The following is a 114590-nucleotide window of genomic DNA, read 5'->3' on the forward strand; positions in this document are numbered from 1 at the left end:
CCACCTTGGTCTCGACGTTGAGCTTCACGCCCCACGCCCGGTACCGGCGTACGAGGTCGAACACCTCACGCAGCGTCGCCATGGGCGCCCCGGGCACCGCCCGCTGCCCCGGGAACTCGGCCAGCGTCCGCGACCCGCAGTCCATGGTCCTGACCTGCTGGAGGGTGAGGGTGTTGACGTACTTGCCGACGTACGGGAACTCGGGGTCCCCGGGCACGGCGGGCGCCGTGTCCTGGCACTTCCTGTCGCTGATCCGCCTGTCGTGCGTGACGACCGCCTGGCCGTCCTCGGTGATCTGCACGTCGAGCTCCAGCGTGCTGACGCCGAGCTCCAGCGCGTTCGCGAACGCGGGCAGGGTGCTCTCCACCACGAGCCCGAGCCCGCCCCGGTGGGCCTGGAGGTCGAACGCGGGCCGCCCGTCGGCGAGCGCCGCCTCGGGCGCGGCCGTCACCGTCACCGCCGCGGCCGCGAGGACCGCGAGCCATCTCTTCGTATTCACACGCGACAAGATCTGGCACGAGGGGGACGGCGGGGCGTACACGAGATGAGCGCGGGACGAAGCCTTCGCGATCAGGCGCCCTGCCCCTGGCGACGGTTAACCTGCCGACGCGTGGGCCCGAACAGCCTACACTGATCCGTATGCATACTCCCGATTGATCTGGCGTCGCACGCCCAATCCTCCGTTTCCTAGCTCGGGAGTGTTCCGCCAACATGATCATCGCCAGTGACATTGAGCTGCGCGCGGGCGCGCGGCTGCTTATCGAAAAAGCTTCGTTCCGGGTCAACCCGGGCGACAAGATAGGGCTCGTCGGGCGCAACGGCGCCGGCAAGACCACCCTCACCAAGGTGCTGGCGGGCGAGGGCCTGCCCGCCGCCGGCACCGTCACCACCAGCGGCAGCGTCGGCTACCTCCCCCAGGACCCGCGCACCGGCGACCTGGAGGTGCTCGCCCGCGACCGGATCCTGTCCGCGCGAGGTCTCGACGAGGTCCTGCGCAAGCTCCGCGAGGCCGAGCTCGGCATGTCCTCCGCCGACGACCGCACCCGGGAGAAGGCCGTCAGGAAGTACGGCAGGCTCGAGGACCAGATGCACGTGCTGGGCGGCTACGCGGCCGAGTCGGAGGCCGCGTCCATCGCCTCCAGCCTCGGGCTGCCCGATCGCGTGCTGTCGCAGCCGTTGCAAACGCTTTCCGGCGGTCAGCGCAGGCGCGTGGAATTGGCACGCATTCTTTTCAGCGGGGCGGAAACTCTCCTTCTCGACGAGCCGACAAACCACCTAGATGCCGACTCAATCGGGTGGCTTCGTGATTTTTTGCGTTCGCATCAAGGCGGCTTGGTGATCATCAGCCACGACGTCGGTCTTCTTGAAGCGACGGTCAACAAGGTCCTGCACCTGGACGCCAACCGCTCGGTGATCGATCACTACAACGTCGGCTGGAAGGCCTACCTCGCCCAGCGCGAGACCGACGAGAAGCGCAGGAAGCGCGAGCGCGCCAACGCCGAGAAACAGGCAGGTGCGCTGCTCGCGCAGGCCGACAAGATGCGCGCCAAGGCCACCAAGGCCAAGGCCGCGCAGGACATGATGCGGCGTGCGCACCGGTTGCTGTCGGGCACCGAGGAAGAGCGTAAAAGCGACAAAGTGGCGCGGTTGCGCTTCCCCGAGCCGCAGCCGTGCGGGCGCACCCCCCTCACGGCCGAGGGGCTGTCCAAGTCGTACGGCTCGCTGGAGGTCTTCACCGACGTCAGCGTGGCCATCGACCGAGGTCACAGGGTCGTCATCCTCGGCCTGAACGGCGCCGGCAAGACCACGCTGCTGCGCCTGCTCGGCGGCATCGAGACCCCCGACACGGGCGAGATCCGGCCCGGCCACGGCCTCAAGATCGGCTACTACGCCCAGGAGCACGAGACCCTCGACCCCGGCCGCACCCTGCTGGAGAACATGCAGTCGGCCGGGGGCCAGTTCACCGACACCGAGTTGCGCAAGGTGCTCGGCTCGTTCCTGTTCACGGGCGACGACGTCGACAAGCCCGCGGGGGTGCTGTCCGGTGGCGAGAAGACCCGGCTGGCGCTGGCGATCCTGGTGCTGTCGAGCGCCAACGTCCTCCTTCTCGACGAGCCCACGAACAACCTCGATCCGGTCAGCCGCGAGCAGGTTCTCAATGCGCTGAGGTCCTATTCAGGAGCAATCGTCCTAGTCACACATGACGAGGGTGCCGTTGACGCCCTGTCACCGGATAGGGTGATCTTGCTACCGGACGGAACTGAAGACGCATGGAGCGACGAATTTTCCGATCTTGTGGCACTTGCCTGATCTTAATTTGAGTGGGTACGGATCTTTTCCCGTGGAGTAGGTAGCCGATCCCGCTGAAATGACTGATCATGGCGGAGTAACGCTGCGGAAGTCCGGCACTACAGGAGGTACTCGTGGCCGAGACACTGAAGAAGGGCACCCGGGTCACCGGGGCCGACCGGGAAAAACTGGCCGGCGATCTCAAGAAGCGCTACGCCGCGGGCGAGAGCATCCGCGCCCTGGCCGCTTCGACCGGTCGGTCTTACGGGTTCATCCACCGCATCCTGAGCGAGTCCGGTGTGACTCTGCGCGGGCGCGGCGGGGCGACCCGAGGCAAGTCCAAGCGCTGACGGCCGCCTCGGAACGTGCGACCGCAGCCGCCCGTCCCTAGTCAGCCATACCGTCGCGCCCGGGCCAGAATCATATTCTGTAAGCTCGGGCGCGACGGTCAGCACACTGGGCGCGCACTCCTTGCGCGACCAGGACTGGAGGGAGCGGGCGATGGCGGAAGCGCAGGCGCGACAGCGCGGGGGGAATGCGGACGAGGTCTCCGTCACGGCGGAGCACGGAGTTCGCCTCGAGGTGGACGGTGAGATAGCGACGATCACGCTGGACCGGCCGGAAAAGCGGAACGCGCAGACGTTCGCGACATGGTCGGCGCTGGCTCGGATCGGCGAGAGCCTGCCCGAGCAGGTGCGCGTAGTCGTCGTGAAAGGTGAGGGACCGTCCTTCTCGGCAGGGATCGACCTGCGGATGTTCACACCTGAGGGGGTGCCCGGACAGGGCTCGTTCAGCTCGGCGGCCAAGAGCGACGACGCAACCTTCGAGCAGCGCATCAGCCAGGCACAGGCGGGGTTCCTGTGGCTGCGCCGCCCGGAGATCGTTTCCATCGCCGCAGTGCAGGGGCACGCGATCGGCGCGGGGTTCCAGCTCGCGCTCTCCTGCGACCTGCGGATCGTGGCCGATGATGTTTCCTTCTGCATGAAAGAGCCCGCACTGGGCCTGGTGCCCGACCTGACGGGGACCAAGCCCCTGGTCGAGCTGGTGGGCCTGGCCAAGGCGATCGACATCTGCCTGACTGCCAGGACCGTGCACGCGGACGAGGCCATGCGCATCGGCCTCGCGGAGAAAGTGGTCGCTCGGGGCGACCTGGATCAAGCCGTACGAGACAAGGTCGCGCAGCTGCTGGCCGTCAACCGGGACGCGGCGATCGCGACGAAGCGACTCCTCCAGGGGGCGCAGGGCCGCTCCCTGGAGGAGCAGTGTGCAGCCGAGGGGCTCGAACAGGCGGCCCGCATCAAGGCCCTCTTCGGCTGACCCGTCGGACGGCCGCTCGCCACCGCCGTCGCATCCGTCCCTTCGCGGGATGAGAGTCCCCGCGGGGGCGGAAGCGCGGGGCCGTGGCGGGCTCGGGCTCTCAGGCGGAGGAGCGGGCCGCGGGGCTGCCGGGCGGGGAACGTTGCGCGGCCGGGGCGCAGGGCCGTGGTCATTCGCCTCGGGCGGCCGCCCGCCACCACCGTCGCGGCAAGAGGCGCGAGAGCGGATGCTCGCCACCGCCGCCCCATCCGGGCGCACCCGCACCCTCATGTTCCCCAAAGGACGGACGTGACGACGGCGGCGAGCAGGCGGCCGACGCCGAAGTCGCGGTGGCCGGCGTGCCGAGGTGCGGTGCCCGCGAAGCCGCGTGCTTCCCGGCCCCCCGCGGCGGCGGCTGGCGAGCGTCCCGGACGCGCGGGCTGGCGAGCGTCCCGGACGCGCGGGCGGGCGAGCGCCCCGGACGGGCTGGCGAGCGCCCCCGACGGGCGGGTGAGCGGTAGGTTGGAAAGGCGGCGCCGGTGGGGTTTCGCGGTGAGCGGACGGGGGAATCGCCGGGCGCGGTGGCGGTGCTCTCTCCCGTGGAGGAGGAGGGATCCCCCGAATGGCGATGATGGGAGGGGGCTTCGGCCCCAACGTTATGGCGTCCCTGCGGCGCGACGGCTCGGTGACCAAGCAGCGGCTGCGGCCCGGCACCGTGCGGCGCATCGTGCGCTATGCCAGCCCGTACCGGACGCACATTGCCGCGTTCCTGCTGCTCGTCGTGGCGGGCGCGGTCATCGTGATCGCCAACCCGCTGCTGATGAAGGCGATCATCGACGACGGCATCCTGGCCAGGCGGCCGGGCGTCGTGGTCGGGCTGGCGGTGACGATCGGCGCGCTGGCGCTGGTGGACGCCGGGCTGACGCTGGTGCAGCGGTGGTTCTCGGCGCGCATCGGCGAAGGGCTGATCTACGACCTGCGCACCGAGGTGTTCGACCACGTGCAGCGCATGCCGGTGGCGTTCTTCATGCGGGCCCAGACCGGCGCGCTGGTCAGCAGGCTCAACACCGACGTGATCGGCGCGCAGCGGGCGCTGACGAGCACGCTGTCGTCCGTGGTCTCCAACGTGGTCAGCCTGATCCTGGTGCTGGGCGCGATGCTGGCGCTGTCGTGGCAGGTGACGCTGGTCGCGCTGGTGCTGCTGCCGATCTTCATCGTGCCCGCCAAGTTCGTCGGGCGGCGCATGTCGGCGCTGACGCGCGAGCAGATGCAGCTCGACGCCGAGATGAGCTCCGTGACCACCGAGCGGTTCAACGTGGCGGGCGCCATGGTGGCCAAGCTCTACGGCCGCCCGGAGGACGACGCGGAGGTGTTCGGCCGCAGGGCCGCCCGGGTGCGCGACGTTGGCGTGACGGTCGGCATGTACGGCACCGTCTTCCGGGTCGCGCTCGGGCTCGTCGCCGCGCTGGCCACCGCCCTGGTGTACGGCATCGGCGGCGTGCTGGCCGTCTCCGGCGTCTTCGAGCTCGGCACGCTGGTGGCCCTGGCCGCCCTCCTGATGCGCCTGTACGGCCCCCTCACGTCCCTGTCGAACGTGCACATCGACGTGATGACCGCGCTGGTGAGCTTCGACCGCGTCTTCGAGATCCTCGACCTCAAGCCCATGGTGGCCGAGCGGCCCGGCGCCCAGCCGATCCCCGGCGGGCCGGTCACGATCGAGTTCGACGACGTGCGCTTCCGCTACCCGGCCGCCGAGGAGGTCTCGCTGGCCTCGCTGGAGTCGGTCGCCAGGCAGGACAGCGGCCCGTCCTACCCCGTGCTCAAGGGCATCTCGTTCACGGCCGCGCCGGGCCGGCTGGTGGCCCTGGTCGGCCACTCGGGCGCGGGCAAGACGACCATCACGTCACTGGTGTCCCGCCTGTACGACGTCAACGAGGGCGCGGTCCGCATCAACGGGCTCGACGTGCGCGACGCCACCCTCGACTCCCTGCGCGACACCGTCGGAGTGGTCATGCAGGACGCTCATCTCTTCCATGACACGATCGGGGCCAACCTCCGTTATGCCAGGCCGGAGGCGAGCGACGAGGAGATCTGGGACGCTCTCAGGGCCGCGCAGATCGGCGAGCTCGTGGAGGGCCTGCCCGACCAGCTCGACACCGTCGTGGGCGACCGCGGCTACCGGCTGTCGGGCGGCGAGAAGCAGCGCCTCGCGCTGGCCCGGCTGCTGCTCAAGGCGCCGCGCGTGGTCGTGCTCGACGAGGCCACCGCCCACCTCGACTCGGAGTCCGAGGCGGCCGTGCAGGTGGCGCTGAAGACGGCGCTGGAGGGCCGCACCTCGCTGGTGATCGCGCACCGGCTCTCGACGATCAGGGAGGCCGACGAGATCCTGGTGATCCACGAGGGCCGCATCGCCGAGCGGGGCCGCCACGAGGAGCTGCTGGAGCGCGGCGGGCTCTACGCCGAGCTCTACCGCACCCAGTTCACCTCTTCAGGTAGCCCAGGCGCATGAGCTCCTCCCTGGCCACCTTCTCCACCAGCTCCAGATCGGGTCCCCGGAGCTTGGCGCGCCAGGCGCCGACCTTGGGGACACCGGTGTCGTACAGGACGACCTTGGACACCCGCGTCTCCACGAACTCCGCGAGCGTGGCGACCGACGGCGCCGGCTTGTGGATCAGGTCCTCGTAGCGCAGCGTCAGGAGCTGGTCCTCCGGCAGCGTCCTGCGCAGCTCGGCGCTCATGCGCACGGCGCTGCGCCAGCGCAGGGCGCTCTTGCCCGCCGCCGGCATGCCCTTCCACCGATCGAGGTGCTCGTCCTTGTTGACGCCGAGGAACGGGTTGGGGAACTCGGTCTGCTCCGACAGCATGACCGGCTTGAACCAGGCCAGGCACGCGGGGTCGTCGAGCATGCCGGCCACCACGTCCCTGCCGTCGCGGATGAGCTGCACGAACCGCGCGTCGGGGAACGCCTGGAGCAGCACGGGGGCGCTGTAGAGCAGGTCGGGGCTGCCGTCGCCGAACCTGGTGATGTCGCCGGCCGAGACGCAGGGACCGGTCCCCGTGACGCCGCCCGCCTCGCGGCACGACTGGGCGCACTGGCCGCACGACCGGGGCAGCACCTGCCACGACTCGGCGAGCGCGTCGCGCATGACGCGTACGGCGCCGGAGGTCTGGCCGATGGACGGCTTGCGGGCGAAGGCGTAGACCACGTGCGCCACATTCGCGCGGCCCATGGTCACATGGAAGCCGGGGGATCGTTTCAGGGCGCGGGCCAGCAGGTCCGTACCGGAATGCGGCGCTCCGATCAGGAAGACCGGCCGGCGGACCTTGATGCCGTTGACCACGAGGATGTGGGGCGGAAGTCGCATACGAGAGGTAAGTGTGGCACCGTTTGCCACGTGTACGAGCCAAACGAGGAGTTGATCCATGCGACCCGGTGACACCGTCGCGGTCGTCTCGCCGTCGGGGCCGCCCAACGCGGTGCTGCTCAGACGCGGCGTGGAGCGGCTGGAGGGCCTCGGGCTCAAGGTGGTGGTGGGCGCGCACGCGCTCGACCGTCAGCCGCTCGACTACCTGGCGGGCGACGACGCCGCCCGGGCCGCCGACCTGCAGTCCGCCTGGTGCGACCCGGCCGTCTCGGCGGTGTTCTGCTGCCGCGGCGGGTACGGCGCCGGCCGGCTCCTCGACCTGCTCGACTGGGACGCCATGCGGGCGGCCGGTCCCAAGGTCCTGCTGGGGTCGAGCGACATCACGGCGCTGCACAACGCGTTCGCCGTCGAGCTGGGCGTGCCCACGCTGCACGGGCCGATGGCGGCCTGCGACGTGCTGGCGGCCGAGGAGGGGCCCGAGCCGCGCACGTGGGAGAGCCTGCGGGCGGCGCTGTTCGGGGCGCCCCAGACCGTCCGGGGCGAGCGGGTGCTGGTGCCGGGGCGGGCCGAGGGCGTGCTCGCCGGGGGCAACCTGTCGCTGCTGGCCTCGATGTGCGGGACCCGGTGGCAGCCGTCGTTCGCGGGCAGGCTCGCGTTCCTGGAGGACATCGGGGAGGAGCCGTACCGGATCGACCGCATGCTCACCCAGCTCCTGCAGGCGGGGGCGTTCGACGGGGTGCGCGGGATCGCGCTCGGCTCGTGGGTCGACTGCGGTGACCCGTACGCGGTGCTCGAGGACCGGCTCGGCCGGCTCGGAGTGCCCGTCCTGGCGGGGCTGCCGGTGGGGCACGGGTCGCCGCAGATGAGCGTGTGGCTGGGGAGACTTGGGGTTATCGATACCGAATCGTGCTCGCTAGCGGGCATCGTCAGTGATGAGGGGCAGGCAAGGTAGGAGGGACGAATCCGACAGAAGGGGACACGGCGCGTGAGCTTGTTCAAGCGTGACCGCCGGCCCTCGCGCCGGCCGGTCGAGGATGTCGACCTGGACTCGCTGCTCTCGCTCGTCGCGGAATCCCTCGGATACTCCTTCGAGTTCGCCAGGGACGGCGGCTCCGTGACGCTCAGGGGCGACATGGAGCTGGTCGTCAGGCTCACCGGGTTGCGCCGCGAGGCGGGCCGCCGGGCCAGGGAGGACTGGCCCATGCTGGTCTCCGAGCACCTCGCGCACGCCGTGGCCACCGCGGGCGAGCGGCTGGACGTGTGCGACCTGAAGCAGGCCCGCCCGCTGCTGCGCACCCGCGTGGACGCGGTGGACGCGGTGCCCGACCTGACCCGCGTGGTGGGCCGCCACCTCAACGCCGACCTGGTGGAGCTGCTGTTCGCGGGCTCCCGGCCCGTGCGGCCGGAGCAGGCCGGGTGCTGGCCCGTGGCCACCGCGAAGGCGCTCGACCTGGCCGTCTCCAACATCCGCCGCGAGGAGCGGCTGGAGGTGGAGACGATCCTGCTGTCCGGCACGCCGGTGACGCGGCTGACCGCCATGACCCCGGCGGCCGCCACGCATCTGCGGTGGCTGGGCGACTACCTCCCCGTGCCCTCCGACGGGGTGCTCGTGGTGCTGCCCGACCCGTACACGCTGCTCGTGCACCCGGTGGACGGGATCGGCGTCGTACGCGCCATCGAGCGGCTGCGGGTGCACGCGGCGCGCACGGACGGGCTGAGCTCGCAGGTCTACTGGTGGCACGAGGGACGGCTGACGCACATCAGGGCCGACATCGTCACCCAGGAGGGGCAGACCAGGCTCGTGGTGGCGCCGCCGCCGGAGTTCGCCCGCGTCCTGGCCCGCCTGGCCGTCTGAGCGGCCTGGGGCGGGCGCCAGGAGCGCGGATCGGTCAGGGCCTGCTCACGTAGTCCCGCAGGTGGATCGCGGTGAGCGAGGTGCCGTCGGCGACCAGCTCGCCGGGGGTGCCGGAGAAGACGACCTGGCCGCCGTCGTGACCGGCGCCGGGCCCGAGGTCGATGATCCAGTCGGCGTGCGCCATGACGGCCTGGTGGTGCTCGATCACGATGACCGTGTTGCCGTCCTCCACCAGGCGGTCGAGCAGGGCCAGGAGCTGGTCCACGTCCGCCAGGTGCAGCCCGGTGGTGGGCTCGTCCAGCACGTACGTGGTGCCGGTCTTGGCCATGTTGATGGCCAGCTTGAGCCGCTGCCGCTCGCCGCCCGACAGCGTGGTGAGCGGCTGGCCCAGACCCACGTAGCCGAGCCCGACGGCCACCAGGCGGTCGAGGATGGTGCGGGCCTGCCGCTCGGTCAGGAAGTCGCGGGCCTCGGCCACCGGCATGTCGAGCACCTCGCCGATGTTCTTGCCGCGCAGCGTGTACGTCAGCACCTCCGGCGTGAACCGCCGGCCCTCGCACTCCTCGCACACCGACGCCACGCCGGCCATCATGGCCAGGTCGGTGTAGATCAGGCCGATGCCCTTGCAGGCGGGGCAGGCGCCCTCGGAGTTGGCGCTGAACAGGCCGGGCTTGACGCCGTTGGCCTTGGCGAACGCGGCGCGGACCGGGTCGAGCAGGCCGGTGTAGGTGGCCGGGTTGCTCCGGCGCGAGCCGCGGATCGGCGACTGGTCGGCCACCACCACGCCCTCGCGCCCGGCGATGTAGCCGTGGATGAGAGAGCTCTTGCCCGACCCGGCCACGCCGGTGACCACGGTCAGCACGCCGAGCGGGACCTCCACGCTCACGTCCTTGAGGTTGTGCAGCGTGGCGCCCGTGATCGACAGGTGGCCGGTCGGCTTGCGGACGTCGTCGCGCAGGCGCACCCGGTGGTCGAGGTAGCGGCCGGTCAGGGTGCCGGAGGCGCGCAGCCCGTCGAGGTCGCCGGCGTAGCACAGGCTCCCGCCCGCGGTGCCCGCGCCGGGGCCGAGGTCCACCACGTGGTCGGCGATGGCGATCGTCTCCGGCTTGTGCTCGACGACGAGCACCGTGTTGCCCTTGTCGCGGAGCTGGAGCAGCAGGTTGTTCATGCGCTGGATGTCGTGCGGGTGCAGCCCGGCCGTGGGCTCGTCGAAGACGTACGTGACGTCGGTCAGGCTGGAGTTGAGGTGGCGCACCATCTTGACCCGCTGCGCCTCGCCGCCGGACAGCGTGGACGACTCGCGGTCGAGGCTCAGGTAGCCCAGGCCGATCTCGACGAGGGACTCCAGCGTCGAGCGCAGCCCGTCCAGCACCGGGCCGACGGCGGGGTTGTCGATGCCGCGGACGAAGTCGGCCAGGTCATTGATCTGCATGGCCGCGCACTCGGCGATGTTGCGGCCGGCGATCCGGGCGGACCGGGCGGCCTCGTTGAGCCGGGAGCCGCCGCAGGACGGGCAGAGGGTGAGCTTGAGCGCCCGGTCGGCGAACGCCCGCGCCGCGGGCTGCATCGACTCGCGGTCCTTGCCCAGGTAGGTCCGCCTGACCTTGCTGGCCAGGCCCTCGTAGGTGAAGTTGTTGGTGCCGTACTTGAGCTTGGTGGGGGGCTTGTACAGGAAGTCCTCCCACTGCTCGGGGGTGAAGTCCTTCAGCTTGACGGCCGGGTCGAACAGCCCGGAGCCCGCCATGACCTGCCACTGCCAGCTGTCCACCGGGAATCCGGGGACCTTGATCGCCCCTTCGTTGAGCGACAGCTCGCGGTCGACCAGGGCGTCGACGTCGATGGTGGACGCCTTGCCCAGGCCCTCGCACTCGGGGCACATGCCCTCGGCCAGGTTGAAGCTGAAGGCGCCGGCCCCGCCGACGTGGGGCTCGCCGATGCGGCTGAACATGATCCGCAGCATCGTGTGCGCGTCGGTGGCCGTGCCCACGGTGGAGCGGGCGTTGGCGCCCATGCGCTCCTGGTCCACGATGATGGCCGCGCTCAGGTTGTGCAGCGCGTCCACGTCGGGGCGGGCCAGGCTGGGCATGAACGACTGGATGAACGAGGTGTACGTCTCGTCGATCAGCCGGCGCGACTCCGCGGCGATCGTGTCGAAGACGAGCGACGACTTGCCCGAACCGGACACCCCGGTGAAGACGGTGAGGCGGCGCTTGGGGAGGTCGAGGGAGACGCCCTTGAGATTGTTCTCCCGCGCGCCGCGGACCTGGATGAGGTCGTGGCTGTCGGCGGCGGTGTGATCGCGGTGAGCGGCGCTGGCCTGGCGGCTGGAAACCACGGAACCCTTCCATCTTCGGACTTGTTGCCATAGGGGAAAGCCGGGACAGCGTACAGCGCCGCCCCGACATTTCCGGGTTCCGTACAGCGTACCGTACGTCATACGGTACGGTTATGACTCCTTCAGATACGCTCCGATCAGGGCGAGGTTGTGGATGGCGGCCAGGCCGTACTGGGCGGCGCCGTTGGTGCTGACGAAGGCCGCCTCGTGGACCGGGGACAGCACCCGCGGCCCGTCCACCAGGGTCAGGCGCCAGTCCTTCTCCCGCTGCATCGGGTTGCTGTTGAGCTGGTCCCCCTCGTCCAGGAAGAACTTGCGCCACGCCCAGGCGGCCAGGCCGGCGTCGCCCGTGCGCGCGGCCGCGTACGCCGTGAGCCTGCTGTGCGCCTGGATCAGCGAGATCCCGCTCAGCCGCTCCCCCACCTCCGCCTCCTGCTGCTCGGGCGGCGCCAGGTAGAGGCGGCAGTACTGCAGCCACGCCTGCTCGAACCCGGGCACGTCCAGGCCGAGCCCGATCAGCTCGGCGCACATCTCCGGCAGGCCGAACAGCGACGACAGGTGCGAGACGGAGATCTTGTCCGGGGAGGTGTCGAACCGCCCGGTCGCGAGGTCCAGCCGGGCCTCGCCGGTCAGGAAGCCGTTCGGCAGCGCGCCGATGTCGGCCATCGTGCCCAGCAACCGGTCCCTGGCCCGCTCGTCGCCGTAACGCTCCCACCGGGTCAGCCACGCGGCGGCGAGCGATCCCCAGTCGGTGCCGAGGCCGACCGACAGCGCCGACGGGTCCGGCGTGTAGACGTCCTCGCGCACCTTGCGCTGGGGGTCGATGACGGTGAACGTCTCCTCGGGGACGCTCAGCTCGTCCATCAGGTCGCCCGTGCGCTCGTCGGCGGTCAGGTAGTAGTAGAAGCGGCGGTAGGCGGCGTTGGAGATGCGCAGCTGCTTGCAGCTGCACCCCCAGTGCTGCACGTTGTGCCTGCTGCCCAGGCCCTTCCAGCGGCCCGCGTGGTAGACGTCGACCTCGCCGGTGTGGCGGGTCATCGACTCGGCGAAGCGGAAGACGTCCGGCCGGCCCGTGCGCAGGTACTGCAGCCACAGCCACAGGTCGGGCGAGAGCTCGGAGTTGTCCCAGGCGTAGCCGCCCACGTCGTAGCGCCAGGTGTGGCGGTCCGGGTCGTAGGTGTGCATGACGTCGCCGTAGTCCCAGAACCCGTACCACCTGCGCTGCTCGCGCTCGCGCACGTACAGGTCGAACAGGAAGTCCAGCCGGTCCTCGATCTCGGCGTGGGCGGGCGTCGAGCGGTCGGGCAGCTCCCAGACGCCGAACACGCCCGCCTCGCGCATCCGCTCGGGGGACACCGCCAGCAGCCCCGGCTGGTTCATCGCGATCGCGTGCCGGGACAGGTCCTGCGCGGACGGCGTGGCCTCGTAGGCGCGCAGGGTCAGCTCGTGCGTGCGCGCCACGCCGTGGGCGTCGCCGAAGCCGGGCTCGTAGTCCTCGTAGGTGATCTCCAGGCCCTCGAGCTGCTCGGTGAAGGTGTCCTGGCCCATGCCGTCGTGGTAGAAGCGCAGGTCCATGGCGGGCGCGGACGGCGACCACAGCCAGGCGGTCACGGTGGCCAGGTCGGTGGCCGCGTTCCTGACGTCGAGGCGGGTGGGGTGCAGGCGCCAGAAGTCGCGCAGCCCGAAGCCGAGGCCGCCGCCGGCGCCGCCGACGTAGCCGTAGCCGGCCGAGCGGGTGCCGGAGGGGATCGTCACCCAGGAGTGGCCCTCGGCGGTGCGCTTGCGCAGCGTGAAGCCGTCGGCGGAGCCCTGGTCGAGGGTGTAGTCGTTCCAGGTGGGGATGAGGTGCAGCCGGGTGGCGACCTCGGGGGCGATCTCGCCGACCGGCCGGCCCTCGACCTGCGCCCGCCGTACGGACTCGCCGGGGTCGCGGCGCAGGCCGGTCAGCCCGCGCACGGCCTCGGTGAGGAAGCCGCCGCTGCCGGCCAGGCGTACGTGCCGGTCGTGCGGCTCGTCCCGCATGACCACGTCGGCGCTCAGCCCGAGCCCGGCCAGGAAGTCACGCTCGGGGTCGCCGTCCCAGACGAACGTGTGCATGATCCGCACCTGCTCGGCGCCCGCGTGGAAGTACAAGCGCACGGTGAACGGCAGCCAGTCGCCGTGCCGGCCCTCCAGCCGGACGACCGCGCGCACGGGCCCGTCCTGCTCGACCGTGACCGTCTCGACCTGCCCCGTGGCCCGTTCGCGGGCCACGGGGCCGCCGTCGTCGGGCGTGGGCTCGCTCTGGCGGAGGCTGACCAGGCGCACGTCCCTGGCGATCTCGCGGCTCCCGCGCGAGATCGAGCGGGCCAGCGTGCCGCCGGACTCCTCGATCGTCCAGGTGACCACGCCGGTGCTCACGGTCAGCACGCCGTCCCGGCGGGCGACGGTGACGGGGGTGCCCACCACGGTGCCCACCATGGTGCCCGCCGCGGCGGGCTCGCGTCCGGCCTCGATCCGGTACGACATCGCCGCGGGCCGCGCGCCGATCGCGTGCGCCGACCACTTGACCGAGCCGTCGGGCCAGGTGGCGGTCACCCAGCTCTGCACGGGCACCTCGCGGCCCTCCGGATCGGCCAGCGCGAACGGCGCATCCCGCTCGACCGCGCCGCGCGGCCACGGAACCCCCCAGGTCACCCCCTGCTCGCCCGGTCGGTCCAGCCAGCGAAGTGCCGTCATCAAATCTCCTTCAGTCGCGTGGCGACGATCGCGGCCACCTCGTCGGCGCCGCGGAAGCTGAAGTGGGTGTCGTCGGCCACCCCGTCGGGGTAGAGGGGATGCTCCCCCGGCCCGAAGTGCGTGAACAGGGCCTTGGAGCCGTCGGGGCCGAGCCGCTCGTACAGCTCGGTCGTGGCGGCGGTCAGGTCGATCAGCGGCACGCCCGCGGCCCCGGCCAGCGCCCGCACCCGGTCGGGGTAGTCGCCGTGCGTGGGCACCAGCCGCTCCCCCTCGAACCTGCGCCGCTGCACCGGCGTGCACAACACCGCCGCCGCCCCCGCCCCGCGCGCCTCCTCGACGAAGGCGCGCAGGTTGTCCTGGTACGGGATCGCGGGATCCTTCTGGTCGTTGTGCCCGAACTGGATCACGACCACGTCACCGGGCGCGACCTCGCGCAGCAGCGCCGCCCACAGCCCTTCGGCCCGGTGACTGGCCGTGGTGGCGCCGCCCTTGGCGAAGTTACGCACGGGCTCGCCCGCGTACGCGCCGAGCTGCGCCCCCCACCCGGACATGGGCGCCTCCCAGGCCGGGCACGAGGCGACCGTCGAGTCACCGGCCAGGAGGATGGCACGGGTCACTCCTTGACGCCCCCGATCAGGACGCCCTTGGCGAAGTGCTTCTGCAGGAACGGATAGAAGAACAGGATCGGCAGCGTCGCGATGACCACGACCGCGAACTTCAGGCCCTCGACGGGGAAGAAGGCCGACTCCAGGGCTCCGATGGCGTTGGCCGCGTCGGGGCTCGTGAGCTGCCGCACCAGCACCTGCAGCGTCCACTTCTGGTTGTCGTTGATGTACAGCAGCGGGGACATGTAGTCGTTCCAGATGCCCACGGCGTAGAACAGCGAAAACGTCGCGATGATCGGCTTGGAGAGGGGTAGGACGATCTTGAAGAAGACGCCGATCTCCGAGCAGCCGTCGATGCGCGCCGCCTCCTCCAGCGCCTGCGGCAGTTCCTGGAAGAACGACTTCACGATGATGAGGTAGAACGGGTTGATCGCCAACGGCAGGATCAGCGCCCAATAGCTGTTCAGCAGTCCCAGGTCACGCACCACCAGGTAGGTCGGGACGATGCCGCCGCCGAAGACCAGCGTGAAGATGACCATGTTCAGCACCAGGGCCCGCCCCGGCATGTACCGCTTGGCCAGCGGGTAGGCCATGGTGAACGTCAGCATCACCTGCACCACCGTGCCCACCGCGGTCACGATGATCGTGGTGATCAGTGCCCGCAGCATCGTGTCGTTGGCGAAGATGTACTCGTAGGTGCTGGTGACGAACTTCTCCGGCCACAGGAAGAACGGCCGCGCCGAGATCTCCCCTTCAGTGGCGAACGACCCCGCGAGGACGTAGAACAGCGGCAGAACCGTGATCAGCGCCAGGGCGCCGAGCAGGATGACGTTGGCCGCGTCGAAAATCCGGCTGCCGAGTGTGTTGTTGTGCTTGATCGACATGATCCCCCGCTCCCTAGAACAGTCCCCGCTGGCCCATGCGCTTGGCCAGCCAGTTCGAGCCGAAGATCAGGACCACGCCCGCCACGCCCTTGAACAGCCCCACTGCGGTGGCGTAGCTGTAGCCACCCTGCGTGACGCCGACGTAGTAGACGAAGGTGTCGAACACGTCCGCGACCGAGCGGTTGAGCGAGTTGGTGAGCAGCCAGATCTGCTCGAAGCTCTGGTCGAGCAGGTTCCCGGAGGTGAGGATCGCCATGACCACGATCGTCGGGCGGATGGCGGGCAGCGTGACGTGCCAGAACTGCCGGAAGCGTCCGGCACCGTCCATGCGGGCCGCCTCGTACAACTGCGGGTCCACACCGGCCAGCGCGGCCAGATAGATGATCGTCCCCCAGCCGGACGTCTTCCACAGCAGCTGCAGGATGACCAGCGGCCGGAACCATTCCGACTGAGCCAGGTAGTCGACCTTGGGGCCGCCACCGGTGAGGTCGTGTATCCATCCCGCGACCACGCCGAAGTCCACCGAGAACAGGATGTACGTCAGCGAGAAGACGATCGTCCAGGACAGGAAGTGCGGGATGTAGATCAGTGACTGGACGTAGCGCTTGTAGACGTTGAGCCGCAGCTCGTTCAGCAGCAGCGCGATGACGATCGGCGCCGGGAAGACGAAGATCGCCGTCAGCAACGCGAGGAAGAGCGTGTTGAACAGCAGACGCCCGAAGTCGGGCCCCGTGAAGAGCTCCTCGAAGTGCTTGAAGCCGACCCAGGGGCTGTCGGAGTAGCCGAGGAACGGCACGAAGTCCTGGAAGGCGATGGTCAGGCCATACATCGGCAGGTACTTGAAGACCACGAAGTAGACCAGACCGGGCAGGAGCATCAGATACAGCCAGCGGTAGCGCAACAGCGCCGAACGGGCCGCTGTCCCGCCTCTGCGCCTCTTGCCCTTGGGGGCCGCCTTGGTGACGGGCGGCGCCAAGTCGGTGGCCACAGCGGCCTCCTTTCGCGAGGAGGGGCCCGAGCGTTCCCGGGCCCCTCGGTCGATTCGGCTCAGCCGCCGCTGCCTACCTTGGCGATGCGGTCTTGGAGTTCGGCCAGGATCTGGGTGCCACCGCTGTCGTACCAGCGCTTGATCTCGGCCTTGAACTGATCCTCGGAGATCTCACCCGCCAGGTACTTGATCCGGGCGTCGGTGGGGATCGGGTTGAGCGTGGCGCCCTTCTCGACCGCGGTGGGCGAGATGACCGGCAGCGACGGGTCGTGCACGGCGGTCTCCAGGTCGAGCTTCGCCACCTCGTCGCGGTACTTCATCCACTCCTGTTCGGCCTTGCTCGGGCGCTTCCACTCGTAGGCCTCACCGGCCACGCCGACGCTGGAGGTCATGCCGAGCTGGATGAACGCCTTCTCCACGTCGTTGTTGATGGTCTTCATCGCCGGGTCCTGGTCGTTGATCTTGGCGGCGAAGCCGTCCTCGACCTTGAAGTTACGGCCCTCGATCCCGTTGTTGACCAGGATCGAGCCTTCCTTGGAGGCCAGCTTGTCCAGAACCTTCAGCACTTCGTCGAGCTGCTGCTCGGTCCGGAAGCGCTGCTTGGAGATGGCGACGATGCCGTTGAAGCCGGTGAAGGGAAGGGAGAACTTCTTCCCGTCGGGCCGCTTGAGGTTGCCTGCCATGGCGACCTTCTTGTCGTAGGTCGCCGCGTCCAGTTCCTTGAACTTGTCGTACAGCGAGCCCGCGCGGACGTTGACGTCGATGGTGATGCCGCCCTTGCCCTGGATGAACGGGTCATCCCACTTGGCGGTGTCGAGCGTGGCCCAGTCGGGGTTGGTCAGGCCCTCGTCGATGAACTTCTTGATGTACTTCTGGGCCTCCCAGAACTCGGGGACGTCGAACTCGGGGACGAGCTTGCCGTCCCGCATCCCGTAGTTGTTCGGGGCGCCGAACCAGACGTCGATCGCGTTGTAGGGGCTGGACGCCGCGAAGTTCACGCCGGGCCACTTCGGCAGGATCAGGCCGTAGGTGTCCTTCTTGCCGTTGCCGTCGGGGTCCTTCTCGGTGAACGCCTTGGCGATGTTGTAGAGGTCATCGGTGGTCTCGGGCAGCTTCAGGTCGAGCTTCTCGAGCCAGTCCTTGCGGATCATGATCGCCGAGCGCAGCAGAGGGCGCACACGATAGATGCCGTAGTTCTTGCCGTCGGTCTTGGAGTTGAGCCACGCCTGGTCCGACTTGGGCTTCAGGTTCGGGTACTTGTCGAGCTTGTCGGTCAGGTCCCAGAACGCTCCGGCCTGCGCGGCCTTGACGAACGACGCGCCCTTGTTGTCCTGGATGACCATGACGTCAGGCAGCGCGCTGGAGGCCAGCGTGACGTTGGTCTTCTCGTTGTAGTCGGCGTTGGGCACCCACGTGATGTTGAGCTTCTTGCCGATCAGCTTCTCGACCGCCTGCTGGATCTCTCCCTTGGGATTCGGGGCGGTGCCGAACAGCGGGACCATCATGGTGAGCGTGTTACTGTCTGCTTCACCCCCCTCACTGCCACCTGAGCACGCGGAGGCGGTGAGGACCGCCGATAGCGTTAACACACCGGCGAGGAGCCGGCGACGAGATGCGCTCATGAGTTCCCTTTCGAATGCAGGCGCGCCTCGTTCTCCTGGAAGAAGCGCAGGCAGAGCCAGGTGTTGAGATAGATCCACGCGCCGACGCTGATCAGTGGCGCGAGAACGGGCACCGTCGCGGTCACGTAAGCGATCGCCCAGAGCGCGAACAGCAACAGCACAGTGGAGGCCGGCCGGGTCAATGCGAGGAGCGACGCTTTCGGGATGTAGCCCCAGAGCGGCAACTCGTAGTGCGCGTACAGCGGCCCGATGTACGTCCCGACGGCGGCGAGCACGAGCAGCGCCGCGAATGTCGCTATTCTCAGCGCGCCCGATCCCGGCCCCTGGACGGCGAAGTACAGGTAGTTGCCGACCAGGACGGTGGCCAGCGCCGCCACAGGCAGGACCAGCAGCGAGGCCCGGACGAACTCCCGTCGGTAGACGGTCCAGAATTCGGCCCAGCCATGAAACGATTCATTACGAGCTCGCCGCCGAGCCAGCGTGTACGCGGCGACGGTGGCGGGCCCGAGCCCGCCGATCACGCCTCCAGCGAGCGTGAAGACGATCCACATCAGGTTCAGCTGGACCGCCCAGATGAGCTCTGAGCAGGCAGCTTGAAGCCTGATAGACATGGCGGGATGGTTCATCCGGCACCACCTCTCGTGGCATGTGCACGGATACGGGGGTGGGGTTGTTGCACCGCGATTCCTGCCCCGTTACAAGCCAGTGAACGGCGGTTGGTGCGAAATTAGTGTTGAATCGACTCAAAGTCAATGACGAGACACCCGGAGATTTGCGTACTCTCCGATCAGCGGGGCCATCTGCCGGAACCCGACCTTGCCTCCTGCCAGGGCGGGACCGCCGATCGAGCCGTCGTCCGCCCAGCGGAACGAGACCAAATCGTTGACCGAGAACGTGATCGTCCCGGCCTCGACCTCGAGGCGCATCGCGTACGGGCCCTCGGCGTCCAGTACCGCGGGCAGCGGGTCGGGACCCTGCGCGACCAGGTGGAAGCCGTGGCTTTTGCGCAGGTTGCAGGTGTGCAGGGCGCGCTCGGAGGCCCACATCCGGCGGAAATAGGAGACGTGGTAGGCGTCGATGTCGCCATGGTGGTACTGGTCGTACGGGCCGGTGCGGGGGGCCAGGCCCGGGTCGAACAGGTCCGCGCCGTTCCTGCCGCGGGCGTGGAAGAACATGATGGCCAGGCCGGGCTCCCGGACGGGCCAGAAGTCCCATTCGATCCGCACGTCGGCGGGGAACTCCTCGGGACACCAGAGCACCAGGTTGGCCGCCTGGCCGTCCGAGGGCGGCCTGAGGCTCTCCAGGCGCAGGCGTCCCTGGGGGAACGAGGTGGCGCCGTCCCCCTCCAGGCGGAATCCTGCCAGGTCATCGGGGGTGGCCAGGGGGTTGCTGTAGAGCTCGGTCAAAAGACCTCCTTCAAGGGGTCGCTCGGCTCGCCGGGAACGCGCAGCCGAACGGGGCCGGCGGGCGCGCGGCCTCCGGCTGTGAAACGGTTCATGGACGCGCCGGGGTCAGGCGCGCCGATCGAACGCGCTCGACTCCCGGATCACCAGGTCGGGCTGGAAGATGACCTGCCGGTGCCGATGCTGCTCGGGGTCGGCGACCTCTTCGAGCAGCAGGTCGATGGCCGTACGTCCGAGCAGCTCACGGGGCTGCCGGATCGAGGACAGCGGCACCGCGGCGGCCGCGGCGAAGTCGATGTCGTCGTACCCGATGATGGCCAGATCCTCGGGCACGCGGAGTCCGTGCGTGGCCATCGCCTGTAAGAAACCCAGCGCCATCATGTCGTTCGCGCAGAACGCCGCCGTCGGCCGCTCGTCGGCGGGCAGCGCGGCGACGCGCTCCCCGACGGCCCGGCCCTCCGCGACGGTCAGCGCGGGAGCGGAGGAGGTCAGCAGCTCGACGGCGCCGTCGGCCGCGGCGACGGCGCTGCTGATGCCCGCGTGCCGGTCGGCCACCTGTCTTATGGACGTCGGCCCGCCGACGAACATGATCCGCCGGTGCCCCCGCTCGATCAGGTGGGCGCCGGCGATCTGGCCGCCGAGCCGGTCGTCGACCGCGACCGAGCACTGCAGGCCGGTCGCGGGGCTGTCGACCAGCACCACGGGCGTGCCCCGCACGGCCAGCTCCTCCAGCCAGGGGCTCTCCATCTCCACCGGGGTGATCAGTATGCCCATGACGCGCTGCTGTTCGAGCTGGTCGAGGTGGCGGCGCTCGCGACCGGGGTCGCCGGCGCTGTTGCACAGCACCACCATCGAGTCGTGGTCGTCGGCCACCGACTCGGCGCCCTGGGCCACGTCCACGAAGAACGGGTTGGAGACGTCGAGCACGACGAGGCCGACCGTACGGCTACGGCCCACCCGCAGGTGGCGGGCCACCTCATTGCGGACGAAGCCCAGTTTCTTGATCGCTTCGAAGACGCGTTCGCGTGTGGCGGGGGACACGATCTCGGGGCGGTTGAGCACATTGCTCACCGTGCCCACCGAGACGCGCGCCAGCTGCGCGACCTCCTTGATGTTCCTGGTCGCCATCGATCCTCACGAGGCCGTGCTGCTTGAAATGCATAATCCGCTACTTGGCGGTGGTCCGCTGGACGCGGCCCACCGAAGGTGCTGCGGCGGGCCGCCGTGACGGGTCCACCATGGATGCGCCCTGCCGCTACCTGCGACGATCCGCTGGACGCGGTACGCCGTGGGCGCAGGGACAACGGACGAACCGCCGATGACGGTCCTCCGCGAACTCTCGCATCATAGCGGCATTCAAGATTCTTTTGAATCGTCTCAAACTCTCAAACCGGTCACGGGGCCCCGTGAGGGGACGCCGCCGTCCTCGTATGCGGGCGCGGGGCGCGGGGTCAGGGTGGGTCGATGACGCGGACGCGGGTGGCGCGGAAGGACGCCGGGGTGTCCCGGAGCACCGCCAGCCGGGGATCCGGCACCACCAGGAACGGCTCGGTCTCCAGCGCCAGCAGGGGCGCGAGCCGCCGGTCGGCGCGCAGGGCGTCCATGGCCCGGCGGTCCCCGCCCAGCACCACCCCGTCCAGCTCCCCCAGGTACGGCGTCAGCACCCGTACCGCCGTCTCCACCGCGTCGTCGTACGCCTGCGCCGCCTGGTTGCGCCGCCGCCGCGCGAAGCGCTGCTGCGACCACCCGCCCGCCGCCGTACGCCCCTGCACCAGCCGCGACCCCACCTTGGACGCCACCAGCGACGCCCCGGAGAAGACCCCCGCCGCATAGCCCCCGAGCCGCACCAGGAACACCCCCACCTGCCGCGCGGCCTGGGCGTGCGCGACGAGCCGGGTGACGTGCGGCGGCCCCGGCGGCATCATGGGCGGGAACGGAACGTACAGCTCGGCCAGGGCCCCGTCGTCGGCGAGCAGCCGCACGACCCGTTCGTCACCGGTCGCGGTGAAGGGCCCGTGACGCCCCGCGAACCCGTCGATCCACGGATGCAGCCGCTCCGGCGGCACCGTGACCCACCGGCCGCCACCCCTCGCCGGACGCGCACTCATGCCCCGAAGGCTAACTGCATGAGATTCCCCGCGACCAAGCCGCCACTCCCCGGAGGGAAAACGAAATGTCGGTAAATTCTGCTGGTTGGGCCTTCATCCCCGCTCGCGACTCCACCACGATCTGTACGTGTCCTCCCTGCTCACCAGTCCCATGGTGGATCTCGACACCGGGGCAGTAATCGCCCAGCCGGCCGTCGTCGACTCCACGGGCACGCTCAGGGCGGCTCCCCTGCCCATGGTGCTGGAGCTGCCCGTCAGGGTCGTCCTGGCGGGCGCGGGCGCCCTGGCGCCCCTGCACGAGGCGCTGCGAAGAGCCGGCAGGCATCCCCGCGAGGCGATCCTGCTGCTCACTGGACCGTGCCAGGAACAGGACCGGCCGCTGCTCAAGGTCGGGCTCGACGGCCTGCGCACGATCGGCTACCTGCTCGGCTTCGCCGACGTCGGCACGAGCGGCGCGGCGCTCGACCTGGTCGCCGACACGAGCCCGTACCTGCTGGCCCTCGATCCCGAGACGGTCACCCGCATCCCGGGGGACCACCGCGCGACCGCGGTGGCGCGGTCGGTGGTGACGCTGGCCCGCGGCCTCGGCGCCCACGTGCTCGCCCCCGGCGTCGAACGCGAGCCGCAGGTCGCGGTGGCCCGCGGCCTCGGCGTGCGGCTGGCGCACGGCCCGCTGCTCGCCCCGGGCCCCGACGGCAAGGTACGGGTGCCGCTGCCCGTCACCGACGAGCCGGTCTCCGTCATGCTCGGCCCGCGCGTCCAGGAGCTGCTGATCCCGGCGGTGACGCTGCCCGCGGAGGCCAAGGCGGAGGAGGCGGTCAAGGCGTTCGGGCAGGAGCCGACGATCACCAGCGTGATCCTGGTGGACGAGTTCCAGCGGCCCAAGGGCAGCCTCGACCGCAGCCGGTTCCTGCTGTCGTTCGCGGCCCGGTACGGGCACGCGCTGCACGGCGCGAAGCCGGCGCAGCGGCTGGCCGACCCGCCCCGCACGGTGCCGCGGACGACCCCGGCGATCGCGGCCATGCAGGCGGCGGGCCGGGACTCGGCCCGCGTCTATGACGACCTGGTGGTCACCGACGAGATGAACCGCTGCCTCGGCATCGTCCGCGTCTCCGACCTGATCAGGCAGGTCACCGCGATCAGGAGCTGAACCTCTTGCGTGGCGGGCGGGCTGCCGGGATAGGAAGTAGCCATGCGGGTGGACAGGAGAACCCTGCTCGGGGCGGGGATGCTGGCCGGGCTGACGGCCGCGTGCACGACGACGAAACCTCCGGCGAAGCCGGAGTTCGACCCTGGCGACTGGGCGTCCGTGCGGGCCCAGTTCGCGCTGGACCCGGCCTACGGGCAGTTCGCGGCGTTCGTGCTGGCGCCCGCCCCGGCCCCGGTCCGCGCGGCGATCGCCAGGCACCGTGACGCGCTGGACGCCGACCCCGAGTACACGCCGCCCGGCGCGCAGGCGCCCGACCAGGCGGTACGCGAGGCCGCGGCCCGCTATCTGGGCGGCAGGCCGGAGGAGGTCGCGCTGACCGACAGCACCACGATGGGCCTGGCCCTGCTCTACTCCGGCCTCAGGCTGCGCCCCGGCCAGGACGTGCTGACCACCGAGCACGACTTCCTCGCCACCCATGAGGGGCTGCGGCTGCTGGCCGAGCGCACGGGCGCGAAGGTGCGCAAGGTCAGGCTGTACGACGACCCGGCCCGCGCCGACGCCGGCCGGATGGTGGCGGCGATCAAGGCGGGGCTCGGGCCGCGTACCAGGGTGGTCGCGGTCACCTGGGTGCATTCGAGCACCGGCGTGCGCGTGCCCGTCCGCGCCATCGCCGACATGCTCGCCGAGGCGAACAGGGGCCGCGACGAGCACGACAGGGCGCTGCTGTGCGTGGACGGCGTGCACGGGTTCGGCGCGATGGCCGACGGCGTCGGCGACCTGGGCTGCGACTTCCTGGCCAGCGGCACGCACAAGTGGCTGTTCGGGCCGCGCGGCACCGGCATCGTGTGGGGCAGGGCCTGGGACGCGGTCTCCCCGATCATCGCCAGCTTCAGCGGGGCGTCGTTCCAGGCGTGGCAGGGCGGCTCCACCCCGGGGGCGAGCACGGCGGAGCTGGTCACGCCGGGCGGGTTCAAGGCGTTCGAACACCGGTGGGCGATGCCGCAGGCGTTCGCCTTCATGACGGCGATCGGCAAGGACCGCGTGCGGGGGCGCACGCAGGAGCTGGCCACCAGGCTCAAGGACGGCCTGACCGGGATCCGGCACGTCACGCTGGCCACGCCGCGGGCGCCCGAGCTGTCGGCGGGCCTCGTGTGCTGCTCGATCGAGGGGATGGCGCCGATGGAGGCCGTCGACCGGCTGCACGCCAGCAAGGTGATCGCGAGCGTGACGCCGTACGACCCGCCGCTGCTGCGCTTCGGCACCAGCATCGTGACCACCCCCGAGCAGGTGGACCAGGCGGTCAAGGCGGTGGCCGGGCTCCGCTGAGCGTCAGAGCCAGCCCTGCGCCTTGGCCCGCTGCACCGCCTCGATGCGGTTGCGGGCGTGCGTCTTCTGGATGGCCGAGGACAGGTAGTTGCGTACGGTCCCCTCCGACAGGTGCAGCTTGCCGGCGATGTCGCCGATCGTGGAGCCGTCCACCGCCGCCGCCAGCACGTCCCGCTCCCGCGCCGACAGCGGGTTCGGCCCGGCGCTGAGGGCCGCCGCGGCGAGCCCGGGGTCGATCACCCGCTCCCCCGCGTGCACCCGCCGGATGGCCGCGGCCAGCTCCCTGGCCGGGCTGTCCTTCACCAGGAACGCCGAGGCCCCGGCCTCCATGGCGGTGCGCAGGTAGCCGGGCCGCCCGAACGTGGTCAGGATCATCACCCGGCACCCGGGCACCTGCCGCGTGATGCTCGCGCAGGCTGCCAGGCCGTCCATGCCGGGCATCTCGATGTCCAGCAGCGCGATGTCGGGCCGGACCTCGGCGGCGACGGCGACCGCCTCCTCCCCGTCGGCGGCCTCGCCGGCCACCTCGATGTCGGGCTCCAGGCCCAGCAGGGACGCCAGCGCGCCGCGTACCATGCCCTGGTCCTCCGCCAGCATCACGCGGATCACGCGCACGCCTCCTCGCCGACCGGCACCAGCACCCGCAGGCGGTGGCCGCCGCCCCGCGCGGGGCCCGCCTCCACGGTGCCGCCCGCGCCCGCCACCCGCTCGTTGAGCCCGCTCAGCCCGCTGCCCATCTCGTACGGCCCGCCGCCGCCCGTTCCGTTGTCCATGATCTCCAGGGTGGCGTGTCCGGCGTCGAACGTCACCTTGATCTCGCACCGGGTGGCCCGCGCGTGGCGCACCACGTTGGTGACGCCCTCGCGTACGGACCAGCCGAACAGCCCGTCGAGCAGTTCGGGCAGCGGCGTCCCCGAGACCCGCACCTCGGCCGCCACGCCCGCCGCCCGTAACACGGCCCTGGCGTTGTCGAGCTCCTCGGGCAGGCTGCGCTGGCGGTAGCCGGTGACGGCCTCCCGCACCTCCGTCAGGGCCTTCCTGGCGACGGTCTCGATGTCGGCGATCTCCCTGTGCACCTGCGAAGAGTCCTCGGACAGCCGTCCGGCCAGCTCGCTCTTGAGCACGATCAACGACAGGCTGTGCCCGAGCAGGTCGTGCAGGTCGCGGGCGATGCGCAGCCGCTCCTCCGTGGCCGCCAGCCGGGCCACCTCGTCCTGGGCCAGGCGCAGCTTGACGCTCAGCGCCCTGGTGTTGCGCACGCTGATGAACAGCACGCCGAGCGTCAGCACCTGCAGGCCCAGCACGATGATCGTGTCGGCGTCGTCGTGGTTGACCAGGCCGGCGCCGACGACCACGGCCAGCTGGGCGATCACGGCCATGATGGCCCACGCGGCCGGCAGCGTGAACCCGTACAGCACGACGGTGTAGACCGGCAGGCTCAGCCACGAACCGCCGAAGGCGATGGCGCCCACCACGCCGAGCACGCTGGTCACGGCGAGCAGCGGATAGGACAGGCGGCTGCGATCGAACATGCCCTTGTTGATCAGCACCGTCGCGAGGAAGGACGCGACGAACGCGATGAGCAGCACCGCCGCCCACACCGCCCGGGCGCCCGTCAGGGTGCCGCCCACGATGTCGCTGACGGGGAAGACCAGGTAGACCAGGCCGACGGAGATGCCGAGCAGCCGCCGCTTGCGCGACGGCTTGCCCTCGGCGTCCCCGAAGGTCATCCTCTCGGCGAAGCTCATCGAGACTCCTTGGACGAGGAAACGCGGCGCGACGCCCCGCGTTCCGTTACAGTGCGTGAGGCGGCGATAACCAAGTCGTCTCTCGCACGATCCGCAAGATCCTCGCCGCCGGGCCGGCGGAGCGGTGAAACGCCTGTGGAGCTGGTGTAAGACCTCAAGGAGAGTCGCTCTTTCCGACGGGCGGTCGGCGGTGAAGCAGGAAGATCCGACCCGCGAGGGCCGGGATCCCCCAGCTTCGGCCGTGGGGAGGATGTCAAGACCGTACGGTAGCCCGATGGTAAAGGTAGGCGGCCGCGCCCCCCAGCGCGACCGCCCATCCGGCGATGACCAGCACGTCCGTCATGGGCAGGCCGTGACCGGCGACGAGGCTCTGGCCCAGCCTGGCGTAGTGGAACGACGGGGTGACGTCCGCGACCGTACGCATGGCGTCGCCGAACACCTCGGGCGGGAACCACAGCCCGCCGGCGATCGCCAGCGCGAACATGCAGATCATCGCGGCCGGCTGGGCGGCGTCGGCCGAGAGCACGGAACCGATGGCCAGGCCCAGCGCGACGAACGGCAGCACGCCGAGCCAGAGCGCGAGCAGCAGCTCCGCCCAGGTGCCGAGCGACAGCGACACGTGCTGCTGCACCACGGCGGCCAGGCTCACCAGCACCAGCGAGGGCAGCACGAGCACCATGGTGGCGCCGAGCTTGGTCACGATGATCGCCCAGCTCGGCAGCGGGGTGATCTGGAGCTGGCGCAGCCAGCCGGACTGCCGCTCGGTGGCCCACGGCACGGCCGAGCTCATCATGGACGAGGCCAGCGCCCCGTAGGCGGCCATCGACACCATCAGGATGACGCTGTACTTCACGCCGCCCGCGTCGGTCTGGTTGCCGTAGATGTTGGCGTTGACGAGGTAGAGCAGGACGGGGAAGGCGACCACGAAGATCATGTAGCGCCGGTTGCGCAGCATCCTCAGGGCCTCGGTCTTGGCGTAGTAGAGCATCAGGACTCCCTGGTGAGGGCGAGGAAGGCGGCTTCGAGGTCGGCGCTGGAGAGCTTCAGCTCGCGCACGTCGAGGCTGGTGCCCCGGTAGAGCGCGGCGAGGGTGGCGTCGGTGTCGGAGGTGTGCAGGGTGGCGACGCCGGCGGCGACCTCCACGGCGGTCACCCCGGGCAGCCGGTCGAGCCCGGCCGCGGGCTGGTCGCCGAGGGCGAAGCTGACGGTGTGGCCGCCGGCCCCGGCCTTGATCTCGGCGGCGGTGCCGTCGGCGGCCAGCCGGCCCCTGGCGATGACGATCACCCGGTCGGAGTGCTCGTCGGCCTCCTCCAGGTAGTGGGTGGCGAACAGCACGGTCCTGCCGCCAGAGGCGTAGTCGTGCATGCTGGCCCAGAAGCGCAGTCTCGATTCCACGTCCATGGCCGCGGTCGGCTCGTCGAGCAGCAGGATCCTGGGCGCCCCCGCGATGGCCAGGGCGAACCTGACGCGCTGCGACTGGCCGCCGGACAGCTTGTTCGCCCGCCGGCCCGCGAGGTCGGTGAGGTCGGCCAGCTTGAGGATCTCGTCCAGGGCGAGGGGGTTGGGGTAGAGGCGGCGTACCAGGTCGATGAGCTCTTTGACGGACAGCTCGGGGATGAGCGCGCCGTTCTGGAGCATGGCGCCCATCTGTCCGGCCCTGACGGCCTCGTCGGGGGTGCGGCCGTGCACGGCGACGGTGCCCGCGGTGGGCTTGAGCAGGCCGAGCAGGAGGTTGATGGAGGTGGACTTGCCGGCGCCGTTGGGGCCGAGCAGGGCCACGGTCTTCCCGGGCTCGATGGCCAGGGAGAGGTCGTCGACGGCGAGCACGTCCCCGTAGTGCTTGCTGACGTGGTCGAACACGATGGCGTTCATGAGAAGAACGCTATGGCCGCGCCTTCCGGGCGGTTAGTGCGTTACCTCCGGCGTTGGCCGTGACATTTGTCAGGCCAACGCCGGGGCCGGACGTCACACGCGGCAGGCGTAGATGTCGGTGACCAGGATCGCCCGCGCGCCGATGTCCCAGAGCTGGTCCATCACCCGCTGGTGGCCCTGGCGGCGGACCATGACGCGCACGGCCACCCAGCCCTCGCGGTGCAGCGGGGAGACCGTGGGGCCTTCCATGCCGGGCGTGAGGGCGATGGCGTCCTCGATGCGCTCGGCCCGGATGTCGTAGTCCATCATCACGAAGTCGCGGGCGTGCACGACGCCCTGGAAACGGCGGACGAGCTGCTCGACGGCGGGCGTGTCGGGCGAGCTCTGCTGCTTGATCAGCACCGCCTCCGAGCGCATGATCGGCTCGCCGAAGACCTCCAGGCCGACGTTGCGCAGCGTGGTGCCGGTTTCGACGACGTCGGCCACCGCGTCGGCCACGCCGAGCCGGATGGCGGTCTCGACGGCGCCGTCGAGCTTGATCACGCGGGCGTCGATGCCCTGGTCGGAGAGGTATTTGTCGAGCAGGCCGGCGTAGGAGGTGGCGATGCGGCGGCCGTTGAGGTCCGCGGCGGAGGTCATCGTGCCGGCCGTGGCGGCCAGGCGGAAGGTGGAGCCGCCGAAGCCGAGCGGCATGATCTCCTCGACCGGCGCGCCGGAGTCGACGAGCATGTCACGGCCGGTGATGCCGACGTCGAGCGTGCCTTCGCCGACGTAGACGGCGATGTCGCGGGGTCGCAGGAAGAACAGCTCGCAGTCGTTGGCCTCGTCGACGACGACGAGCTCCTTGCTGTCCCTGCGGGAGCGGTAGCCGGCTTCCTTGAGCATGTTCTGGGCCGCCTCGCTGAGCGAGCCCTTGTTGGGTACTGCCAGACGCAGCATGTTCGGGTCCTCGATCTGTCTCGCTGTTGCTTCTCCAGGGGCTTGGTGGCGGGCGCCGGGCGCCCTAGAGATGCTTGTAGACCTGGTCGAGGCCGATGCCCTTGGCGATCATGAGCACCTGCACGTGGTAGAGGAGCTGGGAGATCTCCTCGGCGGCCCTGTCGGCTGACTCGTGCTCGGCGGCCATCCAGCTCTCGGCGGCCTCCTCGACGACCTTCTTGCCGATGGCATGGACGCCGGCGTCGAGGGCGGCCACGGTGCCCGAGCCCTCGGGGCGGGTCCTGGCCTTCTCGGACAGCTCGGCGAACAGCTCTTCGAAGGTCTTCATGGTCTCTCTCGTCGGTCGGCTGACGTGCTTGTCAAGCCTAGTCTGCGCGAGAGGGTGACGCCGCCCCGCGTCCGCCACGCGAGACGGCCTCATCAAAGGGCCACGGGGGGCGTTTCAGCCGAGCGCCTTCCCGGCTTTCGCGATCCGCTCCATGGCGTGCGCGGACTCGCCGCCCTCATGGCCGTTGTACGGGTAGACCTTGATGTCCTTCTCCCCGGCGTAGTGGTTGTAGGCGGCGAACACCGTGGACGGCGGCGTGATCCCGTCCTGCAGCCCGACCGAGAAGAGCGCGGGCGTGGCGGCGCGGGCGGCGAAGTTGACGCCGTCGAAGTAGGCCAGGGTCTGGAAGACGGGCTCGACCTTCTCCTTGAACGCCCGGCAGTAGGCGGCGATCTCCGCGTACGGGTACTCGCCGGTGATCTCCGTGGCGTGCCTGATGTGGCACATGAACGGCACGTCCAGGAAGGCGCAGGCGAGGCCGGGCACCAGCGCCGAGACCGCCAGCGCGATCGCCCCGCCCTGGCTGGCGCCGCCGACCGCGACCGCGCCCACCTGAGGGTGCGCCCTGGCGGCCTCGACCGCGCGCACCGCGTCGGTGTAGAGCCGCCGGTAGTAGTAGGCGTCGGGGTCGTGGATGCCGCTGGTCATGACGCCGGGCGTGGTGGGGCCGGAGCCGGGATAGGGGTCGGCGGTGTCGCCGCGCCGCCATCCGCCGGCTCCCTGGCCCCGGCTGTCCATGGCGAGGACGGCGTAGCCGAGGCTGGGCCAGAGCAGCCAGTCGATCGGCAGCCCGCGTCCGCCACCGTAGCCCTGGTACTCGACCACGCACGGCACCGGCCCGGCGGCCTGGCGCGGGAGGAGCAGCCAGCCCTTGATCGGGTGGCCGCCGAACCCGGCGAAGGTGACGTCGAACACCTCGGCGGTGGTCAGCGGGGAGGCCACGGGGGTGAACTCGGGGGCGAGGTCGTGGGTGCGGGTCTCGGCGAGCGTGCGCTCCCAGAAGGCGTCGAAGTCGGCGGGCTCGGAGCGTTCGGGGAGATACTCGCGTAGTTGGGCGAGTGGCATGTCTACGAACATCGGCACTCCCGGAGGACATAGGGGGTGCCCTCACCGTAACGGTGATCGCGCCGGCGCGATCACCCGGTGGCGGGACGGCGAGCGTTCAGCGCCAGGAGAGCAGCGGTTGTCGCTGATACGGTTCAGTGAAAGTTTCAGGGAGGAGCACGGGGTGAAGAGGCCAACGATCGCCGACATCGCCAGGCGGGCCGGCGTGTCCAAGGGAGCCGTCTCCTACGCGCTGAACGGCCAGCCCGGTGTCTCCGCGGAGACCAGGGCGCGCATCCAGGCGATCGCCCAGGAGATCGGCTGGCGGCCCAACCTGGCCGCGCGCTCGCTCAGCGGCGCCAAAGCCGACGCCATCGGCCTGGTCCTGTGCCGCCCGGCGCGCTTCCTCGGCGTGGAGCCGTTCTTCATGGAGCTGATCAGCGGCATCGAGGGCGAGCTGGCGGCCAGCTCGTGCGCGCTGATGCTGCAGGTGGTGGCCGATCACGAGGCCGAGATCGCGGTCTACCGGCGCTGGTGGGGCGAGGGGCGGGTGGACGGCGCGATCCTGGTCGACCTGCACACCGACGATCCCCGGGTGCCGGTGGTCGAGCGGCTGGGCATGCCGGCGGTGGTGACCGGGCACCCGTCGGGGACCGGCTCGCTGCCCGCGGTGTGGTCGGACGAGGTGGCCGTGCTGCGCGAGGTGATCGAGTATCTCGCGGCCCTCGGCCACCGGCACATCGCCAGGGTGGCCGGGCTGCCGGCGCTGCTGCACACCAGGCTGCGGGACGAGGCGTTCGCGGAGCTCTGCGCCGAGTCGGGCGTGCGCGAGCATCCGGTCGTCCACACCGACTACACGGGCGAGCAGGGCGCCCGCGCGACCAGGCGACTGCTCAGCTCCCGGGCCAGGCCCACCGCGATCGTCTACGACAACGACATCATGGCGGTGGCCGGGCTGTCGGTCGCGCAGGAGATGCGCCTGGACGTCCCCGCCGAGCTGTCGATCGTGGGCTGGGACGACTCGCCGCTGTCCCAGGTGGTGCGGCCGTCGCTGACCGCGGTGACGCGGGACATCCCGGCCTGCGGCGCGCACGCCGCCCAGACCCTGCTCCGGCTGATCAGCAGCGGGGAGACGGGGAGCCTGGAGGGGCCGCCCGCGCGCCTGCTGCCGCGCGGCAGCACCGCCCCGGCGGGCCGTGACCGAACCGTTTCACGGGCGATGTAGCCACAGGTCAGCGGCTCCATAAGGGGAAACATTTCAGCAATCTCCAAGGCTGGCTATTGTAACTTACCCGTTTAAGTGGTGAGATCCCTACACCATTGAATTTGGGCGCCAGTCGTGGGGATGCCCTCGCACATCCGCACGCCCCTTCGCAGGGGAGTCCCGGGCGCCCATCCGACCGATAGATCGGACAGCCCCATGCGACGAACGATGGCAGCGTGCAGCGCGGTCCTGCTGACGGTCCTGAGCGCGGCCTGCGCCACGAGTGGCCAGACGGAGACCAAGCAGGCAGACCAGAACGCCCCCGCGACCCTGTCCTTCTGGTCCACGGGCGGCGATGACGAGACCGCGACCTTCCAGAAGGCGGCCGACCTCTACCACCAGAAGCATCCGAACGTGACGGTCAAGGTGCAGACCCTGTCGTGGAGCGACGCGTACGCCAAGTTGCTGGCGGCGGCCACCAGTCGCAACGGGCCCGACATCATCTCCGGCGGCATGACCTGGACCATCCAGTTCGGCACCAGGGGCGCCATGGTGGACCTGCGCAAGTACGGCGCCGACTCGCTCAAGGCGCAGGCGCTGCCCGCCCAGTGGGAGTCGGCCATCTCCCCCGACGGCTCGGTGTACGGCGTGCCGCTGGACATGTCCACCCTCGCCCTCTACTACCGCACCGACCTGCTGGAGAAGGCCAAGGTCGAGCCGCCCAAGACCTGGGAGGAGCTGACCGCGGCCATCGACAAGCTCAAGGCGGCCGGCGTGAAGAAGCCCTACAGCCAGGACTGGGGCAACCTGGACTGGATCGGCTACTTCAACTACCTCTACCAGGCGGGCGGCTCGTTCTACACCGCCGACTGCAAGCCCTCGCTCAACACGCCGCAGGCCGAGCAGGCGCTGACGTACTGGGCCGACCTGTACAAGAAGCACGGCGCGCCGACCGCCACCGTGGAGGGCTCCGACGCGCTGGACACCGGCACCGCGATGGTGGTGGCGGGCAACTGGATCGCCAAGGGCATCGATGTCAACAAGCCGAAGCTGAAGGGCAAGTGGGCGATGTCCACGATCCCCGCGGGGCCCGCCGGGCCGACCGCCTTCATCGGCGGCCGGGCGATCGGCGTGACCTCCTTCAGCAAGTACGTCGAGACGGGCGCGGACTTCGTCAAGTTCATGTACAGCGACGAGGCCATCACCGCGATCTCGGACGAGGCCAGGAAGCGGAACATCTCCTACATCTCGCCGCGGGCCGACAAGATCGTGAACGGCTCGGTGTTCACGCCCGAGCAGGCTCAGGTGTTCGAGGCGTCGCTCAAGACGGGCAAGGCGGCGCCGGGCTGCCCGGGCTGGGACGAGAGCGCGCCGGACGTGACCAAGCAGCTCCAGTCGGTCATCCTGGGCAAGTCAGATGCCAGGACCGCGCTCGCGGAGGCCGCCAAGGTCATGGAGCGCAACGCCGGTTAGCCGCTCGCCGGGGCCGGCGCGGCCGGTCCCGGCCCCCGACCCAGGAGTCCGACCCCAGGAGTCTGACATGGCCTCCCCCATCCCCCTGCGCAGCAGGCTGCGCCGCTACGGCACCTCGTACGCGATGCTGCTGCCCTTCCTCGCGCTGTTCGCGGGCTTTCTGATCTGGCCGCTGGCCAACTCGCTCTATCTGAGCTTCACGAAGTTCGACGGGATCAACCCCGCCGCGTTCACCGGCCTGGACAACTTCCAGCAGCTGGCCTCGGACGCCAGGTTCCGCCACGCGCTGGGCAACACGGCCCTGTACGTGGTGGCGTCGGTCGTGCTCGGCACGCTGCTGTCGCTGGGCCTCGCCCTGGCCTTCAACGGCACCGGCTGGCTGCACCGGATCATGCGCACGGTGTTCTTCCTGCCGTCGGTGACCTCCTCCATCGCGCTCATGCTGATGTGGAAGTGGGTCCTCTACCCCAGCGACGTGGGCCTGGCCAACACCATCGTGAGCTGGTTCGGCGGCAAGGCCGTCGCCTGGCTGGCCACGCCGGGGCTGACGATCCCCATCCTGGTGGTGATGTCGGTGTGGGGCGGCATGGGCTACGGCATGGTGCTGTACGTGGCCGGCCTCGGCTCGATCCCCGAGGAGTACTACGAGGCGGCCAAGATCGACGGCGCCTCGGCCTGGCGTCGCTTCCGCCACATCACGCTGCCGCTGCTGCGTCCCGTCACCACGTACGTGGTGGTGACCGGCCTGATCGGCGCCTTCCAGGTGTTCGAGGCCGTCTACATCGTCTTCTCGACGGGCGCCAACACCATCGGCGGCGTGCTCGACTCGGGCCTGATGATCGTCCCCTACCTCTACGACCAGGGGTTCACCCACTTCAGGCTGGGCTACGCCTCGGCGATCGCCTGGGTGCTCTTCCTGATCATCTTCGTGCTGAGCCTCGTCAATCTGCGCGTGGGCCGCGCCATGAAGGAGCTGTGATGGCCGTCGCCCCGATGGACACGATCGCCCCCGCGCCGCAGCCGTCCCGGCACGCGGCCCCGGCGGGCGGCAACCGGCGCGCGAAGATCAACGGGCACCTGCTGCGCCTGCCGTTCTACCTGCTGGCGCTGACGATGATCGCGCCGTTCTACTGGCTGCTCATCACGGTGTTCAAGCCGCCGAGGGAGCTGGCCAGGACGCCTCCGTCGTTCGTGCCGCAGGCCCCGACGGTCGCCAACTTCTACGACACGGAGTGGACCCCCAAGGGGATCAACCCCGGCCACCTGGCGGGCATCTTCCAGCGCTACCAGGTGGATCTGGGGTTCTGGCGGTTCATGCTCAACAGCCTGGTCATCACCACCGCCATCACCGTCGGGTCGCTGCTGATCTGCTCGCTGGCCGCGTACGTGATCTCCAAGCACGACATCAAGGGCCGCCGGACGATCTTCCTGCTGATCATCGCCTCGATGATGGTGCCCTGGCAGACGACGCTCATCCCCAACTACGTGATCATGCGGAACCTGGGCTGGCTGGACAGCTACGCCGCCTACATCGTCCCGGCGCTGGCCAAGGCGTTCGTGCTGTTCTTCCTGGTGCAGTTCCTGCAGTCGCTGCCGAACGAGCTGATCCAGGCCGCCAGGGTGGACGGCGCCGGGGAGTGGCGGATCTGGTGGAAGATCGTGCTGCCGCTGCTGCGGCCGGCGCTCGCGGCGATGTCGATCTTCATCGTGCTCGCGGAGTGGAACAACTTCCTCTGGCCGCTCATCATCGTCCAGAGCGACGAGATGGCGAACATTCCCGTCGCGCTGGCCAGGCTCAACTCCTACTACGTGGGGCCGGATCACCAAGGCGCGATCATGGCGGGCGGGCTGCTGGCGTCGGTCCCGACGATCGTCTTCTTCGTGATCTTCCAGAAGTACTTCACCCGCGGCATCGCCCTCAGCGGCCTCAAGGGCTGACCCGGTGCGCCTGGAGCAGCTCCAGGAGGTCCCGGTCCACCGGGAACCCGTCGAGCTGCTCGAAGCGCGCACCGGGCCGCCGGTGCCCGATCACCCCGAACGGCCCCTGGAACTCCCACAACGCGTATCCCCAGCCGAACGAGGCGAACACGCCGAGCACGTCGGACAGCCAGCGCAGCGCGACGTCGTTCGGCGTGCGGTCGTAGCAGCCGAACTCGCCCACGTGGACGGGCACGCCCTGCGCCGCCACCTCGCGCCACGGGGCGTAGAAGTCGCGCAGCGCGGCCCGGTCCCAGTGCTGTCCCTGGTAGTCGCCGGGGTAGGCGGGCTCGGGCAGGCCCTGTGAGCCGGGCCACCACTCGGCCCGGTAGTGGCTGACGCTCATCGGCGCGTAGCCGCGGGTGCTGTGGACCACTCCGAGGTCGGCCAGCTCCGGCATGGCCAGGTGGCCGCCGCCCAGCCCGTCGATCACGATCGGCCGGTCCGGGTCGGCGCGCCGGAGCTCCGCCACCACGCGGCGGATCACCGTCTCGTGCGCCGCCCTGGTGAACCCCCGCTCCCCCACGGAGGGCGGCTCGTTGACGAGGTCGAACGAGAGCTCGTCGCCGGGCACGCCCCGGTAGCGGCGGGCGAAAGCGGTCCAGATGGCGGCGAAGCCATCCTGCGCCTCGCGGTCGGCCCAGAGGTTGTGGTGCTCGCTCTCCCAGCCGGTGATCACGTAGCCGGGGGCGCGGTGGAGGTTGAGCGAGAGGTGCAGGCCGCGCTCGCGGCAGGCGTCGAGGTAGGTGTCCAGCACCTCGAGCACGCGCTCGTCGGGGTGGGCGTAGTCGAGCCCGTCGGTCCAGAAGCGGTAGTCGCACGGCATGCGGACGAAGTCGAAACCCCACGCGGCGATCGCGTCCAGCACCCGCTCATCGACGGGCGCCGGCTTCGCCCCGGGATCCTTCCAGAACATCCACTGCAGGTTGAACCCATACCGCCTCACCGCTGTGCTCATTGCCTCCACTCCGTGGAGGCGGCTCGGTCGCTCTGGAGCCGCCGCCTTCCCTCGTCGCTCTGGTCGCTCCGCTCCCGCCGCTCCTCAGTCCAGGCGGCGGCGCTCCCTCGCGCCACCACGTCGTTGACACACCGCAGCACCGGTACGCGGACCAGGGCCTCCTCGTCCAGGCCCGCCGTGTCGATCAGGAACTCGGCCCGCTCGCCCGGCAGCAGCGTCACGAGCTGGTCGCCGACCTCGGCTTCGGGGTCCAGGCGGTCGGGGAAGACGGCCAGGTCGCGCAGGAGCGTGCGCGCGGTGACCGTCAGCCGGAGCCCGCCGGGGGCGGCCTCGGCGGCGGTGTCGTAGCGCGGCTCGGGCAGGCGCAGGTCCCGGTCGGGCGCGAAGAACCACAGCGCCCGCGCCACCGCCGGATCCCCACCACTCGGCCCGGTGATCGCGGCGGCGATCAGCTCGCTCGCCGGGTCGCCCGGCTCGGTGACGGGCGCGGCCAGCGGGAGGGTGAGGACCGCCCGGGGCGGCACGTCCAGCGCGAGGTCCTGCGCCGCGAGCGCGGTGCCGTCGAAGCCGTGCCGTACGGCCCGCGCCGACGCGCGCCACGGCCGCGCGGTGTCGTTGACGGCCACCAGCGCCAGCCCGCCGTCGCGCGGCTGCACGGTCAGCAGCCGGTCGGCGTACGCCCTGCGCAGCGCGTGGAACAGCGGCTTCCTGCGCCCGTCCCCGTCCACGGCCGACCATGACGTGACCGGCCAGCAGTCGTTGAGCTGCCACACCACGCTGCCCGCGCAGTGCGGCCACAGGGCCCTGAAGTGCTCCACCCCGAGCTGGATGGCGCGCGCCTGGTTGACCTGGGTGAGGTAGTGCCAGTCGTCGAAGGTGCCGGGGACCGGGAAGTGCGGCTTGAGCCCGGCGGCCAGCTTGAGGTTGCCGTCGACGGCCTTCTGGTGGTGCAGCAGGCCCCGGGAGTCGGGCAGCAGCGGCTCGTCGCTGATCGCCCGGCGGATCGTGGCGTACGCGGCGGGCCCCTGGAAGCCGAACTCGGCGGCCATGCGGGGCCGGTAGTCGCGGTAGACGGTGTAGTCGCGCTCGTTCCACACGTCCCAGATGTGCATGGTGCCGCGGGCCGGGTCGTTGGGCGGCAGGTCCATGGAGCCCGAGTAGGGGCTGCCCGGCCAGTACGGGCGCGTCGGGTCCAGCTCGGCCACCACGCGCGGCAGCGTCTCCAGGTAGAAGCCGCCTCCCCAGCTGCGCCCCTGGAGCGGCTCCTGCCAGCCCCAGTCGGCGTAGCCCTCGATGTTCTCGTTGTTGCCGCACCACAGGACCAGGCTCGGGTGCGCGCTCAGCCTGGCGACCTGCTCGCGCGCCTCCGCCTCCACCTCGGCCCCGATCGGGTCCTCCTCGGGGTAGGCGGCGCAGGCGAACGGGAAGTCCTGCCAGACCATCAGCCCGAGCCGGTCGCACAGGTCGTAGAAGTCCTCGCTCTCGTACAGGCCGCCGCCCCACACGCGGACGAGGTTGACGTTCGTCTCGCAGGCCTGGGCGAGCCGGGCGGCGTAACGGTCGCGGCCCACCCTGGTGGGGAAGCAGTCGTCGGGGATCCAGTTCACCCCTCTGACGAACACCTCGACCCCGTTGACGGCCAGGGTGAACGCGCCGTCCTCGGTACGCAGGCGCACCTCCCGCAGCCCGATCTCGCGGCGCCACACGTCCTCACCGGCCGTCACCTCGAGCTCGTAGAGCGGCTGCTCGCCGTACCCTCGCGGCCACCACAGCCGCGGGTCGGGCACCTCCAGCGTGAGCACGGCCTCCTCGCCGTCCTCGGGGATCACGGCGCGGGCCGTCACCCCTTCGATCGTCGCGCTCACCTCGGCGGCGCCCGTCTTCTCCACCCGGACGTGGACGTCCACCCTGGCCGTCCCGTCCTCGACGGTCACCAGCGGCCGGACCTCGGCGATCCTGGCCCCGCTCCACTCGTGCAGCCCGATCGGCCGCCAGATGCCCGCCGTGATCAGCGTTGGGCCCCAGTCCCAGCCGAAGTTGCAGGCCATCTTCCTGATGAAGTTGTAGGGCTGGGTGTAGGCGCCCGGCCGGTGGCCGAGCTCCTCCCGCAGCCGCTCGGCGTATTCGAGCGCCGACCCGAACGTGACCGCCAGCCGGTTGCTCCCGGTCCGCAGCGCGTGGCGGACGTCGAACCGGTACGAGCGGTGCATGTTCGCGGACTCGCCCACCCGCACGCCGTTGAGCTCGACGGCCGCCACGGTGTCGAGCCCCTGGCACACGAGGTCGACGTGCTCGTGCCCGGTGCCGTCCCACGAGAACTCCGTCTCGTAACGCCACTCGGTGCGCCCGATCCAGGCCAGATGGGTCTCGTTGTCGTCGAGGTAGGGATCGGGGATCAGCCCCGCGGCGAGCAGATCGGTGTGCACGCAACCGGGGACGGTGGCCGGGGCCCGCACGTCGCCGCTCGCGGAGCGGACGGTCCAGGCATCATGAAGGGGGCGGAACGGGCTCATCAACCCTCCGGGCTCGAGCAGCGGGAATTGTCATCGCATCACTAAACCCGTTTAGTTTCAATGTTTCGGGCAATCACTGAACGGGTTCATGGAGGGGGGCGGTGCTGTCTCTGCTGACCATGTGCGGATCGGCCTGGCGCGCGTCGGCCACCTCGCGGCCCCGGACCAGCTCGAGCAGGGCGCGGGCGGCGTGGGCGCCGCAGGCGGCGATGTCCCTGCTGACCGCCGTCAGGTGAGGCCGGGCCAGCAGGCACAGCGCGGAGTCGTCCCAGGCCACGACGGACAGCTCGCCGGGCACCGGGATCCCGGCCTCGCGGGCGGCGGCGGTGCCCGCGACGGCCATCACGTCGTTGTCGTAGACGATGGCCGTGGGCCGGTCCGGCCCGCGCAGGAGGTCGAGCGTGGCGCGCTCGCCGCTCTCGCCGCTGTAGTCGGCGTACACGGTGACGCTCTCGACGCCCAGCCGGGCGGCGGCGGCCCGCATGGCGGCGGTCCTGACGCCGGTGTGCATCAGCTCCTCGGGGCCCGCGACCCTGGCGATCCTGCGGTGCCCCAGCCCGGCCAGGTGCTCGATCACGGCGGCGAGCGCGCCGCCGTCGTCGATCCACACGGCGGGCAGCCGCCCGGTCCCGCCGGGGCCGCCGATGACCACGGCGGGCAGCCGCAGCTCCTCCAGCACGGCGATCCTGGCGTCCTCGACCCGCAGGTCCACGACGAACACCCCGGCCACCCGGTGCTGCGCCCACCATTTGCGGTAGATCGAGATCTCGGCCTCGTGGTCCTCGGTCATCTGCAGCAGCAACCCCACGGACGCGGCCGACAGCGTGGCCTCGATGCCGGAGATCAGCTGCATGAAGAACGGCTCCAGCCCCAGCGTGCGCGCGGGACGGTCCACGACCAGGCCCAGCACGTCGGGCCTGCCGTCGAACAGGGCCCGCGCCAGGCTGTTGGGCTGCCAGCCCAGCTCGGCGGCGATGGCCTGGATGCGGCGGCGCGTCTCGCTGGAGACACCGGGACGGCCGTTCAGGGCGAACGACACGGCCCCTTTCGAGACGCCGGCCCTGCGCGCGATGTCGTCGATCGTGGGTCGCTTCATCCGCCGTCCCTTGGATTTACCGGTTCATATATGTCGCCAAGCGCGACTCTACGGTAAATGACACCGCCCGCCGTACCCCTTGCGGGGTCCGGCGGGCGGATGGGAGATGGAGCGGCGGGTCAGCGCTCGAAGCGGCTGCCCGAGTTGCGGCGGTAGCCGCCGCCGTTGCCGCGCTCGTCCGAGCGGCCGCCGCCGGAGCGGTAGCCGTCACGCGGTCCGCGCTCGTCCGAGCGGCCGCCGCCGGAGCGGTAGCCGTCACGCGGTCCGCGCTCGTCCGAGCGGCCGCCGCCGGAGCGGTAGCCGTCGCGCGGTCCGCGCTCGTCGGAGCGGTAGCCGCCGCGCTCGCGGTCGGCCGCCGAGAACGGGCGGCTGCGGTCGGCGCCGTAGCGTCCGCCACGGTCCTCCGAACGGTAGCCACCGCCACCGCGCTGCTGGCCGCGGTCGTCCTGGCGGAACGGCCGGTCGTCCGAGCGGTAGCCGCCGCGCGGCCCGCCGTCACGGCGCCGGTCGTCCCCGAAGGTCCGCGGCTCCTGCGAGCGCCCGAACGGCCGCTCACCCTCGGAGTGCGGCCGGGAACGACGGTCCTCGCCGGAGCTGAAGGGCCGCTCGCCGTCCGCGTGACGGCGCGGGCGGCGGTCCTCACCGGAGTTGAAGGAACGCTCGCCGTCCGCGTGACGACGCGGACGACGGTCCTCGCCCGAACCGAACGAACGCTCGCCGTCCTCGTGACGCCGGGGGCGGCGGTCGCCGTCGAAGTCCCGGCGGGGGCGACGGCCGTTGCGGCGCTCGCCCTGGCCGCCGCCGCCCTCACGGCGGGGGCGGAGGGGCTTGCGCACGTCCGGCTCCCAGACCGGGATGGCCTCGCCGCTCGGCAGGCGGGCGCCGGTCACCTCGGCCACCCGCGGGTGGCCGGGCGTGGCCTTCAGGCGGAACGGGTGGATGCCGGCCCGCCGGGTGAGCGCGTCGGTGGAGCGGCGCTCGCTGGGCAGCACCAGCGTGACCACGGTGCCCTTCTCACCGGCGCGGGCGGTGCGGCCGCCCCGGTGCAGGTAGCTCTTGTGGTCCTGGGGCGGGTCCACGTGCAGCACCAGGCTGATGTTGTCGACGTGGATGCCGCGCGCCGCGACGTCGGTGCAGACCAGGACGTTGATGGCGCCCTCGCGGAACTCGGCGAGGATGCGGGTGCGCTGGTTCTGGCGCTTGCCGCCGTGCAGGCCGCCCGCCTTGACGCCGACCCTGGCCAGCTGCTTGCAGAGCCGGTCGACGCCGTGCTGGGTGCGGACGAAGATGATCGTACGGCCCTCACGGTTGGCGATCTCGGCGATGACGTCGAACTTCTCGTCGCGCGTGACCTGCATCACGTGGTGCTCCATGGTGTCGACCGGCGAGGTCGCGGGGGCCACGGAGTGGGTGATCGGGTCCTTGAGGAAGCGCTGCACCAGCTTGTCGACGTCGCCGTCGAGCGTGGCGGAGAACAGCAGCCGCTGCCCGTCGGTCGGCGTCTGCGCGAGCAGGTCGGTGACGACGGGGAAGAAGCCGAGGTCGCACATGTGGTCGGCCTCGTCCAGGACGCTGACCTCGACGTCGGCGAGCGAGCACTCGCCCTGCCGGATGAGGTCGCCGAGCCGGCCGGGCGTGGCGATGACGACGTCGACGCCGCGCCGCAGCGCCTCGATCTGCTTGCCCATGGACATGCCGCCCACGACGACCTTCATGCGAAGGCCCAGGCCGCGGCCGAGCGGCTCCAGGGCGTCGTGCACCTGGAGGGCGAGCTCGCGGGTGGGCACGAGGATCATCGCGCGGGGGTGGCCGGGAACCGGCCGCACGCCCGCGATGCGGGCCATGGTGGGCAGACCGAACGCGAGCGTCTTGCCGGAGCCGGTCTGGCCGCGGCCGAGCACGTCGTTGCCGGCGAGCACGTCGGGAATGGTCGCGCTCTGGATGGGGAACGGGCTGTCGATGCCCTGCTTGGCCAGCCCGTTGATGAGCGGCTTGGGCAGGCCGAGCAGCTCGAACTCGGACGGCTTCGGGTCGGCGTCTCTACCGGAGGCCGAGGCCGCCTGGCTGGAAGGGGCCGGCGATTCGGAGGCCGCCGCACCGGCGGTCTCGTCGAACGCGGGCATGACAGCGTCAAGCATGGTCACGAAAGTCGTGCCTTTCCGTCGAAGTGGCACGTCACTTCTGCGAAAGGACGAGCCGGGACGTGCGGCGCACGCCGCACAGGGGTTCTGGTCACCCGCCGTCGGGGCGGGTCAAATCATTTGAGGGGGAACACACCAGCACCGGCCGCAGGCGATGCCAGACGCGCGATGAGACGTCAGGTGCGTTTGGTGCCAACGCCGGGATGCTATCTAAAATTCCCCGGACGGGCCGGACCTTCCGAAACCCTCAATGGCACGCTGAAGCGGCTGACGAGTCAACGTCAGCCGTTTCAGCAGAAAAGATCAGACATTGAATCCTAGCATACGGAGCTGCTCGCGCCCCTCATCGGTGATCTTGTCGGGACCCCACGGCGGCAGCCAGACCCAGTTGATCTTGACGTCGGACACCATGCCGTCGAGCGCCGAGTGCGCCTGGTCCTCGATGACGTCGGTCAGCGGGCAGGCCGCGCTGGTCAGCGTCATGTCGATGGTGGCCACCGGCCGCGCGCCGTCGGCGGGGTCGAGGTTGAGCCCATAGATGAGGCCCAGGTCGACCACGTTGATGCCGAGCTCGGGGTCCACGACGTCCTTGAGCGCCTCCATGACCTCTTCGACGGTGGTCTCGCCATCGAAATCGGTCGGAGTCTCCACAGGCTTACTCATCGGGCACTCCTCACTACCGCATCCTTGTAGGCCATCCACGACAGCAGCGCGCATTTGACGCGCGCCGGGAACTTGGCCACGCCCGCGAACGCGACCGCGTCGCCGAGCACCTCTTCGTCGGCCTCCACCTGTCCCCTGCCCTGCATGAGCCTGGTGAACTCGTCGACCACGGAGAGCGTCTCCTCGACCGTCGAGCCGGTGGCGAGCTCGTGCAGCACCGAGGCGGCGGCCTGGCTGATCGAACAGCCCTGACCATCATAGGAGACGTCCACGACCTTGCCGCCGTCGCCCACCTTCACCCTGAGCGTGATCTCGTCGCCGCACGTGGGGTTCACGTGGTGAACCTCGGCGTCGTACGGCTCACGCAGCCCCCGCCCCTGCGGGTGCTTGTAGTGCTCCAGGATCAGCTCCTGGTACATCGACTCGCCGATCATGGCTATGCGAACACCTTCTGAACGTGATGGAGGCCGCGGACCAGGGCGTCGATCTCGCCCGTGGTGTTGTACAGGTAGAACGACGCCCGCGTGGTCGCCGGTATTCCAAAGCGTAGGTGCAGGGGCCGCGCGCAGTGGTGACCGACGCGTACGGCGACGCCGAACTGGTCGTCGAGGATCTGGCCGACGTCGTGCGGGTGGATGCCCTCCAGCGTGAACGACACCGTGCCGCCCCGCTGCTCCAGCGAGTCCGGCCCGATGAGGCGCAGGGTGGGCACCTCGCGCAGGGCGTCGAGCGCGTAGGCCGTCAGCGCGCGCTCGTGCGCCTCGATGGCCTCCATGCCGACCTCGGTGAGGTAGTCGACGGCCGCGCCCAGCCCGATGGCCTCGACGATCGGCGGCGTGCCGGCCTCGAACTTGTGCGGCACCGGCGCGTACGTCGAGTGGTCCATCCAGACCGCCTCGATCATCTCGCCGCCGCCCAGGAACGGGGGCATGGCGTCGAGCAGCTCGGCCTTGCCCCACAGGACGCCGATGCCCGACGGCCCGACCATCTTGTGGCCGGTGAAGGCCACGAAGTCGGCGCCCAGCTCGGTGACGTTCACCGGGTGGTGCGGCACGGACTGCGACGCGTCCAGCATGATCAGCGCGCCGACCTCGTGCGCCCGCCCGGCCACCTCGGCCACCGGGTTGACGGTGCCGAGCACGTTGGACTGGTGGGCGATCGAGACGATCTTCGTCCGCTCGGTGATGACGGACGGGTCGTAGTCGAGCCGTCCGTCGTCGGTGACGCCGAACCACTTCAGCGTCGCACCGGTGCGCTGCGCGAGCAGCTGCCACGGCACGATGTTGGAGTGGTGCTCCATCTCGGAGATGACGATCTCGTCGCCGGCTCCGAGCGTGAAGCGCGGATCGGTGTTGATGGGGTTGCCGAAGGCGTACGCGACGAGGTTGAGCGCCTCGGAGGCGTTCTTGGTGAAGATCACCTCGTCGCGCGACGGCGCCCCGACGAACGCGGCGACTCTGTCGCGGGCGCTCTCGTAGGCGTCGGTCGATTCGGCGCCGAGCACGTGCATGGCCCGTCCGACGTTGCTGTAGTGCAACGCGAAGTGGTCACGCATGGTCTCGATGACCTGGGTGGGCTTCTGGGAGGAGTTGCCCGAGTCGAGATAGACGAGCGGGCGCCCGTCGGGCAGCTCGCGGGAGAAGACCGGGAAATCCTTCCTGATCTTCTCCACGTCAAAGCTGAACTGTGTCATGCAGATGCCTTCGTGTACTGCTCGTAGCCCTCGGCCTCGAGCTTCTCGGCCAGCTCCGGCCCGCCCTCCTCGACGATCCGGCCGCCCGCGAAGACGTGGACGAAGTCCGGCTTCACGTAGCGCAGGATGCGGGTGTAGTGCGTGATCAGCAGCACGCCGGTGTCGCCGGAGGCGCGGAAGCGGTTGATGCCCTCCGACACCACGCGCAGCGCGTCGACGTCGAGGCCGGAGTCGGTCTCGTCGAGCACCGCGATCTTCGGCTTGAGCAACTCGAGCTGGAGGATCTCGTGGCGCTTCTTCTCACCGCCGGAGAAGCCCTCGTTGAGGTTGCGCTGGGCGAAGGCGGCGTCGATGGACAGCGCGTCCATGCCGTTCTTGAGGTCCTTGGCGAACTCGCGCAGCTTCGGCGCCTCGCCGCGGACCGCGGTGACGGCCGAGCGCAGGAAGTTCGAGACCGACACGCCGGGGACCTCGACCGGGTACTGCATGGCCAGGAACAGGCCCGCGCGGGCCCGCTCGTCGACCGACAGCTCCAGCAGGTCCACGCCGTCGAGCAGCACCTGGCCGCCGGTGATCGTGTATTTGGGGTGGCCGGCGATCGCGTAGGCGAGCGTCGACTTGCCCGAGCCGTTGGGGCCCATGATGGCGTGGGTCTGGCCCGAGTGGACGGCCAGGTTGACGCCGCGCAGGATTTCCTTGTCCTCGACGGCGACGTGGAGGTCGCGGATCTCAAGGGTGGACATTGTTGTTATGACTCCTTCGAGAGCGAGACGAGCACGTCATCGCCGTCGATCGTGACTGTGTAGACGTTCACGGGCTGGGTCGCGGGCGGGCCGGTGGGCTTGCCGGAGCGCACGTCGAAGCACGAGCCGTGCAGCCAGCACTCCAGCGTGCCGTCGTAGACCTCGCCCTCGCTGAGCTTCACCTCGGCGTGGGAGCAGACGTCGTGCAGGGCGAACACCTCGCCGCCCTTGCGCACGAGCGCCACCGGCGTCTCGCCGACCTCCACTCCGATGACACCCCCGTCGGGGATGTCGTCGAGCTTGCACACCTTCTCGAACGAACTCATCGCGCGAGCTCCGCCTCCAGCGCGCTCAGCACGCGCTCGCGAATCTCCTCGACCTCGATCTTCTCGACGAGCTGGCCGAGGAAGCCCCTGATGACCAGGCGGCGGGCCTCGTCGTAGGGGATGCCGCGGGCCTGGAGGTAGAAGATGTGCTCGTCGTCGAGCCGGCCGGAGGCGGAGGCGTGCCCCGCCCCGGCGACCTCGCCGGTGAGGATCTCCAGGTTGGGCACCGAGTCGGCGCGGGCGCCGTCGGTCAGGATGAGGTTGCGGTTGAGCTCGTAGGTGTCGGTGCCCTCGGCCTCGACCCTGATGATCACGTCGCCGATCCAGACGGCGTGCGCGTCCTCGCCCTGCAGGGCGCCGCGGTAGTCGACGTTGCTCTTGCAGTTGGGCTGCGAGTGGTCGACCAGCAGGCGGTGCTCCAGGTGCTGCCCGGCGTCCACGAAGTAGACGCCCGACATGTCGGCGTCGCCGCCGGGAGCGGTGTAGGACACGTTGGGCGACAGGCGTACGAGGTCGCCGCCGAGCGTCACCACGAAGCTGCGGAACGTCGCGTCCTTGGCGAGCTGGGCGTGGTGGTGGGAGACGTGGACCGCGTCGTCGTCCCAGTCCTGCAGGCTGACGACCCTGAGCGAGGCCCCGTCGCCGACGACGAACTCGATGTTGTCGGCGTAGACCGCGCTGCCCTTGTGGTCGAGCACGACCACGGCCTCGGCCAGCGGCTCCACCTTGACCACGAGGTGGCCGTACGCGGCGCCGTCACCGGAGCCGGTGAGCGTGAGCACGGTCGGCTTGGAGGTGACGGCCTCGCGCGGCACCGTGAGGACGGTGGCCTTCTCGAAGCTGTTCCACGCCTGGGCGCTGACCCGGTCGGTGGGCATGAACGCCTTGCCGACCCGGGCGTCGTCGCGGCCGACCGTCTCGACGGTGACCTCGGGCGCCGCGTCGACGTCCACGCGGACGTGGCCGACGGCCTCGGCCTTGCCGTTGTGCAGGCCCTTGAGGCGGGACAGCGGCGTGAAGCGCCACGCCTCCTCGCGCCCGGTCGGGACCTCGAAGTCGCCCAGCTCGTAGGACGCCTTCTCGTGCAAGGTCGACAGGGGCTTCTCGTTCAGGCCCATCAGCCGACGGCTCCTTCCATCTGCAGCTCGATCAGCCGGTTGAGCTCGAGCGCGTACTCCATGGGCAGCTCGCGCGCGATCGGCTCCACGAAGCCGCGCACGATCATCGCCATCGCCTCGTCCTCGTCGAGCCCGCGGCTCATGAGGTAGAACAGCTGGTCCTCGCTGACCTTGGAGACCGTGGCCTCGTGGCCCATCTTGACGTCGTCCTCGCGGACGTCGACGTAGGGGTAGGTGTCGGAGCGGCTGATCTGGTCGACCAGCAGGGCGTCGCACTTGACGGTGCTGGCGCTGCCGTGGGCGCCCTCCTCGATCTGCACGAGACCGCGGTAGGAGGTGCGGCCGCCGCCGCGCGCCACCGACTTGGAGATGACGCTGGAGCTGGTGTTGGGCGCCAGGTGCACCATCTTGGAGCCGGCGTCCTGGTGCTGGCCCTCGCCCGCGAAGGCGACGCTCAGCGTCTCGCCCTTGGCGTGCTCGCCCATCAGGTAGACGGCCGGGTACTTCATCGTGACCTTGGAGCCGATGTTGCCGTCGATCCACTCCATGGTCGCGCCCTCGTAGGCCACGGCGCGCTTGGTGACCAGGTTGTAGACGTTGTTCGACCAGTTCTGGATGGTCGTGTAACGGCAGCGGGCGTTCTTCTTCACGATGATCTCGACGACCGCGCTGTGCAGCGAGTCGGAGGAGTAGATCGGCGCGGTGCAGCCCTCGACGTAATGGACGTAGCTGTTCTCGTCCACGATGATCAGGGTCCGCTCGAACTGGCCCATGTTCTCGGTGTTGATCCGGAAGTAGGCCTGCAGCGGGATCTCGACCTCGACGTTCGGCGGCACGTAGATGAACGAGCCACCGGACCACACGGAGGTGTTGAGGGCGGCGAACTTGTTGTCGCCCACCGGGATGACGGAGCCGAAGTACTCCTTGAAGAGCTCCTCGTGCTCCTTCAGGCCCGTGTCGGTGTCGACGAAGATGACGCCCTTCTCCTCGAGGTCCTCACGGATCTTGTGATAGACGACCTCGGACTCGTACTGGGCGGCGACACCGGCGATGAGGCGCTGCTTCTCCGCCTCGGGGATGCCGAGCTTGTCGTAGGTGTTCTTGATGTCGGCGGGCAGCTCCTCCCAGGAAGCGGCCTGCTTCTCGGTGGAGCGCACGAAGTACTTGATGTTGTCGAAGTCGATGCCGGTGAGGTCAGAGCCCCAGGTGGGCAGCGGCTTGCGGTCGAACAGGCGGAGGCCCTTCAGGCGAAGGTCGAGCATCCACTCCGGCTCGTTCTTGAGAGCGGAGATGTTGCGGACGACCTCCTCGGACAGGCCGCGCTTGGCCGCCGCCCCGGCGGCATCCGGGTCGGCCCAGCCGAACTTGTAATTCCCGAGGCCTTCCAGCTCCGGGCGGTCGGTGACAGTCACCTTCCGGTCTCCTTGCTCTTGTCTCTATGTGCGGATTCACCCAGCGACTGTGGGCTCACATGTGTCGTGCAGACCCCGTCGCCGTGGGCGATCGTGGCCAGGCGCTGCACCGGGGTGCCGAGCAGCTGCGCGAACGCCTCCGTCTCGGCCTCGCAGAGCTGCGGGAACTCCGCAGCCGCGTGGGCCACCGGGCAGTGGTGCTGGCAGAGCTGGTCGCCGCCCGACTTGGCCTTGCTGGCCGAGGCGGCGTACCCCTCCGCCGACAGCGCCTGCGCCAGCACCTGAACGCGCTGGTCCGCCGGCACCGTCCGCATGACCGGCTCCAGCCGCTTGAGCAGGCTCGAGACCTGCAGGCGGGCGAAGTCGGCCACCGCTTCCTCTCCCATGCGCTCGGCCAGGAAGCGCAGCGCGCTCCCGGCGAGGTCGTCATAGGCGTGCTCGAAAGCACTGCGCCCCGCGTCGGTGATCGCGAACAGCTTGGCGGGGCGTCCGCGCCCGCGCTGCCCGCGCGGCCCGACCGTGCGAGGCTCTATCATCCCGTCAGCCAGCAGCGCGTCCAGGTGGCGGCGGACGGCGGCGGGGGTGAGCCCCAGCCGCTCGCCCAGCGCGGCGGCCGCGACGGGACCGTGCTCCAGGATCAGCCGGGCGACGCGCGCACGAGTGCTGCGCTCGCTCCCTGGCTCGATCCCTGGCACGTTTTTCACAACATCAGTGTGCCGTAATTCCTTCCCGGTTCACAAACGGATCTGAGGAGCCCGCGAATGGAATTTCTCACGCAGGGTAGGCTTACCTAACTCTTCCGCAGGAGAGCGAAGGTCAAGCTTGCGCAAAGCATGAGGCCCAGCATCACGCAGGCCATCGGCACGGCGCTGCCGGCGCCCGCGAGGCCGACCAGCGGGGCCGCGGCGGCGCCGAGCGCGAACTGCAGCACGCCGAGCAGGGCCGAGGCGCTGCCGGCGATCTGCGCGGGCTGGCTGGCCAGGGCGAGCGCGCCGGTGGCCGGCATGACCAGGCCCTGGCCGAGCATGATGACGAACAGCCCGCCCACGATGCCCCACAGGCCGAGCCCGGTGAGCGCGGCGGCCAGCAGCAGCGAGGCGCCGGTCAGCGCGACGGCGAGCCCGGTGATCACGAGGGTCACCGGCGGCACCCGTCCCGACAGCCGGCCGCCGAGCTGGGCCATGGCGGTCAGGCCGAAGGCGTTGAGCCCGAAGATGAGGGAGTACTGCTGGGGCGTGGCGCCGTACACCTCCTGGAGCACGAACGGCGAGCCCGAGATGTAGCCGAACATGGCCGCGAACGCCAGGCTCGCGGTCAGCGCGGTCCCCATGAACGTCCGGTCCCGCAGGAGCCTGCCGAACGTGCCGACGGTGTGCCTGAGGCCGCCGCTCTCGCGCCCGGCCGCGGGCAGCGTCTCGCGCACGCCCCCCAGGACGGCCAGCAGCAGCACCACCCCGGCGACGCTGAGCGCCACGAAGACGCCGCGCCACGAGGTGAACGCCAGCAGCTGCGCGCCGACGATGGGCGCCAGGATCGGCGCCAGGCCGCTGACCAGCATGAGCGTGGCGAAGATGCGGGCGATGGCGGCGCCGTCGTACAGGTCGCGGACGACCGCCCGCACGATCACCAGGGCCGCGCCGCCCAGCACGCCCTGCAGCAGGCGGAAGGCGATGAGCATGGGCACCGACGGCGCGAACGCGCACAGCAGCGAGGCCACCATGAACCCGGCCACGCCCACGATCAGCGGTGTCCTGCGGCCGCGCACGTCGCTTACCGGACCGGCGATCACCTGGCCGATGGACACGCCGATGAGGCAGGCGGTGAGGGTGAGCTGGACCTGCGCCGGCGCGCTCAGCATCTCTGAGGTGATGGCGGGCAGCGCCGGGAGGTACATGTCGATGGACAGGGGCCCGATCGCCGACAAGGCGCCCAGGATCACCAACAGCAGTCCGCGGCTGCCCCTCCTCTGCTCGATGGCGATGGTGGACGTGGACGTGGCTTCGGCCGCCACGGACATGCGCGATCCCCTCTCCCTCGTAGGCCGATGGCCCACGAGGGCCGAGGGATCAAACCAGGTTCCGGTCCTCCTAATTCCCGGTTATCAGATATTTCCGGCGATTTCGTGAAGCTGGATGATGGAGAACGTCGCGCCCTGGGGATCGGTGAGCATCGAGAACCGGCCGGGCGGCGCCTCCGTCCCCCGCACCAGCACGCTGGCGCCGGCCCCCTCGGCCGCGGCCGTCGTGGCGTCGAGGTCGGCGACCGCGAAGTACGTCATCCAGAACGACGGCGTCGCCGCCGGATAGTCGGAGAACATCTCGGCCATGCCCGCAACGGCCCGCTCCCCCAGCTGCCACTCGGTGTACTTGATCCCGTCCAGCTGCTGCAGGCGCGGCATCCAGCCGAAGACGGCGGAGTAGAAGCTCTCGGCGGCCAGGGGGTCGCGCGTGACCAGCTCGTTCCAGCACAGCGAGACGGGCTCGTTCACCAGCTGCGCGCCGTGGTGGTCGCCCGCCTGCCAGGCGGCCGCGTACGAGCCGTCAGGGGCCTGGAAGACCGTCATGACGCCCTCGTCGAAGACCGCCATCGGCTCCATGGTGACGGCGCCGCCGGCGTTCCTGACCCGCTCGGCCAGCGCGCCGGCGTCGTCGGTGGCGACGAACATGTTCCAGAACGAGGGCGATCCCCCGCCCATGACCGGCCCCAGCCCGGCGACCTGCCTGCCCTGGTGGAGGAACATGCCGTAGCCGCCGGCCTCGGGGTCGTCGATCATGTCGGCCTGCCAGCCGAAGACCTCGCCGTAGAACCGGGCGGAAGCCTCGACGTCGGTGCTGGACAGGTCCACCCAGCACGGGACTCCCGGGTCGTACCCGCTGCGTTGCGCCATTGCGCCCTCCTGCTACACGGAGCTCGTCGTCAGACTTTCCCCTCTGTTGGCCGCTTTTTGGGAAACGTCCGGGTCAAGACATGTCCAAATCCGGCCAACCCCACCTGCGGCTCGAACCGCCTGCCCCAGTCCCTAAACTCGTGGCCATGGAGTCCCCAGCCGTCGAGATCATCGGCCTGGTCAAACGCTACGGCGGCATCACGGCCGTGGACGGCCTCACGCTGCGCGCCGAGCGGGGCGCGGTGACCGCCGTGCTCGGTCCCAACGGGGCGGGCAAGACGTCCACGGTGGAGATCTGCGAGGGGTTCCGCAGGGCCGACGCGGGCACCGTCCGCGTGCTCGGCCTGACGCCCACGCTGCCCGAGCTGCGGCCGCGGGTGGGGGTCATGCTGCAGTCGGGCGGCGTCCCGCCCGCCATGCGCTGCGCCGAGTGGCTGCGCCTGGTCTCGCACTTCTACGCCCGTCCGCTCGACGCCGGGGCCCTGCTGACGCGGCTGGGGCTGGCCGATCACGTACGCACCCCCTACCGCCGCTTGTCGGGCGGCCAGCAGCAGCGGCTGTCGCTGGCCGCGGCCGTCGTCGGGCGGCCGGAGCTGGTCTTCCTCGACGAGCCGACGGCCGGGCTCGACCCGCAGGCCCGGCACGCCTGCTGGGAGCTGGTGGGCGAGCTGCGCGGGGCGGGCGTGTCGGTGGTGCTGACCACGCACCACATGGACGAGGCCGAGCGGCTGGCGGACCAGGTGGTGATCATCGACAAGGGCCGGGTCGTGGCCGAGGGCAGCCCGGCCTCGCTGACGGGGGCCGAGCGGCAGCTACGCTTCCGGGCCCGGCCGGGGCTGGCGCTGGAGGAGCTGCTCAACGCGCTCCCCACGGGCAGCGCGGCCAAGGAGTCGCCCGCCGGGCACTACATCATCGAGGGTCAGGTGGGGCCCGAGCTGCTGGCCACGGTGACCGCCTGGTGCGCGGCCGAGGGCGTCACGGCCGACGACCTGCGCATCGAGCGCCGCACGCTGGAGGACGTCTTCCTGGAGCTGACAGGCAGGGAGCTGCGATGACCGGACCGGAGCGCGCGCCCGCCGGGCAGATCGCGCTGGACTTCACGCCCGCGCCCGGGGCGGCGCCGTTCCCGCGCATGGTCCTCGCCCAGGCCGGCGCGGAGATCCGGGCGATGCTGCGCAACGGCGAGCAGCTGCTGCTCACCATGATCATTCCGGTGCTGCTGCTCGCCGGGTTCTCGCTGGCGCCGCTGATCGACGTCGGCGGCGGCAGGCGCATCGACTTCCTGGCGCCCGGCGTGCTGGCACTGGCCGTCATGTCCACGGCCTTCACCGGCCAGGCCATCGCGACCGGCTTCGAGCGCCGCTACGGCGTGCTGAAGCGGCTGGGCGCGACCCCGCTGTCCAGGGCCGGGCTCATGCTCGCCAAGACGTCCGCCGTGGTGGCCGTGGAGGTCATCCAGGCCGTGGTGATCGTGTGCGTCGGCCTGGCGCTGGGCTGGCGGCCGCACGGGTCGTTCCTGAGCGCGGCGCTGCTCATCGTGCTGGGCACGGCGGCCTTCAGCGGGCTGGGGCTGCTCATGGCCGGCACCCTGCGCGCCGAGGCCACCCTGGCCGCCGCCAACCTCGTCTACCTGCTGCTGCTGGGGGCCGGCGGGGTGATCTTCCCGCTGTCGAAGTTCCCCCAGGGCATGCGCCAGGTCCTCGAACTGCTGCCCATCTCGGCCCTGACCGGCGGCCTGCGCGCGGTCCTCGCCCAGGGCGCCGCGCTGCCCCTCGTCCCGCTGGCCGTGCTGGCGGCGTGGGCGGTGGTGTCGCTGGGGCTGGTCTCGCGTACGTTCCGCTGGGAGTAGCTCAGCCGATCTGGGGCCGCTCGCCGTGCAGGGCGCCGTAGCGGTGCCTGGTGAGGGCGGCCGCGGCCGTCAGCGGGATCGCGGCGCCGGCCGCCAGGCCGAACAGCAGGGCGTAGCGGCCGTGCTCGGCCAGCGGGCCGGCCGCCCACGAGGCGACCGCGCTGCCCACGAAGAGCGCGGCGGCGAAGAAGGCGATCGTCGTCCCCCTGGCCTCGGGCACCACCGAGGTGGCCCACGTCTGCAGCGAGGAGTGCAGGAAGGACCAGCCGCCGCCGAGCAGCAGCGCCGTGACCGCCACGGTGGCCATGTCCACGTGCACGGCGACGATCGCGAACCCGGCGCAGAGCTGCGTGCCGCCCACCGTCATCAGCACGGGAGTGGGCCAGCGCCCCGACAGCCGCCTGACGAGCTTCGTGAACACCCACAGGCCCAGCCCGTACGCGGTGATGGCGAGCCCGGCCACGGCGGCGGCGTACCCCGCGTGCTCCAGCGCGGTGGCCAGGAACGGCATGGCGCCCAGCATGATCGCGCCCTCGACGAACGCGAGCCCGAAGACCAGCAGCGCCCAGCCGTGCCCGAGCACCGCGCCCAGGTAGCGGCCGACACCGAACCCCCGGCCGGTGCCGGGGCGGGCCGGCTCCGGCAGCGAGCGCAGCGCGAGCGCGCAGGCCAGGGCGCAGGCGGCGGGCACGGTGAACGCCACCCGCCAGTCGACCAGGCCCGCGAGCACCCCGCTCAGCCCGGTGGCCAGGGCCGTGCCGAGGGCGGCGGCGCCCATCAGATCGGTCAGCGCGCGTTGCCGGGTCGACGGCTCCACGGTGTCGCCCACGTACGTCAGCCCGGTCGGGATCACCGCGCCGAAGCAGGCGCCCGTCACGATCCTGGCCACCACCAGCGCCCCCAGGACGGGCATCAGCGCCGAGGCCAGCCCCGCCAGCGCCGCGCCGAACAGCGTCCCGCGCATCACCCGCACGCGGCCGAACCGGTCCGACAGCAGCCCCCACAGCGGCTGGGTGAGCCCGTAGGCGAGGTAGTAGCCGCTGGCGGCCGCGACGGCGGCGGACAGCGGGACCTCCAGGTCCACCGCGATCAGCACGAGCATGGGGCTCACGGCGAAGCGGTCGAAGCTGCTCACGAACGAGGCCGCGGACAGGGCCAGCGGCGGGCGGGCGAGACTCGCGGGGGACTTCATACGCTCAATGATCCAAGAGCCCTCCAGAACACCCTATGTCGGGTCATGTCGCAGGCCACGAGTACGCTCTGACCGTCATCCCCTGAAGTCCGTGAGGAGTCCTGTGACCGCGTTCGCCCTCGACGATCCCTTCGATCGCGGCTCCGGCCTGCCCAGGCCGGGAAACCTGCTGCGCACGGCCGCCGACTCGATCCCGCCGTCCGGGCTCGTGCTGCTGGCCATCGTCTCGGTGCAGCTGGGCGCCGGGTTCGCGAAGGAGCTGTTCGCGGCGCTGCCGCCGAGCGCGGTGGTGTTCCTGCGGATCACGGCCGGGGCGCTGATCATGGGGGCGCTCGTCCGGCCGAGACTGAAGGGCCTGTCCTGGCGCGACTGGGCGGTGGGGATCGGGTTCGGGGTGACGCTGGCCCTCATGAACCTGACGTTCTACGAGGCCCTGTCGCGGCTGCCGATGGGGATCGCGGTGGCCATCGAGTTCCTGGGGCCGCTGGGGGTGGCCGTGGCGGCCTCGCGGCGCAGGATCGACCTGCTGTGGATCGGCCTGGCGGGAGCGGGCGTGGTGCTGCTCGCGCCGTGGGGGCAGTCGGCGTCGGTGAGCTGGCTCGGCATCGGGTTCGCGATGCTGGCGGCCGTCGGCTGGGCCGGGTACATCCTGCTGTCGGCGGCGGCCGGGCGGCGTTTCCCCGGCACGAGCGGGCTGTCGTTCGCGATGATCGTGTCGGCCCTGGTGGTCGCCCCCGTCGGGGTCGTGTCGGGCGGGGCGGACCTGCTGCAGCCGGAGCTGCTGCTGATCGGGCTCGGCGTGGGCCTGCTGTCGTCGGTGATCCCGTACTCGCTCGAGCTGCAGGCGCTGCGGCGGATGCCCAAGCAGGTGTTCGGCATCCTCATGAGCCTGGAGCCGGCCGTGGCGGCGCTGATCGGCGTGATGCTGCTGAACGAGGTCCTGCACGCGCAGCAGTGGGCGGCGATCGTCTGCATCGTGGCCGCCAGCCTGGGCTCGACCCGGCGGCGCAAGGTCTGACGCGCAGGCTGTGGCGGGCCGCCGCGCGCCCGTGGGATGGGGTCTCGGGCGCGCGGCGGAGGGCTCGGCTTTGGATGGGCGGGGTAGGCCGAGCCCATGGAAGGTCAGCGGAGTGCGGGTGTCCGCGTGACCTGGCATGCGCCACCCACCGGAATCGGTGGTGGCCGGTCCGCTGGGGACCTGGACGGTGGGGCCGCCGGCGGACGCTTGGTGCGTCGCTCTTTCGACCCGAGACGAGAGTACCGCCATCCCCGTCCGCGCGGTCCCCAAATGTCAGAACTTAGTGGGAGAAAAACGGACGAGTCTCCCCTCAGTGCTCGGCCCAGATCCCCCGCACGTGGCCGATGTGCTCCGTCATGAGGTGCTGGACGGCCTGGCGGTCGCCGCTCTTCAGGGCGTCGAGCAGCGCCAGGTGCTCCCTGGCCGACTCGCCCAGCACGTCGCGCTCCCGGAGCTGGGACAGGCCGTAGAGCCTGGCCCTGTTGCGCAGGTCGCGCACCACCTCGACCAGGTGGGCGTTGCCCGCCAGGGTCAGCAGCTCGACGTGGAAGCGCAGGTCGGCGTCCACGTACGCGAGCAGGTCACCGCGTTCGGCGGCCGAGACGATCTCCTCGGCGACCGGCCTGAGCCGCTCGAACTCCTCCTCCCGCGCACCGCCGGCCAGCCGGGCCACGGTGGGCACCTCGATCAGCTGGCGGATCTCGGTGAGCTCGTCGAGGTCGCGGTCGGACAGCTCGGTCACCCGGAAGCCCTTGTTGCGCACCGCCTCGACCAGGCCCTCCTTGGCCAGGTCGAGCATGGCCTCGCGCACCGGCGTGGCCGAGACGCCGAACTGGGCGGCCAGCACCGGCGCGGAGTAGACCACTCCCGGCCGCATCTCGCCGGTGATCAGCGCGGCACGCAGCGCGTGCGCGACCTGCTCGCGCAGGCTCTGCCGCTCCCCCACCATCGGCAGGTCGAGCCGGTCCTCGGCAGCCATCCAATCTCCTCTCTTACTCACAAGAAATCTGCTCATCAGCCTGCCGCCCTACTGTGGCACCTCGGGCGAGGCCGCAGCGGCAGGCCGCTTCGCAGATTTCTCATGAGATCTCCACGCCTCGTACGCGGCGGCCGCGACCACGAGGTCCTCCCAGGCCATGCCCGTGCTCTTGAACACGCGCGGCCCCGTGCCGGCGACCACCCGACCCGCGACGAGATCGGCGAGGTTGCCCGCGAGATGACCAGCGGTGATCGTGCCCTCGCGGATCGGGATGAGCAGATCGCCCGCCTCCTCCAGGGCGGCCGCCCTGGCCTCGACGACCACGGTGGCGCGGGCGACGAGGTCGCCGTCGAGCTCGCGGGCGCCGGGCTCGTGCGACCCGACCGCGACGACGGTGACGCCGTCGCGGGCGAGCTTACCGGGGAACAGCGGTTCCCTCGCCGTCGTGCAGCACACGATGACGTCGGCCCCGGCCAGTGCTCGCGCCGAGTCGGACGGGGGCAGGGCGCGGGCGGTCAGGCCGAGCGCCCGGCAGCGGCCCGCGAGCGCCTCCGCGCGGCCCTGGTCGCGCCCGACCACGGTCACGTCCTCGATGGGGCGCACCTCCCGCAGCGCGAGCACGTGACCCCACGCCTGCGGGCCGCTCCCGAACACCACCAGCCGCCGGGCCTCCCCGTCCGCCAGGTGGCTGACGGCCAGCGCCGAGACGGCGGGCGTGCGCAGGGAGGTGAGCGCGATCCCGTCCAGGGCCGCGAGCGGGGTCAGGGTGTCGCCGTCGAACAGCAGGTACGTCCCCTGGATCCGGGGCAGCTCGCGATCGGGGTTGCCGGGCGCGATGGTGACGGCCTTGACCCCCGCGTACCGTCCGGCCGCGGCGGGCATGAGGAGGAGCTGCCCGGCCGGCAGGTCCACGATCGGCCGCTGCGGCGTGGCCTCGGGGTCGAGCCCGGCGCGCAGGGCGTCCTCCAGGATCCGTACGGCGCGCCCCATCGGCACCAGCCGCTCCATTGTGGCGGCGTCGAGATATGGCAGTCCGGTCATCGCAGCGTGAACCCTGTACCCATCGGATCGTCGGGATCGAGCTCGAAGACGTGCCGCCCGGTCCGGTAGGCCATGCCCTCGATCTCCGGGACGACCCCCTCGTCGAGCACCTCGGCCACCCGCGCCAGGAAGGTGCTCCCCACGACGCTGTCGTGGATCAGGGGCGCGCGCAGCCCCGAGTCGTGCAGCAGCGCCATCCGCGCCGCCGTGCCCGACCCGCAGGGCGAGCGGTCCACCTCCCCGTCGGCGAAGACCGTCACGTTCCGCTGGTGCGCCGCCCCGTCCCGGTCCGGCAGCTCGTCGTAGAAGATCACGCCGTAGACGCCGGACAGCCGGTCGTCGGACGGGTGCCGGGCGGCCGGATGGTCCGCCAGGTCGGCCTTGATGCGGCAGGCGTGGCCGATGAGCGCCGTCAGGTTCGCGGGCGCCACGGAGAGGCCCACCGCCGCGGCGGGCAGCGACGCGTAGATCGCGCCGCCGTACGAGAGGTCGACCTTGGTCCTGCCGGCGGCCACGCCGCGCGCCACCACGTACGACGGCACGCTGACGAACGTCACCCCGCTCACCTTGCCCCCGGAGCAGCGCACCCGCGCCGTGACGCGCCCCGACGGCACGTCGATCACCACGTCCGTCTCCCCGTCGGGGTCGGCGGCCACCAGCCCCTCGTGCACGGCGTAGGCGCCGAGCGCGATGGTGCCGTGGCCGCAGGCGGTGGAGAACCCGTCCTTGTGCCAGAACAGCGCCCCGAACGCGGCCCCCGGGTCGTTGGGCGGGACGAGGAAGCAGCCGTACATGTCGGCGTGGCCGCGCGGCTCCTGGCACAGCAGCCGCCGCACGCCGTCGAACCGGGGGTCGGCGGCGGCGGTGGAGCGGCGCGAGAGCACGTCCGCCCCGGGGATCTCGGGCACGCCGCCGGTCACGATCCGGAACGGCTCCCCGCCCGTGTGGTAGTCGGTCGTCGTGACCGTGGTCCCGGCCGGGCCGGGACCACGCTCGTCACGCTCGCTCACAGCTCGAACCCGGCGGGGAACGGGTCACGCGGGTCCAGGAAGTACTGGGCGGTGCCGGTGACCCAGGCGCGGCCGGTGATCGAGGGCACGACGGCCGGCTCGCCGCCCACGGTGGTCTCCTCCAGCAGCCGCCCGATGAAGCGGGTCCCGATGAACGACTCGTTCACGAAGTCCCGGCCGAGCGGCAGCTCGCCCCTGGCGTGCAGCTGCGCCATCCGCGCGCTGGTGCCGGTGCCGCACGGCGAGCGGTCGAACCAGCCCGGGTGGATGGCCATCGCGTGCCGCGAGTGGTGGGCGTCCGAGCCGGGGGCGGTGAAGTAGACGTGGTGGCAGCCGCGGATGCGGTCGTCCTCGCGGTGGACGGGCTCGTCCTCCGCGTTGATCGCCTCCATGGTGGCCAGGCCCGCCGCGATGATCTCGTTCTTGGCCCTGCGGTCGAAGGGCAGGCCGTAGGAGTCGAGGTCGACGACGGCGTAGAAGTTGCCGCCGTACGCGAGGTCGTACGGGATCTCCCCGAACCCCGGCACCTTCACGACGGCGTCGAGCCGGTCGCTGTAGGAGGGCACGTTGCGCAGCGTCACCGACATGGCCTGGCCGTCCTCGACGGCCACGTCCACCTCGACGATCCCGGCCGGCACCTCCAGGCGCACGGTGGTGACCGGCTCCACGACCTCGACCATGCCCGTCTCGACGAGCACGGTGGCCACGCCGATGGTGCCGTGCCCGCACATCGGCAGCAGCCCCGACACCTCGATGAACAGCACGCCGTAGTCCGCGTCCGGCCTGGTCGGCGGCTGCAGGATGGCGCCGCTCATGGCGGAGTGGCCGCGCGGCTCGGTCATCAGCAGGGTGCGGATGTGGTCGAGGTTGTCGCGGAAGTAGACGCGCCGCTCGGCCATGCTCGCGCCCGGGATCACGCCTATCCCGCCGGTGATGACGCGGGTGGGCATGCCCTCGGTGTGGGAGTCGACGGCGTGGAAAACGCGCTTTGTCCTCATCGCAGCCCTTCTGCCAGTGCCTTCTCGGTCGCCGCTCGCACGATAGCGGCCTGCTCGTCCGTCAGCGGCTGCCTGGGCTGCCTGCACGGACCGCCGTGGCGGCCGGCGAGGTCCATGGACAGCTTGATGGCCTGGACGAACTCCGTCTTGGAGTCCCAGCGCAGCAGGGGGTGCAGGGTCCTGTAAAGAGGCAGCGCGGTCTCCAGGTCGCCGGCGACGGCGGCGCGGTAGAGCGCGGCGTTGGAGACGGGCAGCGCGTTGGGGTAGCCGGCGATCCAGCCCACCGCCCCGGCCACGGCGAGCTCGAGCAGCACGTCGTCGGAGCCGATCAGCAGGTCCAGCTCGGGGGCCAGCTCGGCCAGCTCGTACGCGCGCCGCACGTCCCCGCTGAACTCCTTGACCGCCACGATCAGCCCCTCCTCGTGCAGCTTGGCCAGCAGCGCGGGGGTCAGGTCGACCTTGGTGTCGTACGGGTTGTTGTAGGCCACGACGGGCAGGCCCGCCTTGGCGACCTCGCGGTAGTGCGCGATGACGGCCCGCTCGTCGGCGCGGTAGGAGTTGGGCGGCAGCAGGAGCACCGAGCCGCAGCCGGCCTCGGCCGCCTGCTCGGCCCACCGGCGCGACTCCGCGGCGCCGTACGCGCCCACTCCGGCCATCACCCTGCGCCCACCGACGGCCGCGACGGCGGTCTCGACCACCTTGGCCCGCTCCTGCGAGGTGAGCGTCTGGTACTCGCCCAGCGAACCGTTGACGGCGACGCCGTCACTGTCGTTCTCGACCAGCCAGCGGCAGTGGTCGGCGTAGCCGTCGTAGTCGACGGAAAGGTCGTCGCGCAGGGGCAGCGCGGTGGCCACCATGATGCCGTGCCAGGGCTTGGTGCGGTTGTCCATTGGGAAGTCCTCCATGTCAAGGTCAGTGGGCGCGGGGAACGTCGGGCAAGTCGGAAACATCGGAAACGTCGGGAAGCTCGCCGTCGGGAAGCTCGGCCAGGGCGCCGAGGGTGACGGGCTGGGCGATGGGGCGGCGGGGCGGCCGCTGCGGCTCCCCCGCCAGGCAGGAAACGGCGTAGCCGCAGATGCGGCCCTGGCACCAGCCCATGCCGGGCCTGGCCAGCAGCTTGATCGAGCGCGCGTCGGTGGCGCCGAGGTCCTGCGCCTCGCGTACGCGGGCCAGCGGCACCTCCTCGCAGCGGCACACCAGCGTGTCGTCGCGCAGCCAGCCCTGCCAGCCGGGTTTGACGGGGTAGGCCCGCTGCAGTGCCTCCCCGAACGCCCGCCCGCGCTCCCGGCGGCGCAGCAGCAGCCCTGACTCCGTGTCCGAGGACCGCGCGTCGGCCACCACGGCGCGGCCGGCGATGCGGCCCTCCGTCTCGGACAGGACCCAGCCGCCCACGCCCGTGGGCTCCCCGGCGGCCCAGACCCCGGGGACGGAGGTGCGCTGGGCGGCGTCCACGTCGAGCACCGGGCTGCCGTCCACGTCGTTGCGGGTGGCGCAGCCGAGCTGGGTGCCCAGGTCGATCTGCGGCACGAACCCGTACCCGACGGCCACCGTGTCGCACTCGACGACGCGGGTGGCGAGAACGTTCCACTCCTGGTCGAGGCGGGCCACGGTGACGGCCTCCACCTCGCGCTCGCCGTGCGCCGCGACCACCGCCTGGCGCGTCCGGTACGGCACGCGGTGCCTGGCCAGGCTCGCGGCGTAGCCGGCGGCCTCCCCGGCCTTGCCCAGGGCCAGCAGCGGATGCCTGGCCAGCCCGAGCCCGCCGTTCGCCTCCAGCACCCCGAGCACCCGCGCCCCCGCCCCGGCCAGCCCGGTGGCCACGGGCAGCAGGAACGGGCCGGTGCCGGAGACGACGATCCGCCTGCCCGCCACGACGCCGTTGCCCTTGAGCAGCGCCTGCGCGCCGCCGGCGGTCAGGACGCCGGGCAGGTCCCACCCGGGGAACGGCAGCGGCCGGTCGTGCGCGCCGGTCGCGATCAGCAGCCGCCGCGCCCGCAGGACGGCCTGCCGCTCCGCGGCGCCCGCCTCCCGCGTGACGCAGCGCACGGCCAGGTCCCCGCCGGGCTCGCGGCTGACGCTCCACACCTGGTGCCGCAGCAGCACGTCGGCGCGGCCGTCCAGGGCCCGCGCCTGCCGCAGGAACCGGTCCAGGCCGGGCGCGGGCTTGGGGTCGGCGGCGTGGCGGAAGTACTGGCCGCCGAGCCGTGCGGAAGAGTCAAGGAGCGCCACCCGCAGTCCGGCCAGCGCCGCCGTGAGCGCGCCGGCCACCCCCGCGGGCCCGCCGCCGACCACCACCAGGTCGTACGTCATGACGTCGTCACCTCGTCACCGGGCGCGGCCTCCACCAGGCAGGCCCGCTCGGGCGCCCGCCCGTTGACCGAGATCAGGCAGTCGAAGCAGACCCCGATCCCGCAGAACAGCCCGCGGGGCCGCCCGCCGAAGCGGGTGCTGCGCCACGACCGCACCCCGGCCGCGTGCAGCGCCGCCCCGATCGTCTGCCCGGGCACGACGGGGACCGGACGCCCGTCGATCGTGATGTGGAACGTCAAGAGGACTCCTCCGCGAAGCGATCCGGCCGGAAGGGCCGCAGGTCCAGGTCGGTCGGGGAGCCGGTGAGCACCTGCGCGAGCAGGTGACCGGTAGCCGGGGCGAGCCCGATGCCCGCCCCCTCGTGCCCGCAGGCGTGATAGAGCCCGGGAACGCGCGGGTCGGCGCCGATGACGGGCAGGTGGTCGGGACAGTACGGCCGGAAGCCGCAGTACGACCTGATGGCCCGCACCTCGCGCAGCGCGGGGAACAGCGCCACGGCCTGCTCGGCCAGGCGGGCGAGCACCGGCACCGACGTCGTCCGGTCGAACCCGACCCGCTCCCTGCTGGCCCCGATGAGCACGGTGCCCGCGGGCGTGCCCTCCACGACCGCCGAGGTCTCCAGGCCCGCCGAGTCGCTGGCCACGTTCGTGACGTAGGCGGCGGTGTAGACCTTGTGCCTGATCAGCGGCTCCGGCAGCGGCTCGGTGACGAGGATGAAGCCGCGCCTGGGCAGGATCGGCAGATCGACCCCCGCCAGCGCGGCCACCTCGCCGCCCCAGGTGCCCGCCGCGTTGATCACCGCGTCGCCGAGCACGTCGCCCTGGGAGGTACGCACGCCGGCGACGTGGTCCCCTTTCCGGATGAAGCCGGTCACGGCCGCCCCGAGGCGCAGCCGGAGCGTCCCGTGGCCGAAGCTCTCCGCGCCGTGCCTGAGCAGGCGCGCGGCGGCCAGCATGGGCTGCACCTGGGCGTCCTCGGGGTAGTAGACCCCGCCGGCCAGTCCCTCGGCCAGGTGCGGCTCGTAGTCGCGCAGCGACTCGCCGGGCACCAGGGTGTGCTCCACGTCCTGCTTGGCGGCCAGCTCGGCGAGCTGCCGCTGGACCTCCCCGGTCTCGGCGACCACCAGGCCGCCCTTGGGCTCGAACTCGAACCCGCCGAGGTCGGCCAGCGAGCGCCAGAGCCGGTTGGACAGCAGCGCCAGCTCCAGCTCGGGGCCCGGCTCCTTGTCGGACACCAGCACGTTGCCCTCGCCCGAGCCGGTCGTGCCGCCCGCCACGGGGCCGCGGTCGACCACGGTCACGTCGAGACCGGCGCGCGCGGCGTAGTAGGCGCATGCGGCGCCCACGACTCCGGCGCCGACCACGATGACGTCGGACATCCATCACCTCCCAGGTCTGTAATATGTCACATACCTCGCTCTCTTGAGAAGGCCCTTTCCACCGGCCGGACAACACCACCGCCCGCACCCCCTTCCCCCGCCGCTACCCACCGTCCCCCTGCCACCACCTCCCCGGCCTCCGGCCCGCCTCCCCCTTGGCGGAGGGACACCCAAAGCACCCCACCGCACTTCGGCCGGGGTCCCTTCGAGGAGGGCGGCCGGGAGCACCGGCGCGACGTCCCGCCGCACTTCGGCCGGGGTCCCATCGGAAGGGATGGCCGACGTGCCGCCCCCGCACGCTTCGCGCCACGCCCGCCACGCGACGGCCCTTACCCGCGCGACACGCCCCACGGCGCCACCCCGCCGGGCTTCGGCCGAGGGCCCCCAGGAATGGCCGACGTGCCCCACCGCACACTCGACGGCGCGGCACGCCTCGCCTCGCCGGCCTTCCGGACGGGGTCCAGGAGGACGGCCGGGCGACCCGTCGTGGGGGTGGGGTGACCGGTGGTGGGACCGGGTGGGTGGGCCCGTACCATCGATGGCGTGAAGCTACCCACCGACCACCCCAACCGCCACCTGCGCCGACTGCTGACCTGGGCGCCCACGACGCGGTCGATGCGGGCCTGGGCGATGGCGTCCGTGGTGGTCAACGCGGGCATCGCGGTGACGGGCGCGGGCGTGCGCGTCACCGGTTCCGGGCTGGGCTGCCCGACCTGGCCCAAGTGCACGCCGGACAGCTTCATCCCGGTCGCGCACCCCGAGGTGTCGATGCTCAACATGCTCGTCGAGTTCGGCAACCGGCTGCTGACGTTCCTGGTGCTGGCGGTGGGCGTGGCGTGCGTGCTCGCGGCGTTCCGGCTGGCGCCGCGCAGGCGCTCGCTGCTGGCGCTGGCGCTGCTGCAGCCGGCGGGCGTCCTGGCCCAGGCGCTGTGGGGCGGCCTGGTGGTCAGCACGATGCTCAACCCGTTCACGGTCGGCATGCACTTCCTCATCTCCATCGGCCTGGTCGCCGCCTGCTGGATGCTGTACGCGCGGGCGGGCGAGGGCGACGGCCCGGCGCGGCGGGTGACCCACCGCGACATCCGCAGGCTCGGCTACGCGCTGCTCGCGGCCGTGTTCGCGCTGCTGGTGGTCGGGGTCGGGGTGAGCGGCACGGGCCCGCACTCGGGCGACGAGATGGCCTCCCGCTTCGACCTCGACATCGAGGCCGTGGCCCGGCTGCACGCCGACGTCGCGTACGTCGTGGTGGGGCTGACGTTCGCGCTGCTGTTCGCCCTGCACGTGAGCAACGCGCCGCGGCCCGCGCGGCGGGCGGCGCTGGCGCTGCTGGCCGTGGAGCTGGGCCAGGGCGTGATCGGTTACACGCAGTACTTCCTGGCCGTGCCTGCCGCGCTGGTGCTGCTGCACGTGCTCGGCTCCACGCTGGTCTGGATCGCGGCGCTCAGGGTCGTCACCTCGCTGCGCACCCGCTCCCCGCAGGCCGCCCCCGCCGACCACTCCCCCACCGAAGCCGCCGGAGCACCCGCCGCCGTCTGAGGGGATATGCCAGGGTATGAGGGGATCGGTCCGCCACTCCCCCACCCCCTGGAGGGTGTGATTTGTTAAGGAATGTCCGCCCCACTCGGAAGGCCCTGCGGCGCGCGTACCAGGGCCTGGTGCTGATCAGCGTGCTCTCCCTGGCGCCCATGACGTGGGCCTGGCTCGGCAGCTCGGCGCACCGGGTGACGGCCGTGGGCGACGGCTGGCTCGGACGGGTGCCCACGGCGCAGGCCGCGCTGGTGCTGGGCGCGGGCCTGTACGGCACGCAGCCCACGCCGATGCTGGCCCACCGGCTCGACATCGCCGCCGAGCTCTACCGGACGGGCAAGGTACGGGCCCTGCTGCTGTCGGGCGACAACAGCCGCAAGGAGTACGACGAGCCCACGGCCATGCGCGACTACCTGCTCCGCAGAGGCGTGCCGGACCAGGTGATGGTGCTGGACTACGCGGGGTTCGACACGTGGGACTCGTGCGTGCGGGCGCGCAAGGTGTTCGGGGCGCGGCAGGTGACGGTCGTGACGCAGGAGTTCCACCTGCCCAGGGCCGTGACGCTGTGCCGGACGGCCGGTCTGGAGGCGTTCGGGGTGGGTGACGACTCGACCAGGGAGTTCGCCATGCCCACCTACGCCTACGCGACCCGGGAGCTGCTCGCCACCGCCAAGGGGTTCGCCGACGCGATGGTGCTCCACTCCGACCCGGTCTATCCCGGCCCGCGCGAGGTCTCCCTGACGACCATCCTGGCTCAGCCCGGCGCGCCGGGGGCGTAGCCGGGCGGCGGGGTGCCCCGCGCGACCGACCTGGCGTGCGCCGTCGGCACCGGGAAGTCCGCCCGGGCCGTGCTCATGCACTCCAGCAGCGCCCGCTGCTCCTCGTGGAAGCCCTGCTCGTCGACCATGTGGCGGGCCGCCCGCTCGTGCAGCAGGCCCAGCTCGGTGGCGGCCAGCTGGTAGTCGCGCATGGCGCGCAGCCCGCGCTTGCCGCCGTGGGCCTTGGCCCACTGCCTGGCCTGGCGCCGCCTGGGGAACGTCGACAGCATGTAGATGTCGGCCTGGGTGACCAGCTTGGTCGGCTCGTACGGCGGCAGGTAGCGCTGGATGAGGGCCACGATGCGCCGCCGGTCCTTGAACACCACGCCGATGAGCACGATCAGCACCGCCAGCAGCGCCAGGTAGGCCACCACGAGCCCGGGGAAGCCGCCGTAGGAGGCCAGGCCGTTCCACAGGCCGTGCAGGATCATCGCGCCCGACCAGCCCGCCAGGATGTAGAAGACCCGCTCGGGGCCCTCGCGCCGGGCGGCGTAGGCGACCGCGACGCCGATCATGGAGCTGAACAGCGGGTGGGCCAGCGGCGACAGGATGCCGCGCAGCACCACGGTGACCGCCAGCCCCTTGACGCCGGAGTTGGACAGCGCGGCGAGGTAGTAGCTGACGTTCTCGCTCATGGCGAAGCCGAGCCCGACCATGCTGGCGTAGATGATGCCGTCGGTGGGGCCGTCGAGCTCGGCCCTGCGGAACCTGAGCAGCCCGAGCAGCACCAGCCCCTTCATCGTCTCCTCCACCACGGGCGCGCCGAAGGTGGCCGCGACGTTGCGGGCGCTGGCCTCCGACAGCTTGGCGGTGTCGATGATGTAGTGCAGGTTGAGGTAGTTGATCAGACCGGCGACCAGCACCGCGACGCCCGCGCCCCACGCGAAGGCGAAGATCAGGTTGCTGCGCGGCTCCGGCTCCATCCGGTCGAGCGCCAGCACGGCCGCCAGCAGCAGCGGCACCGGCGCGAGCGCCAGCATGAGCGCGATGAAGAACTGCACCGGAGCGCCGTTGAGCACGTCGAAGGAGAACGAGACCAGAGCGCAGACTCCGGTGAGGACGAGCCCGATGATCAACGCGAATGACGGGCGGTCCTTCAACACCCAGCGTGGATCACGGGTCGCCATACGGTGACTTTAACGGATCAGAGGGCCGGGGTCCGTGCCGGTCAAGACAGCGTCACCCTCCGGACACGCGGCCGCATGACGGTCACGCCAGCAGCGGGTCGATGGCCACCGCCAGGAACAGCAGCGCCAGGTAGGCGTTGGACCAGTGGAAGAAGCGCATGGGGCGCAGGTCGACGCCGCTCTTGCCGGCGTTGAGCCGGGCCAGCAGGCGGTGGACCTCCCACAGGCACATGGCGCCGAGCACGGCGGCCACGATCGGGTAGAACAGCGTGGTGCCGGCCACCGGCCACAGCGCCAGCGAGCACAGCACGGTCGCCCACGTGTAGGCGATCGACTCCAGGATCACCCGCCGCTCGGTGGCCACGACGGGCAGCATGGGCACCTTGGCCGCCGCGTAGTCCTCCTTGTAGCGCATGGCCAGCGTCCAGGTGTGCGGCGGCGTCCAGAAGAACACCACCCCGAACAGCACCAGCGGCGCCCAGTCGAGCCGCTCGGTGATGCCCGCCCAGCCGATCATCACCGGCATGCAGCCCGCGATGCCGCCCCACACGATGTTCTGGGCCGTGCGGCGCTTCAGGATCATCGAGTAGACGAGCACGTAGAACAGGATCGCCCCGGTGGACAGCATCGCGGCCAGCCAGTTGGTGGTCACCCACAGGCCCACCAGGGACAGCACGCCGAGCACGATCCCGAAGACCAGCGCGCCCCGCGGCGAGACCTGGTGCCTGGCCAGCGGCCTGCGGCGGGTGCGGCGCATCTTCTGGTCGATGTCGCGATCCACGTAGCAGTTGAGCGCGTTGGCACTGCCCGCCGATAGGGTGCCGAACACCATGACCGAGATCGACGTCCACAGCGGCGGCAGGCCGCCCGCCGCCAGGAACATCACCGGCAGCGTCGTGATCAGCAGCAGCTCGATGATCCGCGGCTTGGTGAGCGCGATGTAGGCCTTGACGATCATGCCGATCGAGCGCGGCCCCTCCACCTGCGGAGATCGGGCCGTCGCCTGCCTGTTGGTCAGCACCGTCAAGGCGCTTCCAGCCTGTGCGGAGTCAACGCGTAACCTCTGATTAGAGCGGATCCATGGGTGGGCGCCGTGACGCCCCTGCGAACAAACAAACTGTAGTCGCAGGGACGGCCGGTCCGGCCAATGGGGGGCTTGCGCCGCACATGGACCCGTGCGGGTGGGATGGGAATCGTTCGCCGGCTCCACTCGGTTAGGGTCCCGTGTGGGCGGGATAGCCAATCAATGACAACTAGATTCCGGAGATCGAGCACTTGAGCACCGAACTCGTGCCAGCCCTCGAATGGACCGACCTGGACAAGCAGGCGGTCGACGTCGTTCGAGCCCTGGCGATGGACGCAGTGGAGAAGGCGGGCTCGGGTCACCCCGGCACCGCCATGAGCCTGGCTCCCGCCGCATACCTGCTGTTCCAGCGTGTGATGCGTCACGATCCGACCGATCCGAAGTGGGCCGGGCGCGACCGTTTCGTGCTGTCGTGCGGCCACTCGAGCCTGACGCTCTACATCCAGCTCTACCTGTCCGGCTACGGCCTCACGCTCGACGACCTGCGCCGGCTGCGCCAGTGGGACAGCCTGACGCCCGGTCACCCCGAGTACGGCCACACGGCGGGCGTCGAGACCACGACGGGCCCGCTCGGCCAGGGCCTGGGCAACGCGGTCGGCATGGCGATGGCGGCCCGCCGCGAGCGCGGCCTGTTCGACCCCGACACCGAGGCCGGCGCCTCGCCGTTCGACCACCACATCTGGTGCCTGGTCAGCGACGGCGACATCGAGGAGGGCATCAGCCACGAGGCCAGCTCCCTCGCCGGCCACCAGAAGCTGGGCAACCTCATCGTCGTGTGGGACGACAACCAGATCTCCATCGAGGACGACACGCTGATCGCCAAGTCCGAGGACGTGGTCAAGCGTTACGAGGCCTACGGCTGGCACACCCAGAGCGTCGACTGGACCGAGACCGGCGAGTACGCCGAGGACGTCCAGGCGCTCTACGACGCGCTGCAGGCGGCCAAGGCGGAGACCGACCGGCCGTCGTTCATCCGGCTGCGCACGATCATCGGCTGGCCGGCCCCGAACAAGAAGAACACCGGCAAGATCCACGGCTCGGCCCTGGGCGAGGCGGAGGTCGCCGCCACCAAGGAAGTCCTCGGCATGGACCCGGCCAAGACGTTCGACGTCCCGGCCGCGGTGCTGGAGCACGCGCGCGGCGTCGCCCAGCGCGGCCGCGCCGAGCACGCCGAGTGGGACAAGGGCTACGCCGAGTGGCGGCTGGCCCAGCCCGAGCGCGCCGAGGAGTTCGACCGCATCTCCCAGCGCGAGCTGCCCAACGGCTGGGCCAGGGCGCTGCCGTCGTTCGAGGCGGGCGCGTCGATCTCGACCCGCAAGGCGTCCGGCGACGTGCTCAGCGCGCTGGCGCCGGTGCTGCCGGAGCTGTGGGGCGGCTCGGCCGACCTGGCGGAGTCGAACAACACCACGATGAAGGGCGAGCCGTCCTTCATCCCCGAGGAGTTCCAGACCAAGGAGTTCCCCGGCAACCGCTACGGCCGCACGCTGCACTTCGGCATCCGCGAGCACGCCATGGGCGCCATCCTCAACGGCATCGCCCTGCACGGCGGCACCCGCCCGTACGGCGGCACCTTCCTGGTCTTCTCCGACTACATGCGCCCGTCGGTGCGCCTGGCCGCGCTGATGAAGCTGCCGGTCACGTACGTGTGGACGCACGACTCCATCGGCCTCGGCGAGGACGGCCCCACCCACCAGCCGATCGAGCACCTGTGGGCGCTGCGCGCGATCCCCGGCCTCGACGTGGTACGCCCGGCCGACGCCAACGAGACGGCCTACGCCTGGAAGACCGTGCTCAAGCACACCGACCGGCCCGCCGCCCTGGCGCTGACCAGGCAGAACCTGCCGGTCGTGGAGGGCACCAGCGCCGAGGGCGTGGCCCGCGGCGGCTACATCCTGCGCGAGGCCTCCGACGGCCAGCCCAAGGTCATCCTCATCGCCACCGGCAGCGAGGTGGAGATCGCGCTGGCGGGCCGCGAGCTGCTGGAGGGCAAGGGCATCCCGACGCGGGTCGTGTCGATGCCGTGTGTCGAATGGTTCAAGGGGCAGGACATCGCATATAGGCAGACGGTTCTGCCTTCGTCGATCCGGGCTCGGGTCGCTGTCGAGGCCGGCGTCGCGCTCGGCTGGCACGAGTTCGTCGGCGAATGCGGCGAAGTGGTCGGTCTCGAACACTTCGGTGCGTCCGCCCCGTACAAGACTCTGTACGAGCTGTTCGGGTTGACGGCGGAGCGCGTCGCGGCGGCGGCACATGCGAGCCTGGCCAAGCTTGGTCAGGAAAAGGGCGAGACGACGGGAAACTGAAGAAGAGATGAGCGAGATCCTCAAGAACCTGTCCGGCCAGGGCGTTGCCATCTGGCTCGACGACATCAGCCGTGAGCGACTGCGCACCGGCAACCTGGAGCAGCTGATCCGCGAGAAGAACGTCGTCGGGGTGACCTCCAACCCGACGATCTTCGCCAACGCGCTCAGCAAGGGCGACGCCTACAACTCCCAGCTCCACGACCTCGCCGTACGCGGCGTGGAAGTGGGCGAGGCCGTGCGCGCCATCACCACCTACGACATCCGCTGGGCCGCCGACGTGCTGCGCCCCGTCTACGACGCCACCGGCGGCGTGGACGGCCGCGTGTCGCTGGAGGTGGACCCGCGCCTGGCCCGCGAGACCGAGAAGACGGTCGCCGAGGCCCGCGCGCTGTGGTGGATGGTCGACAGGCCCAACCTGTTCATCAAGATCCCGGCCACGGTCGAGGGCCTGCCCGCGATCACGCAGGCGCTCTCGGAGGGCATCAGCGTCAACGTCACGCTGATCTTCTCCCTCGAGCGCTACCGCGCGGTCATGGACGCCTGGCTCGCCGGCCTCGAGGCGGCGCAGGCCAAGGGCCTCAACCTCGCCTCGATCGAGTCGGTGGCCTCGTTCTTCGTCAGCCGCGTCGACACCGAGATCGACAAGCGGCTCGACAAGGCGGGCAAGCCGGAGCTGAAGGGCAAGGCGGGCATCGCCAACGCGCGCCTGGCCTACGCGGCGTACGAGGACGTGATGAACTCCGAGCGCTGGCAGCGCCTGCGCTCGGCGGGCGCCCGTCCGCAGCGGCCGCTGTGGGCCTCGACCGGCGTCAAGAACCCCGACTACTCCGACACCATGTACGTCGACCAGCTCGTCGCCCCCGGCACCGTCAACACGATGCCGGAGAAGACGCTCGACGCGACCGGCGACCACGCCAACGTCACCGGCGACACGGTGCGCCCCTTCTACGAGCAGGCCTGGAACACCATGGCCGCCCTCAAGGAGGCCGGCATCGACTACGACGACGTGGTGAAGGTGCTGGAGGACGAGGGCGTCGAGAAGTTCGAGGCGTCCTGGAACGAGCTGCTCGAGAGCGTCACCAAGAACCTGGTTCCGTGATGGAGGTTTCCTACCGCGAGGAGGGGGTGGCCTCGGCCGCTTCCTCCGTCGCGGGGCGCCTCGTCGCCGACGGCGTGCCCGCGCGGCTCGCCGCCGGCGACCCCACGCTGTGGGGTGAGGACGCCGAGCGGGAGGCGGCGGTCAGGCTCGGTTGGCTGACCCTGCCCCGCTACTCTCGCGAGCTGCTGCCCGTGCTGGGCGGGCTCGTCGAGCGGGCCCGCGCCGCGGGCCTGACCAACGTGGTGCTGGCCGGGATGGGCGGCTCGTCGCTGGCGGCGGAGGTCATCTGCGCGACCGCCGACGTGCCGCTCACCGTGCTGGACACGACCGACCCGGGGCAGGTGCGGCGCGCGCTGGGCGAGCAGCTCGACGCCACGGTGCTGGTCGTGGCCGGCAAGAGCGGCTCGACCGTGGAGACCGACTCCCTGCTGCGGATCTACGAGCGGCTGTTCACCGACGCGGGCCTGGCCCCCGCCGGCCGCGTCGTGGTCGTCACCGACCCGGGCTCGCCGCTGGAGAAGCGGGCCGTGGAGGCCGGTTACGACCTGGTGCTCGCCCAGCCGGACGTCGGCGGCCGCTTCTCGGCGCTGTCGGCGTTCGGGCTGGTGCCCAGCGCGCTGGCGGGCGCCGACGTGGCGCGGCTGCTGGACGAGGCCGGGGAGGTGCTGCCGCTGCTGTCGCGCGACACCGGCAACCCCGGGCTCGACCTGGGTGCCGCGCTCGGCGGCGCGGCGCTGGCCGGGCGCGACAAGCTGCTGCTGGAGGACCAGCTCTCGGCCATCACCGGGTTGCCCGACTGGATCGAGCAGCTCGTGGCCGAGTCCACCGGCAAGCAGGGCAGGGGGATCCTGCCCGTCGTGGGCGCCGACCCCAACGAGAGCGGCGACGAGCTGGTCGTCGCCATCGAGACCGACCTCGGGGACGTGCGCGTGGACGGGCCTTTGGGCGCGCAGTTCCTGGTCTGGGAGTACGCCACCGCCCTGGCGGGGCTGCTCCTGGAGATCAACCCGTTCGACCAGCCGAACGTGGCCGAGTCGAAGGAGAACACCGCGGCGCTGCTGGCCCTGCCCGACCTGCCGGCCGGCGCGCCGGCGTTCGTGGACGGGCCCGTCGAGGTGTACGGCGGGGCCACGGCCCGGGACCTGCCCGGGCTGTTCGCCGAGTTGCTGAACGCGATCCCGGCGGACGGCTATCTGTCGATCATGGCCTTCCTGGACCGGATGGCGGCCTTCGACGCCCCGGTGCCCGAGGGGGCCGACTTCGAGCAGATGACCGACGCCTGGATGATGGCCGACCCGGCGACGCTGCGGGCGCTGCTCGCGCTGCGCACGAACCGGCCGGTGACGTTCGGGTGGGGGCCGCGCCTGCTCCACTCGACGGGGCAATACCACAAGGGCGGGCCGCAGAACGGGGTGTTCCTGCAGATCACCGGCGCGGTGGCCGAGGACGTGCCGGTCCCCGGCCGGCCGTACACGCTGGGGCGGCTCCAGCTGGCACAGGCGCTCGGCGACCTGGGGGCGCTCGAGACCCGCGGCCGGCCCGCCGTACGACTGCATTTGACCGATCGCGCGGCGGGTGTCGCGCGCTTGCTCGCAGCAGCACAGGAGGCTTGACATGACTGACCCGGCAGCACCCGTGGAGGAGGCCGTCGCGGCCGCCGTCGCGGGCACCGCCACCACCGAGGAGGTGGCCGCCGCCAACCCGCTGCGCGATCCGCGCGACAAGCGGCTGCCGCGGGTTGCGGGACCGTGTGTGATGGTGTTGTTCGGCGTGACGGGTGACCTGGCCAAGCGCAAGCTGTTGCCGGCGATTTACGACCTGGGCAACCGGGGGCTGCTGCCGCCCGGCTTCTCGCTGGTCGGCTTCGCCCGGCGCGATTGGAAAGACCAGGATTTCGCCCAGTTGACGCACGACGCCGTCAAGGCGCACGCCAGGACGCCCTTCCGCGAGGAGGTCTGGAAGCAGATCCGCGAGGGCATCCACTTCGTGCCCGGCGAGTTCTCCGACGACGGGGCGTTCGACGCGCTGGCCATGGCGCTGGCTGAGATCGACGAGACCCGGGGCACGGGCGGAAACTACGCGTTCTACCTGTCGGTGCCGCCGAAGTTCTTCCCCGTGGTGGTGGAGCAGCTCAAGCGGACCGGGCTGGCCGACGCGCCCGAGGGGTCGTGGCGCCGCGTGGTCATCGAGAAGCCGTTCGGGCACGACCTCAAGTCGGCCCACGAGCTGAACGAGATCACCACCTCGGCCTTCCCGGAGAGCTCGATCTTCCGGATCGACCACTACCTGGGCAAGGAGACCGTCCAGAACATCATGGCGCTGCGGTTCGCCAACAACCTCTACGAGCCCATCTGGAACCGCGGCTTCGTCGACCACGTGCAGATCACCATGGCCGAGGACATCGGCATCGGCGGGCGCGCGGGCTACTACGACGGCATCGGCGCGGCCCGCGACGTGATCCAGAACCACCTGCTCCAGCTCCTCGCGCTGGTCGCCATGGAGGACCCGACCTCGTTCGACGCCTCGGCGCTGCGGCGGGAGAAGGAGAAGGTGCTCAAGGCCGTGCGGCTGCCGGGCAACCTGGCGCTGAACACGGCGCGGGGCCAGTACTCCGCCGGCTGGCAGGGCGGCGAGAAGGTGGTCGGCTACCTGCAGGAGGACGGCATCTCGCCGGAGTCCACGACCGAGACGTACGCGGCCGTCAAGCTGGAGATCGCCAACCGCCGGTGGGCGGGCGTGCCGTTCTACCTGCGCACCGGCAAGCGGCTGGGCCGCCGGGTGACGGAGGTGGCCGTGGTCTTCCAGCGGGCGCCGCACCTGCCCTTCAGCAAGGACGACACCGAGATCCTGGGCCAGAACGCGCTGGTGGTGCGGGTCCAGCCGGACGAGGGCATCACCGTGCGGTTCGGCTCGAAGGTGCCGGGGACCGCGATGGAGGTCCGGGACGTCTCCATGGACTTCGCCTACGGCGAGTCGTTCCTGGAGTCGTCCCCGGAGGCGTACGAGCGGCTGCTGCTCGACGTGATGATCGGCGACCCGCCGCTCTTCCCGCACCAGCGGGAGGTCGAGCTGTCGTGGAAGATCCTCGACCCGATCGAGGAGTTCTGGGCCACGCAGGGCCAGCCCGAGCCTTACGAGTCCGGTTCGTGGGGGCCGCCGTCGGCCGACGCGATGATGGCCCGCGACGGCCGCGTTTGGAGGCGACTCTAGTGATCGAGCGTAGCGAGAGCACCAATAAACACAGCACTACTATGGTCACGAGACCGACGAAGGAGGGCTCGTGACTACTTTCATGCTGTCGGACACGACGGCGGGGAAGATCTCGGCGCAGTTCACGCATCTGCGCCACCAGATGGGCGCGCCCGCCATCGGCATGGTGCTGACGCTCGTGGTGGTCTGCGAGGAGCGCCACCAGTACGACGCGCTGCGCGCGGCCACCGACGCGGCCCGCGAGCACCCGTCGCGCATCATCGTCGTGATCAACCGTGAGGCCGACGAGCCGATCAGGCTGGACGCGGAGCTGCGCATCGGCGAGTCCACGCCCGGCGAGGTCGTGGTCCTGCGCCTGTACGGCGAGCTGACCCAGCACGCCGACTCCGTGGTCAGCCCGCTCCTGCTGCCCGACACGCCCGTCGTGGTGTGGTGGCCGGGCGCGGCGCCCGACGTCCCGGCCAAGGACGCGGTCGGCGCCCTCGCGCAGCGCCGCATCACCGACGCCAGGGGTTTCGACGACGGCGGCGTCAAGTCGCTGGTGACCAGGGCCAAGGGATACTCCCGCGGCGACACCGACCTGGCCTGGGCCCGGCTGACGCCGTGGCGCAGCCTGCTGGCGGCCGCGTTCGACCAGCCGGTGGGCAAGGTCCGCAAGGGCGTGGTGGAGGCCTCTCCCGGCAACCCGAGCGCGCCGCTGCTGGCCGCCTGGCTGTCGGACCGGCTCGGCGCCCCGGTCAAGGTCGTCGACTCCTCCGGCCCCGGGCTGACGGCGGTGCGCCTGCAGCTCAACGACGGCGAGCTGACCGTGGCGCGGCACGACGCCCGCCTGGCCACGCTGTCGCGGCCGGGCCAGCCCGACCGGAACGTGGCCCTGGCCCGGCGCCAGACCGCCGAGCTGATGGCGGAGGAGCTGCGCAGGCTCGACCCCGACGAGATCTACGAGGCCGCGGTCAAGCGGTTCGCACGCACGTACAAGGGATGACGTGGGACCGCAGTGGCTGAGAAAGTAGTACCTGTGAGCGTTCCCAGCGTGGTCGTCCACCGCGACGCCGACGTGCTGGCCAATGCCGTGGCGGCGCGGATCATCACCCGCCTGGTCGACGTGCAGTCGGCCAAGGGGTCGGCTTCGATCGTGCTCACGGGCGGCACGGTCGGCATCGCCACGCTGGCGGCGATCGCCGCGACCCCCGCCCGCGACGCCGTCGACTGGCGCCGGCTGGACATCTGGTGGGGCGACGAGCGCTTCGTGCCCTCCGGCGACAAGGAACGCAACGAGACCGGCGCCCGGGAGGCCCTGCTCGACCACGTGGACGTCAACCCGGAGCGGGTCCACGTCATGCTCGGCCCCGACTCGGGTCTGACGGCCGAGGAGTCGGCCGAGTCCTATGCGGCCGAGCTGCGCAGGGCGGCCCGGCCGGAGGACCACGGTCCCGTGCCCGGCTTCGACGTGATGCTGCTCGGCATGGGGCCCGACTCGCACGTGGCGTCGCTGTTCCCGGGCATGCCCGCGCTGTACGACACGCGCCCGGTGGTGGCCGTCCACGGCGCGCCGAAACCGCCGCCGACCCGCATCTCGCTGACGCTGCCGGCCATCCAGTCCGCGCGCGAGGTCTGGGTGGTGGCGGCCGGTGAGGAGAAGTCGGGAGCCGTCCGGCTGGCGCTGTCGGACTCGGGGCACGTCCAGGTGCCCGCTTCGGGCGCCAGGGGGCGGGCGCGCACGCTGTTCCTGCTGGACCGGGCGGCGGCGAGCAAGATCCCGCCGGAGCTGGGGCGCATCTCGTCCCCCTGAGTGCCTGGTTGCGGGCAGGGCGGGGGCCGCGTGGTTCCCGCCCTGTCCGCTACCCGGCCAGGTCGTCGATCTCCTCGAGCAGCGCCTGCTTGCGCTCCTCGGCCAGGTACGACGCCCGCACGCCGTTCCTGGCCAGCTGGGCCAGCTCCGGCTTGCCGAAGCCGAAGGCGCGGGCCGCGGCCCGGTACTCGTCGGCCAGCGTCGTGGCGAACATGGGCGGGTCGTCGCTGTTCAGCGTCACGTACAGGCCTTCCTCCAGCATCCTCGGCAGCGGGTGCCCGGCGAGGTCGGCGACCTGGCCGGTGCAGACGTTCGAGGTGGGGCAGACGTCCAGCGGGAGCTGGGTGTCGCGCAGGTGGGCGACCAGGCGCGGGTCGGCGAGGCAGTTGATGCCGTGGCCGATGCGTTCGGCGCCGTAGCCCTCGATGACCTCCCAGATCGTCTCGGGTCCGCTCATCTCGCCGCCGTGCGGGACGCTGTGGAGGCCGGCGGCGCGGGCGGCCGAGAACGCGGAACGGTACGCGTCCCGATATTTCGGGCGCTCCTGCTCGATGCCGCCGATCCCGAAACCTACCAGCGCGGCGGGAGGTTCCTGGAGCGCGTGCTCCACGGTCACCTTGGCGGCCTCCTCGCCATACTCGCCGGGGATGTCGAAGATGTATGCCATCTCCACCCCGTGATCGGCCATCGAACGGGCGGCGGCCAGGTCGAGCGCCTCCGTCACCTCGCGCATGGGCATGCCGACGACGTGGTGGGCGTACGGGGTCACCTGGAGTTCCACGTACCGGGCGCCCTGCGGGGCCAGGTCGCGCGCCAGGCCGAGGACGAGGGTCGCCACGTCCTCCGGCTCCCTGACGAGCGCGTTGACGGCCCGGTACACCTGGGCGAAGTGCGGGAAGTCGCGGAAGGTGTAGAAGCGGCGCAGCTCCTCCTCCGTGGTGGGGACCTCGCTGCCGGGGTGGCGGCGGGCGAGCTCGAGCACGGTGGGGACCGAGGCGGAGCCGATCAGGTGCACGTGGAGCTCGACCTTGGGGAGCGCGTCGATGAAGGCGTCGATGGTCATGGCGACGACCATACGAGCGACATTTCCCGAAAAAATAGCCTTAATGGGGAAATCTCACAGAAGAATGTCAGGTTCGGCGGCTGGGATAGGCTGAGGGCTGTGACCAACGCCGAAGCGTACGATCGCGGCTTCGCCCAGCTGAGCTCCCACACCGTCGGCCCCCTCCTCGACCGGGCGTGCGCGCCCCGCCTGCTCGACGTCGGCTGCGGCACCGGCGTGGTCACCTCGGCGGCGCTCGCGTTAGGCGCCGAGGTCACGGCCGTGGACGCCGATCCCGGCATGCTGGAGCTGACCGCGCGCCGCCACCCGTACGCGACGGTCCGCCAGGCCGTCCTCCCCGATCTCCCCTTCGATGACGAGGAATTTGACGCTATAGCCGGAAATTTCGTCATCAATCATGTGCCTGACACGGCCGGCGCGCTCAAGGAGCTCCACCGCGTGCTGCGCCCGGGCGGCACCATCGCCCTGACCTGGTGGAAGTCCGATGAGATGACCGCCACCAACGTCTTCGCCGACGCCATCGCCGCCGCCGGGGTCCCCTACGAGCCGCCGGCCCGGCCGTTCACCGGCAACGACACGCCGCGGCGCTTCACCGAGCTGCTGGAGGCGGCGGGGTTCGAGGCGGCGGCCGTCGATCCGGTGCGCTGGCGCCACCGGGTCGACCTGGCCACCTGGTGGGACGACATCGTGCAGGCGGGCGGCCCGCGCTTCGCGATGATCGCCAGGCAGCCGCCGGAGACCGTCGAGCGGATCAGGGCCTGCTACACCCGGCTGGCGGCCCCGTACGAGCGGGAGGGCTTCCCCGTGTGCGCCTACCTGGCGCACGCCGCCCGGTCAGGCCGTTGACCAGGCGGTCACCAGCGGCATCAGCACCCCGTCGACCGACTCGGCCACGAACTCCGGCCCGAACGGCGGCCCCGCGAAGATCATCCGATGCCAGACCAGCGCCTCGGCGATCGTGAAGAGCCGCCTGGCGTCGACGGGCCCGGCCAGCTCCCTGCGCTTGACGGCCCGCTCCACCGGCTCGCGCACGGCGTCGAAGTCTCGCGCGTGCAGATGCGCACGCAGCGTACGCGCCAGCTCCTGGTGGGACAGCAACGTCGAGGACAGGCCGATGATGAGGGTGTGCTTGCGCTCCACCGTCTCGCACAGGCCGCGGAAGACGGCGGCCAGATCGCCACGGAGCGACCCGGTGTCCGCGCCCTCCGGCCCGTCCATGTCGAACCGCCTGCAGATGACGTCCACCACCAGCTCGGGCTTGCCCTGCCAGCGCCGGTAGATGGTCGCCTTGCTGGCCTTGGCCCGCTTGGCGATCTGGTCGATCGACATCCGGTCGTAGCCGACCTCCGACAGCAGCTCCATCGTGGCGTCAAGGATGGCCCTTTCACGCTCGGGGTCGAATGGAGCCACGTACACGTCCTTCTAGCTGTAGGCGATTTCCTCAAATCGTACGCCCGTCAGCTCGGCCGACACGTCCCAGAGCCGCCTGGCGAGCTCTTCCGACCGGGCCGCGTCCGACGGCGTGAGCAGCTTGAGCTTGGGACCGACGAACTCGCCGCCATGGATGTCGGGAGAGGTCGCGGCGTAGAGCGAGGGCATCGCGCCGGCCTCCGCCGACTGGAGGAACACCCCCACGAGAGGCTGTAGTGGCCCTATCTTGACGATGTTCGTGGCGGTCGCACCTGGGTGGCTGGCGACGCTTGTCAGGGCCGCACCGGCCTTCTCAGCGCGCCGCTGGAGCTCCAGGGTGAAGAGCAGGTTGGCGAGCTTGGAGCGTCCGTACGAGCTCATCCGGCGATATCCGCGCTTGAGGTCGAGGTTGTCGAAGTCGATCTTGCCCCAGGCGTGCGCGTCGCTGGAGACCGTGACCACGCGGGCGCCGGGGGCGGCCAGCAGGAGCGGCAGCAGCAGGCCCGTCAGCGCGAAGTGGCCCAGGTGGTTGGTGCCGAACTGCATCTCGAAGCCGTCCTTGGTCTCCTGGCGGGAGATCAGGCCGATGCCGGCGTTGTTGATCAGCAGGTCCACCTGGTCGACGCCCTCGGCGAACCGCCTGATGGAGGCCAGGTCCGCCAGGTCGAGCCGGCCGTACTCGACCTGGCCGCCGGGCACCGCCCGCAGGATGTCCGCCACGGTCGCCTCGCCCTTCTCGGGCGAGCGCGCGGCGACGATGACGCGGGCGCCGTGCCTGGCCAGCTCCAGCGCGGTGGGCCGGCCGATGCCGCTGTTGGCGCCGGTCACGATGGCGGTCCTGCCGGTCAGGTCGGGGATGGAGTCAGGGGTCCAGCCAGTCATCGCCACTCCTCGGGTCTCCTCGTGGTGTACGAAACCGTTTCGTACACCATCACCCTAGCCCAATCTCTGCCGCGCGTGCCGCTCCTCGCGCCGGGCGACCTCCAGCCGCTGCTCGCTCTCGGTGAGCCTCTTGCGGGCCTTGGCCAGCTTCCGCTCCAGCGCCGCCACCCGCTCGGCGCGCTCGTCGTGCTCCCGCACGGCGGACTCCAGCGCCGCCTGCCACTCCCGGTGCGCGGCCTCGGCCTCCTCGCGCTCCTTGGCCCGCCTGGCCTCGGCCTCCTCGCGCTTCCTCGCCTCGTCCTCGGGGGACGGCCGCCTGGCGGGCCGCCCGCGCGGGGCGGGAGCGGGGGCGAAGCCGCTGTAGCTGAGCGGCTTGGCCAGGCGGCCGCGGCGCACCTGCCCGGCCGCGTCGGCGTCCACGATGGCGGACTCCAGCGTCTGGTCCACCTCGGCCGCCGCCGCGGACGACAGGCCGCCCGCCTGCCGGACGAGCCTGCCCACCTTGCCCATGACGCCGGCGCGGCGCCGGGTCAGCTCGGCCAGCTCGTCGGCGTCCTGCTCCTGCCAGGCCGCGCGCAGCCGCTCCCCCACGTCGAGCAGCTCGGCCAGCTCGTCGGGGTGCTCGCGGGCGACCCGGTTCACGGCCCAGGCGGACACCGTGGGCTTGCGGAGCTTCGCTATCTCGCGGGCGAGCCCCGCCTCGCCCGCGTCCTTGGCCGCGCGGGCCTCGGCCTCGCGCGCGGCGGTGAACTCGGACGGCGGCAGCGCGTAGAGCCGACCGGCCACCTCATCAAGATCCACACAGGACAAATACCCCACATCCGCTGGTTTGTAGCGCATAGTGGAGGCAGTGGCAGTCGAACGGAGGCCCCCGTGTTCGAACGCTTCACCGACCGTGCGCGACGGGTCGTCGTCCTCGCCCAGGAGGAGGCGCGGATGATGAGCCACAACTACATCGGCACGGAGCACATCCTGCTCGGCCTGATCCACGAGGGCGAGGGGCTGGCCTCGCTCGTGCTCGACGGCTGCGGCGTGGAGCTCGACCACGTACGCGCCTTCGTCGAGCGCGAGGTGGGCCACGGCACCAAGTCGCCCAGCGGGCACATCCCCTTCACGCCGCGCGCCAAGAAGGTCCTGGAGCTGTCGCTGCGCGAGGCCCTGCAGCTGCGCCACAACTACATCGGCACCGAGCACATCCTGCTCGGGCTGATCAGGGAGGGAGAGGGGCTGGCGGCGCAGGCGCTCGTGGACGCGGGCGCGGACCTGGCGGACGTACGGCAGCGCCTGATCGACCGCGTGGGCCGCGGATCCAAGGAGCGCCCCACCGAGATGTTCTTCGCCGGCGGCTCCGTGCTGGGCGAGCGGCTCACCCGCATCGAGGAGAGCCTGGAGCGCATCGAACGCCACCTGGGCATCCAGCCGCAGGCCGACGAGCGGCCGGAAGAGCCGCCGCGCGAAGAGGGCCCAGGCTCAGACCATCGTGCCGACCGGCAGGAAGAGCCGCCGCGCGAAGAGGGCCTAGGCTGAGACCATCGTGCCGACCGGCAGCCTGCCCTCCATCACCCCGGGGTCCTCGGTGTAGCCGAGCGTGGCGCCCAAGGAGATCAGCAGCCTGCGCATCCTGGCGTTGTCGGACAGCAGCGTGGCCTTGACCTCGGCGTACCCCAGGTCACGGGCGCTCCTCACGAGCATCCTGGCCATCGCCGTGCCCAGCCCGAGCCCCTGCCAGCGGTCCTCGACCAGGAAGGCCATCTCCGCGATGCCCGGGTCGGGGGTGAACATGAGGTTGGCCATCGCCACGACCTGCCCGTCGTGCCCGGCGACCAGCGAGAATCCCCTGCTCCTGTCGCACAGCCGGTCGAACGTGCGCGCCGGCAGCGCGGGCATCGAGGTGAAGTAGCGGAACCGGCGCGACTCGGGCGAGCACCTGTCGTGCAGGTCGCGCACGGCCTCGCGGTAGATCGAGGTAAGCGGCCGGACCGTGATCTCCACGCCGTCGGAGAGCTTGATCGTGCGCTCGGCCGCGCTCGTCTCCGCGGGCTGGGCGAGCCTGGCGAACGAGGCCGCCCTGGCCGCCTCGGTCAGCGTGAACGGCAGCTCCGCGCGGCGCAGCCGCACCGCCCGCCTGGGGGCCACGGGGACCACGAGCTGGGTCGGGTCGGGAAGATCACTCACCGCTTCACCATAGAGCCACCTGGCGTCGTCCGCGCGCAGCAGCTCGGCCAGGAGCTCGGGCAGCCGCCACGGCATGGAACGCAGCCGGGAGGCCAGCAGCAGCGCCCTGGTGGGCTCGTCGGTCAGCTCGTGGGCGGTGGCGGGGACCACCTGGACGCGCCGGCCGCCGGCCGCCTCCAGCGCCTCGCGCACCGTCTCGGGGTTGGCGGGGATGTCGGCGACGAACTCATCGACGGTGCCGTCCGCGTCGGACTGCACGCTCAGCCCGAGGATGTTGCCGCCCCTGGCCGCCAGGGCCGCGGCGAGTGAGGCCAGCCGGCCGGGTCGCTCGTCCACCGTGGTGCGGATGCGCAAGAATCCCATGGCTTGAGCATGCCTGGCAGCTGTTACACGACCGCTAACGATGTGTTTCATCGCGTATTTCATCGCGAGATAGCACGATTTATCCCCATACATCCCCCATCGCCCACCCATCCGCCCGCTGTCCGCGCGCCGGTCCGCCCGCCCGTCCGCCCGCCCGCGCGCCGGTCCGTCCGTCCCCCGCCCATCCGCCCGCCCATCTCCGCCCATCCGTCCGCGCGCCGGTCCGCCCGCTCGGCCATCCGTCCGCGCCGCCCGTCCGCCCGCCGCGGCGCGACCACGCGTCACGGCTGCCTGGCCTCGTGAGGGGCGGGAGGCCGCACCACCGCCCCGACGCCGGGCCGCGGGCCGCCCCGCTTGTCGCAGGTCACCGGGCCGGGCGGGAAGATGTACGGCGGGCTCGGAGCACGCGAGCCGGATCCACCACAGAAAGGAACCCCATGAACATCCTCTTCCGAGGAGGCCGCGTCTTCACGCCGGGCGGCGTGCGGGACGAGGCCGTGCTGGTGAGCGACGGCGTGATCGCCGCGGTGGGGCCGGAGGGCGAGCTGGCCCGGCAGGCGCCGTCCCACGAGACGGTGGATCTGGAGGGCGGCCTGCTGGTGCCCGGCTTCACGGATGCCCACATGCACCCGGTCCAGGCGGGCCTCGAACGGGCAAAGTGCGACTTGTCAGAAGATTTCGGCCTTGACACGTACATAGCCGTGATCGCCGACTATGCCGCGAAAAATCCGTCTAAAGAGTGGATCGATGGCGGCGGCTGGGACATGTCGGCGTTCCCCGGCGGCCTCCCCCACCGCGACCAGCTCGACTTCCTCGACCGCCCCGCCTACCTCATCCAGCGCGACCACCACGCCGCCTGGGTCAACACGCGGGCCCTCCAGCTGGCCGGCATCACCCGAGAAACACCGGACCCCGCCGACGGCCGCATAGAGCGCGACGCCGCGGGCGAGCCCACCGGCGTGCTGCACGAGGGCGCGATGGACCTCGTCGGCCTGCTCACCCCCCGCCCGACCGCCCAGGACCTGGAGGACGCGCTGGAGGACGCGCAGCGGCACCTGTTCTCGCTGGGCATCACCGGCTGGCAGGACGCCATCGTGGGCTCCTACGCGGGCTCCCAGGACCAACTGCCCACCTACCTGTCCGCGGCCCGCTCAGGCAGGCTCAGGGCGCGCGTGGTGGGCGCCCTGTGGTGGGACAGGACGCGCGGCCTGGAGCAGATCGAGGAGCTGGTCGAACGCCGGGCCGCCGCCGAGGGGCTCGGCCGGTTCAGGGCCACCTCGGTCAAGATCATGCAGGACGGCATCACGGAGAACTTCACGGCCGCCACCCTGGAGCCGTACTGCCTGTGCGGCGGCACGGGCCTGTCGTACGTGGACCCGTACAAGCTCAAGGAGTACGTCGCCGAGCTGGACCGGCTCGGCTTCCAGGTGCACTTCCACGCCATCGGCGAGCGGGCCGTGCGAGAGGCCCTGGACAGCTTCGAGGGCACCGACCCCGGCAACCGCCACCACATCGCCCACCTGCAGATCATCGAGCCGTCGGACGTGCCGCGCTTCGCCGCCCTGGGCGTCACGGCCAACCTGCAGCCGCTGTGGGCCACGCACCACGCCCAGATGGACGAGCTGACGCTGCCCTACCTCGGCGAGCCGCGCTCGTCGTGGCAGTACCCGTTCGCGGACCTGCTGGCGCACGGCACCCGCTTCTGCGCGGGCAGCGACTGGCCGGTCTCCAACGCCGACCCGCTGCAGGGCATGCACGTCGCGGTCAACCGCACCGAGCCCGGCGGCTCGGTGCACGCCGGCTACCCGACCGCGCAGACCCCGTTCCTGCCCGGCCAGCGCATCGACCTGGCCGCCGCCATGACCGCTTACACGGCGGGCTCGGCCTGGATCAACCGCTCTCCGGCCGGCGCCGTCGAGCCGGGCCGCCCGGCCGACCTGGTGGTCCTGGACCGCGACCCGTTCGAGCTCCCGCCGGGCGAGATCTGGACGACGCGGGCCCGCCTGACGTTCGTGGACGGCGAAGTGGTGCACGAAGACCGCTGAGCGGCCGCGGAAACGGCGAAAGGGCCTCGGAGAACCGAGACCCTTTCGCCGAACCCAGCCACTACCAGGGGGACTTGTTGTTCCTCAGGCGCTCCAGTGCCTCCTCGAGGATCGCCTTGCCGTCCTTGTCGCTCCTGCGCTCCTTCACGTAGGCAAGATGCGTCTTGTACGGCTCGTTCTTCGGTGGGGCAGGCGGGGCCGACTCGTCCTGTCCGGCAGGGAGGCCGCAACGTGGGCAGTCCCACATCTCGGGGACCGCCGCGTCGCTGGCGAAACTGGGGCGCGTCTCGTGCATGTTGGCGCACCAGAACGAGACCCGCACTCTCGGAGCTGCCTCGCCGCGCTCGGCCTCCCCCATAGGGCCGGCGCCAACTCGGCTGCCACGGATCGCGTTGCCACTACCCACGGATGAACTCCTCGCTCGATCGCCCCGCGCGCAGGCACGGGGGGAGAATCACTGTCACGCGTTAACTTGTTTGCTCAGGGCTTCATGAGAAGGCCGAGAGCGATGATGCAGACGAACCAGATCGTGCCGGTGATGATCGTCAACCGGTCCAGGTTGCGCTCCACCACCGAGGAACCACCGAAGTTCGACGAGAAACCACCGCCGAACATGTCAGACAGGCCGCCACCCTTGCCCTTGTGGAGCAGCACGAGCAGGATCATGAGACCGCTCGCCAGGATGAGGGCGATGGAGATTCCGATTTCCACGGTATGCCTGTTCCTTCGATGCTTTGTTACGCGTGACGATTCAGACTTGCCTTCTGAGGGTACGGCCTGTTGTCAAGTCGCACCCCCGGAACGACTCAGTTAGCCTGGCATATCGGAGAAACGGCAGATCTTCGCGAACTCCCCGGCGTCGATGCTGGCACCGCCCACGAGCGCGCCATCGACATCGGGTTGAGCCATGATCCCCGCGATATTGCCCGACTTGACCGAGCCACCGTAAAGGATACGGACACCGGCGGCCACTTCGGAGTCGTAGAGCTCCGCGAGTCTGACTCGCAGCGCGCCGCAAACCTCCTGGGCGTCCTCCGGGGTGGCCACCTCACCGGTGCCGATCGCCCACACCGGTTCGTAGGCCACCACTATCGATTTTGCCTGCTCGGCGCTGATTTTGCGCAGCGCGCCGTCGAGTTGGCCAAGACTGTGCGCGATGTGGCCGCCCTCTTGACGTACGGACAGGCCCTCCCCGACGCACAGGATCGGCGTGAGCGAGTGCCGGTAGGCGGCCTGCACCTTGGCGTTGACCAGGTCGTCGTCCTCGTGGTGGTACTGCCGCCGCTCCGAGTGGCCGATCACCACATAGGTGCAGCCGAGCTTGGCCAGCATGGCGCCCGAGATCTCACCGGTGTAGGCGCCGCCCTCGTGCTGCGACAGGTCCTGGGCGCCGTACACGATCCTCAGCTTGTCGCCGTCCACGAGCGTCTGCACGCTGCGCAGGTCGGTGTACGGCGGCAGGACCGCGACCTCGGCCTTGTCGAAGTCCTTGTCGTTGAGTGCGAAGGCCAGCTTCTGGACCAGCGCGATGGCCTCGAGGTGGTTGAGGTTCATCTTCCAGTTGCCGGCGATGAGCGGCTTGCGCGTCTTCATCGGTAGCTCAGTCCTCCAGGGCGGCGAGTCCGGGGAGGGCCTTGCCCTCAAGGTATTCGAGGCTGGCCCCGCCACCGGTGGAGATGTGCGAGAAACCGTCCTCGGGCAGCTCCAGCTTCCGCACGGCCGCCGCCGAGTCGCCGCCGCCCACCACGGTGAAGCCTCCTTCGCCGGTACGGGCGATCAGCGCCTCGGCCACCGCCCGGGTGCCGCCGGAGAACGCGTCGAACTCGAACACGCCCATGGGGCCGTTCCAGAAGACGGTCCCGGCGTCGGCCAGCTGCGCGGCGAACAGCTCGCGCGTCCTGGGTCCGATGTCGAGCCCCTCCCGGTCGGCCGGGATCTCGGTGGCCGCGACCACGTCGTGCTCGGCGTCCGGCCCGAACGTGACCGCCGCCAGCACGTCGACCGGCAGCACGAGCTCGACGCCGCGCTCGGCGGCCGTGTTGAGGAAGCCGCGCACCTGGTCGAGCTGGTCCTCCTGGAGCAGCGACTTGCCGACCTCGTAGCCCTGGGCCTTGAGGAACGTGTACGCCATCCCGCCGCCGATCAGCAGCCGGTCGACCTTGGTCAGCAGGTTGGCGATGACGCCGAGCTTGTCGGAGACCTTGGCGCCGCCCAGCACCACCACATAGGGCCGCTCGGGGCTCTCGGTCAGCTTCTTCAGCACCTCGACCTCGGCCACGACCAGCCCGCCCGCCGCGTGCGGCAGCAGCTTGGGCACGTCGTAGACGCTGGCGTGCTTGCGGTGCACCGCGCCGAACCCGTCACCCACGTAGAGCTCGGCCAGCCCCGCCAGCTTCTCGGCGAACGCCGCCCGCTCGGCGTCGTCCTTGGACTCCTCGCCCGGCTCGTAGCGCAGGTTCTCCAGCAGCGCGACGTCGCCGCCCTGGAGCGATTCCACCGTGCCATGGGCGCTGTCGCCGACCACGTCGGTCGCGAACGCCACCTCCTGGCCCAGCAGCTCACCCAGCCGCCCGGCCACCGGCCTGAGCGAGTATTTCGGGTCGGCCTTGCCCTTGGGCCTGCCCAGATGGGCACAGACGACGACCTTGGCGCCACGTTCCACCAGCGTCTTGATCGTCGGCACCGACGCCCGGATGCGGCCGTCGTCGGTGATCGTCTCCCCGTCGAGGGGGACGTTGAGGTCGGCGCGCACAAGCACGCGCCGCCCCTTCACGTCGAGATCGTCGAGCGTGCGCATGCTCATGCTCCTGTTCATGGCCTCCGCTTCGCGGAGGCGGGCTCGGTCGCTTCGAGCCGTCGCGTGCTTACGGCCTCCGCTCCGCGGAGGCGGCTCGGTCGCTCCAAGCCGTCGCCTTCCCTCGTCGCTCCGGTCGCTACGCTCCCTGCGCTCCTCAGTCCAGGCGACGGCGCTCTCTCGCGAAAACATGGGGCCATTCCACGGCGGCGGCTTGGTCACTCTGAGCCGTTGCCTCCCCTATCGGGCAAGGCAACGGCGTTCCCCACGGACTCGGTGGGTCAGAGGTCGCGGCCGACCAGCTGGATCAGGTCGGCGAGGCGGTTGGAGTAGCCCCACTCGTTGTCGTACCAGCCGACGACCTTGACCTGGTTGCCGATGACCTTGGTCAGACCGGCGTCGAAGATGCACGAGGCCGGGTCGGTGACGATGTCGGAGGAGACGATCTCGTCCTCGGTGTAGCTGAGGATGCCCTTGAGCGGCCCCTCGGCGGCGGCCTTGACCGCGGCGTTGACCTCCTCGACGGTGACCTCACGGCTGACGTCGACGGTGAGGTCGGTGGCCGAGCCGGTGGGGATCGGCACGCGCATGGCGAAGCCGTCGAGCTTGCCCTTGAGCTCGGGCAGCACCAGGCCGATGGCCTTGGCGGCGCCGGTGGAGGTGGGCACCACGTTGAGCGCGGCGGCGCGGGCGCGGCGCAGGTCCTTGTGCGGGCCGTCCTGGAGGTTCTGGTCCTGCGTGTACGCGTGGATGGTGGTCATCAGACCCTTCTCGATGGTGAAGGTGTCGTGAAGGACCTTGGCCATCGGCGCCAGGCAGTTGGTCGTGCAGGAGGCGTTGGAGATGATCGTGTGGCTCGACGGGTCGTAGCTCTTCTCGTTGACGCCCATCACGATCGTGACGTCCTCGTTCTTCGCCGGAGCGGAGATGATGACCTTCTTGGCGCCGTTCTCGGCGTGCACCTTGGCCTTCGTGGCGTCGGTGAACAGGCCCGTCGACTCCACGACCACATCCACGCCGAGGTCGCCCCAGGGCAGCTTGCCCGGGTCGCGCTCCGCGAAGACCTTGATCGCCTTGCCGTCGACCGTGATCTCGTCGCTCGTGGCCTTCACCTCGTAAGGCAGGCGGCCCAGGATGCTGTCGTACTTCAGCAGGTGGGCGAGCGTCGCGTTGTCGGTCAGGTCGTTGACCGCGACGATCTCGATGTCCTTGCCGCTGGCGGCGACAGCGCGCCAGAAGTTGCGACCGATGCGGCCGAAGCCGTTGACGCCTACGCGGATGCTCACGGGAACCGATCTCCTCGAAACCAGATGGCGGGCTGAAACCTCAACCACGAACCTTATCGGACCTAAATTGGTTTAGACCACTGCAGGTCCCCGCGTGTGAATCAGCGTTCCGGAGGCACGTTTTGCGAGGTTCGAGTAAAGTGCCCGACTCATCGATGTAAATTCGTGCATTCTCTGGGGGCTGAGATGTCACACAAGCGGTCCGGCCTGCTGCCCGGACTCATTGTAGGCGTGCTATCCGCGCTGGTCAGCGCGGCACTGCTGGGGGCGGCTGTACTTTTCCAGACCCGCTTGCCCGCCGCCGTGATCGCCTTCGGCAACGGCCATCCGCTGTCGCTGGCGTCCTCTCTCGTGGTCGCCCTGATCGTCGCCCTGGCGATGGGCGCGGTACGGCCTCGCAGCATCCTCCTGATCCCCGTGGCCGCGCTGTACGCGGGCGGCGCCATGGCCGCGGGTCAGATCGCCGGCTCGTCGATCATGATCGGCGCCACGCTGCGCACCCCACCTGCCGAGCGCGGCCCCGCCGACCTGTCCGACATCACGCTGGACAACTTCTCCGCCGGCCTCCCCCACGCGCCCGCGCTCTACCGGGATCCGCTCTCGGTGTCGTGGGCGGCCTGGCTCTACATCGCCGTGGCCGCCCTCGCCGCACTGCTCCTGCTGACCCTGCGCGTGGTCCGGGTCCGCCGCGCCCAGAGGGCCCTGGCCGAGGCCGAGACGGATTCGTCGCCGGAGCCGGAGTACCGCGCCCCGTTCGAGCCCGCCCAGGCCCCCACCCCGAAGCCCACAACGGACCTGTTCACTCCCCGCAACCAACCAAAGGACTGAACAACACCACTCCAGCAACCACAGGACCGGGTGCGACAGCCGCCAAGCACTCCCGAAAGCCGAAAGGGCCAGCGCGCTGGCGCCGCCGGGCCGCCCGGCCCTGGGCGGCCAACTCGCACCCACCCCGCCGACAGGCACCCCGCAGCCGCCCGGCAACCCCGACGCCCACCTGGCGGACACCCAGCCCCAGCCCGCACCAGCCGCAACTGCCCAACCAGCCGGTGGACCGCCCAGACCCCCGGACCACCGGCCACCCGGCACCCAGCGAGCCAGTATGCCGCCCCTGGGCCCGTCCAGCGCCGCGCACAGCCCCCGCCATCCGCGGCTCACGAACCACCGCCACCGCCGCGCCGCAGCTCACGAAGCACCGCCACCGTCCCGCCAGGGCTCACGAACCACCCGCAAGACGACCAGGAACTCCAGCCACTGGCCCTACAGCCGGCGCTCAGACGACCAGCAGGCCCACGCAACGCACCAAACCATTGGCATCCCGGCCAAGCCGACCACGGAGCCGGCCCAGAATGCGCGTCGTCACGGCGAGCAACCCGTGAGCCTTCACGACCGGCCATGACAGACGGTCACCCACGTCGGCGCGTGCGGCCCACCGTGCGCAGCCGTAAAAGATGGGCTTGAAGACCGGCACCACCCACGGCCCTAAGACGGGCTTGAAGACCGGCACCACCCACGGCCCTAAGACGGGCTTGAAGACCAGCACCGCCCCAAAAGACGGGCTTCAAAAGCAGCCGCAACTCCGAGGAGACTCCGTCACGGGGCGAGCATGTCGACGGTGAGGTTGGCCTCGGTGTTGGGGATGCCCAGGTCGGAGGCGCGCTTGTCGGCCATGGCCAGCAGCCGCCGGATGCGCCCAGCGATGGCGTCCTTGGTCAGCGGCGGGTCGGCGATCTGCCCCAGCTCCTCCAGAGACGCCTGCTTGTGCTCCACCCGCAGCCGCCCCGCCACCACCAGATGATCGGGCGCCTCGTCCCCGAGGATCTCCAGCGCGCGCTGCACCCGCGCCCCCGCCGCCACCGCCGCCCGCGCCGACCGCCGCAGGTTGGCGTCGTCGAAGTTGGCCAGCCGGTTGGCGGTGGCCCGGACCTCGCGGCGCATCCGCCGCTCCTCCCAGGCCAGCACGCTGTCGTGCGCCCCCAGCCGGGTGAGCAGCGCGCTGATGGCGTCGCCGTCGCGCACCACGACGCGGTCGACGCCGCGCACCTCACGCGCCTTGGCGTGGATCTTGAGCCGCCGCGCCGAACCCACCAGGGCGAGCGCCGCCTCCGGGCCCGGACAGGTGACCTCGAGCGACATCGAGCGCCCCGGCTCGGTGAGGGAGCCGTGCGCGAGGAACGCGCCGCGCCAGGCGGCCTCGGCGTCGCAGGCGGCCCCCGCCACGACCTGGCGGGGCAGCCCGCGCACCGGGCGGCCGTGGTTGTCGATGAGGCCCGTCTGACGGGCGAGCGCCTCGCCGTCGCGGTAGACCCGCACGACATAGCGCGAGCCCTTGCGCAGGCCGGCGGGCGCGAGCACCAGAACCTCGGCCTTGTGCCCGAACACCTCGCCGATGTCCTTGATCAGTCGCCGTGCGGTGGCGTTCGTGTCGAGCTCGGCCTCGATCACGATCCGCCCGCCCACCAGGTGCAGGCCGCTGGCGAACCGCAGCAGCGTGGAAACCTCCGCCTTTCGGCAGCACGGCTTCAGCACCGGCAGGCGGCTCAGTTCGTCTTTCACCACACCTGTCATGGCCATGCGTTAGTCCTCTCCCCCATTCAGACCGGCTCTCAGCAGTCTCTCGCACCTTCGCGCCACGCCGACCAGGATCAACGCTTCTGGAGGAAAATCTCGTCCAGGACGGAGGCAAGACGTCGTGGGTCATGCCTCGGCGAGCCGTCCGCGGCGGCCACGTCGGCCATCACGAGCCGCGCGCCGAGCGCCGCGGCGGCCTTGTCCAGCGCGCCGGGGTCGTCCACCACTCCGGTGTCGGCGAGCACGACGTCGATCGACAGGTCGGGAGCGTGCTGCCTGAGCACCTCCAGATGTTGCTGGGGGGAGAAATCGTCCGTCTCACCCGACTGGGGCGCCAGGTTGAGTGTCACGAGCCGCTTGGCCTTGGTCGCGTGCAGGGCCCTGGCCAGTTCGGGCACCTTGAGATGCGGCAGCACGCTGGTGAACCACGATCCCGGCCCGAACACCACCCAGTCGGCCTCCAGCACCGCCTCGACCGCCTCCGGCCGCGCGGGCGGGTCCTCGGGCACGAGCGAGATCGCCTGCACCCGTCCGGGCGTCAGCGCGCACGCCACTTGCCCGCGCACGGTCGATCTGACGCCGTCGAGCTCGACCTCGGCCACGATGTCGAGCGGCACCGACGCCATCGGCAGCACCCGGCCGTGCGCGCCCAGCAGGCGTCCGACCCAGTCGAGCCCGGCCACGGGGTCACCGAGCAGCTCCCACAGGGCCACGATGAGCAGGTTGCCGACGGCGTGCCCGTGCAACTCGCCCTCGCTGCGGAAGCGGTGCTGCACGACCTCGCTCCAGGTGCTGCCCCACTCGTCGTCGCCGCACAGCGCGGCCAGCGCCATCCGCAGGTCGCCAGGGGGCAGCACGCCGAGCTCGCGCCGCAGCCGACCGCTGGACCCGCCGTCGTCGGCGACGGTCACCACGGCGGTCAACCGGTCGGTCACCATCCGTAATGCGGACAGAGACGCGTAAAGCCCGTGCCCGCCGCCCAGCGCTACCACGTGCGGCCCGAACCCCGAGAAGTCTCTCGAGTACGTCCCGCGTTCCGGCACCGGGTTGCCCGCGGACGGCCGCGCGAGCCGCACCGGGCACACCTCGTCACCTTCCGAGGCCAGTCCCGGGCTTTCATCACCCTTGGAGGCCGGTCCCGGGCTCTCATCACGCCCCACACCAGCCTCCTCAGAACCCGCGCCGCTCACACCCGGCCCATTGAGGACCAGGCGCCCCTCAAAACCCGAAAGCCCCTCAAAGCCTGGAAGCCCCTCAGAGCCCGCAGGCGAGCCGGGCGCGTCCGAGCGGGTCACAGCGCCGGAAAGCTCGCTCTCCGCCGACCGCGACGAACCTGCTGCTGCGAAGCCTTCATCAATCACTCCCGCCCCACATCCCGATGGCTCACCTGGACCTCCATCCCGCGGTCGCGCAGGCGGGCGGCGACCTGTTCGGCCATGGCCACGCTACGGTGCTTGCCGCCCGTGCAGCCCACCGCGAGCGTCGCATAGCTCTTGCCCTCGCGCGCGTATCCGGCGGCGACCACCTGCAGGACCTCCTCGTACGCGTCGAGGAACTCCTTGGCCCCCGGCTGCCCGAGAACGTAGTCGCGCACGGGCGCGTCGAGCCCGTTCATCGGCCGCAGGTCCGGCACCCAGTGCGGATTGGGCAGGAACCTGCAGTCGACGACCAGGTCGGCGTCCACCGGCAGCCCGTACTTGAACCCGAAGGACACGATGTTGAGCCGCAGCCCCGGCCGGTCCTCGCCGCCGAAGTACGCGACGATCTTGTTGCGCAGGTCGTGGACGTTGTGCGACGAGGTGTCGATCACCAGGTCGGCGTTGGCCCGCACCTCCCGCAGGATCCCCCGCTCCCGGGTGATCCCGTCGACCAGGCGCCCCTCGCCCTGGAGGGGATGCGGCCTGCGGACGTTCTCGAACCTGCGTACCAGCTCCTCGTCGCTGGCCTCCAGGAACACCACCCGCACCCGCACGCCGCGACCCTCGAGCTCCTCGATGGCCGCGTTGAGGTCGGTGGTGAAGGCCAGGCTGCGCACGTCGACGACGGCCGCCACCTTGTCGGCCGCCAGCTTGACCTTGCCCGCCTCCTCCGCCATCGCGAACAGCAGCCCGGGCGGCAGGTTGTCGATGACGAACCAGCCCAGGTCCTCGAGCGCTTTGGCGGCTGTGCTGCGCCCCGCCCCGGACATGCCGGTGACGATGACGAACGCCGGCTCGGTGCTCATTGCCTCTCTCCGTCCCGCACGCCCTGCCCGGGCGCGCCACCATGGCGGAGGCACCCGGACACGCCGTGGCATCCTGGCGAGATCATGGTGACTCTCCCTTCAGTGTCGACACGATGACCTCGGCGATGGACGGGCCGATGCCGGGAACCTCGCAGATTTCCGCGGCAGTGGCCTCGCGTAGCTTTTTCACGGAGCCGAAGTGTTTGAGCAGCGCCTGCCTGCGCGCCGGCCCGAGGCCGGGCACGCTGTCGAGCGCGCTCTCCTTCACCGTCTTGGACCTCTTGGAACGATGGTAGGTGATGGCGAACCGGTGTGCCTCGTCCCGCACGCGTTGCAGCAGGTAGAGACCCTCGCTTGAACGAGGCATGATCACCGGCTGGTCATCGCCTGGCAACCACACTTCCTCCAGCCGCTTGGCCAGCCCGCACACGGACACGTCGTCGATGCCGAGCTCGTCGAGCGCCCGCTGCGCGGCGGCCGCCTGGGGGCCCGCGCCGTCGACGACGACCAGGTTGGGCGGATAGGCGAACTTGCGCGGTTTGCCGGTCTCCGGGTCGATCGGGCCGTGACCGGCGTCGTCGTCGGCGGCCAGCTCGCCGGTGGCCGAGCGTTCCTCCAGGTAGCGGCGGAAGCGGCGCATGATCACCTCGTAGATCGAGGCGACGTCGCCCTCCTTGGTCTTGACGGCGAAGCGCCGGTATTCGCTCTTGCGCGCCAGCCCGTCCTCGAAGACGACCATCGACGCCACCACGTTCTCGCCCTGCAGGTGGGAGACGTCGTAGCACTCGATGCGCAGCGGCGCCTGGTCCAGGTCGAGCGCGTCGGCGACCTCCTGCAGGGCCTTGCTGCGGCTGGTGAGGTCGCTGGCGCGGCGGATCTTGTGCTGCGCCAGCGACTCCTTGGCGTTGCGCTCGACGGTCTCCATCAGCGACCTCTTGTCGCCGCGCTGCGGCACGCGCACCTCGACCCGGGCCCGCCGCTGCTCGGTCAGCAGCTCGGCGACCGCGTCGTTGTCGGGCGGCAGCGCGGGCACGAGCACCTCGCGCGGCATCGAGTCGGGGCTCGCCTCGGCATACATCTGGAGCAGGAACTGCTCCACCAGCTCGCCGGGGGAGGTCTCCTCGACCTTGTCGACCACCCAGCCGCGCTGGCCGCGGATGCGGCCGCCGCGCACGTAGAAGACCTGAACGGCGGCTTCGAGCGGGTCCTCGGCCAGCGCGATCACGTCGGCGTCGGTGCCCTCGCCGAGCACCACGGCCTGCTTCTCCAGCGCCCGCTGCAACGCCTGGATGTCGTCGCGCAGCCGCGCGGCGCGCTCGTACTCCTGCTCGCCGGCGGCCTCGCGCATCTCCTTCTCGAGGCGCTTGATGAAGCGGCTGGTGTTGCCCGCCATGAAGTCGCAGAAGTCCTCGGCCAGGTCGCGGTGCTCCTCGGGGGTCACCCGGCCGACGCACGGCGCCGAGCACTTGTCGATGTAGCCGAGCAGGCACGGGCGGCCGATCTGGCCGGCCCGCTTGAACACCCCGGCGCTGCACGTGCGCACCGGGAAGACCCGCAGCAGCAGGTCCACGGTCTCGCGGATGGCCCACGCGTGCGAATAGGGGCCGAAGTAACGCGTGCCCTTGCGCTTGGCCCCGCGCATGACCTGCACGCGCGGGAAGTCCTCGCCCATGGTGACCGCGAGGTAGGGGTACGACTTGTCATCGCGGTACTTCACGTTGAAGCGCGGGTCGAACTCCTTGATCCAGGAGTATTCGAGCTGCAGCGCCTCGACCTCGGTGCCGACGACGGTCCAGTCGACGTCGGCGGCCGTGGTCAGCATCGACTGGGTCCGCGGGTGCAGCGCGGAGAAGTCGGCGAAGTACGAATTGAGCCGCTGGCGCAGGCTCTTGGCCTTGCCGACGTAGATCACCCGGCCGTGCGCGTCCCTGAACCGGTAGACCCCCGGGGAATCGGGGATGGAACCCGGCTTGGGCCGGAAACTCAAGGGGCTGCCCGCTGATCTCGCCACGTTCAAAGACTAGTAGCCCCCACCGACAAGGTTGCCCGCCGCGCCTTCCCACCAGGCGCGGCGGGCCCTCCCTGAAAAGGGGCCCGCTTACGCGAGCGTGATCTGGTCGCCCTCGACCTTGATCTGCTGCGCCGGCAGCGGCTTGTCGGCCGGTCCGTCCTTGACCGAGCCGTCCGCGATGGCGAACTTGCTGTTGTGACACGGGCAGACGATCACCCCGTCCGAGACGCTGCCGACCGTGCACCCGTTGTGCGTGCACACGGCGCTGAACGCCTTGAACTCGCCCGAAGTGGGCTGCGTCACCACGATCTTCTGGTCCTTGAAGATCGTCCCGCCGCCGACGGGGATGTCGGCGGTCTTGGCCAGCGCCCCACCGGCTTGCGGCGCCGCAGACTGCGGGGCGCCGGACTGCGGGGCACTCGACTCGGAGGCGGTGCCGGCGGACTGTGCGGTATCCGTGCCGCCGCCGCAGGCGGTGAGCGCCAGCGCGAGGCCGCCCGCACCGACGCTCGCGAACACTGCACGGCGACTCTGAAGGTCATCTCCCATGCGCTCACCCAACCGCACCCAGGTGAGAAATTCATGAGACGCGATCTACGCAAGCTTGATCTTGTCGCCGTCCACGGTGATCTTCTTCTCCTCGAGCGGCTCGCTCGCGGGCCCGTCCGCGACGGAGCCGTCGTTGATGCTGAACTTGCTGCCGTGACACGGGCAGTTGATCGTCTTGTTCGAAACAGTGGCGACCGTGCAGCCCGCGTGGGTGCAGACCGCCGTGAACGCCTTGAACTCCCCGGCGCTCGGCTGCGTGACCACGATCTTCTCGTTCTCGAAGACCTTCCCGCCGCCCTCGGGGATGTCAGCGGTGTCGGCCAGCGCCTTGCCACCACCGCTCGCGGCCTTCTTCTTCTTCGGCGACGACTCCTCCGTGGGCTCCTCGGCAGGCTCCTCCGTGGGCTCCGCGCTCGCCTCGATCGTCGGCGAGCCGTAGCTCGCACACGCCGTCAGAACCGCCGCGAGCCCGGCGCCGCCGGCGCCGAGCATCATCGCCCTGCGAGTCGTTTCCGTCATGGTGTGTTCCTCCCAGATTGGCTTTCACTTCAGGTACGGCCAGCGCCCTCGCGCCGGTTCAGCGTGCCCGAGCCAAATCCGGTTCTCTACGCACAAGTACGCGTTCAGCCAGCCACTTCACGCGTCAGGCGACAACAATGCCGTCACCCTCGACCCTGACCTTGTAGGACGTCAGCGGGGCGGACGCGGGTCCCTTGGTGGCCTTTCCACTGTCGGCGGCGAACTCGCTGCCGTGGCAGGCACACCTGATGACGTTGTCCTTGGGCGTGCTGACCGCGCACCCCTTGTGCGTGCAGATCGAGCTGAACGCCATGAAGACGCCCTGCGTGGGCTGGGTCACCACGACCTGCAGGTCCTCGATCACCTTGCCCCCACCCACGGGCACGTCGGCGGTCTTGGCGATGACCTTGCCCTTGAGACTCGGCTGAGCCTTGGCCCCTCCCCCGCCACACCCCGCCAATGCCAGCCCACACGCCGCAACCCCAGCCGCCCCCAGCATCTCCCGCCGCCCGAACCCCGTCCCAGGCTCCGCTCCGGACCCCGTTTCAGGCATGGCTGCGCCCCGCTCCGTAACCGTCATGAACTGCCGACCCTCCGCGTCCCCGCTGACCCCCTGCAGGTCAGGCCGCTACCATCACTCAACCTTATTGGCGCACCCCCTCGGTCCCCCCGCCGGGTAGCACTCCGCAACGACCACCCCAGCCGCCCCCTACGCCCCACCACAGCCACCACCGCACCACGCCAGCCACGCCCGGTCACCCTCACCGAAAGCGCCAAACTCCATCGACTGCCACTCCTCACCGGCCCCAACCACCGACGCCGACAAGCGGCCCACCAGTTCCCCATCCACCCCAACAACCAACAGGCCCGCAGTCCAAGCCACCCGACCAGCAAGGCGACCCAACGCTCGCCAGCCGCCCCATGAGCGACGCGACCCAACACTCCCCAACCACGCGACTACCGCCCGGTGCGATCGGCGGTCAGCGGGCGGTAGGCCGATGGTCAGCGCCGACGCCCACCCTGCCCATATGACTCTCACGACAGAACGCCCGACCACACCCCCCGTAAAGCCCCGCTGGTGGCGGCGTCCCTGGGTGGCCCCTCTGGCGGTGGTGGCGATCGCGTTCGTCGCCTTCTCCCTGCCGCCGTACCTGTCCCTGAACCCGGCCCGCTCCCGCGTCCCCGCCCCCGACTTCTTCCCACCGCACTTCGCGGTGCTGTCCCTGCATGTGATCTTCGGCTCGATCGCGATGATCACGTGCTGCCTGCAGATCTGGCCATGGTTCCGCCAGCGCTATCCCCGCGCGCACCGCCGGATCGGCCGCGTGTACGTCTTCGGCGGCTGCCTGCCCAGCGGCGTGCTCGGCCTGATCGTGTCGGTGACCACACCGTACTTCGGCCCGGTGACGGCGGCCAGCGGCGTCGTACTCGCATCCCTCTGGGTGGCCTGCACGCTGACAGGCTGGCGGATGGCCAGGCAGCGCCGGTTCGTCGACCACCGTCGCTGGATGATCCGCAGCTTCGCCCTGACCCTGTCCATCATCACGAACCGCCTCTGGGGCGTCGTCTTCGTCATCGTCCTGTCGCCCGAGCTGGAGACGACCTTCCACGGCGACGAGACACTGCTGGCGAGCACGGTGAGCGCACTGAGCGCGTGGCTGGGCTGGGTGCTGCCACTGCTGTTCGCCGAGTGGTGGCTGGAGCGCGGCGACGCCGCCAAGCGCCGCGCCCGCACCGCAAGCCGCCACCAAGCAGCCTGAACGCACACATCGCCCCGCCACCACGCGCGCAAACGGCGAACGCCGCCCCCGCTACCACCCGCGCAGAACCACAAACACCGCTGGCTACCGCTCACGCACGGGCACCCGCGTCCGCCCGCCAGCCACCCGCGACCACGCGTCTCTCTTCGCCACCACACTTCGCGCATAACCACGGATATCGCCTGCGGCAGCACCCCGCACGTAATCACTCATCCGGCACCCCCCGCACCCCGCACCCCGCACCCCGCACCCCGCACCCCGCACCCCGCACCAGCGTCCCGGTCCGCCACACCCACACCAGCGTGCCGCAGCAGCAGGACCCCGCCCCCGCGTGGAGTGCTCCTCCTCGCAGCGACCCGCGTCGGGGCGCCCCGCCCACCACCAGGCGCCCCGATCGGCCACATCGCCAAAGCTGCCCCCCACACGAGGAACCCCGCGCAGGGCGGCTCAGAAGGAGAGGATCTTCCGCAGGAAGCGGCCCGTGTGGCTCTCGTCCACCAGCGCCACCTCCTCAGGCGTCCCGCTGGCGACCAGCGTCCCGCCCCGGGACCCACCCTCGGGCCCCATGTCGATGATCCAGTCAGCGGTCTTGATCACATCGAGGTTGTGCTCGATCACGATCACCGTGTTGCCGCCGTCGACCAGCCGCCCGAGCACCCCCAGCAGCCGCCGGATGTCCTCGAAGTGGAGCCCGGTCGTCGGCTCGTCCAGCACGTAGATCGTCCGCCCGGTCTGCCGCCGCTGGAGCTCCGAGGCGAGCTTGACCCGCTGCGCCTCACCCCCGGACAGCGTGGTCGCCGGCTGCCCGAGCCGTACGTAGCCCAGACCCACGTCGTTGAGCGTCTGCAGGTGACGCTTGATCGCCGGGATCGCCTCGAAGAAGCCCAGGGCCTCCTCGATCGGCATGTCGAGCACCTCGGAGATCGTCTTGCCCTTGTAGTGGACCTCCAGCGTCTCCCTGTTGTAGCGGGCGCCGTGGCAGACCTCGCAGGGGACGTAGACGTCCGGCAGGAAGTTCATCTCGATCTTGATGGTGCCGTCGCCCGCGCACGCCTCGCAGCGCCCGCCCTTGACGTTGAAGCTGAAGCGCCCGGGCTGGTAGCCGCGCATCTTCGCCTCGGCGGTGGCCGCGAACAGCTTGCGGACGTGGTCGAACACGCCCGTGTACGTGGCCGGGTTGGAGCGCGGCGTGCGCCCGATCGGCGACTGGTCGACGTGGACGACCTTGTCCACGTGGTCCATGCCGTTGATCCGCGAGTGCCGCCCCGGCACCGTGCGGGCGCCGTTGAGCTCCTTGGCCAGCGCGTTGTAGAGGATGTCGTTGACCAGCGTCGACTTGCCAGACCCCGACACACCCGTGACCGCCGTGAACACGCCCAGCGGGAAGTCGATGTCGACACCCTTGAGGTTGTGCTCGCGCGCCCCCTTGACCGTGATCTGCCGCTTCTTGTCGCGCTTGCGGCGCTTGGCCGGGATCGCGATGCTCTTGCGCCCGGACAGGTACTGGCCGGTCAGCGACTCCTCGCTGCTCAGGAGGTCCTGGACGGTGCCGGACACGACGACCTGGCCGCCGTGCTCGCCGGCGCCGGGGCCGATGTCGACCACCCAGTCGGCCGCCGCGATCGTGTCCTCGTCGTGCTCGACGACGATCAGCGTGTTGCCCATGTCACGCAGCCTGACGAGGGTGTCGAGCAGCCGCATGTTGTCGCGCTGGTGGAGCCCGATGGACGGCTCGTCGAGCACGTACAGGACGCCGACCAGGCCGGAGCCGATCTGCGTGGCCAGCCTGATGCGCTGGGCCTCGCCGCCCGCCAGGGTGGCGGCGGCGCGGTCCATGGTCAGGTAGTCGAGGCCGACGTCGAGCAGGAAGCCCATGCGGGCGTTGATCTCCTTGACCACCCGCTCGGCGATATGCATGTCGCGGTCGGACAGCTTGAGCCCGGCCAGGAACTTCGCGCACTCGCCGATCGACATGGCCGCGACCTCGGCGATCGACTTGTCGGCGACGGTGACCGCCAGCGTGACCGGCTTGAGCCTGGCGCCCTTGCAGGCCGGGCACGGGATCTCGCGCATGTAGCCCTCGAACCGCTCGCGGGTCGAGTCGCTCTCCGCCTCGGCGTGCCGGCGCTGCACCCACGGGATGACGCCGTCGTAGGTGGTGTAGTAGGAGCGCTGGCGGCCGTAGCGGTTGCTGTAGCGTACGTGGACCTGCTCGTCGTGCCCGTACAGCAGCGACTTCTGCGCCTTCTTCGGCAGCTTCTCCCACGGCGTGTCGAGGTTGAACCCGACCGCGTGGCCGAGCGCCTCGATCAGCCTGACGAAGTATTCGCTCGTGTGGCCGCCGGACCAGGGGTGGAGCGCGCCGTCGCCGAGCGTGCGCTCGGGGTCGGGCACCACCAGATCGGGGTCCACCTCCATCTTCGTGCCGAGACCCGTGCACTCGGGGCAGGCGCCGAACGGGGAGTTGAACGAGAACGAGCGCGGCTCCAGCTCCTCGAACGACAGGTCGTCGTAGGGGCAGTAGAGGTGCTCGGAGTAGAAGCGCTCCCGGTTGGGGTCGTCCTCCGGCAGGTCGACGAACTCGAGCGTGATCGTGCCGCCGGACAGCTGCAACGCCGTCTCGACCGAGTCGTTGAGCCGGCGCCGCGCCGAGTCCTTGACCGACAGGCGGTCGACGATGACCTCGATGTCGTGCTTCTCGTACTTCTTCAGCGTCGGCGGCTCCTCCAGCCGCACGACCGTGCCGTCGACCCTGGCCCTGGCGAAACCCTTGGTCTGCAGCTCGCGGAACAGCTCGGCGTACTCGCCCTTGCGGCCCCTGATGACCGGCGCGAGCACCTGGAAGCGGGTGCCCTCCTCCAGGTCCATCACGCGATCGACGATCTGCTCGGGCGTCTGCCTGGCGATCGGCCGCGAGCACACCGGGCAGTGCGGCTTGCCGATGCGCGCCCACAGCAGCCTCAGATAGTCGTAGACCTCCGTGATCGTGCCGACGGTCGAGCGCGGGTTCTTGCTGGTGGCCTTCTGGTCGATCGACACCGCGGGCGACAGGCCCTCGATGAAGTCGACATCGGGCTTGTCCATCTGGCCGAGGAACTGGCGGGCGTACGCCGACAGCGACTCGACGTAGCGCCGCTGCCCCTCAGCGAAGATCGTGTCGAAGGCCAGGCTCGACTTCCCAGAGCCGGACAGGCCGGTGAAGACGATCAGTGAGTCTCGCGGCAGGTCGAGCGAGACGTCCTTGAGGTTGTGTTCTCGTGCACCACGCACGATCAGGCGGTCTGCCACGGCGATCCCGGAGGTCAAAAGGCGGATAGGTCCACGGGGGATGGTAGACGGGGGCTACGACAATTTCGGCGGACCGTTTGCCCGGCCCCCGAAAATCCGTCCTTCACAGGTTACGGCCATCTCCCACCCCGGCAGGAGCCCTTCCACATTCAACCAGCTGACCTGCGGCTTTATGCCGGACACCAGCCCACGCCTCCAAATGATGAAATATCCAGACATGACCGTCCTACTCGCGCTGCAGGCCGAGCTGACCACGGCCACCAGCCGGCTGCTGGCCACGGCGGCGTCCCTGTCCGACGCCGACCTCGCCGCACCCTCCCTCCTGCCCGGCTGGACCAGAGGACACGTGCTCGCCCACGTCACGCAGAACGCCGACTCCCACCTCAACCTCCTGACCTGGGCGAAGACCGGCGTCAAAATCCCACAGTACGCCTCCTACGAGGCCAGGACCGCCGCGATAGAGGCCGCCGCGGCCCATCCCGCCGCCCGGCACCTGGCCGATCTCGCGGACGGCGCCGCCCGCCTGGCCGCCGCCGTCCGCGACCTCCCGCAGGACCGCTGGTCCGCCCTGGTGGAGGGCATGCGCCCGCCCGAGCACCCCGCCTGGTACCTCCTGGTACGCCGCCTGCGCGAGATCGAGCTCCACCACGTGGACCTGGCCGCCGGGTACGGCCCCGCCGACTGGCCCGAACCGTTCGTCCTGCGCGAACTCCACGACTGCCGCGCCTGCTGGCCACACGCCAACAGCACGGTGAGCGAGATCACGCTCAAGAACCCGTCGGGCGAGATCACCGCCGGCTGGCCCGGTCTCGGCTCCGGACCCGCGGTCGAGGGCGCGCCGGCCGACATGCTGGCCTGGCTGACCGGCCGGTCGAGGGGTGAGGGCGTTACGCTGGTGCCAGAGGGGCAGTCGTTCACGCCCGAGGGCGCGGGCCTTCCGGAGCCGCCGCCGTGGCTGACGATGCCGGCCCCCGCTGATCTGCCCACGACACCCCCGAAGGACTACCCATGACCTACACAGGTGACGTCCAGGTCGGCGGTCCCGCCGACGTGCGCGAGCTGCCCGCGCTCACCATCTACAAGCTCGCCGTCGGCCCGTTCGACAACAACGCATACCTGCTGCGTTGCGCGGAGACCGGCGAAGGGCTGCTGATCGACGCGGCCGCCGACGCCGACCGCCTGCTCGCGCTGATCTCCGACCGGCCGGTCGGCTCGATCGTCACGACCCACCAGCACGGCGACCACTGGCAGGCGCTGGAGCAGTTGACCAAGGTCACCGGCGCTCAGGTGATCGCCCACCCGCTCGACGCGCCCGCCCTGCCCGTGCCGGTGGAGCGCAGGGTCGAGCACGGCGACACCATCACCGTCGGCGCCGTCACGCTGGAGGTCATCCACCTGCGCGGCCACACGCCGGGCTCGATCGCCCTGCTGTACGACGGCGGCGAGGCGGGACACCACCTCTTCACGGGCGACTCGCTGTTCCCGGGCGGCGTCGGCAACACGCAGAAGGACCCGCAGCGCTTCACCCAGCTCTACAACGACGTGGTGGAGCGCATCTTCGACCGCCTCCCCGACGAGACCTGGGTCTACCCGGGCCACGGCAAGGACACCACCCTCGGCGCCGAACGCCCGTCCCTCCCCGAATGGAAATCCCGCGGCTGGTGACCTGATCACCAGCTGTCAGCTGGACGGACTTGCGCGGCCTGCCGCTGGGGCGACGCCTCTGGGAGCGAGTAACGCCTCTTCCGCAACGGTGCCGTCCTCTCGAACGCCGCCGAGGCCAGACAAACCACGGAACCGGCCCAGAATGCGCGTCGTCACGGCGAGCAACCCGTGAGCCTTCACGACCGGCCATGACAGACGGCCACCCACGTCGGCGCGTGCGGCCCACCGTGCGCAGCCGTAAAAGATGGGCTTGAAGACCAGCATGGCCCTGAAGACCAGCGCGACCCACCGCACAGCCGCAAAATGCGCCTAATAACGGGTGGAGAGGACGTGGAGGATGCGGTCGGCCGCGAGGGCGGGGTCGTCGGCCAGGCCGACGAGCTCGCCCCACGACCACCGGTAGAACCATCCCTCGGACATCGGCACGCAGTCGACGGTCTCCGCCAGCAGCGCCATGTCGGGGTCGCTGATCCGCAACGCGGGCGGATAGGGCCGGAGGGTGGCCATCAGCCCGCGTTGCTCCAGCTCCGTGGCCAGCTTGCCGAGATAGTACGTGCGCGTGTGCTCGCGCGGCGTAGCCGACATGGCTCCATCAAAGCCGAAGTAAGACGAAAAATCCCGGTCAGTTGTTAATACGTTCGGCTTCGCGGCGCTGCTCCCGCTTGTAGAGCAGTACCCGCAGAGGGATCGCCGCCACGAGCGCGATCTGCATGCTCGCACCGATCTTGATCGGCATGTCGCCGCCCTCGGGCCAGGCCACCCAGAAGGTCAGGAACGCCACGTTCACCATGATCCACCCCAGGACGCCCGCCAGGACCTGCCCCTTCGGCTTGGGGTACTCGATCCGGCTGACCATCAGCCACGCCACGGCGAGCACGGCCAGCAGGGACCAGACGCTCGGCTGGAACAGCAGCACGATGGAGATCACGGTCATGGCGCCCATGGGGATGGGCAGGCCCATGAAGTCGCCGCTCTTGGTCTTGACGCAGGCGAACCTGGCCAGGCGTACGACGCCTGCGACCAGCACGGCCGCCGCCGCCCCGACCACCATCGGGAACGGCACCTGGTTGGTGAACCCGCCCCAGATCACGACCATGAACGCGGGCGCGAACCCGAAGCTGATGACGTCGGCCAGGTTGTCGAGCTCGGCGCCCATCGCCGAGGCGCGGAAGCGCCGCGCGACGAGGCCGTCGAACAGGTCGCACGTCGCGCCGATGAGCAGCAGCACGATGGCGGTGGCGAAATAGCTGGGAACGGGCGTGAAATGACCGCCGGCGACCTTCAGCTGCTGGATCGCGGAGTACGCCAGCACGCACACCGCGAGGAACCCGCAGACCGCGTTGCCCAGCGAGAGGGAGTCCGCAGCGGACAGACGGAACGCCTTGCCGACGGGGCCACGAGGTTCTTCCTCATCCGCCTGCCAGCTGCCGGCGTCAGCCGCGGTCAATTCTGGTCACCCCCGCAACCGTCTTCTCACCCACGGACACCGCGGGAGAGATGCCTTCGGGAAGGTAGATGTCGACGCGCGAGCCGAACCTGATGAGCCCGATCCGCTCGGCCTGCGCCACCTTCGCGCCACCGCTCACGTACGGCACGATCCTGCGCGCCACCGCGCCCGCGATCTGCACCATCTCGATGTCGCCCAGCGTGGTCTCGAAATGCCACACCACGCGTTCGTTCTGGTCGCTGTCCTTGTTGAACGCCGGCAGGAACCCACCTGCCACATGCTGCACGGAGGTGACATTTCCCGCAAGAGGGGCCCGATTGACGTGTACGTTCAGCGGGCTCATGAAGATCGCGACCCTGGTGCGGCCGTCCGGCCACGGGTCGATGCTCTGCACCACGCCGTCGGCCGGCGACAGGATGCGTCCCTCACCGGGAGTGCGGTCGGGGTCGCGGAAGAACCAGAGCATACCGCCGGTGAGTGCGCTCAGCGGCACCGCCGCGAGCGCCCAGCGCCGGTCTCGGCGCGTCAGCAGCGCGGTGGCGGCTGCCGCGGCCACCGTCGGGAGGAGCCACGGGGAGACCCCGCGTGCGAGCCTGACGCGGCTCGACTTGGCAGAATCGTCTGACACGTACAACCTTTGATGGTGACTGGATTGGGCGCTTTGCCGTGATGTTACAGAACTAGCAACTATTACACGGCACAACTACACAAGCAAAGCGCCTCGAAGCCCTTTTCGCTAGACCTGCTCCGGGTGCGGTTCCTCGCCCTTGCGCGCGTCGATGCGGGCTTTGATCAGGCTGGCCACGGTGGTGATGACCATGGTGGCGCCGATGACCGAGAGCGACACCCAGATGGGAATTTCGGGCGCCCAGGAGACATGGCTGGCGTGCAACGCCTCCAATATCAGCTTAACCCCGATGAACCCCAGGATGAACGCCAAACCATAGCTGATGTAGACCAGTCGCTGCAGCAGCCCGCCCAGCAGGAAGTAGAGCTGACGCAATCCCATCAGGGCGAACGCGTTGGCCGTGAAGACGATGAACGGGTCCTTGGTGAGCCCGAAGATCGCCGGAATCGAGTCGAGCGCGAAGAGCAGGTCGGTGCTTCCGATCGCGACCATCACGATGAGCATCGGGGTCACCATGCGCCTGCCGTCGATCTTGACGGTGACCTTGGAGCCGACGTACCCGTCGGTGGTGGGGAAGGCCCTGCGGACCCACCTCAGCACGACGTTCTCGTTGAACTCCTCTTCCTCGCCCTTGAGGTGCTGGCGGATGAGGTTGATCGCGGTGTAGACGAGGAAGGCGCCGAACACGTAGAAGAGCCAGCTGAAGCGCTCCAGGGCGGCGGCCCCGAGCGCGATGAAGATGCCGCGCATCACCAGCGCGAGCAGGATGCCCACGAGCAGCACCTTGTGCTGGTACTGCCGTGGCACGGCGAACCTGCTCATGATGATGAAGAAGATGAAGAGGTTGTCGACGCTCAAGCTGTATTCGGTGATGTAACCGGCGAAGAACTCACCGGCCTTGTCACCTCCGACCGTGGCCCACAGGAGCACCCCGAACACAATGGCGAGGGCCACATAGAAGGTCACCCAGTATCCGGCCTGCCGCATGGAGAACTCTCGGGCTTCTCCACGGTCGACTATCCACAAGTCAATGGCGAGGACGACAAGAAGACCGCCGATCACGGCGATCCAGGCCCACACGGGTACAGTCACGTCAAGACCCTCCGGCATGCACGACTCATTGCCGGAGGTCTCTCCCGCCCGCCGAAAACTGCGGACCGGCAGCCCCGGGGGCCCCATGGAGCGGGGCTGCACCGTGATGACGAGGCTGTCGCGAAGGGATACTCCCCTCCCTAACCCAGGCAGTATATGAGAACCGTTCGGCGCGACCTAATCATCCTTTGGATCTTGACCACCGTAAACGGCCAGCACGCTCTCGACGGCGTCGTCCTCCCCGGGCATCTCCCGCCCCCGCCGCGCAGCCGCCGCAGCCAGCGTTTCCGCAGCTCCAGGCACTATGAGCGCCTGTACGGCCCGGCGCAGCGCCTCGACGTCCCCCGGCGGGACCAAGATCCCGGCATCTCCCAAAATTTCTGGAATCCCACCCACATCGGAGGCGATTGCCGGCGTTCCCGACATAAGCGCCTCGCGAAGAGTCAGCGGCTGGCCCTCCCACCTGCTCGGCATCACCAGCGCGACGGCGGCCCCGAGCAGGTCAGGCACGTCGTCCCGGTTGCCCAGCAGCACCACGGGCAGGTTCTCGGCCTGGATCCGGCTCTGCAGCACCCCGCGCAGCGGCCCGTCCCCCGCGACCACGAACAACGGCTGCCCGGACGGCCACGGCCCGGCGGCGACGTCGAGCAGCGTCTCGAGCCCCTTCTGCTGGGCCAGCCGGGCGATCGTCAGCAGCACCGGCCGGTCACCCGCGCCCAGCTCGTCCCTGACCTGCCCCGGGGTGCGCGCCGCCGGCCGGAGCCCGGGCGCGGGCACCACGGCGGTCCGCACGTCGCGTGCCCCGAGCCGGGCCATGCCCGCACCGAGGTCCGGCGAGACGACGAGCACGTGATCGGCCCGCCGCGCCACGATGCGCTCCAGGACCCCGTAGACCCGCCCGACGAACCCTCCGGTGGTCAGCGCGTTATGCAGGGTGACAACCAACCGCGCCCCGCCCCGCCTCCCTAGGACGGCCGACGCCCCGCCCCGCTTCCCCAGGACGGCCGACGCCCCGCCCCGCTTCCCCAGGGCGGCCAGCGCCCCGGCTCGCAGCCCGTGGGCGTGGACGACGTCGGCATCCCATGTCAACCGCCTGATGGCGAGCACGGTGCGCAGGTCGTTCGCGGGGTGCGGCCGGTCCGAGACGGCCACCGCCGCAAACCGCGCCCCGGCACGACCGTAGGAGAACTGCTCCTCGACGCTACGCGGCCCGATGACGGCCACCTGGTGCCCGCGCCGCACCAGCCCTTCAGCCAGCATCCGGACATGCCGCCCGGTGCCACCGGACGTGGTGCCCAGCACGAAAGCCACCCGCACAACCCACTCCTTCCTCACCACTCCCGCCCACCAGCCCATGGACCGGCCCACTCACCCGGGCCCGCTCAGCCCCGCCCACCCCAACCTGGCCTGCTCAACCCGGCCCACCCCGGCGCAGCAGCCCAACCACGGCGTCGGCGTCGGCCCGATCGACCAAGGCCACCACCACGCCCCCCACCGCCAGCGCCACGACGGCGGCCAGGACCGTAACCCCCACGTTGGGCCAGATGCCGCTCGCCCCGACCACCTCCACCACGCCGGCCCCTGCCAGGTACCCCAGCAAACCGCCCCCAGCCGCCGCTGCCGCCGCCCGGGGCAGGCCCGCCACCACCGCGCTCCCCCGCGCACGGACCACGGAGCCGAGAAGCAGCGCCCCACCCACGCTCATGCCGACGCTCATGCCGAGCGCCAGACCACCGATCTTCCAGCCCACAGGCATCACCAGCGCGAAGACCGCCTGCGCGACCGTCGCCACCACCCACGCCGTCACGGTCCCGGTGGCCACAGCCCGGCCACGGCCGGCCGCGTAGAGGACCCGGCTCAGGTGCGCGATCAGCCCATACCCGACCAGTCCCGGCGCGAACAGCGCGATGGCGATGGCCAGCTCCGCCGGCGACACGACGGTCTTGATCCCGAGAAAGACCACGGCGCCCGGCCCCGAGGCGGCGGCCAGCACCCCGGCGGCCAGCCCGGACACCAGCACCACGGCCCGCGTGGTGCGCGCCGCCAGCTCGGCGAACGCCTGCGGCTCGCCGGCCTGCGCCGACAGCCGGGGGAACGCGCTGGTGGCGATGGGCACGGCCAGCACCGCGTACGGCACCAGGTAGATCGCCCACGCGTAGTTGTAGACGGCGATGGCGCCGTTGCCGATCGCGTTGTTCGACAGCACCAGCACCACGATCGTGGCGGCCTGCTGGGCGAGGAGCGCGGCGATCCCGGCGAAGGCGAGCCGGCGCACCTGCCCGGCCACCCCGTCGGGGAACCGCAGGGTGGGCCGCCACCTCAGCCCCAGCCGGGCCGTGGGCCCGATCACGGCCAGCACCAGGGACAGCACCCCCAGGCTGGTCCCCAGCGACAGCGCCAGCTCGGCCGGGCCCGGCAGCCCCTCGAGGTCGCTGTGGCCGCCGCTGAGCGGCACGAACAGCAGGTAGGCCACGATGACCACGATGCTGGACACGAGCGGCGCGACCGCCGGACCGGTGAAGCGCTTGTGCGCCTGCAGCACGCCGTAGAGCACGACGGCGACCCCGTAAAGGGGGATTTGAGGCGCGAAGACGACCAGCATCCGGGTGGCGAGCGCCGTCACCGCACCGGTGTCGCACCCTTCAAGGCCCGAGCCGAAGAACAGCCCGATGACCGGCCCGGCGAACACCGCGGTGAGCACGGCCAGCGGGACGAGCACCACGACCACCCACGTCAGCAGCGCCGAGCTGATCCAGCCCACCCGCTCGCCGGTCTCCCGGTCGTCGTCCGAGGCCCGGGCGGCGAGCACCGGGACGACCATCCCGGCCAGCGCTCCGCCGACGACCACCTCGAACACGATGTTGGGGATCTGGTTGGCCGTCATGTAGGCGGTCGAGAGGCAGTCGGTCCCCACCGTCTGAGCGAAGGCGTACTGCTTGGCGAACCCGGCGACGCGGGCCAGCACGGTGATGGCCCCGATGAGCATGGCGCCACCCGCGACCCCGCGCGCCGTCACCACTGCCACCCGGCCTCCCCAGCCCCGCACCCGATCGTGCCGACGCAGAACATCCTGGCAGGTCGTACCGACAAACGAGCGGTCACACAGGGTCGACCGGACGGCGGCCGAGCATGTCGAGGCGGTTGAGCACGGGGTTGCCGGCGATGACCTTGGTGAAGCTGACCTTCTCCGCGGCGGCGGTCAGCGCCACCACGGTGCCCAGCAGGACGTAGCGGCCCGGACGGCCCAGCTTGGTGACGGCGGCGAGCCCGAGCAGGGCGCCCAGGGAGTTGGCCCCGGCGTCTCCGAGCATGGCGCGCTCACCCAGGTCGTCCGGCAGCAGCGCCGCGGCGGCCCCCAGCGGCACGGCGGCCAGCGCAGCGGCGGCGGGCGAGCCGCGGAAGAGGGACGCGGCCAGCAGGGGCCCGCCGGTCAGCAGGCCCACCTTGATGGCCCGGCCGGGGCGCAGGTCGAAGAGGTTGGCGAGGTTGGCGGCGCCGGCGATGGCGGCGCCGTTGACCAGGGTGTCGACCGGTCCCCGCGAGACGAGGGCGGCGGCGCCGAGCCCGGTGGCGCCGATGCCGAGGATCTTGACGGCGCCGCTGGTGACCTCGCCCCGGGCGAGCGCGGTCAGGTGGCCCTTGAAGCCCTTGGAGGACGTGGTGCCGTACAGGTCGTCGTAGGCGCCGAGCGCGCCGCTGCCCGCGCCCGCGACGAGCGCGGCCAGGCGCAACCGCCCCGGCAGACCGGGCGTGAGCGCGGCCGCCGTGCTCGCCCCCGCCACGAACGCGGGGCCCTCGAGCAGCGTGATGGGCTCGCCGCGGTGGTTCTTGCGCGTCCAGCGGCCGCTCAGGTCGGCCGGCCTGTTGCGGGTGAACGCGGCGTACGCGACGCGGGCGGCGGCGGCGCCGATCGCGGCACCGGCGAGCGCGTAGAGGAGGCCATGGGCCCGGGCTGCAGGCATGTCAGCTCCCTGACTGGGTGGTGGGGGACGGAGTGGCGGTCGTCACCGTGGGCAGCATCGCCGAGGCGCCCTTGCCGATGCCGTACTGGCCGGCGCGCCCGTTCAGCTGCTCCCGGAGAGAGTAGACGATCGTGACCCGGCCCGCGGGCATGTCGGCGGTATCGACCGAGCTGACCCGCTTGGACACCTCGCCGTCGTCTCGCAGGGCGGCGATCGAGTCGCCGGGCGCGGCGGGCGTCGCGATGGTCCCGGCCAGCACGGTGCCCTTGCCCGCCAGGTCGAGCGCGCCGGCCACGGAGACGAGCGCGCCCGCCTGGACCTCGGCGTTCTCGCCCTCGTACGGCTTCTCCGGCGCGAGCATGACGGCGAGCGTGGCCCGCTTGACCGGGTCGCCGTCGGTGGTGAGCAGCCCGCCCGTCTCGAAGGAGCTGACGACGTCGGCGGTGGCGGGGTTGGGGGTGTTGGCCTGCGCCTGGTCGGGGGTGACGAAGGCGGCCGACAGCAGCATGGCGGCCCGGTCCCAGGAGGTGGCCGTGGCCGGGAAGATCATGTTGGCCGGCTTGAACTGGTTGACCAGGCCGTCCAGCACGCCGACGCCCTTGGGGTCGAAGAACTTCTCCGTCAGCGAGGCCCGCCCGGAGACCTCCGCGCCCGCCTGCGTGAGCACCTGCTGCGCGGCCTCGCGAACAGTGGTGCTGGAGCCGGGCGTCTCGACGAGGAGCACCCGCTGGCCCGTCAGAGCACCCGCCACCAGCTCCGGCGTCAGGGCGGTGATGAGCGCGTCGTTGCCGGACTCGCGGCCCTGCAGCGCGTCGAGCTGCGTCCGCAGCTCCTCCTTCGACTTGGTGAGCTGGGCGGCCACCTCCTGCGCCGACTTGACCGCGGGCTCCTGCAGCAGCGTGGTGCCCAGCACGATGCCCACCGCGAGCGCCAGGAAGATCGCGACGATGGAGACGAGGTGATAGCGAAAATCGATCACGAGAAGAGTCCGACCAGCCAGAAGATGAAGGCGTTCCAGGCATCTTGCAGACCGTTCAGCCAGGTCTGGCCGATCGGTGAGAGGAAGAGTGCGACGCTCATCGTGATCAGCGCCGTGATCACGAGCAGGAGCAGTTGCGGGGTGGAGATGCGGCTGCGGTAGAGCCTGCTCACGCCCTTGGCGTCGATGAGCTTGCTACCGATGATCAGCCGGGTGAGGAAGGTGCTGGCCATGCCCGGACGGCCCTTGTCGAGGAACTCCTCCAGCGTGCCGTGGGTCCCCACGGCCACGATCAGCTCGGCGCCCTTGTCGTCGGCCAGGAGCATCGCGATGTCCTCGCTGGTGCCGGTGGCGGGGAAGATCACCGCCTCGCGGCCGAGCTGGTGGACGCGCTCCAGGCCCGGCGCCCTGCCGTCGCGGTAGGCGTGTACGACGAGCTCGGCGCCGCAGGTCAGGGCCTTGGTGGAGACGGAGTCGAAGTCGCCCACGATCACGTCGGGCAGGTAGCCGGCCTCCATGAGCGCGTCGGCCCCGCCGTCGACGCCGACGAGGACGGGACGGTATTCGCGGATGTAGGGGCGGAGAGTGGCGATGTCTTCCTTGTAGTGATATCCGCGCACCACGATGAGGACATGCCGGCCCTCCATGGGGGTGCGGATCTCCGGTACGCCCACTCCGTCGATGAGCAGCTTGCCCTCACCGCGGACGTACTCCATGGTGTTGACGGCGAAGGCCTCGATCTGCACGGCGAGCCCGGCGCGGGCCTCGGCCATGGCCGACTCGACGGCCTCGACGGTCTGTTCGCTGCCCTTGCCGACGATGTCGTCGTCGAGGTAGATCACGCCGTCACTGACGCGTACGACGTCGCCGTCCTTGATGCGTTCGAACAACTCCTGATTGGCGTTGTCGATGAACGGCACGCCCGCTTCGAGCAGAATCTGGGGCCCCAGGTTGGGGTAGCGGCCGCTGATGCCGCTGGCGACGTTCACCACCGCCGCGGCACCGCATGCGACGAGCGCCTCCGCGCTGACCCGGTCAACGTCAACGTGGTCGATAATCGCAATTTCCCCGGGTTGGAGGCGCTTTGTCAGCCTCTTGGTCCGCCGGTCGATTCTCGCCACTGCCGTTACACCTGGAAGGTCTCCAACCTTCCGGCCGCGGAGGCCCGGCATCTTGCTTCCCGGAACCTTCATCAAGACCATCCTGCCAGAGCGAAACAGCGCAGAGGCCACGCATGACGCGGCGTGTCCGCTATGTCACCCAGGATCACCTGTCTGCCGCAGCGAGTCCCAGGAGTTCTTCTGCGTGGGCTCTGCCCAATTCGGAGTCCTCCAAGCCCGCCAGCATGCGGGACAGCTCGCGTACCCTGCCCTCGTGGTCGAGCGTGACCACGCCGCTGCGCACGACGCTGCCGTCGCTCGCCTTCTCGACCACCAGATGCTGGTCGGCGAACGCGGCGACCTGCGGCAGGTGAGTGACCACGATCACCTGCGCGGTGCGGGCGAGCCTGGCCAGCCGGCGCCCGATCTCGACCGCGGCCTTGCCGCCGACACCCGCGTCCACCTCGTCGAACACGAACGTCGGCACCGGGTCCGCCCCCGCGAACACCACCTCGATCGCGAGCATGACCCGGCTCAGCTCGCCGCCGGAGGCGCCCTTGTTGAGCGGCAGCGGCGGCGCGGCGGGGTGGGCGGCCATCCGGAGCTCCACCTCGTCGCGGCCCTCGGGGCCGAACTCCTCGCTCTGGCCGAGCTGCACCACGACCCTGGCATGGGGCATGGCCAGCGCCGTCAGCTCCTCGGTCACGGCCTGGCCGAACCGCTCGGCGGCGCCCTGGCGCACCCTGGTGAGCTCGTCGGCCAGCTCGGTGAGCCGCGCGGTCAGCTCGTCGTGCTCGCGGGTCAGCTCCTCGATGCGCTCGTCGTCGCCCTCCAGCTCGGCCAGCCGGGTGGCCGCCTGCTGCGCCCAGGTCAGGACGCCCGCGCTGTCCTCCGCGTATTTCCGGATCAGTCCGGACAGTACGGAGCGGCGCTCCTGCACCGCCGCCAGCCGCGCCGGGTCGGCCTCGATCGACTCCGCGTAGGCCGCCAGGTCGGTGGCCACGTCGGAGATGAGGTAGCCGGCCTCGGCCAGCCGGTCGGCCACGGAGGCGAGCTGGGGGTCGAAGTCGCGTACGGCCTCCACGGCCGCCCGCGCCTCGCCGAGCAGCGAGATCACGTCGTGAGGGCCGCCCGCCGCCTCCATGGGGTCGCCGAGCAGCGCGGTGTGCGCGGTGGTGGCGGCGCTGCGCAGCGCGTCGGCGTGCGAGAGCCGCTCCTCCTCGCCCCGCAGCTCGGTGTCCTCGCCCGGCTTGGGGTCGACCTTCTCGATCTCCTCCAGGCCGAACCGCAGCCGGTCGGCCTCCTGCGCCCGCTCCCTGGCCCTGGTGGTCAGCTCCTCGAGCAGCGCGCCGACCTGCTTGTGCCGCTTGTACGCCTGCGAGTACGCCCGCAGCGGCTTGACCAGCTCGTTGCCGGCGTAGCGGTCGAGCGCCGCGCGCTGCCTGGCCGGCTGGAGCAGCCGCTGCTGGTCCATCTGCCCGTGCACGGCCACCAGGTCGTCGGCGAGGTAGGTCAGCGTGCCGACGGGCACCGTGCGCCCGCCGAGCCAGGCCCTGGACCTGCCCTCGGCCGAGACGGTGCGCGAGATGATCAGCTCGCCGTCCTCGACCTCGCCGCCGATGTCCTCGACCTGCTGGGAGACGCGCCCGCCCGGCTGGATGACCAGCGTGCCCTCGACGCTCGCCCGATCGGCCCCCGGACGGATGCGCGAGGGGTCGGCCCGGCCGCCGAACAGCAGCCCGAGCCCGGTCACGACCATCGTCTTGCCCGCGCCGGTCTCGCCGGTGACCACGTTGAAGCCTGGCGAAAGCTCGAGAACGGCCTCGTCGATGACGCCGAGCCCCTGGATGCGGACCTCCTCGACCCTTGGTCGCACTGCCCACTCCCGTTCACTGCCGTGTCTGATGGTCACCCGCGTCATCTCCGAACACGTGTGCCAACGTGTGCCCAGGCGATCCTACGCGGTCCCGCCTCCATTGACTCAGGGTCGCACCCTTCCGCGCCAGCCCTGCACAGGAAGCTCGAACTTGGCGACCAACCTGTCGGTGAACGGCGCGCCGCTGCTCTCCACGCCGTGCAGCCGCGCCAGGCGTACGGGCTCGGCGCCTCTGCGCACCTCGACCCGCGAGCCCGACGGCAGCTCGAAGCGGCGCCGCCCGTCGCACCACAGGACGCCGCCCGGCGTCTCGGGCAGGATCTCGACGGCCAGCGTGGAGCGCGGCGAGGCCACCAACGGCCTGGCGAACAGCGCGTGCGCGCTGATGGGCACCATGAGCAGCGCCTCCACCTCCGGCCACACGACGGGTCCGCCCGCTGAGAAAGCATAGGCCGTCGAGCCCGTCGGGGTGGCGCAGATCACGCCGTCGCACCCCCACCGCGACAGGGGGCGGCCGTCGATCTCGGCGACCACCTCGAGCATGCGCTCCTGCTTCTCCACGGTCACCTCGTTGAGGGCCCACGTGTCGGCGATCACCCGGCCGTTCTGCCTGGCGAGAACGTCGATCGTCATGCGCTCCTCGACGTCGTAGCGGCCCGCCACGACGCTGTCGACCGCCTCGGCCAGGTCGGCGACCTCCGCCTCGGCCAGGAACCCGACATGTCCGAGATTGACTCCCAGCAGCGGCGTGCCCGCCGGCTTGGTCAGCTCGGCGGCGCGCAGCAGCGTGCCGTCTCCACCGAGCACGATCATGACCTCGGCGTCCTTGACCGCGCCCGGGTCTCCGGGCACCGCCTCCACGCCGCCGCAGCCGACCTCGGCATACTCGGACTCGAGCACCCTGACGTTGATACCGGCGTCCACCAGCCGGTTGATGACCAGGCGAGCGCTCTCGACTGCGGCGTCACGCCCGGTGTGTACGGCGACCAGCACGGTCCGGTTCATTGCGGCCCTTCCGCGACGGCACGCTGGATCTCGGCTTCGAGGTCGGCGACAGCGGGCTCGCCCTCCCCTTTGCCCAGCCAGAGCAGATATTCGACATTTCCCGATGGTCCCGGCAACGGGCTGGCGGTCACGCCGCGCACCGTCAGCCCCAGCTCCCGGGCCTTGGCGGCGGCATCGCTCACCGAACGCCTGCGCAACTCGGGATCGCGCACGACGCCACCCGCCCCGACGAGGTCCTTGCCCACCTCGAACTGCGGTTTTACCAGCATCACGAAATCGGCCCGCGGCGCGGCGACCGAGGCCAGCGCGGGCAGCACCAGCCGCAGCGAGATGAACGACAGGTCGCCCACGACCAGCGTGGGCGGCTCGCCGACCATCTCGGGGGTCAGGTCGCGTACGTTGACGCGCTCCATCACCGTCACCCGCTCATCGGTACGCAGCGACCACGCCAGCTGGCCGTAGCCCACGTCCACGGCGAGCACGTGGCCGGCGCCGCGGCGCAGCAGCACGTCCGTGAACCCGCCGGTGGAGGCGCCCGCGTCGAGGCAGCGCCGGCCCTCCACGCTCAGATTCTCGAACGCCTCGAGCGCGCCGAGCAGTTTGTGCGCTCCTCGCGAAACATAGTCGGGCCCGTCCTCCGACTCGGCGACCACGATGGCGGAGGCGGTCTCGACCTGGGTGGCGGGCTTGCGCGCCGGCTGGCCCGCGACGCTGACCCGGCCGGCCTCGATGAGCTGGGCGGCCTGCTCGCGCGACCTGGCCAGGCCCCGGCGTACCAGCTCGCTGTCGAGGCGGATCCGCCGGCTCACTGCTCTTCCACTGCGGTGGCCAGCACGGACTCGAGCCCGGAGAACGCCTCGTCGAAGACCTGAACGTGCTCGCTCACCGGCAGCTCGCCAAGACGGCCCAGACCGGCCACGATGGCATCGACCCGCTCGTCGCCGGTCTCCTCCGGCAGCTCACTCATGACTCGACGGTAACGCCTCCCGCGAGCGCCCGGGACCTTGGCAGGCGTGTCACGCGTTGAAGCTCATACAGGGGTGCTACTGATGTGGAACGCTACCGTCCGCAAAGGGAAATGAAAG

At 70.8% G+C, this 114590-nt stretch carries 105 protein-coding genes and 1 pseudogene (1 of these 106 running past the window's edge); 30 read left to right on the forward strand and 76 right to left on the reverse strand.

Annotated features, from left to right (window positions below; all coding sequences use genetic code 11):
* On the reverse strand, positions 1–499 hold the beginning of the coding sequence (locus HD596_RS52505) for a glycerophosphodiester phosphodiesterase family protein (RefSeq protein ID WP_185076936.1). The gene continues 551 nt to the left of window position 1, outside the view; only the first 499 of its 1050 coding nucleotides appear in the window; it begins with the start codon at positions 497–499; the stop codon falls past the left edge of the window.
* 212 nt (positions 500–711) lie between these two features.
* On the opposite strand from HD596_RS52505, the gene HD596_RS52510 reads away from it, so the two are divergent.
* From HD596_RS52510 to HD596_RS52525, 4 genes are all read left to right on the forward strand, one after another.
* Entirely contained in the window at positions 712–2310 is a 1599-nt protein-coding gene (locus tag HD596_RS52510) for an ABC-F family ATP-binding cassette domain-containing protein (protein WP_185076937.1), read from the forward strand.
* Between the two features lie 113 nt (positions 2311–2423).
* Entirely contained in the window at positions 2424–2639 is a 216-nt protein-coding gene (locus HD596_RS52515; protein ID WP_020547488.1) for a helix-turn-helix domain-containing protein, read from the forward strand.
* Between the two features lie 151 nt (positions 2640–2790).
* Entirely contained in the window at positions 2791–3606 is an 816-nt protein-coding gene (locus tag HD596_RS52520; RefSeq protein ID WP_185079274.1) for an enoyl-CoA hydratase/isomerase family protein, read from the forward strand.
* Between the two features lie 601 nt (positions 3607–4207).
* On the forward strand, positions 4208–6094 hold the full coding sequence (locus HD596_RS52525) for an ABC transporter ATP-binding protein (RefSeq protein WP_185076938.1): 1887 nt from the start codon (positions 4208–4210) through the stop codon (positions 6092–6094).
* Here the strand turns inward: HD596_RS52525 and HD596_RS52530 are convergent.
* Positions 6066–6950: a sulfotransferase family protein gene (locus HD596_RS52530; protein ID WP_185076939.1), complete on the reverse strand. Its 885-nt coding sequence runs from the start codon at positions 6948–6950 to the stop codon at positions 6066–6068. The two genes, HD596_RS52525 and HD596_RS52530, sit on opposite strands and share 29 nt — an antisense overlap.
* Positions 6951–7008: 58 nt before the next feature.
* Between HD596_RS52530 and HD596_RS52535 the strand changes: the two genes are divergently transcribed.
* Complete coding sequence (locus HD596_RS52535; protein ID WP_185076940.1) at positions 7009–7902, forward strand: S66 peptidase family protein; 894 nt, start codon at positions 7009–7011, stop codon at positions 7900–7902.
* 33 nt (positions 7903–7935) lie between these two features.
* The gene (locus tag HD596_RS52540; RefSeq protein WP_185076941.1) at positions 7936–8805 is read left to right on the forward strand and encodes a hypothetical protein; all 870 of its coding nucleotides are present in this window, start codon (positions 7936–7938) and stop codon (positions 8803–8805) included.
* Positions 8806–8839: 34 nt separating this feature from the next.
* On the opposite strand, the gene HD596_RS52545 is transcribed toward HD596_RS52540, so the two are convergent.
* The 10 genes from HD596_RS52545 to HD596_RS52590 all read right to left on the reverse strand — a co-directional run bounded on the left by HD596_RS52545 (position 8840) and on the right by HD596_RS52590 (position 21468).
* Positions 8840–11140: an ATP-binding cassette domain-containing protein gene (locus HD596_RS52545; protein WP_313046879.1), complete on the reverse strand. Its 2301-nt coding sequence runs from the start codon at positions 11138–11140 to the stop codon at positions 8840–8842.
* A 111-nt stretch (positions 11141–11251) separates the two neighbouring features.
* The gene (locus HD596_RS52550) at positions 11252–13858 is read right to left on the reverse strand and encodes an exo-rhamnogalacturonan lyase family protein (protein WP_185076943.1); all 2607 of its coding nucleotides are present in this window, start codon (positions 13856–13858) and stop codon (positions 11252–11254) included.
* The gene (locus HD596_RS52555) at positions 13858–14475 is read right to left on the reverse strand and encodes a rhamnogalacturonan acetylesterase (RefSeq protein WP_185076944.1); all 618 of its coding nucleotides are present in this window, start codon (positions 14473–14475) and stop codon (positions 13858–13860) included. Before HD596_RS52555 ends, HD596_RS52550 begins: the two co-directional genes overlap by 1 nt.
* A complete protein-coding gene (locus HD596_RS52560) occupies positions 14472–15347 on the reverse strand; it encodes a carbohydrate ABC transporter permease (protein ID WP_185076945.1) in 876 nt (291 codons plus the stop codon). Before HD596_RS52560 ends, HD596_RS52555 begins: the two co-directional genes overlap by 4 nt.
* A 13-nt stretch (positions 15348–15360) precedes the next feature.
* Entirely contained in the window at positions 15361–16335 is a 975-nt protein-coding gene (locus HD596_RS52565) for an ABC transporter permease (RefSeq protein ID WP_313046882.1), read from the reverse strand.
* Positions 16336–16394: 59 nt separating this feature from the next.
* Complete coding sequence (locus tag HD596_RS52570) at positions 16395–17840, reverse strand: extracellular solute-binding protein (RefSeq protein WP_246555457.1); 1446 nt, start codon at positions 17838–17840, stop codon at positions 16395–16397.
* Positions 17841–17953: 113 nt separating this feature from the next.
* A complete protein-coding gene (locus HD596_RS52575; RefSeq protein ID WP_246555458.1) occupies positions 17954–18583 on the reverse strand; it encodes a YesL family protein in 630 nt (209 codons plus the stop codon).
* Positions 18584–18706: 123 nt separating this feature from the next.
* Positions 18707–19363: a DUF1961 family protein gene (locus HD596_RS52580; protein WP_185076947.1), complete on the reverse strand. Its 657-nt coding sequence runs from the start codon at positions 19361–19363 to the stop codon at positions 18707–18709.
* Between the two features lie 105 nt (positions 19364–19468).
* Positions 19469–20488, reverse strand: a complete 1020-nt coding sequence (locus HD596_RS52585) for a LacI family DNA-binding transcriptional regulator (protein WP_185076948.1) — start codon at positions 20486–20488, stop codon at positions 19469–19471.
* A 323-nt stretch (positions 20489–20811) separates the two neighbouring features.
* The gene (locus HD596_RS52590) at positions 20812–21468 is read right to left on the reverse strand and encodes an acVLRF1 family peptidyl-tRNA hydrolase (protein ID WP_185076949.1); all 657 of its coding nucleotides are present in this window, start codon (positions 21466–21468) and stop codon (positions 20812–20814) included.
* 127 nt (positions 21469–21595) lie between these two features.
* Between HD596_RS52590 and HD596_RS52595 the strand changes: the two genes are divergently transcribed.
* Both HD596_RS52595 and HD596_RS52600 read left to right on the forward strand, forming a co-directional pair.
* Positions 21596–22618: an EAL domain-containing protein gene (locus HD596_RS52595; protein ID WP_313046887.1), complete on the forward strand. Its 1023-nt coding sequence runs from the start codon at positions 21596–21598 to the stop codon at positions 22616–22618.
* Between the two features lie 48 nt (positions 22619–22666).
* On the forward strand, positions 22667–23944 hold the full coding sequence (locus HD596_RS52600; RefSeq protein ID WP_221520014.1) for an aminotransferase class V-fold PLP-dependent enzyme: 1278 nt from the start codon (positions 22667–22669) through the stop codon (positions 23942–23944).
* Between the two features lie 3 nt (positions 23945–23947).
* Here the strand turns inward: HD596_RS52600 and HD596_RS52605 are convergent, their stop codons facing one another.
* The 7 genes from HD596_RS52605 to HD596_RS52635 form a co-directional block, all read right to left on the reverse strand.
* Complete coding sequence (locus tag HD596_RS52605) at positions 23948–24553, reverse strand: response regulator transcription factor (protein WP_313046889.1); 606 nt, start codon at positions 24551–24553, stop codon at positions 23948–23950.
* Positions 24550–25692, reverse strand: a complete 1143-nt coding sequence (locus tag HD596_RS52610; protein WP_185076951.1) for a sensor histidine kinase — start codon at positions 25690–25692, stop codon at positions 24550–24552. The genes HD596_RS52605 and HD596_RS52610 overlap by 4 nt, the downstream gene beginning before the upstream one ends.
* Positions 25693–25945: 253 nt before the next feature.
* Positions 25946–26680 (reverse strand): ABC transporter permease, encoded by a 735-nt coding sequence (locus HD596_RS52615; protein ID WP_185076952.1) that lies wholly within the window; start codon positions 26678–26680, stop codon positions 25946–25948.
* Entirely contained in the window at positions 26680–27564 is an 885-nt protein-coding gene (locus HD596_RS52620) for an ABC transporter ATP-binding protein (RefSeq protein WP_185076953.1), read from the reverse strand. Before HD596_RS52620 ends, HD596_RS52615 begins: the two co-directional genes overlap by 1 nt.
* 93 nt (positions 27565–27657) lie before the next feature.
* A complete protein-coding gene (hisG, locus tag HD596_RS52625) occupies positions 27658–28503 on the reverse strand; it encodes an ATP phosphoribosyltransferase (RefSeq protein WP_185076954.1) in 846 nt (281 codons plus the stop codon).
* A gap of 64 nt (positions 28504–28567) precedes the next feature.
* Entirely contained in the window at positions 28568–28831 is a 264-nt protein-coding gene (locus tag HD596_RS52630) for a phosphoribosyl-ATP diphosphatase (protein ID WP_185076955.1), read from the reverse strand.
* A 114-nt stretch (positions 28832–28945) separates the two neighbouring features.
* A complete protein-coding gene (locus HD596_RS52635; protein ID WP_185076956.1) occupies positions 28946–29908 on the reverse strand; it encodes an acetylxylan esterase in 963 nt (320 codons plus the stop codon).
* Positions 29909–30059: 151 nt separating this feature from the next.
* On the opposite strand from HD596_RS52635, the gene HD596_RS52640 reads away from it, so the two are divergent.
* From HD596_RS52640 to HD596_RS52655, 4 genes are all read left to right on the forward strand, one after another.
* Positions 30060–31100 carry a LacI family DNA-binding transcriptional regulator gene (locus HD596_RS52640; RefSeq protein ID WP_185076957.1) on the forward strand — a complete coding sequence of 347 codons (1041 nt, stop codon included), beginning with the start codon at positions 30060–30062 and terminating at the stop codon, positions 31098–31100.
* A 207-nt stretch (positions 31101–31307) separates the two neighbouring features.
* Positions 31308–32552 (forward strand): extracellular solute-binding protein, encoded by a 1245-nt coding sequence (locus HD596_RS52645; RefSeq protein ID WP_185076958.1) that lies wholly within the window; start codon positions 31308–31310, stop codon positions 32550–32552.
* A gap of 67 nt (positions 32553–32619) precedes the next feature.
* Positions 32620–33531, forward strand: a complete 912-nt coding sequence (locus HD596_RS52650; protein ID WP_185076959.1) for a carbohydrate ABC transporter permease — start codon at positions 32620–32622, stop codon at positions 33529–33531.
* A complete protein-coding gene (locus HD596_RS52655; protein WP_185076960.1) occupies positions 33531–34490 on the forward strand; it encodes a carbohydrate ABC transporter permease in 960 nt (319 codons plus the stop codon). The genes HD596_RS52650 and HD596_RS52655 overlap by 1 nt, the downstream gene beginning before the upstream one ends.
* On the opposite strand, the gene HD596_RS52660 is transcribed toward HD596_RS52655, so the two are convergent.
* The 14 genes from HD596_RS52660 to HD596_RS52725 form a co-directional block, all read right to left on the reverse strand.
* On the reverse strand, positions 34480–35487 hold the full coding sequence (locus HD596_RS52660; protein WP_221520016.1) for a glycoside hydrolase family 5 protein: 1008 nt from the start codon (positions 35485–35487) through the stop codon (positions 34480–34482). The two genes, HD596_RS52655 and HD596_RS52660, sit on opposite strands and share 11 nt — an antisense overlap.
* Complete coding sequence (locus tag HD596_RS52665) at positions 35484–38000, reverse strand: glycoside hydrolase family 2 protein (RefSeq protein WP_185076961.1); 2517 nt, start codon at positions 37998–38000, stop codon at positions 35484–35486. The genes HD596_RS52660 and HD596_RS52665 overlap by 4 nt, the downstream gene beginning before the upstream one ends.
* A 73-nt stretch (positions 38001–38073) precedes the next feature.
* Entirely contained in the window at positions 38074–39096 is a 1023-nt protein-coding gene (locus tag HD596_RS52670; RefSeq protein ID WP_185076962.1) for a LacI family DNA-binding transcriptional regulator, read from the reverse strand.
* A 119-nt stretch (positions 39097–39215) separates the two neighbouring features.
* Positions 39216–41234 (reverse strand): DEAD/DEAH box helicase, encoded by a 2019-nt coding sequence (locus HD596_RS52675; protein WP_246555459.1) that lies wholly within the window; start codon positions 41232–41234, stop codon positions 39216–39218.
* A 306-nt stretch (positions 41235–41540) separates the two neighbouring features.
* Positions 41541–41900, reverse strand: coding sequence for a metal-sulfur cluster assembly factor (locus tag HD596_RS52680; RefSeq protein WP_185076963.1), 360 nt, complete (start codon positions 41898–41900; stop codon positions 41541–41543).
* On the reverse strand, positions 41897–42334 hold the full coding sequence (gene sufU, locus HD596_RS52685; protein WP_185076964.1) for a Fe-S cluster assembly sulfur transfer protein SufU: 438 nt from the start codon (positions 42332–42334) through the stop codon (positions 41897–41899). The genes HD596_RS52680 and sufU overlap by 4 nt, the downstream gene beginning before the upstream one ends.
* 2 nt (positions 42335–42336) lie before the next feature.
* Positions 42337–43593 (reverse strand): cysteine desulfurase, encoded by a 1257-nt coding sequence (locus HD596_RS52690; RefSeq protein ID WP_185076965.1) that lies wholly within the window; start codon positions 43591–43593, stop codon positions 42337–42339.
* Positions 43590–44336: a Fe-S cluster assembly ATPase SufC gene (gene sufC, locus HD596_RS52695; RefSeq protein ID WP_185076966.1), complete on the reverse strand. Its 747-nt coding sequence runs from the start codon at positions 44334–44336 to the stop codon at positions 43590–43592. The genes HD596_RS52690 and sufC overlap by 4 nt, the downstream gene beginning before the upstream one ends.
* Before the next feature lie 5 nt (positions 44337–44341).
* A complete protein-coding gene (locus HD596_RS52700; protein WP_185076967.1) occupies positions 44342–44662 on the reverse strand; it encodes a non-heme iron oxygenase ferredoxin subunit in 321 nt (106 codons plus the stop codon).
* Positions 44659–45780, reverse strand: a complete 1122-nt coding sequence (gene sufD, locus HD596_RS52705; RefSeq protein ID WP_185076968.1) for a Fe-S cluster assembly protein SufD — start codon at positions 45778–45780, stop codon at positions 44659–44661. The genes HD596_RS52700 and sufD overlap by 4 nt, the downstream gene beginning before the upstream one ends.
* Positions 45780–47192 carry a Fe-S cluster assembly protein SufB gene (gene sufB / locus HD596_RS52710; protein WP_185076969.1) on the reverse strand — a complete coding sequence of 471 codons (1413 nt, stop codon included), beginning with the start codon at positions 47190–47192 and terminating at the stop codon, positions 45780–45782. Before sufB ends, sufD begins: the two co-directional genes overlap by 1 nt.
* Positions 47189–47887, reverse strand: a complete 699-nt coding sequence (locus HD596_RS52715) for a helix-turn-helix transcriptional regulator (RefSeq protein WP_185079281.1) — start codon at positions 47885–47887, stop codon at positions 47189–47191. The genes sufB and HD596_RS52715 overlap by 4 nt, the downstream gene beginning before the upstream one ends.
* A 95-nt stretch (positions 47888–47982) precedes the next feature.
* Positions 47983–49209 carry a multidrug effflux MFS transporter gene (locus tag HD596_RS52720; RefSeq protein WP_185076970.1) on the reverse strand — a complete coding sequence of 409 codons (1227 nt, stop codon included), beginning with the start codon at positions 49207–49209 and terminating at the stop codon, positions 47983–47985.
* An 84-nt stretch (positions 49210–49293) separates the two neighbouring features.
* A complete protein-coding gene (locus HD596_RS52725) occupies positions 49294–50079 on the reverse strand; it encodes a VOC family protein (RefSeq protein WP_185076971.1) in 786 nt (261 codons plus the stop codon).
* A 146-nt stretch (positions 50080–50225) separates the two neighbouring features.
* Between HD596_RS52725 and HD596_RS52730 the strand changes: the two genes are divergently transcribed.
* Positions 50226–51134, forward strand: coding sequence for an ABC transporter ATP-binding protein (locus HD596_RS52730; RefSeq protein WP_185076972.1), 909 nt, complete (start codon positions 50226–50228; stop codon positions 51132–51134).
* Positions 51131–51928, forward strand: a complete 798-nt coding sequence (locus HD596_RS52735; RefSeq protein ID WP_185076973.1) for an ABC transporter permease — start codon at positions 51131–51133, stop codon at positions 51926–51928. Before HD596_RS52730 ends, HD596_RS52735 begins: the two co-directional genes overlap by 4 nt.
* A 1-nt stretch (position 51929) precedes the next feature.
* Here HD596_RS52735 and HD596_RS52740 read toward each other — a convergent pair whose 3' ends face one another.
* A complete protein-coding gene (locus tag HD596_RS52740; RefSeq protein ID WP_185076974.1) occupies positions 51930–53120 on the reverse strand; it encodes an MFS transporter in 1191 nt (396 codons plus the stop codon).
* Between the two features lie 103 nt (positions 53121–53223).
* On the opposite strand from HD596_RS52740, the gene HD596_RS52745 reads away from it, so the two are divergent.
* Positions 53224–54138, forward strand: coding sequence for an EamA family transporter (locus tag HD596_RS52745; RefSeq protein WP_313046903.1), 915 nt, complete (start codon positions 53224–53226; stop codon positions 54136–54138).
* Positions 54139–54448: 310 nt separating this feature from the next.
* On the opposite strand, the gene HD596_RS52750 is transcribed toward HD596_RS52745, so the two are convergent.
* Genes HD596_RS52750 through HD596_RS52785 form a run of 8 tightly spaced genes read right to left on the reverse strand, consistent with a single transcriptional unit; the run spans position 54449 to position 61854 of the window.
* Positions 54449–55117: a GntR family transcriptional regulator gene (locus HD596_RS52750; protein WP_185076976.1), complete on the reverse strand. Its 669-nt coding sequence runs from the start codon at positions 55115–55117 to the stop codon at positions 54449–54451.
* Between the two features lie 48 nt (positions 55118–55165).
* Complete coding sequence (locus HD596_RS52755) at positions 55166–56158, reverse strand: ornithine cyclodeaminase family protein (protein ID WP_185076977.1); 993 nt, start codon at positions 56156–56158, stop codon at positions 55166–55168.
* Entirely contained in the window at positions 56155–57168 is a 1014-nt protein-coding gene (locus tag HD596_RS52760) for a proline racemase family protein (RefSeq protein WP_185076978.1), read from the reverse strand. The genes HD596_RS52755 and HD596_RS52760 overlap by 4 nt, the downstream gene beginning before the upstream one ends.
* Positions 57165–58166, reverse strand: a complete 1002-nt coding sequence (locus HD596_RS52765; RefSeq protein WP_185076979.1) for a proline racemase family protein — start codon at positions 58164–58166, stop codon at positions 57165–57167. Before HD596_RS52765 ends, HD596_RS52760 begins: the two co-directional genes overlap by 4 nt.
* Positions 58163–59071, reverse strand: coding sequence for a dihydrodipicolinate synthase family protein (locus HD596_RS52770; RefSeq protein WP_246555460.1), 909 nt, complete (start codon positions 59069–59071; stop codon positions 58163–58165). Before HD596_RS52770 ends, HD596_RS52765 begins: the two co-directional genes overlap by 4 nt.
* Positions 59072–59078: 7 nt before the next feature.
* The gene (locus tag HD596_RS52775) at positions 59079–60476 is read right to left on the reverse strand and encodes an FAD/NAD(P)-dependent oxidoreductase (RefSeq protein WP_185076980.1); all 1398 of its coding nucleotides are present in this window, start codon (positions 60474–60476) and stop codon (positions 59079–59081) included.
* Positions 60473–60715 carry a (2Fe-2S)-binding protein gene (locus HD596_RS52780; protein ID WP_185076981.1) on the reverse strand — a complete coding sequence of 81 codons (243 nt, stop codon included), beginning with the start codon at positions 60713–60715 and terminating at the stop codon, positions 60473–60475. The genes HD596_RS52775 and HD596_RS52780 overlap by 4 nt, the downstream gene beginning before the upstream one ends.
* Entirely contained in the window at positions 60712–61854 is a 1143-nt protein-coding gene (locus HD596_RS52785) for an NAD(P)/FAD-dependent oxidoreductase (RefSeq protein WP_185076982.1), read from the reverse strand. The genes HD596_RS52780 and HD596_RS52785 overlap by 4 nt, the downstream gene beginning before the upstream one ends.
* Positions 61855–62397: 543 nt before the next feature.
* Here HD596_RS52785 and HD596_RS52790 point away from each other — a divergent pair.
* Positions 62398–63390: a COX15/CtaA family protein gene (locus HD596_RS52790; protein ID WP_185076983.1), complete on the forward strand. Its 993-nt coding sequence runs from the start codon at positions 62398–62400 to the stop codon at positions 63388–63390.
* Between the two features lie 62 nt (positions 63391–63452).
* On the forward strand, positions 63453–64160 hold the full coding sequence (locus tag HD596_RS52795) for a SanA/YdcF family protein (RefSeq protein ID WP_185076984.1): 708 nt from the start codon (positions 63453–63455) through the stop codon (positions 64158–64160).
* On the opposite strand, the gene HD596_RS52800 is transcribed toward HD596_RS52795, so the two are convergent.
* The gene (locus HD596_RS52800; RefSeq protein WP_185076985.1) at positions 64136–65326 is read right to left on the reverse strand and encodes a PrsW family intramembrane metalloprotease; all 1191 of its coding nucleotides are present in this window, start codon (positions 65324–65326) and stop codon (positions 64136–64138) included. The two genes, HD596_RS52795 and HD596_RS52800, sit on opposite strands and share 25 nt — an antisense overlap.
* Before the next feature lie 82 nt (positions 65327–65408).
* Positions 65409–66353 carry a heme o synthase gene (locus tag HD596_RS52805; protein WP_185076986.1) on the reverse strand — a complete coding sequence of 315 codons (945 nt, stop codon included), beginning with the start codon at positions 66351–66353 and terminating at the stop codon, positions 65409–65411.
* A 248-nt stretch (positions 66354–66601) separates the two neighbouring features.
* Between HD596_RS52805 and tkt the strand changes: the two genes are divergently transcribed.
* The 6 genes from tkt (at position 66602) to pgl (ending at position 74811) form a co-directional block, all read left to right on the forward strand.
* Positions 66602–68710, forward strand: coding sequence for a transketolase (tkt, locus tag HD596_RS52810; protein WP_185076987.1), 2109 nt, complete (start codon positions 66602–66604; stop codon positions 68708–68710).
* A 7-nt stretch (positions 68711–68717) separates the two neighbouring features.
* Positions 68718–69809 carry a transaldolase gene (gene tal, locus HD596_RS52815; protein ID WP_185076988.1) on the forward strand — a complete coding sequence of 364 codons (1092 nt, stop codon included), beginning with the start codon at positions 68718–68720 and terminating at the stop codon, positions 69807–69809.
* Entirely contained in the window at positions 69809–71422 is a 1614-nt protein-coding gene (locus tag HD596_RS52820; RefSeq protein ID WP_185079283.1) for a glucose-6-phosphate isomerase, read from the forward strand. Before tal ends, HD596_RS52820 begins: the two co-directional genes overlap by 1 nt.
* Position 71423: 1 nt before the next feature.
* Positions 71424–73019 (forward strand): glucose-6-phosphate dehydrogenase, encoded by a 1596-nt coding sequence (zwf, locus tag HD596_RS52825; protein WP_246555461.1) that lies wholly within the window; start codon positions 71424–71426, stop codon positions 73017–73019.
* 70 nt (positions 73020–73089) lie between these two features.
* Positions 73090–74004, forward strand: coding sequence for a glucose-6-phosphate dehydrogenase assembly protein OpcA (gene opcA / locus HD596_RS52830; protein WP_185076989.1), 915 nt, complete (start codon positions 73090–73092; stop codon positions 74002–74004).
* A gap of 33 nt (positions 74005–74037) precedes the next feature.
* Positions 74038–74811: a 6-phosphogluconolactonase gene (gene pgl, locus HD596_RS52835; protein ID WP_185076990.1), complete on the forward strand. Its 774-nt coding sequence runs from the start codon at positions 74038–74040 to the stop codon at positions 74809–74811.
* Between the two features lie 49 nt (positions 74812–74860).
* On the opposite strand, the gene add is transcribed toward pgl, so the two are convergent.
* Positions 74861–75874, reverse strand: a complete 1014-nt coding sequence (add, locus tag HD596_RS52840; RefSeq protein WP_185076991.1) for an adenosine deaminase — start codon at positions 75872–75874, stop codon at positions 74861–74863.
* 99 nt (positions 75875–75973) lie between these two features.
* Here add and HD596_RS52845 point away from each other — a divergent pair, with 99 nt between their 5' ends.
* The gene (locus HD596_RS52845; protein WP_185076992.1) at positions 75974–76720 is read left to right on the forward strand and encodes a class I SAM-dependent methyltransferase; all 747 of its coding nucleotides are present in this window, start codon (positions 75974–75976) and stop codon (positions 76718–76720) included.
* Here HD596_RS52845 and HD596_RS52850 read toward each other — a convergent pair.
* Genes HD596_RS52850 through HD596_RS52860 form a run of 3 tightly spaced genes read right to left on the reverse strand, consistent with a single transcriptional unit; the run spans position 76709 to position 78967 of the window.
* A complete protein-coding gene (locus HD596_RS52850; RefSeq protein ID WP_221520017.1) occupies positions 76709–77284 on the reverse strand; it encodes a TetR/AcrR family transcriptional regulator in 576 nt (191 codons plus the stop codon). The genes HD596_RS52845 and HD596_RS52850 overlap by 12 nt on opposite strands.
* A 12-nt stretch (positions 77285–77296) precedes the next feature.
* Positions 77297–78166 (reverse strand): oxidoreductase, encoded by an 870-nt coding sequence (locus HD596_RS52855; RefSeq protein ID WP_185076993.1) that lies wholly within the window; start codon positions 78164–78166, stop codon positions 77297–77299.
* Positions 78167–78220: 54 nt separating this feature from the next.
* On the reverse strand, positions 78221–78967 hold the full coding sequence (locus HD596_RS52860) for a hypothetical protein (RefSeq protein ID WP_185076994.1): 747 nt from the start codon (positions 78965–78967) through the stop codon (positions 78221–78223).
* 72 nt (positions 78968–79039) lie between these two features.
* On the opposite strand from HD596_RS52860, the pseudogene HD596_RS63195 reads away from it, so the two are divergent.
* A pseudogene (locus HD596_RS63195) lies at positions 79040–79513 on the forward strand (Clp protease N-terminal domain-containing protein); the annotation flags it as partial.
* Between the two features lie 171 nt (positions 79514–79684).
* Here the strand turns inward: HD596_RS63195 and HD596_RS52870 are convergent.
* Positions 79685–80704 (reverse strand): GNAT family N-acetyltransferase, encoded by a 1020-nt coding sequence (locus tag HD596_RS52870; RefSeq protein ID WP_185076996.1) that lies wholly within the window; start codon positions 80702–80704, stop codon positions 79685–79687.
* A gap of 437 nt (positions 80705–81141) precedes the next feature.
* Between HD596_RS52870 and HD596_RS52875 the strand changes: the two genes are divergently transcribed.
* Positions 81142–82749 carry an amidohydrolase gene (locus HD596_RS52875; RefSeq protein WP_185076997.1) on the forward strand — a complete coding sequence of 536 codons (1608 nt, stop codon included), beginning with the start codon at positions 81142–81144 and terminating at the stop codon, positions 82747–82749.
* Between the two features lie 61 nt (positions 82750–82810).
* Here HD596_RS52875 and HD596_RS52880 read toward each other — a convergent pair whose 3' ends face one another.
* The 5 genes from HD596_RS52880 to gap all read right to left on the reverse strand — a co-directional run bounded on the left by HD596_RS52880 (position 82811) and on the right by gap (position 86829).
* Positions 82811–83155: an RNA polymerase-binding protein RbpA gene (locus HD596_RS52880; protein ID WP_185076998.1), complete on the reverse strand. Its 345-nt coding sequence runs from the start codon at positions 83153–83155 to the stop codon at positions 82811–82813.
* 74 nt (positions 83156–83229) lie between these two features.
* On the reverse strand, positions 83230–83460 hold the full coding sequence (secG, locus tag HD596_RS52885) for a preprotein translocase subunit SecG (RefSeq protein ID WP_185076999.1): 231 nt from the start codon (positions 83458–83460) through the stop codon (positions 83230–83232).
* A gap of 99 nt (positions 83461–83559) precedes the next feature.
* Positions 83560–84342, reverse strand: coding sequence for a triose-phosphate isomerase (gene tpiA / locus HD596_RS52890; RefSeq protein ID WP_185077000.1), 783 nt, complete (start codon positions 84340–84342; stop codon positions 83560–83562).
* A 7-nt stretch (positions 84343–84349) separates the two neighbouring features.
* Positions 84350–85546: a phosphoglycerate kinase gene (locus HD596_RS52895; RefSeq protein WP_281398349.1), complete on the reverse strand. Its 1197-nt coding sequence runs from the start codon at positions 85544–85546 to the stop codon at positions 84350–84352.
* A 278-nt stretch (positions 85547–85824) separates the two neighbouring features.
* Positions 85825–86829 carry a type I glyceraldehyde-3-phosphate dehydrogenase gene (gap, locus tag HD596_RS52900; protein WP_185077002.1) on the reverse strand — a complete coding sequence of 335 codons (1005 nt, stop codon included), beginning with the start codon at positions 86827–86829 and terminating at the stop codon, positions 85825–85827.
* Positions 86830–87015: 186 nt separating this feature from the next.
* Between gap and HD596_RS52905 the strand changes: the two genes are divergently transcribed.
* On the forward strand, positions 87016–87657 hold the full coding sequence (locus HD596_RS52905) for a hypothetical protein (RefSeq protein WP_185077003.1): 642 nt from the start codon (positions 87016–87018) through the stop codon (positions 87655–87657).
* Positions 87658–88102: 445 nt separating this feature from the next.
* Here HD596_RS52905 and HD596_RS52910 read toward each other — a convergent pair whose 3' ends face one another.
* The 8 genes from HD596_RS52910 to HD596_RS52945 form a co-directional block, all read right to left on the reverse strand.
* Positions 88103–88372: a hypothetical protein gene (locus tag HD596_RS52910; protein WP_185077004.1), complete on the reverse strand. Its 270-nt coding sequence runs from the start codon at positions 88370–88372 to the stop codon at positions 88103–88105.
* 50 nt (positions 88373–88422) lie between these two features.
* Positions 88423–89403 (reverse strand): DNA-binding protein WhiA, encoded by a 981-nt coding sequence (gene whiA / locus HD596_RS52915; RefSeq protein ID WP_138670245.1) that lies wholly within the window; start codon positions 89401–89403, stop codon positions 88423–88425.
* 71 nt (positions 89404–89474) lie between these two features.
* Complete coding sequence (locus HD596_RS52920; RefSeq protein ID WP_185079286.1) at positions 89475–90392, reverse strand: gluconeogenesis factor YvcK family protein; 918 nt, start codon at positions 90390–90392, stop codon at positions 89475–89477.
* Between the two features lie 365 nt (positions 90393–90757).
* On the reverse strand, positions 90758–91624 hold the full coding sequence (gene rapZ, locus HD596_RS52925; RefSeq protein WP_185077005.1) for an RNase adapter RapZ: 867 nt from the start codon (positions 91622–91624) through the stop codon (positions 90758–90760).
* An 82-nt stretch (positions 91625–91706) separates the two neighbouring features.
* Positions 91707–93635, reverse strand: a complete 1929-nt coding sequence (gene uvrC / locus HD596_RS52930; RefSeq protein WP_376776127.1) for an excinuclease ABC subunit UvrC — start codon at positions 93633–93635, stop codon at positions 91707–91709.
* Positions 93636–93722: 87 nt separating this feature from the next.
* Entirely contained in the window at positions 93723–94154 is a 432-nt protein-coding gene (locus HD596_RS52935; protein WP_313046913.1) for a Rieske (2Fe-2S) protein, read from the reverse strand.
* Positions 94155–94229: 75 nt separating this feature from the next.
* Entirely contained in the window at positions 94230–94703 is a 474-nt protein-coding gene (locus tag HD596_RS52940; protein ID WP_185077007.1) for a Rieske (2Fe-2S) protein, read from the reverse strand.
* A gap of 124 nt (positions 94704–94827) precedes the next feature.
* Positions 94828–95256, reverse strand: coding sequence for a Rieske (2Fe-2S) protein (locus tag HD596_RS52945; protein WP_246555462.1), 429 nt, complete (start codon positions 95254–95256; stop codon positions 94828–94830).
* A 475-nt stretch (positions 95257–95731) separates the two neighbouring features.
* On the opposite strand from HD596_RS52945, the gene HD596_RS52950 reads away from it, so the two are divergent.
* The gene (locus tag HD596_RS52950; protein WP_185077008.1) at positions 95732–96463 is read left to right on the forward strand and encodes a DUF2306 domain-containing protein; all 732 of its coding nucleotides are present in this window, start codon (positions 95732–95734) and stop codon (positions 96461–96463) included.
* A 447-nt stretch (positions 96464–96910) separates the two neighbouring features.
* Here HD596_RS52950 and uvrA read toward each other — a convergent pair whose 3' ends face one another.
* Positions 96911–99751 carry an excinuclease ABC subunit UvrA gene (gene uvrA, locus HD596_RS52955; protein WP_185077009.1) on the reverse strand — a complete coding sequence of 947 codons (2841 nt, stop codon included), beginning with the start codon at positions 99749–99751 and terminating at the stop codon, positions 96911–96913.
* Positions 99752–99968: 217 nt separating this feature from the next.
* Between uvrA and HD596_RS52960 the strand changes: the two genes are divergently transcribed.
* Positions 99969–100763, forward strand: a complete 795-nt coding sequence (locus HD596_RS52960; protein WP_185077010.1) for a maleylpyruvate isomerase family mycothiol-dependent enzyme — start codon at positions 99969–99971, stop codon at positions 100761–100763.
* On the forward strand, positions 100760–101416 hold the full coding sequence (locus HD596_RS52965) for an MBL fold metallo-hydrolase (protein WP_185077011.1): 657 nt from the start codon (positions 100760–100762) through the stop codon (positions 101414–101416). Before HD596_RS52960 ends, HD596_RS52965 begins: the two co-directional genes overlap by 4 nt.
* A 309-nt stretch (positions 101417–101725) precedes the next feature.
* On the opposite strand, the gene HD596_RS52970 is transcribed toward HD596_RS52965, so the two are convergent.
* From HD596_RS52970 to HD596_RS53030, 13 genes are all read right to left on the reverse strand, one after another.
* On the reverse strand, positions 101726–102001 hold the full coding sequence (locus tag HD596_RS52970; RefSeq protein WP_185077012.1) for a hypothetical protein: 276 nt from the start codon (positions 101999–102001) through the stop codon (positions 101726–101728).
* 37 nt (positions 102002–102038) lie between these two features.
* Positions 102039–102863, reverse strand: coding sequence for a CDP-diacylglycerol--serine O-phosphatidyltransferase (gene pssA, locus HD596_RS52975; protein ID WP_185077013.1), 825 nt, complete (start codon positions 102861–102863; stop codon positions 102039–102041).
* Entirely contained in the window at positions 102850–103491 is a 642-nt protein-coding gene (locus HD596_RS52980) for a phosphatidylserine decarboxylase (protein ID WP_185077014.1), read from the reverse strand. Before HD596_RS52980 ends, pssA begins: the two co-directional genes overlap by 14 nt.
* A 108-nt stretch (positions 103492–103599) precedes the next feature.
* The gene (locus HD596_RS52985; RefSeq protein ID WP_185077015.1) at positions 103600–104583 is read right to left on the reverse strand and encodes a TerC family protein; all 984 of its coding nucleotides are present in this window, start codon (positions 104581–104583) and stop codon (positions 103600–103602) included.
* A 177-nt stretch (positions 104584–104760) separates the two neighbouring features.
* Complete coding sequence (locus HD596_RS52990) at positions 104761–105900, reverse strand: glycosyltransferase family 4 protein (RefSeq protein ID WP_313046921.1); 1140 nt, start codon at positions 105898–105900, stop codon at positions 104761–104763.
* A 94-nt stretch (positions 105901–105994) separates the two neighbouring features.
* Positions 105995–107608: a murein biosynthesis integral membrane protein MurJ gene (gene murJ, locus HD596_RS52995; RefSeq protein WP_185077017.1), complete on the reverse strand. Its 1614-nt coding sequence runs from the start codon at positions 107606–107608 to the stop codon at positions 105995–105997.
* 73 nt (positions 107609–107681) lie between these two features.
* Positions 107682–108545 (reverse strand): hypothetical protein, encoded by an 864-nt coding sequence (locus tag HD596_RS53000; protein WP_185077018.1) that lies wholly within the window; start codon positions 108543–108545, stop codon positions 107682–107684.
* A 1-nt stretch (position 108546) separates the two neighbouring features.
* A complete protein-coding gene (locus tag HD596_RS53005; RefSeq protein WP_185077019.1) occupies positions 108547–109524 on the reverse strand; it encodes a copper transporter in 978 nt (325 codons plus the stop codon).
* The gene (gene steA, locus HD596_RS53010) at positions 109521–110717 is read right to left on the reverse strand and encodes a putative cytokinetic ring protein SteA (protein ID WP_185077020.1); all 1197 of its coding nucleotides are present in this window, start codon (positions 110715–110717) and stop codon (positions 109521–109523) included. The genes HD596_RS53005 and steA overlap by 4 nt, the downstream gene beginning before the upstream one ends.
* Positions 110718–110790: 73 nt before the next feature.
* Complete coding sequence (gene recN / locus HD596_RS53015) at positions 110791–112545, reverse strand: DNA repair protein RecN (RefSeq protein WP_185077021.1); 1755 nt, start codon at positions 112543–112545, stop codon at positions 110791–110793.
* Positions 112546–112605: 60 nt separating this feature from the next.
* Positions 112606–113505, reverse strand: a complete 900-nt coding sequence (locus HD596_RS53020) for an NAD kinase (RefSeq protein WP_185077022.1) — start codon at positions 113503–113505, stop codon at positions 112606–112608.
* The gene (locus HD596_RS53025) at positions 113502–114314 is read right to left on the reverse strand and encodes a TlyA family RNA methyltransferase (RefSeq protein ID WP_185077023.1); all 813 of its coding nucleotides are present in this window, start codon (positions 114312–114314) and stop codon (positions 113502–113504) included. The genes HD596_RS53020 and HD596_RS53025 overlap by 4 nt, the downstream gene beginning before the upstream one ends.
* Entirely contained in the window at positions 114311–114472 is a 162-nt protein-coding gene (locus tag HD596_RS53030) for a hypothetical protein (protein WP_185077024.1), read from the reverse strand. The genes HD596_RS53025 and HD596_RS53030 overlap by 4 nt, the downstream gene beginning before the upstream one ends.
* Positions 114473–114590 lie beyond the last annotated feature (118 nt).

The organism is Nonomuraea jabiensis, assembly GCF_014204795.1.
GTDB classification, from domain to species: domain Bacteria; phylum Actinomycetota; class Actinomycetes; order Streptosporangiales; family Streptosporangiaceae; genus Nonomuraea; species Nonomuraea jabiensis.

Excerpts from the sequence above, each read along its gene's own strand:
- HD596_RS52765 (WP_185076979.1), bottom strand. The coding sequence starts at position 58,166 with ATGAGGACAAAGCGCGTTTTCCACGCCGTCGACTCCCACACCGAGGGC.
- HD596_RS52960 (WP_185077010.1), top strand. The coding sequence starts at position 99,969 with ATGACCGTCCTACTCGCGCTGCAGGCCGAGCTGACCACGGCCACCAGC.
- HD596_RS52970 (WP_185077012.1), bottom strand. The coding sequence starts at position 102,001 with ATGTCGGCTACGCCGCGCGAGCACACGCGCACGTACTATCTCGGCAAG.
- HD596_RS53000 (WP_185077018.1), bottom strand. The coding sequence starts at position 108,545 with ATGCCTGCAGCCCGGGCCCATGGCCTCCTCTACGCGCTCGCCGGTGCC.
- zwf (WP_246555461.1), top strand. The coding sequence starts at position 71,424 with ATGACTGACCCGGCAGCACCCGTGGAGGAGGCCGTCGCGGCCGCCGTC.
- HD596_RS52655 (WP_185076960.1), top strand. The coding sequence starts at position 33,531 with ATGGCCGTCGCCCCGATGGACACGATCGCCCCCGCGCCGCAGCCGTCC.
- sufD (WP_185076968.1), bottom strand. The coding sequence starts at position 45,780 with ATGGGCCTGAACGAGAAGCCCCTGTCGACCTTGCACGAGAAGGCGTCC.
- HD596_RS52895 (WP_281398349.1), bottom strand. The coding sequence starts at position 85,546 with ATGCGCACGCTCGACGATCTCGACGTGAAGGGGCGGCGCGTGCTTGTG.
- add (WP_185076991.1), bottom strand. The coding sequence starts at position 75,874 with ATGACCATCGACGCCTTCATCGACGCGCTCCCCAAGGTCGAGCTCCAC.
- HD596_RS52510 (WP_185076937.1), top strand. The coding sequence starts at position 712 with ATGATCATCGCCAGTGACATTGAGCTGCGCGCGGGCGCGCGGCTGCTT.
- HD596_RS52700 (WP_185076967.1), bottom strand. The coding sequence starts at position 44,662 with ATGAGTTCGTTCGAGAAGGTGTGCAAGCTCGACGACATCCCCGACGGG.
- HD596_RS52560 (WP_185076945.1), bottom strand. The coding sequence starts at position 15,347 with ATGTCGATCAAGCACAACAACACACTCGGCAGCCGGATTTTCGACGCG.
- HD596_RS52615 (WP_185076952.1), bottom strand. The coding sequence starts at position 26,680 with ATGCTCTACTACGCCAAGACCGAGGCCCTGAGGATGCTGCGCAACCGG.
- HD596_RS52635 (WP_185076956.1), bottom strand. The coding sequence starts at position 29,908 with ATGTTCGTAGACATGCCACTCGCCCAACTACGCGAGTATCTCCCCGAA.
- HD596_RS52775 (WP_185076980.1), bottom strand. The coding sequence starts at position 60,476 with ATGACGTACGACCTGGTGGTGGTCGGCGGCGGGCCCGCGGGGGTGGCC.
- HD596_RS52525 (WP_185076938.1), top strand. The coding sequence starts at position 4,208 with ATGGCGATGATGGGAGGGGGCTTCGGCCCCAACGTTATGGCGTCCCTG.
- HD596_RS52645 (WP_185076958.1), top strand. The coding sequence starts at position 31,308 with ATGGCAGCGTGCAGCGCGGTCCTGCTGACGGTCCTGAGCGCGGCCTGC.
- HD596_RS52720 (WP_185076970.1), bottom strand. The coding sequence starts at position 49,209 with ATGTCCGTGGCGGCCGAAGCCACGTCCACGTCCACCATCGCCATCGAG.
- HD596_RS52585 (WP_185076948.1), bottom strand. The coding sequence starts at position 20,488 with ATGGCGACCAGGAACATCAAGGAGGTCGCGCAGCTGGCGCGCGTCTCG.
- HD596_RS52590 (WP_185076949.1), bottom strand. The coding sequence starts at position 21,468 with ATGAGTGCGCGTCCGGCGAGGGGTGGCGGCCGGTGGGTCACGGTGCCG.
- hisG (WP_185076954.1), bottom strand. The coding sequence starts at position 28,503 with ATGCTGCGTCTGGCAGTACCCAACAAGGGCTCGCTCAGCGAGGCGGCC.
- steA (WP_185077020.1), bottom strand. The coding sequence starts at position 110,717 with ATGAAGGTTCCGGGAAGCAAGATGCCGGGCCTCCGCGGCCGGAAGGTT.
- HD596_RS52800 (WP_185076985.1), bottom strand. The coding sequence starts at position 65,326 with ATGGCGACCCGTGATCCACGCTGGGTGTTGAAGGACCGCCCGTCATTC.
- HD596_RS53030 (WP_185077024.1), bottom strand. The coding sequence starts at position 114,472 with ATGAGTGAGCTGCCGGAGGAGACCGGCGACGAGCGGGTCGATGCCATC.
- tal (WP_185076988.1), top strand. The coding sequence starts at position 68,718 with ATGAGCGAGATCCTCAAGAACCTGTCCGGCCAGGGCGTTGCCATCTGG.
- HD596_RS52940 (WP_185077007.1), bottom strand. The coding sequence starts at position 94,703 with ATGACGGAAACGACTCGCAGGGCGATGATGCTCGGCGCCGGCGGCGCC.
- HD596_RS52770 (WP_246555460.1), bottom strand. The coding sequence starts at position 59,071 with ATGGAGGACTTCCCAATGGACAACCGCACCAAGCCCTGGCACGGCATC.
- HD596_RS52755 (WP_185076977.1), bottom strand. The coding sequence starts at position 56,158 with ATGACCGGACTGCCATATCTCGACGCCGCCACAATGGAGCGGCTGGTG.
- HD596_RS52870 (WP_185076996.1), bottom strand. The coding sequence starts at position 80,704 with ATGGGATTCTTGCGCATCCGCACCACGGTGGACGAGCGACCCGGCCGG.
- HD596_RS52630 (WP_185076955.1), bottom strand. The coding sequence starts at position 28,831 with ATGAAGACCTTCGAAGAGCTGTTCGCCGAGCTGTCCGAGAAGGCCAGG.
- sufU (WP_185076964.1), bottom strand. The coding sequence starts at position 42,334 with ATGATCGGCGAGTCGATGTACCAGGAGCTGATCCTGGAGCACTACAAG.
- HD596_RS52730 (WP_185076972.1), top strand. The coding sequence starts at position 50,226 with ATGGAGTCCCCAGCCGTCGAGATCATCGGCCTGGTCAAACGCTACGGC.
- HD596_RS52550 (WP_185076943.1), bottom strand. The coding sequence starts at position 13,858 with ATGACGGCACTTCGCTGGCTGGACCGACCGGGCGAGCAGGGGGTGACC.
- whiA (WP_138670245.1), bottom strand. The coding sequence starts at position 89,403 with ATGGCCATGACAGGTGTGGTGAAAGACGAACTGAGCCGCCTGCCGGTG.
- HD596_RS52520 (WP_185079274.1), top strand. The coding sequence starts at position 2,791 with ATGGCGGAAGCGCAGGCGCGACAGCGCGGGGGGAATGCGGACGAGGTC.
- sufC (WP_185076966.1), bottom strand. The coding sequence starts at position 44,336 with ATGTCCACCCTTGAGATCCGCGACCTCCACGTCGCCGTCGAGGACAAG.
- HD596_RS52905 (WP_185077003.1), top strand. The coding sequence starts at position 87,016 with ATGTCACACAAGCGGTCCGGCCTGCTGCCCGGACTCATTGTAGGCGTG.
- HD596_RS52670 (WP_185076962.1), bottom strand. The coding sequence starts at position 39,096 with ATGAAGCGACCCACGATCGACGACATCGCGCGCAGGGCCGGCGTCTCG.
- rapZ (WP_185077005.1), bottom strand. The coding sequence starts at position 91,624 with ATGAGCACCGAGCCGGCGTTCGTCATCGTCACCGGCATGTCCGGGGCG.
- HD596_RS52945 (WP_246555462.1), bottom strand. The coding sequence starts at position 95,256 with ATGCCTGAAACGGGGTCCGGAGCGGAGCCTGGGACGGGGTTCGGGCGG.
- HD596_RS52675 (WP_246555459.1), bottom strand. The coding sequence starts at position 41,234 with ATGCTTGACGCTGTCATGCCCGCGTTCGACGAGACCGCCGGTGCGGCG.
- recN (WP_185077021.1), bottom strand. The coding sequence starts at position 112,545 with ATGACGCGGGTGACCATCAGACACGGCAGTGAACGGGAGTGGGCAGTG.
- HD596_RS52530 (WP_185076939.1), bottom strand. The coding sequence starts at position 6,950 with ATGCGACTTCCGCCCCACATCCTCGTGGTCAACGGCATCAAGGTCCGC.
- HD596_RS52665 (WP_185076961.1), bottom strand. The coding sequence starts at position 38,000 with ATGAGCCCGTTCCGCCCCCTTCATGATGCCTGGACCGTCCGCTCCGCG.
- HD596_RS52650 (WP_185076959.1), top strand. The coding sequence starts at position 32,620 with ATGGCCTCCCCCATCCCCCTGCGCAGCAGGCTGCGCCGCTACGGCACC.
- HD596_RS53020 (WP_185077022.1), bottom strand. The coding sequence starts at position 113,505 with ATGAACCGGACCGTGCTGGTCGCCGTACACACCGGGCGTGACGCCGCA.
- HD596_RS52950 (WP_185077008.1), top strand. The coding sequence starts at position 95,732 with ATGACTCTCACGACAGAACGCCCGACCACACCCCCCGTAAAGCCCCGC.
- HD596_RS52680 (WP_185076963.1), bottom strand. The coding sequence starts at position 41,900 with ATGAGTAAGCCTGTGGAGACTCCGACCGATTTCGATGGCGAGACCACC.
- HD596_RS52965 (WP_185077011.1), top strand. The coding sequence starts at position 100,760 with ATGACCTACACAGGTGACGTCCAGGTCGGCGGTCCCGCCGACGTGCGC.
- HD596_RS52620 (WP_185076953.1), bottom strand. The coding sequence starts at position 27,564 with ATGAACGCCATCGTGTTCGACCACGTCAGCAAGCACTACGGGGACGTG.
- HD596_RS52575 (WP_246555458.1), bottom strand. The coding sequence starts at position 18,583 with ATGAACCATCCCGCCATGTCTATCAGGCTTCAAGCTGCCTGCTCAGAG.
- HD596_RS52750 (WP_185076976.1), bottom strand. The coding sequence starts at position 55,117 with ATGGCTGCCGAGGACCGGCTCGACCTGCCGATGGTGGGGGAGCGGCAG.
- HD596_RS52660 (WP_221520016.1), bottom strand. The coding sequence starts at position 35,487 with ATGAGCACAGCGGTGAGGCGGTATGGGTTCAACCTGCAGTGGATGTTC.
- HD596_RS52855 (WP_185076993.1), bottom strand. The coding sequence starts at position 78,166 with ATGACTGGCTGGACCCCTGACTCCATCCCCGACCTGACCGGCAGGACC.
- HD596_RS52735 (WP_185076973.1), top strand. The coding sequence starts at position 51,131 with ATGACCGGACCGGAGCGCGCGCCCGCCGGGCAGATCGCGCTGGACTTC.
- HD596_RS52820 (WP_185079283.1), top strand. The coding sequence starts at position 69,809 with ATGGAGGTTTCCTACCGCGAGGAGGGGGTGGCCTCGGCCGCTTCCTCC.
- HD596_RS52610 (WP_185076951.1), bottom strand. The coding sequence starts at position 25,692 with ATGAGCTTCGCCGAGAGGATGACCTTCGGGGACGCCGAGGGCAAGCCG.
- HD596_RS52570 (WP_246555457.1), bottom strand. The coding sequence starts at position 17,840 with ATGATGGTCCCGCTGTTCGGCACCGCCCCGAATCCCAAGGGAGAGATC.
- HD596_RS52535 (WP_185076940.1), top strand. The coding sequence starts at position 7,009 with ATGCGACCCGGTGACACCGTCGCGGTCGTCTCGCCGTCGGGGCCGCCC.
- HD596_RS52690 (WP_185076965.1), bottom strand. The coding sequence starts at position 43,593 with ATGACACAGTTCAGCTTTGACGTGGAGAAGATCAGGAAGGATTTCCCG.
- HD596_RS52875 (WP_185076997.1), top strand. The coding sequence starts at position 81,142 with ATGAACATCCTCTTCCGAGGAGGCCGCGTCTTCACGCCGGGCGGCGTG.
- HD596_RS52725 (WP_185076971.1), bottom strand. The coding sequence starts at position 50,079 with ATGGCGCAACGCAGCGGGTACGACCCGGGAGTCCCGTGCTGGGTGGAC.
- tpiA (WP_185077000.1), bottom strand. The coding sequence starts at position 84,342 with ATGAAGACGCGCAAGCCGCTCATCGCCGGCAACTGGAAGATGAACCTC.
- HD596_RS52740 (WP_185076974.1), bottom strand. The coding sequence starts at position 53,120 with ATGAAGTCCCCCGCGAGTCTCGCCCGCCCGCCGCTGGCCCTGTCCGCG.
- HD596_RS52785 (WP_185076982.1), bottom strand. The coding sequence starts at position 61,854 with ATGTCCGACGTCATCGTGGTCGGCGCCGGAGTCGTGGGCGCCGCATGC.